The 115343-nt window shown below is 63.3% G+C and carries 104 protein-coding genes (1 of these 104 only partly in view); 42 read left to right on the forward strand and 62 right to left on the reverse strand.

The genetic code is table 11. The annotated features are described in order from the left end of the window. From RTP54_RS15515 to RTP54_RS15535, 5 genes are all read right to left on the reverse strand, one after another. On the reverse strand, window positions 1–96 hold the beginning of the coding sequence (locus RTP54_RS15515; protein WP_312363935.1) for a pirin family protein. The gene continues 726 nt to the left of window position 1, outside the view; 96 of the gene's 822 nt are visible here — the first part of the coding sequence; the start codon lies at window positions 94–96; its stop codon lies beyond the left edge, outside the window. A 64-nt stretch (window positions 97–160) separates the two neighbouring features. Continuing rightward, complete coding sequence (locus RTP54_RS15520; RefSeq protein WP_312363937.1) at window positions 161–898, reverse strand: ABC transporter permease; 738 nt, start codon at window positions 896–898, stop codon at window positions 161–163. Then, a complete protein-coding gene (locus RTP54_RS15525) occupies window positions 898–1836 on the reverse strand; it encodes an ABC transporter ATP-binding protein (protein WP_312363939.1) in 939 nt (312 codons plus the stop codon). Before RTP54_RS15525 ends, RTP54_RS15520 begins: the two co-directional genes overlap by 1 nt. Beyond that, complete coding sequence (locus RTP54_RS15530; RefSeq protein WP_312363941.1) at window positions 1833–2999, reverse strand: ABC transporter permease; 1167 nt, start codon at window positions 2997–2999, stop codon at window positions 1833–1835. Before RTP54_RS15530 ends, RTP54_RS15525 begins: the two co-directional genes overlap by 4 nt. A 117-nt stretch (window positions 3000–3116) precedes the next feature. Further along, complete coding sequence (locus RTP54_RS15535) at window positions 3117–4028, reverse strand: ABC transporter substrate-binding protein (RefSeq protein WP_312363943.1); 912 nt, start codon at window positions 4026–4028, stop codon at window positions 3117–3119. Window positions 4029–4361: 333 nt separating this feature from the next. On the opposite strand from RTP54_RS15535, the gene RTP54_RS15540 reads away from it, so the two are divergent. Both RTP54_RS15540 and RTP54_RS15545 read left to right on the forward strand, forming a co-directional pair. Next, on the forward strand, window positions 4362–4829 hold the full coding sequence (locus tag RTP54_RS15540) for a DUF4126 domain-containing protein (RefSeq protein ID WP_112809693.1): 468 nt from the start codon (window positions 4362–4364) through the stop codon (window positions 4827–4829). After that, window positions 4826–6202, forward strand: a complete 1377-nt coding sequence (locus RTP54_RS15545; protein ID WP_312363946.1) for an FAD-containing oxidoreductase — start codon at window positions 4826–4828, stop codon at window positions 6200–6202. Before RTP54_RS15540 ends, RTP54_RS15545 begins: the two co-directional genes overlap by 4 nt. A gap of 30 nt (window positions 6203–6232) precedes the next feature. Here RTP54_RS15545 and RTP54_RS15550 read toward each other — a convergent pair whose 3' ends face one another. The 8 genes from RTP54_RS15550 to RTP54_RS15585 all read right to left on the reverse strand — a co-directional run bounded on the left by RTP54_RS15550 (window position 6233) and on the right by RTP54_RS15585 (window position 13418). Next, the gene (locus RTP54_RS15550) at window positions 6233–7384 is read right to left on the reverse strand and encodes a M20 aminoacylase family protein (RefSeq protein WP_312363948.1); all 1152 of its coding nucleotides are present in this window, start codon (window positions 7382–7384) and stop codon (window positions 6233–6235) included. A 10-nt stretch (window positions 7385–7394) separates the two neighbouring features. Continuing rightward, window positions 7395–8159 (reverse strand): ABC transporter ATP-binding protein, encoded by a 765-nt coding sequence (locus tag RTP54_RS15555; RefSeq protein WP_112809567.1) that lies wholly within the window; start codon window positions 8157–8159, stop codon window positions 7395–7397. 36 nt (window positions 8160–8195) lie between these two features. Beyond that, the gene (locus RTP54_RS15560; protein ID WP_112815243.1) at window positions 8196–8897 is read right to left on the reverse strand and encodes an ABC transporter permease; all 702 of its coding nucleotides are present in this window, start codon (window positions 8895–8897) and stop codon (window positions 8196–8198) included. Beyond that, window positions 8897–9610 carry an ABC transporter permease gene (locus RTP54_RS15565; protein WP_112809569.1) on the reverse strand — a complete coding sequence of 238 codons (714 nt, stop codon included), beginning with the start codon at window positions 9608–9610 and terminating at the stop codon, window positions 8897–8899. The genes RTP54_RS15560 and RTP54_RS15565 overlap by 1 nt, the downstream gene beginning before the upstream one ends. Window positions 9611–9730: 120 nt before the next feature. Further along, on the reverse strand, window positions 9731–10531 hold the full coding sequence (locus RTP54_RS15570) for a transporter substrate-binding domain-containing protein (protein ID WP_112815245.1): 801 nt from the start codon (window positions 10529–10531) through the stop codon (window positions 9731–9733). Window positions 10532–10560: 29 nt separating this feature from the next. Next, a complete protein-coding gene (locus RTP54_RS15575) occupies window positions 10561–11364 on the reverse strand; it encodes a dimethylarginine dimethylaminohydrolase family protein (RefSeq protein WP_112809571.1) in 804 nt (267 codons plus the stop codon). Window positions 11365–11395: 31 nt separating this feature from the next. After that, a complete protein-coding gene (gene ctlX / locus RTP54_RS15580; protein ID WP_312363951.1) occupies window positions 11396–12367 on the reverse strand; it encodes a citrulline utilization hydrolase CtlX in 972 nt (323 codons plus the stop codon). A gap of 1 nt (window position 12368) precedes the next feature. After that, window positions 12369–13418: an ornithine cyclodeaminase gene (locus RTP54_RS15585; RefSeq protein ID WP_409517152.1), complete on the reverse strand. Its 1050-nt coding sequence runs from the start codon at window positions 13416–13418 to the stop codon at window positions 12369–12371. Between the two features lie 124 nt (window positions 13419–13542). Between RTP54_RS15585 and RTP54_RS15590 the strand changes: the two genes are divergently transcribed. Both RTP54_RS15590 and RTP54_RS15595 read left to right on the forward strand, forming a co-directional pair. Further along, window positions 13543–13968 carry an Lrp/AsnC family transcriptional regulator gene (locus RTP54_RS15590; protein ID WP_065778353.1) on the forward strand — a complete coding sequence of 142 codons (426 nt, stop codon included), beginning with the start codon at window positions 13543–13545 and terminating at the stop codon, window positions 13966–13968. Between the two features lie 47 nt (window positions 13969–14015). Continuing rightward, window positions 14016–14537 (forward strand): hypothetical protein, encoded by a 522-nt coding sequence (locus RTP54_RS15595; protein WP_112809573.1) that lies wholly within the window; start codon window positions 14016–14018, stop codon window positions 14535–14537. 45 nt (window positions 14538–14582) lie between these two features. On the opposite strand, the gene RTP54_RS15600 is transcribed toward RTP54_RS15595, so the two are convergent. The 3 genes from RTP54_RS15600 to RTP54_RS15610 form a co-directional block, all read right to left on the reverse strand. Further along, entirely contained in the window at window positions 14583–15011 is a 429-nt protein-coding gene (locus tag RTP54_RS15600) for an OsmC family protein (RefSeq protein ID WP_312363962.1), read from the reverse strand. 141 nt (window positions 15012–15152) lie between these two features. Further along, complete coding sequence (locus RTP54_RS15605) at window positions 15153–16745, reverse strand: ABC transporter substrate-binding protein (protein WP_409517139.1); 1593 nt, start codon at window positions 16743–16745, stop codon at window positions 15153–15155. 7 nt (window positions 16746–16752) lie between these two features. After that, window positions 16753–17439, reverse strand: coding sequence for an XRE family transcriptional regulator (locus tag RTP54_RS15610; protein ID WP_312363966.1), 687 nt, complete (start codon window positions 17437–17439; stop codon window positions 16753–16755). 120 nt (window positions 17440–17559) lie between these two features. Between RTP54_RS15610 and RTP54_RS15615 the strand changes: the two genes are divergently transcribed. From RTP54_RS15615 to RTP54_RS15635, 5 genes are read left to right on the forward strand one after another with little or no spacing between them, the layout of a single operon-like run. Beyond that, window positions 17560–18636 carry an ABC transporter permease gene (locus tag RTP54_RS15615; RefSeq protein WP_112809576.1) on the forward strand — a complete coding sequence of 359 codons (1077 nt, stop codon included), beginning with the start codon at window positions 17560–17562 and terminating at the stop codon, window positions 18634–18636. Window positions 18637–18648: 12 nt separating this feature from the next. After that, window positions 18649–19554, forward strand: coding sequence for an ABC transporter permease (locus RTP54_RS15620; RefSeq protein WP_112809577.1), 906 nt, complete (start codon window positions 18649–18651; stop codon window positions 19552–19554). After that, the gene (locus RTP54_RS15625) at window positions 19554–20387 is read left to right on the forward strand and encodes an ABC transporter ATP-binding protein (protein WP_312363969.1); all 834 of its coding nucleotides are present in this window, start codon (window positions 19554–19556) and stop codon (window positions 20385–20387) included. Before RTP54_RS15620 ends, RTP54_RS15625 begins: the two co-directional genes overlap by 1 nt. Beyond that, complete coding sequence (locus RTP54_RS15630) at window positions 20384–21124, forward strand: ABC transporter ATP-binding protein (protein WP_112815305.1); 741 nt, start codon at window positions 20384–20386, stop codon at window positions 21122–21124. Before RTP54_RS15625 ends, RTP54_RS15630 begins: the two co-directional genes overlap by 4 nt. Before the next feature lie 21 nt (window positions 21125–21145). Further along, the gene (locus RTP54_RS15635) at window positions 21146–21652 is read left to right on the forward strand and encodes a GAF domain-containing protein (RefSeq protein ID WP_112809697.1); all 507 of its coding nucleotides are present in this window, start codon (window positions 21146–21148) and stop codon (window positions 21650–21652) included. A gap of 223 nt (window positions 21653–21875) precedes the next feature. Here the strand turns inward: RTP54_RS15635 and rbsK are convergent, their stop codons facing one another. The 11 genes from rbsK to RTP54_RS15690 all read right to left on the reverse strand — a co-directional run bounded on the left by rbsK (window position 21876) and on the right by RTP54_RS15690 (window position 35356). Next, the gene (rbsK, locus tag RTP54_RS15640) at window positions 21876–22808 is read right to left on the reverse strand and encodes a ribokinase (protein ID WP_312363972.1); all 933 of its coding nucleotides are present in this window, start codon (window positions 22806–22808) and stop codon (window positions 21876–21878) included. Window positions 22809–22930: 122 nt separating this feature from the next. Next, window positions 22931–23386 carry an RbsD/FucU family protein gene (locus tag RTP54_RS15645; protein ID WP_112809580.1) on the reverse strand — a complete coding sequence of 152 codons (456 nt, stop codon included), beginning with the start codon at window positions 23384–23386 and terminating at the stop codon, window positions 22931–22933. A 153-nt stretch (window positions 23387–23539) separates the two neighbouring features. After that, on the reverse strand, window positions 23540–25924 hold the full coding sequence (locus RTP54_RS15650) for an aldehyde dehydrogenase family protein (protein ID WP_312363975.1): 2385 nt from the start codon (window positions 25922–25924) through the stop codon (window positions 23540–23542). Between the two features lie 5 nt (window positions 25925–25929). Continuing rightward, complete coding sequence (deoC, locus tag RTP54_RS15655) at window positions 25930–26943, reverse strand: deoxyribose-phosphate aldolase (RefSeq protein WP_112815250.1); 1014 nt, start codon at window positions 26941–26943, stop codon at window positions 25930–25932. A 180-nt stretch (window positions 26944–27123) separates the two neighbouring features. Next, window positions 27124–27855, reverse strand: coding sequence for a DeoR family transcriptional regulator (locus RTP54_RS15660; protein WP_312363978.1), 732 nt, complete (start codon window positions 27853–27855; stop codon window positions 27124–27126). Between the two features lie 194 nt (window positions 27856–28049). After that, entirely contained in the window at window positions 28050–29852 is a 1803-nt protein-coding gene (locus RTP54_RS15665; protein ID WP_312363980.1) for a M24 family metallopeptidase, read from the reverse strand. Window positions 29853–29880: 28 nt separating this feature from the next. Beyond that, a complete protein-coding gene (locus RTP54_RS15670; protein ID WP_312363981.1) occupies window positions 29881–30894 on the reverse strand; it encodes an oligopeptide/dipeptide ABC transporter ATP-binding protein in 1014 nt (337 codons plus the stop codon). Continuing rightward, the gene (locus tag RTP54_RS15675; protein ID WP_312363982.1) at window positions 30891–31904 is read right to left on the reverse strand and encodes an ABC transporter ATP-binding protein; all 1014 of its coding nucleotides are present in this window, start codon (window positions 31902–31904) and stop codon (window positions 30891–30893) included. Before RTP54_RS15675 ends, RTP54_RS15670 begins: the two co-directional genes overlap by 4 nt. Before the next feature lies 1 nt (window position 31905). Further along, window positions 31906–32769, reverse strand: coding sequence for an ABC transporter permease (locus tag RTP54_RS15680; RefSeq protein ID WP_409517153.1), 864 nt, complete (start codon window positions 32767–32769; stop codon window positions 31906–31908). Window positions 32770–32771: 2 nt separating this feature from the next. Then, window positions 32772–33713, reverse strand: a complete 942-nt coding sequence (locus RTP54_RS15685) for an ABC transporter permease (RefSeq protein WP_312363984.1) — start codon at window positions 33711–33713, stop codon at window positions 32772–32774. A 65-nt stretch (window positions 33714–33778) separates the two neighbouring features. Beyond that, window positions 33779–35356 carry an ABC transporter substrate-binding protein gene (locus RTP54_RS15690; RefSeq protein WP_312363986.1) on the reverse strand — a complete coding sequence of 526 codons (1578 nt, stop codon included), beginning with the start codon at window positions 35354–35356 and terminating at the stop codon, window positions 33779–33781. A 220-nt stretch (window positions 35357–35576) separates the two neighbouring features. Here RTP54_RS15690 and RTP54_RS15695 point away from each other — a divergent pair, with 220 nt between their 5' ends. Then, window positions 35577–36197, forward strand: coding sequence for a helix-turn-helix domain-containing protein (locus RTP54_RS15695; protein ID WP_112809590.1), 621 nt, complete (start codon window positions 35577–35579; stop codon window positions 36195–36197). Between the two features lie 10 nt (window positions 36198–36207). On the opposite strand, the gene RTP54_RS15700 is transcribed toward RTP54_RS15695, so the two are convergent. Further along, window positions 36208–37239: a trans-3-hydroxy-L-proline dehydratase gene (locus tag RTP54_RS15700; protein WP_312363987.1), complete on the reverse strand. Its 1032-nt coding sequence runs from the start codon at window positions 37237–37239 to the stop codon at window positions 36208–36210. 284 nt (window positions 37240–37523) lie between these two features. Here RTP54_RS15700 and RTP54_RS15705 point away from each other — a divergent pair, with 284 nt between their 5' ends. The 6 genes from RTP54_RS15705 to hpaH all read left to right on the forward strand — a co-directional run bounded on the left by RTP54_RS15705 (window position 37524) and on the right by hpaH (window position 48550). Beyond that, on the forward strand, window positions 37524–38189 hold the full coding sequence (locus tag RTP54_RS15705; protein WP_312363989.1) for a GntR family transcriptional regulator: 666 nt from the start codon (window positions 37524–37526) through the stop codon (window positions 38187–38189). A 151-nt stretch (window positions 38190–38340) separates the two neighbouring features. Then, complete coding sequence (locus RTP54_RS15710) at window positions 38341–43797, forward strand: MG2 domain-containing protein (RefSeq protein ID WP_409517140.1); 5457 nt, start codon at window positions 38341–38343, stop codon at window positions 43795–43797. An 8-nt stretch (window positions 43798–43805) separates the two neighbouring features. Beyond that, the gene (gene pbpC, locus RTP54_RS15715) at window positions 43806–45887 is read left to right on the forward strand and encodes a penicillin-binding protein 1C (protein ID WP_312363991.1); all 2082 of its coding nucleotides are present in this window, start codon (window positions 43806–43808) and stop codon (window positions 45885–45887) included. Between the two features lie 191 nt (window positions 45888–46078). Next, window positions 46079–46738: a response regulator gene (locus RTP54_RS15720; protein WP_112809593.1), complete on the forward strand. Its 660-nt coding sequence runs from the start codon at window positions 46079–46081 to the stop codon at window positions 46736–46738. 212 nt (window positions 46739–46950) lie between these two features. Then, the gene (locus RTP54_RS15725) at window positions 46951–47565 is read left to right on the forward strand and encodes a LysE family translocator (protein WP_112809594.1); all 615 of its coding nucleotides are present in this window, start codon (window positions 46951–46953) and stop codon (window positions 47563–47565) included. Window positions 47566–47713: 148 nt separating this feature from the next. Beyond that, complete coding sequence (hpaH, locus tag RTP54_RS15730) at window positions 47714–48550, forward strand: 2-oxo-hept-4-ene-1,7-dioate hydratase (protein WP_312363994.1); 837 nt, start codon at window positions 47714–47716, stop codon at window positions 48548–48550. Between the two features lie 16 nt (window positions 48551–48566). Here the strand turns inward: hpaH and RTP54_RS15735 are convergent, their stop codons facing one another. From RTP54_RS15735 to gcl, 4 genes are all read right to left on the reverse strand, one after another. Beyond that, a complete protein-coding gene (locus tag RTP54_RS15735; RefSeq protein ID WP_312363996.1) occupies window positions 48567–49835 on the reverse strand; it encodes a glycerate kinase in 1269 nt (422 codons plus the stop codon). A 136-nt stretch (window positions 49836–49971) separates the two neighbouring features. Next, window positions 49972–50856: a 2-hydroxy-3-oxopropionate reductase gene (gene glxR / locus RTP54_RS15740; RefSeq protein ID WP_312363998.1), complete on the reverse strand. Its 885-nt coding sequence runs from the start codon at window positions 50854–50856 to the stop codon at window positions 49972–49974. 5 nt (window positions 50857–50861) lie between these two features. Then, window positions 50862–51677, reverse strand: coding sequence for a hydroxypyruvate isomerase (gene hyi / locus RTP54_RS15745; RefSeq protein ID WP_112809598.1), 816 nt, complete (start codon window positions 51675–51677; stop codon window positions 50862–50864). A 26-nt stretch (window positions 51678–51703) separates the two neighbouring features. Next, the gene (gcl, locus tag RTP54_RS15750) at window positions 51704–53488 is read right to left on the reverse strand and encodes a glyoxylate carboligase (protein ID WP_312364002.1); all 1785 of its coding nucleotides are present in this window, start codon (window positions 53486–53488) and stop codon (window positions 51704–51706) included. A gap of 172 nt (window positions 53489–53660) precedes the next feature. On the opposite strand from gcl, the gene RTP54_RS15755 reads away from it, so the two are divergent. Then, window positions 53661–54482: an IclR family transcriptional regulator gene (locus tag RTP54_RS15755; protein ID WP_312364004.1), complete on the forward strand. Its 822-nt coding sequence runs from the start codon at window positions 53661–53663 to the stop codon at window positions 54480–54482. A 289-nt stretch (window positions 54483–54771) separates the two neighbouring features. Here RTP54_RS15755 and guaD read toward each other — a convergent pair whose 3' ends face one another. Both guaD and RTP54_RS15765 read right to left on the reverse strand, forming a co-directional pair. Continuing rightward, window positions 54772–56127: a guanine deaminase gene (guaD, locus tag RTP54_RS15760; protein WP_312364006.1), complete on the reverse strand. Its 1356-nt coding sequence runs from the start codon at window positions 56125–56127 to the stop codon at window positions 54772–54774. Next, window positions 56124–57362 (reverse strand): urate hydroxylase PuuD, encoded by a 1239-nt coding sequence (locus tag RTP54_RS15765; protein WP_112809602.1) that lies wholly within the window; start codon window positions 57360–57362, stop codon window positions 56124–56126. The genes guaD and RTP54_RS15765 overlap by 4 nt, the downstream gene beginning before the upstream one ends. 147 nt (window positions 57363–57509) lie before the next feature. Here RTP54_RS15765 and RTP54_RS15770 point away from each other — a divergent pair, with 147 nt between their 5' ends. After that, a complete protein-coding gene (locus tag RTP54_RS15770) occupies window positions 57510–58424 on the forward strand; it encodes a LysR family transcriptional regulator (RefSeq protein WP_112809603.1) in 915 nt (304 codons plus the stop codon). Between the two features lie 136 nt (window positions 58425–58560). Here the strand turns inward: RTP54_RS15770 and xdhC are convergent, their stop codons facing one another. The 4 genes from xdhC to uraH are packed head-to-tail and all read right to left on the reverse strand — an operon-like array spanning window position 58561 to window position 63654. Then, window positions 58561–59430 (reverse strand): xanthine dehydrogenase accessory protein XdhC, encoded by an 870-nt coding sequence (gene xdhC / locus RTP54_RS15775; RefSeq protein ID WP_409517141.1) that lies wholly within the window; start codon window positions 59428–59430, stop codon window positions 58561–58563. Between the two features lie 6 nt (window positions 59431–59436). Next, a complete protein-coding gene (gene xdhB / locus RTP54_RS15780) occupies window positions 59437–61782 on the reverse strand; it encodes a xanthine dehydrogenase molybdopterin binding subunit (protein WP_112833239.1) in 2346 nt (781 codons plus the stop codon). 12 nt (window positions 61783–61794) lie between these two features. Continuing rightward, entirely contained in the window at window positions 61795–63276 is a 1482-nt protein-coding gene (xdhA, locus tag RTP54_RS15785; protein WP_312364015.1) for a xanthine dehydrogenase small subunit, read from the reverse strand. A 6-nt stretch (window positions 63277–63282) separates the two neighbouring features. Continuing rightward, a complete protein-coding gene (gene uraH, locus RTP54_RS15790) occupies window positions 63283–63654 on the reverse strand; it encodes a hydroxyisourate hydrolase (RefSeq protein ID WP_112809606.1) in 372 nt (123 codons plus the stop codon). Between the two features lie 171 nt (window positions 63655–63825). Here uraH and puuE point away from each other — a divergent pair, with 171 nt between their 5' ends. The 3 genes from puuE to RTP54_RS15805 are packed head-to-tail and all read left to right on the forward strand — an operon-like array spanning window position 63826 to window position 66787. After that, a complete protein-coding gene (puuE, locus tag RTP54_RS15795; protein ID WP_312364018.1) occupies window positions 63826–65241 on the forward strand; it encodes an allantoinase PuuE in 1416 nt (471 codons plus the stop codon). Between the two features lie 8 nt (window positions 65242–65249). Then, window positions 65250–66272 (forward strand): allantoicase, encoded by a 1023-nt coding sequence (alc, locus tag RTP54_RS15800; protein ID WP_112833236.1) that lies wholly within the window; start codon window positions 65250–65252, stop codon window positions 66270–66272. 29 nt (window positions 66273–66301) lie between these two features. Further along, the gene (locus RTP54_RS15805) at window positions 66302–66787 is read left to right on the forward strand and encodes an ureidoglycolate lyase (RefSeq protein WP_112809609.1); all 486 of its coding nucleotides are present in this window, start codon (window positions 66302–66304) and stop codon (window positions 66785–66787) included. Window positions 66788–66856: 69 nt separating this feature from the next. On the opposite strand, the gene RTP54_RS15810 is transcribed toward RTP54_RS15805, so the two are convergent. After that, on the reverse strand, window positions 66857–67705 hold the full coding sequence (locus RTP54_RS15810; protein WP_112809610.1) for a helix-turn-helix transcriptional regulator: 849 nt from the start codon (window positions 67703–67705) through the stop codon (window positions 66857–66859). Between the two features lie 112 nt (window positions 67706–67817). Here RTP54_RS15810 and RTP54_RS15815 point away from each other — a divergent pair, with 112 nt between their 5' ends. Together RTP54_RS15815 and RTP54_RS15820 are read left to right on the forward strand one after the other, a co-directional pair. Further along, on the forward strand, window positions 67818–69071 hold the full coding sequence (locus tag RTP54_RS15815) for a cytochrome P450 (RefSeq protein ID WP_312364025.1): 1254 nt from the start codon (window positions 67818–67820) through the stop codon (window positions 69069–69071). Window positions 69072–69139: 68 nt separating this feature from the next. Continuing rightward, window positions 69140–69460, forward strand: coding sequence for a 2Fe-2S iron-sulfur cluster-binding protein (locus RTP54_RS15820; protein WP_112833234.1), 321 nt, complete (start codon window positions 69140–69142; stop codon window positions 69458–69460). 126 nt (window positions 69461–69586) lie between these two features. Here the strand turns inward: RTP54_RS15820 and RTP54_RS15825 are convergent, their stop codons facing one another. Next, window positions 69587–70879 carry an NCS2 family permease gene (locus tag RTP54_RS15825; protein ID WP_112809613.1) on the reverse strand — a complete coding sequence of 431 codons (1293 nt, stop codon included), beginning with the start codon at window positions 70877–70879 and terminating at the stop codon, window positions 69587–69589. Between the two features lie 429 nt (window positions 70880–71308). Here RTP54_RS15825 and RTP54_RS15830 point away from each other — a divergent pair, with 429 nt between their 5' ends. From RTP54_RS15830 to RTP54_RS15875, 10 genes are all read left to right on the forward strand, one after another. Next, the gene (locus RTP54_RS15830; protein WP_112833233.1) at window positions 71309–71506 is read left to right on the forward strand and encodes a heavy-metal-associated domain-containing protein; all 198 of its coding nucleotides are present in this window, start codon (window positions 71309–71311) and stop codon (window positions 71504–71506) included. A 282-nt stretch (window positions 71507–71788) separates the two neighbouring features. Then, a complete protein-coding gene (locus tag RTP54_RS15835) occupies window positions 71789–74227 on the forward strand; it encodes a heavy metal translocating P-type ATPase (RefSeq protein WP_409517154.1) in 2439 nt (812 codons plus the stop codon). 105 nt (window positions 74228–74332) lie between these two features. Further along, entirely contained in the window at window positions 74333–74803 is a 471-nt protein-coding gene (gene cueR / locus RTP54_RS15840; protein ID WP_112809616.1) for a Cu(I)-responsive transcriptional regulator, read from the forward strand. Window positions 74804–74894: 91 nt separating this feature from the next. Next, window positions 74895–75278: a hypothetical protein gene (locus tag RTP54_RS15845; RefSeq protein WP_312364035.1), complete on the forward strand. Its 384-nt coding sequence runs from the start codon at window positions 74895–74897 to the stop codon at window positions 75276–75278. A gap of 95 nt (window positions 75279–75373) precedes the next feature. Next, window positions 75374–75604, forward strand: coding sequence for a hypothetical protein (locus RTP54_RS15850; RefSeq protein WP_312364037.1), 231 nt, complete (start codon window positions 75374–75376; stop codon window positions 75602–75604). Beyond that, window positions 75601–77046 (forward strand): TolC family protein, encoded by a 1446-nt coding sequence (locus tag RTP54_RS15855; RefSeq protein ID WP_312364039.1) that lies wholly within the window; start codon window positions 75601–75603, stop codon window positions 77044–77046. Before RTP54_RS15850 ends, RTP54_RS15855 begins: the two co-directional genes overlap by 4 nt. A gap of 14 nt (window positions 77047–77060) precedes the next feature. Continuing rightward, complete coding sequence (locus RTP54_RS15860) at window positions 77061–78410, forward strand: multicopper oxidase family protein (RefSeq protein ID WP_112815310.1); 1350 nt, start codon at window positions 77061–77063, stop codon at window positions 78408–78410. Window positions 78411–78459: 49 nt separating this feature from the next. Then, window positions 78460–78945, forward strand: coding sequence for a plastocyanin/azurin family copper-binding protein (locus tag RTP54_RS15865; RefSeq protein ID WP_112809703.1), 486 nt, complete (start codon window positions 78460–78462; stop codon window positions 78943–78945). A gap of 26 nt (window positions 78946–78971) precedes the next feature. Continuing rightward, the gene (locus RTP54_RS15870; RefSeq protein WP_312364043.1) at window positions 78972–79244 is read left to right on the forward strand and encodes a copper-binding protein; all 273 of its coding nucleotides are present in this window, start codon (window positions 78972–78974) and stop codon (window positions 79242–79244) included. A gap of 76 nt (window positions 79245–79320) precedes the next feature. Further along, window positions 79321–79788, forward strand: coding sequence for a DUF411 domain-containing protein (locus RTP54_RS15875; protein ID WP_112833228.1), 468 nt, complete (start codon window positions 79321–79323; stop codon window positions 79786–79788). A gap of 16 nt (window positions 79789–79804) precedes the next feature. On the opposite strand, the gene RTP54_RS15880 is transcribed toward RTP54_RS15875, so the two are convergent. Next, a complete protein-coding gene (locus tag RTP54_RS15880) occupies window positions 79805–80485 on the reverse strand; it encodes a phosphoribosyltransferase (RefSeq protein ID WP_112815312.1) in 681 nt (226 codons plus the stop codon). A 193-nt stretch (window positions 80486–80678) separates the two neighbouring features. Between RTP54_RS15880 and RTP54_RS15885 the strand changes: the two genes are divergently transcribed. Then, a complete protein-coding gene (locus RTP54_RS15885; protein WP_312364046.1) occupies window positions 80679–81860 on the forward strand; it encodes a M20 aminoacylase family protein in 1182 nt (393 codons plus the stop codon). Window positions 81861–81938: 78 nt separating this feature from the next. On the opposite strand, the gene RTP54_RS15890 is transcribed toward RTP54_RS15885, so the two are convergent. The 8 genes from RTP54_RS15890 to RTP54_RS15925 all read right to left on the reverse strand — a co-directional run bounded on the left by RTP54_RS15890 (window position 81939) and on the right by RTP54_RS15925 (window position 90208). Beyond that, complete coding sequence (locus tag RTP54_RS15890; protein WP_312364432.1) at window positions 81939–83699, reverse strand: adenine deaminase; 1761 nt, start codon at window positions 83697–83699, stop codon at window positions 81939–81941. Between the two features lie 29 nt (window positions 83700–83728). After that, window positions 83729–84652, reverse strand: a complete 924-nt coding sequence (locus tag RTP54_RS15895; RefSeq protein WP_312364048.1) for a nucleoside hydrolase — start codon at window positions 84650–84652, stop codon at window positions 83729–83731. 6 nt (window positions 84653–84658) lie between these two features. Continuing rightward, window positions 84659–85687 carry an ABC transporter ATP-binding protein gene (locus tag RTP54_RS15900; RefSeq protein WP_112809624.1) on the reverse strand — a complete coding sequence of 343 codons (1029 nt, stop codon included), beginning with the start codon at window positions 85685–85687 and terminating at the stop codon, window positions 84659–84661. After that, the gene (locus RTP54_RS15905) at window positions 85680–86459 is read right to left on the reverse strand and encodes an ABC transporter permease (RefSeq protein WP_112809625.1); all 780 of its coding nucleotides are present in this window, start codon (window positions 86457–86459) and stop codon (window positions 85680–85682) included. The genes RTP54_RS15900 and RTP54_RS15905 overlap by 8 nt, the downstream gene beginning before the upstream one ends. After that, window positions 86456–87283: an ABC transporter permease gene (locus RTP54_RS15910; protein WP_112809626.1), complete on the reverse strand. Its 828-nt coding sequence runs from the start codon at window positions 87281–87283 to the stop codon at window positions 86456–86458. The genes RTP54_RS15905 and RTP54_RS15910 overlap by 4 nt, the downstream gene beginning before the upstream one ends. A gap of 105 nt (window positions 87284–87388) precedes the next feature. Next, window positions 87389–88411: an ABC transporter substrate-binding protein gene (locus tag RTP54_RS15915; protein WP_112809627.1), complete on the reverse strand. Its 1023-nt coding sequence runs from the start codon at window positions 88409–88411 to the stop codon at window positions 87389–87391. Beyond that, window positions 88408–89529 carry a LacI family DNA-binding transcriptional regulator gene (locus RTP54_RS15920; RefSeq protein ID WP_112815282.1) on the reverse strand — a complete coding sequence of 374 codons (1122 nt, stop codon included), beginning with the start codon at window positions 89527–89529 and terminating at the stop codon, window positions 88408–88410. The genes RTP54_RS15915 and RTP54_RS15920 overlap by 4 nt, the downstream gene beginning before the upstream one ends. A 307-nt stretch (window positions 89530–89836) precedes the next feature. Continuing rightward, window positions 89837–90208, reverse strand: coding sequence for a hypothetical protein (locus RTP54_RS15925; RefSeq protein WP_312364055.1), 372 nt, complete (start codon window positions 90206–90208; stop codon window positions 89837–89839). A 278-nt stretch (window positions 90209–90486) separates the two neighbouring features. Here RTP54_RS15925 and RTP54_RS15930 point away from each other — a divergent pair, with 278 nt between their 5' ends. From RTP54_RS15930 to RTP54_RS15960, 7 genes are all read left to right on the forward strand, one after another. Beyond that, complete coding sequence (locus RTP54_RS15930; RefSeq protein ID WP_312364057.1) at window positions 90487–91167, forward strand: YoaK family protein; 681 nt, start codon at window positions 90487–90489, stop codon at window positions 91165–91167. A 271-nt stretch (window positions 91168–91438) separates the two neighbouring features. Continuing rightward, a complete protein-coding gene (locus tag RTP54_RS15935; RefSeq protein WP_312364433.1) occupies window positions 91439–92896 on the forward strand; it encodes an ABC transporter substrate-binding protein in 1458 nt (485 codons plus the stop codon). A gap of 310 nt (window positions 92897–93206) precedes the next feature. Then, entirely contained in the window at window positions 93207–94160 is a 954-nt protein-coding gene (locus tag RTP54_RS15940) for an ABC transporter permease (protein WP_312364434.1), read from the forward strand. After that, complete coding sequence (locus tag RTP54_RS15945; protein ID WP_112815286.1) at window positions 94157–95008, forward strand: ABC transporter permease; 852 nt, start codon at window positions 94157–94159, stop codon at window positions 95006–95008. Before RTP54_RS15940 ends, RTP54_RS15945 begins: the two co-directional genes overlap by 4 nt. Beyond that, a complete protein-coding gene (locus RTP54_RS15950; RefSeq protein WP_312364060.1) occupies window positions 95005–95817 on the forward strand; it encodes an ABC transporter ATP-binding protein in 813 nt (270 codons plus the stop codon). Before RTP54_RS15945 ends, RTP54_RS15950 begins: the two co-directional genes overlap by 4 nt. Then, window positions 95811–96557, forward strand: coding sequence for an ATP-binding cassette domain-containing protein (locus tag RTP54_RS15955; protein WP_312364436.1), 747 nt, complete (start codon window positions 95811–95813; stop codon window positions 96555–96557). Before RTP54_RS15950 ends, RTP54_RS15955 begins: the two co-directional genes overlap by 7 nt. Before the next feature lie 187 nt (window positions 96558–96744). Then, the gene (locus RTP54_RS15960; protein WP_312364062.1) at window positions 96745–97449 is read left to right on the forward strand and encodes an OmpW family protein; all 705 of its coding nucleotides are present in this window, start codon (window positions 96745–96747) and stop codon (window positions 97447–97449) included. 87 nt (window positions 97450–97536) lie between these two features. Here RTP54_RS15960 and RTP54_RS15965 read toward each other — a convergent pair whose 3' ends face one another. The 4 genes from RTP54_RS15965 to RTP54_RS15980 form a co-directional block, all read right to left on the reverse strand. Further along, window positions 97537–97956 (reverse strand): CBS domain-containing protein, encoded by a 420-nt coding sequence (locus tag RTP54_RS15965; RefSeq protein WP_112809636.1) that lies wholly within the window; start codon window positions 97954–97956, stop codon window positions 97537–97539. Between the two features lie 132 nt (window positions 97957–98088). Beyond that, on the reverse strand, window positions 98089–98850 hold the full coding sequence (locus RTP54_RS15970; RefSeq protein WP_312364065.1) for an FkbM family methyltransferase: 762 nt from the start codon (window positions 98848–98850) through the stop codon (window positions 98089–98091). 99 nt (window positions 98851–98949) lie between these two features. Continuing rightward, window positions 98950–99414, reverse strand: coding sequence for a cyclic nucleotide-binding domain-containing protein (locus RTP54_RS15975; protein WP_112809638.1), 465 nt, complete (start codon window positions 99412–99414; stop codon window positions 98950–98952). Between the two features lie 92 nt (window positions 99415–99506). Next, on the reverse strand, window positions 99507–102209 hold the full coding sequence (locus tag RTP54_RS15980) for an ABC transporter ATP-binding protein (RefSeq protein WP_112809639.1): 2703 nt from the start codon (window positions 102207–102209) through the stop codon (window positions 99507–99509). Between the two features lie 319 nt (window positions 102210–102528). Here RTP54_RS15980 and RTP54_RS15985 point away from each other — a divergent pair, with 319 nt between their 5' ends. Then, a complete protein-coding gene (locus tag RTP54_RS15985) occupies window positions 102529–103203 on the forward strand; it encodes a class I SAM-dependent methyltransferase (RefSeq protein WP_112809640.1) in 675 nt (224 codons plus the stop codon). On the opposite strand, the gene RTP54_RS15990 is transcribed toward RTP54_RS15985, so the two are convergent. The 9 genes from RTP54_RS15990 to RTP54_RS16030 form a co-directional block, all read right to left on the reverse strand. Then, complete coding sequence (locus RTP54_RS15990) at window positions 103181–104344, reverse strand: glycosyltransferase (protein ID WP_312364438.1); 1164 nt, start codon at window positions 104342–104344, stop codon at window positions 103181–103183. The two genes, RTP54_RS15985 and RTP54_RS15990, sit on opposite strands and share 23 nt — an antisense overlap. Before the next feature lie 2 nt (window positions 104345–104346). Further along, complete coding sequence (locus RTP54_RS15995; protein ID WP_312364068.1) at window positions 104347–105591, reverse strand: glycosyltransferase; 1245 nt, start codon at window positions 105589–105591, stop codon at window positions 104347–104349. 4 nt (window positions 105592–105595) lie between these two features. Then, window positions 105596–106813: a glycosyltransferase family protein gene (locus RTP54_RS16000; RefSeq protein WP_112809642.1), complete on the reverse strand. Its 1218-nt coding sequence runs from the start codon at window positions 106811–106813 to the stop codon at window positions 105596–105598. A 75-nt stretch (window positions 106814–106888) separates the two neighbouring features. After that, complete coding sequence (locus tag RTP54_RS16005; protein WP_112809643.1) at window positions 106889–108064, reverse strand: ABC transporter permease; 1176 nt, start codon at window positions 108062–108064, stop codon at window positions 106889–106891. Beyond that, on the reverse strand, window positions 108061–109059 hold the full coding sequence (locus RTP54_RS16010; protein WP_112809644.1) for an ABC transporter permease: 999 nt from the start codon (window positions 109057–109059) through the stop codon (window positions 108061–108063). The genes RTP54_RS16005 and RTP54_RS16010 overlap by 4 nt, the downstream gene beginning before the upstream one ends. A 1-nt stretch (window position 109060) precedes the next feature. After that, on the reverse strand, window positions 109061–110962 hold the full coding sequence (locus RTP54_RS16015) for an ABC transporter substrate-binding protein (RefSeq protein WP_112809645.1): 1902 nt from the start codon (window positions 110960–110962) through the stop codon (window positions 109061–109063). After that, window positions 110959–112851, reverse strand: coding sequence for an ABC transporter ATP-binding protein (locus tag RTP54_RS16020; protein ID WP_112809646.1), 1893 nt, complete (start codon window positions 112849–112851; stop codon window positions 110959–110961). The genes RTP54_RS16015 and RTP54_RS16020 overlap by 4 nt, the downstream gene beginning before the upstream one ends. Before the next feature lie 124 nt (window positions 112852–112975). Beyond that, window positions 112976–113926, reverse strand: a complete 951-nt coding sequence (locus tag RTP54_RS16025; RefSeq protein WP_312364071.1) for a polysaccharide lyase — start codon at window positions 113924–113926, stop codon at window positions 112976–112978. A gap of 8 nt (window positions 113927–113934) precedes the next feature. Then, window positions 113935–115284, reverse strand: a complete 1350-nt coding sequence (locus RTP54_RS16030) for an adenylate/guanylate cyclase domain-containing protein (protein WP_112809648.1) — start codon at window positions 115282–115284, stop codon at window positions 113935–113937. Window positions 115285–115343: the final 59 nt, after the last annotated feature.

Below are 115343 nucleotides of genomic sequence, written 5' to 3' on the forward strand. Positions count from 1 at the left end.
CCGGGGTCTGGGCAGCAGCCATCCAGGCATATTGAGGCGGATCTTGAACCCGCCCATATCCCTGACGACAGGACTTTTGGCGCCGCGGTAAAGCACGTTTTATCTTAACACGAAAAGGCGCCAAACGCCGCAGCGCTCTCGCCTGCCGGCGGCGTCCGCTCTAGCGCCCCACTCGCGAACCAAGGCTCCGTTCGGCCGCCTGCAAACCGTCATGAATGAGGACGGCAAGCACGGCGACGATGAGGCCGCCTTGCACGACAAAGGCAAGATTGTTCGATTGCAGTCCGGCGATGATCACCTCGCCGAGCGTCCTTGCCGCCACGGTCGAGCCGATCGTCGCCGTCGCCAGGCTGATGACGACGGACAGCCGGATGCCGGCAAGGATGACCGGCATCGCCAGCGGCAGCTCGACCTTCATCAGCCTCTGACGCCCGGTCATGCCCGTGCCCCTTGCCGCTTCCATGATCGCCGGCGGCAAGGTCGTCAGCCCCGTCAGCGCGTTCTCGAAGATCGGCAGCAGGCCATAGAGGAAAAGCGCGATTAGCGTCGGCTTTTCGCCGAAACCGAAGATCGGGACAGCAAGCGCAAGCACGGCGACCGGCGGAAAGGTCTGGCCGATATTCACCAGGCTGCGCGAAAGCGGCAGGAACTCCGCCCCCGACGGCCGTGTCACCAGGATCGCCAGCGCCAGCGCGACGACGGTCGCGCCCGCCGTTGCGATCGCAACGGTACGCAGATGCAGCAATGTCAGCTGTAACAGGCTGCCCTGATTGTAGATCGCCGGCGCGTTCTGCTGCACAAGTGGCCGCAACAATGGCTCGAACCATTGCGGCTGGACGAGGAACGCGATCAGAAAGGCAAGGGCCAGCAGCCGAAACAGATTGGGAAGTCTGAGCATCAGGTTGGCCCCGCGGCACGCTGCGCCAGGCCTTCCAGACTGACCCTGCCGATGACGGCGCCATCGGGTCCGACGACGGGAAGTGCCTTGCGTCCTGACCAGAGCAGCGCCGACAAGGCTTCGCGCTGGCTGGCCGCACTCGATATCGCCTCGCCTTCCGCCGCGCCAGGCTCGACGGCGTCCGCGACGGTTTCGATCGCCAGCAGCCGAAACGGTCGCTCGCCGGCGCCGATCAGGCTTTCGACGAAGGTAGTCGCCGGTTTGACGAGCATCTCGGCCGGCGTCGCGTATTGCACCACCTCGCCCTTGTCCATGACGGCAATCCGGTCGGCCAGATGAAAGGCCTCCTCCATGTCATGGGTGACGAGGACGATGGTCGTCTCGAAATGTTTCTGGATCGCCAGGAGATCGTCCTGCGCCTTGGCGCGGATGATCGGATCGAGCGCACCGAACGGCTCGTCCATCAACAGCACCTTCGGCTCCGCGGCCAGCGCCCGGGCAACGCCGACGCGCTGCTGCTGGCCGCCGGAGAGTTCGTGCGGATAACGCGGCCCGAACGCCGCCGGGTCGAGCTGAAAGAGCGTCAGCAACTCCTTGACCTTCGCGTCGATGCGGGCGCGATCCCAACCGAGCAGCGTCGGCACGGTGGCGATATTCTGGGCAACGGTGCGATGTGGAAACAGGCCATGCCCCTGGATGGCATAGCCAATCCGGCGGCGCAGCTCGTAGCCCGGCAGCGCGCGATTGTCCTCGCCGTCCAGGCGGATCGCACCCGAGGTCGGCTCGACCAGACGATTGATCATCCGGAGCAGTGTCGTCTTTCCGGAGCCGGAGGTGCCGACAATCACGGTGACCGTGCGCGGCGCAATCGTCAGGCTGACATCCCTGACGACAGTGGTTTCGCCGTAGCACTTGGTGATGCCTTCGATCTCGATCATGCGCTTTGCATCCGATTGTGGTTTGGTGTGGCCGTCTCGATCACGGCGTCGAGGACAATGGCCGCAGTGAACGCCAGAAGCACGGTCGGAACCGCGCCGAGCAGCACCAGGTCCATCGCCGTCTGCCCGACGCCCTGGAAAACGAAGACGCCGAAGCCGCCACCGCCGATCAATGCCGCGATGGTGGCAAGCCCGATGTTCTGGACGAGGACGATGCGAATGCCGGTGAGAATGACGGGGAAGGCCAGCGGAAACTCGATGCCGGCAAGGCGCTGGAAGTCGGTCATGCCGATGCCACGCGCCGCCTCGTTGGCCTCCCTCGGCACGCCGGCAAGCCCGACCACGGTGTTGGCGACGACCGGCAGAAGCGAATAGAGGAAGAGGGCGACGAAGGCCGGCGCCGTGCCGATACCGCGAATGCCGATGGCGGCAGCGCCGGGGACATGAAGCGCGATCCAGCCGAGCGGTGCGATCAGGATGCCGAAGAGCGCGATCGACGGGATCGTCTGGATCGCATTCAACGCGCCGAGCAGGCCGTCACGCAGGCGCGGGGCGCGATGGCAGAGAACACCGAGCGGAATGCCGACAGCCGTGGCGGCGGCAAGCGACCCCAATGCCAGCATCACATGCTTGCCGGCCTCGGACCAGAATGTATCGGCCCGGCTCGCATACTCCTTGAGGAGCGAGAGGCCATCCCAGGCGCCTGATATCAGCACCACCGCGATAAAGCCGAGCACCGCGAAAAGAATGACGACGCGCACCAGTGGCGTCGGCCTGAGCCGCGTCAGGGCGTCGGCGGCCAGGAGAGCCAGCGCGAACAGCAGGAGCCAGAAGCCGGAGGCGGGCGAAACCCGGGCATAGGTATTTTCGGGCGGCGTCAGGTGGCCGGCTGCAGCACCTATCGCAAGCGCAAACACGGCCAGCGCGCACAGGGCAATGGTAAGGCGCAGCACGCCCGGCGTTTTTAGAATGGCGAGGATGATGGCGACAATGATGAAGAGGAGAACGAGAGCCGCCCATGTCGGCGGTAGCGCCTCGCTGATCGAACGGCCTTCGCCCGCAACGATGCGGTTGGCCCGGAAGGTCGCGAATGGCGCAAGAAAGGCGCCATAGGCCGTCAGTGCGGCAATGATTACGCCGAGCTTGTCCACCCGCAGCTGCATCAGATCCCTTTTTTCCCCACCCGGATCCCGCTTGACGGACCCTTGTCGTTCCATGCCCAGAAAAGAAAACGCTGGCCGGATGGCTGCATCCGACCAGCGTCGCGCTTTTGCGTCAACCTATTTCAGGAAGCCGTTTTTCTTCAGGAAGTCCTGGGCGACCGCCTTTGCCGGCTCGCCACCCACCTGCACGCGGCCGTTCAGTTCCTGCAGCGTCACCAGGTCGAGTTTCTCGAACACCGGCTTCAGCAGGGTCTCGATCTGAGGGTTTTCCTTCAGCACCGCCTCGCGGATGATCGGAGCCGGCTGGTAGACCGGCTGCACCGATTTGTCGTCTTCCAGCACCACGAGCCCGGAAGGCGCGATGCCACCATCGGTTCCATAGACCATGGCGGCATTGGCGCCGTTGGTCTGGTTGGCGGCCGCAGCGATCGTCGCTGCCGTATCGCCACCCGAAAGCGTGATCAGTTGTTCCGGCTTCAGCGTGAAGGCATAGGTCGTCTGGAATGCGGGAAGAGCCGCGGCGGAGTTTACGAATTCGGACGAGGCCGCCAGCACGATGTTGCCGCCGCCGGCAACGTACTTGCCAAAATCGGAAAGTGTGGCCAGTTTGTTGGCTTCGGCCACATCCTTGCGCAGGCCGATCGCCCAGGTGTTGTTGGCGGGCGACGGCGTCAGCCAGACGATCTTGTTGGCGTCGTAATCGAGCTTCTTTGCCGCCTCATAGGCCTTGGTCGCATCCTTCCAGGCGGGATCGTCGGCCTTTTCGAAGAAGAAGGCGGCATTGCCGGTATATTCCGGATAGATGTCGATCTCGCCGGCGGTGATCGCCTTGCGCACGACAGGGGTCGCGCCGAGCTGTACCCGGTCTACGGTCTTGATGTTGTTGGCATTCAGCACGGCCAGGATGATGTTGCCGAGCACGCCGCCTTCCGTATCGATCTTGGAGGAGACGACGACGTCGGCGCTGGCGGCGGCTGCCGTGAGCGTGAAGGCAAAGGCTGTACCGATAAGCAGTTTGGTCAGGCGCATGGAATTCTCCCTCGAAATTCAGTCCGGCAGTTTGATCACGGAACAATCCCGCCGTCCGGGCAAGCCATTCCATATATGTCAGTCCCAGACGAAAAATAGGGTTGCGCATGGAGAGTGTGGCGGACGAAATATTCCAACATTAAGTAAAACTACTGAAAGCATAGACTAACGCGTGCGCCGCATCCGATTGGCCGTTGCAATCTGGAGCGTTGTCGGTCACTTTGATCGTGGCCCGCCAGACACTGCGCTTTCACTCTTGGTTGCGATGCCGCTCGACCCGAACCGCCTGGGGGCTGGCGGCAAGGGTTCGCCCGGCGAATGTTCGGGGACTTGATGTCGATCTATCTTCTCGCGCTTCTCATCGGCGTGGTCGCTGGCCTTCGCGCCATGACCGCACCCGCCGCCGTCAGCATTGCCGCCGCTGCGGGCTGGCTGCAGCTTAACGGCACCTGGGCTACCTTCCTGGCTTTCCGCTTCACGCCTTACATCTTCGGGCTGCTTGCCCTTGTCGAATTCGTGACCGACCAGTTGCCGGGCACGCCAAGCCGCAAGGTGCCGCAACAGTTCGGCGCGCGTATCGTCAGCGGCGGCTTCAGCGGCGCGGTCATCGGCACGGCCGGCGGATCGCTGATCGGCGGCCTGATTGCCGGCATCATCGGCGCCGTGATCGGTACGCTTGGCGGCTACGAGGCGCGCAAGCGGCTGGTCGCAGCAACAGGTGGCAAGGATCTGCCGATCGCCCTGCTGGAAGACATCGTTGCCGTCCTGCTCGCGCTTTGGGTGGTGTCCTCGGTGTCATGAGCAAACGCTTCGACGCCATCATCATCGGCGCCGGACAGGCGGGACCATCACTCGCTGGCCGCCTGAGTGCTGCCGGCAAATCCGTGGCTCTGATCGAGCGCAAGCTCTTTGGCGGCACCTGCGTCAACACCGGCTGCATGCCGACCAAGGCGATGGTCGCCAGCGCCTACGCCGCTCACATGGCCCGCCGCGGCGCCGATTTCGGGGTGGCGACGGGCCCGGTTTCCGTGGATTTTGCCCGTGTCATGGCGCGCAAGGACAAGGTCAGAACCGACGCCCGCTCGGGCGTTGAAAACTGGCTCAAGGGCATGGAAAACTGCACGGTGATCGAGGGCCACGCCCGCTTCGAGGACCCGCACACCGTCCGGGTGGGCGAGGATATCCTCACGGCCGACCAGATCTTCCTCAATACCGGGGGCCGTGCGGCAACGCCGGATTTTCCCGGCGTCAACGACGTACCTTTCCTCACCAATGTCTCGATGATGGACCTTGCCGTCCTTCCTCGGCACCTGATCATCGTCGGCGGCAGCTATATCGGGCTTGAGTTCGCGCAGATGTTCCGGCGTTTCGGCTCAGAGGTGACGGTGATCGAGAAGGGCTCGAGACTGATCGGGCGCGAGGACGCCGACGTGTCGGACGCAGTCCTTGCGATCCTCGCGAAAGAAGGCGTTCAATTTCGGCTCAATGCCGAATGTATCCACTTTGCCAGACACGGCGACGACGTCGCAGCCGGCGTCGACTGCACCTCCGGCGCGCCTGAGATCATCGGCTCGCATCTACTGCTTGCAACCGGACGCCGACCGAACACCGACGATCTTGGCCTCGACAAGGCGGGCGTGAAGACCGACGCGCGCGGTTATGTCGAGGTCGACGACGCCTTGCGCACGAACGTGCCGCATATCTTCGCCATGGGTGACTGCAACGGCCGCGGCGCCTTCACCCACACCGCCTATAACGACTTCGAGATCGTCGCCGCCAACCTGCTCGACGGCGAGCCCCGAAAGGTCACCGATCGCATTTCGACCTATGCGCTCTATATCGACCCGCCGCTCGGGCGCGCCGGCATGAGCGAGACGGAGGCGCGCAAAACGGGGAGAAACATTGCCGTGGGAACACGGCCGATGACCCGTGTCGGCCGGGCGGTCGAAAAAGGCGAGACCGACGGTTTCATGAAGGTAGTCGTCGATGCCGACAGCCAGGAGATCCTGGGCGCATCGATCTTGGGCACGGGTGGCGATGAGGCGGTGCAGAGCATTCTCGACGTCATGTATGCGAAAAAGCCCTACACCACGATCACGCATGCGGTGCATATTCACCCGACGGTGTCGGAACTGATCCCGACGGTTTTCGGCGATCTCAAGCGGGTGGGCTGACGACCGGAATACCGGTCGCCATACCTCGGCTTACACCAGCGCGGAGCGCGCGAGATGGTAAAAATACATCGCGCCGCGCTCCAGGATGTCGTCGTTGAAATCGTATCGGGTCGTGTGCAATCCGCTCGAATCTCCGTTGCCGATCAAGACATAGGCGCCCGGAACCTTTTCCAGGAGGAAGGAAAAGTCCTCGCTGCCCATCAGCGGTTCCGCAAGTTCGACGAACGAACCTTCGCCGAATTTTTCGGCAATCACGGCACGCGCGTGCTCGACCGAATCCGCGTCGTTGATCGTCGCGGGATATCCGACCTGCCAGCCGAAGGCGACATCGGCATTGAAGCTCTGCGCCTGGAAGCGGGCGATCTGCTCGACGCGCTCCTGTAATTGCTTGCGCACCACGGGATCGGTGGCCCGCATGCTGATCTCGAGCACCGCCGTATCGGGAATGATGTTCGATGCAGAGCCCGACTGGAAAGAGCCGACGGTGACGACGGAGGGCTGGTGCGGCGAGACGTTGCGCGACACCAGCGTCTGCAACGCCATGACGATGCTCGAGCCGACAACGACGGGATCCACCGTCAGCTCCGGCTGCGCCCCATGGCCGCCCTTGCCCTTGATCGTCAGCGTCAGCACGTCGATCGAGGCGGCCATGGCACCGGCGCGCGTCGAAAAGGTGCCGGCCGGCAGGCCCGGCCAATTGTGGAGCGCAAAGACGCGTTCGCAGGGAAAGCGCTCGAACAGTCCATCCTCGATCATCAGCTTGCCGCCGCCGAAATTCTCCTCGGCCGGCTGGAAGATCAGATGGACCGTTCCGTTGAAGCTTTCGTCCTGTGACAGCGCCCAGGCAGCACCGAGCAGCATGCTCGTATGCCCGTCATGGCCGCAGGCATGCATGGCGCCTGGATGTTTGCTCTCATAGGCAAGCCCGGTCTCTTCCTGCATCGGCAGTGCATCCATGTCGGCGCGAAAGCCGATCGAACGGTTGCTGTTTCCGCGCTTCAGCGTTGCGACGATGCCGGTCGTTGCAAGACCGCGTGTCACTTCGAAGCCCCAGGACTGCAGCAGGCCGGCGACGAATTCGGAGGTCTTGACCTCGGAGAGGCCGATTTCCGGCATTTCGTGCAACCTGTGGCGGATATTGACGAGTTCGGGCAGGAACTCAGACAGGGTCGCGTCGCGCATGGGTCTCTCCTCAGGCCATCTGCAGGAACTGGCGCAGGCGCGCCGATTTCGGGTCACGCATCACCTGCGACGGGGCGCCGCGTTCCTCGACGAGCCCCTTGTGCAGGAAGATGACTTCGCTGGAGATGTCGCGCGCCAGCGACATTTCGTGCGTCACCATCACCATGGTGCGCCCCTCCTCCGCCAGCTTCTTGATCACCAGCAGCACCTCGTTGACGAGTTCCGGATCGAGCGCCGAAGTCGGCTCGTCGAAGAGCATGACATCGGGTTTCATCGCCAGGGCGCGTGCGATCGCCGCGCGCTGCTGCTGGCCGCCGGAGAGCTGGTTAGGGTAGTGGTCGCGTTTCGGCGTGATGCCGACCTTCTCCATCAGCACTTCAGCTTCGCCGATGGCGTCCTTGCGCGTCATGCCGAGCACATGCATCGGCCCTTCGATGATGTTTTCGAGAATGGTCTTGTGGGACCAGAGATTGAAGCTCTGGAACACCATGCCGAGGCGGGTGCGGATATGTTCGAGCTGGCGCTTGTCGGCCGCCACGAGCTTGCCGTCCTTGCCCTTCACCGTCCGGATCACTTCGCCCGACACCGTGATCTCGCCCTCGTCCGGCGTCTCCAGATAGTTGATGCAGCGCAGAAGCGTGCTCTTGCCCGAGCCACTGCTGCCGATCAGCGAGATGACGTCGCCGGATTTCGCTTCGAACGAAACGCCCTTCAGCACCTCGACCGAGCCGAAGCTCTTGTGGATGTTGTTCACGGACAGCGCGGTTGCGACCATCGTCGTTCCTCCTGTGGCGCAAGCTGCGCCTTGTGCTTATGCCTTCGCCGTGCGGTAGCGGGTCAGCCGCTTCTCGACGACGTTCATGACCCGCGTCAGGATGAAGACGACGGTGAAATAGATGATGCCGGCCGCAATCAGCGGTTCGAAGATCAACAGCGACTGGCGCTGCAGCATGCGCGCCGTGCCCATCACCTCAAGAATGGTGATCGTCGAGGCGAGCGACGTCGTCTTCAAAAGGATGATCAGGTCGCCCGTCAGAACCGGCAGGCAGGAGCGCAGCGCCTGCGGCAGCGTGATGCGCCGAAGGATCATCGACGAGCGCATGCCGATCGATTTGGCCGCCTCGATCTGCCCGCGCGGGATCGCCTTGATCGCGCCACGGATGACTTCTGCATTATAGGCCGCTTGGTTGAGGCTGAGCGCGAAGATCGCGTACCAGAGACCGTCGCGAAGATAGGGCCACAGGAAGCTGTGGCGAACCCAGGTTCCCGGCAGCACCTGCCCGAGACCGTAATAGACAAGGTAGATCTGCACCAGCAGCGGCGTGCCGCGAAACGCAAAGGTGAAGACATAGGCCGGCATCGAAAGCATGCGCCGGGTCGAAAGCCGGGCGAGCGCGACAAGCGTGCCGATGACCAGGCCGAAAATACCGGCAACGGCCGTCAGGAGCAGCGTGAGCGGCGTCGCCTTGATCAGCGCCGGCAGGAAGCCGATGACGTTGGTGATCGTTTCCATCAATGATGCCCCCGGTTCAGGCGGCGTTCGATCTGGGCGATCACCAGAACGGAAACGAGCGTGATCATGAGGAACAAGACGGCCGTCAGCCCGTAGAAGAAGATGTATTGCTTGGTGCCGGCGGCGGCGCGGTAGCCGGTGTAGAGCAACTCGCTGAACGAGCCGAGCACGCTGATGATGGCGCTTTCCTTGGTGATCGACAGCCAGAGATTACCCATGCCCGGCACCGCATGGCGCATCATCTGCGGCAGCACGATGCGGGTGAAGACCTTGCGCGGTCGCATGCCGATCGAGACGGCGGCCTCGATCTGGCCGGGCGGAACCGCGAGAAAGGCCGAGCGCAGCACTTCCGTCATGAAGGCGCCGGAGACGAAGGCGAGCGCGATGATGGCGGCCCAGAAGGAGCTGAACTGGAAGGTCTCGGCGACAAGGCCGAAATGCTTCAGCAGCCGCTCGGCGCCGCTTGCCACCGAGAAATAGAGAAGAAGGATGACCAGGAGCTCGGGAAGCGAGCGCACGACGGTGGTGTAGATATCGGCGATCAGCCGCGGCAAGCGGTGCTTAGAAAGCTTTCCTGCAGCGCCCAATAGCCCGAAGACGATCGCAACCGCATAGGCGACCACGGAGACCTGCAGCGTCATCACCAGGCCCCAGGCGAAATCGTCGCCCCAGCCTTCGCCGCCCCAGGCAAGCAATTGCCAGTAATACTCCATCCGTCGCTACCTGTTCCCGATTGGTGTCGTCAGCCAAGGGCTGCGATGATGCCCGGACGCTACGGTCCGTTCGGCAAACGAGGGCGAAGGGACCAGGCCCGACGCCCTCGGTAAGATCAGTTACTTCTGGCCGAAGATCCACTTGTCGACGAGGGTCTTGACCTGTCCGTCCTTTTCGAGGGCGGCAAGACCGGCATTGACCTTCTCGAGCGTCGCAGCGTCACCCTTGCGCACGGCATAGGCCACACCTTCGCCGAGAACGGCGTTCTTCGGAACCTCGACCTTGACTTCGTAGTCGGCGCCGTCAGGCGACTTAAGGAACGTCTGGATATAGAGGTCGGGGATCAGGACGTAGTCGACGCGGCCGGCGACGAGATCGGCCACCGAGTTGTCGGCAGTGTCGTAGCTCTTGGCTTCGGCGCCCGGCAGGTACTTGGCGACGTAGGCGGACTGCACGCTCGAGGTCTGCACGCCGATGATCTTGCCCTCGACACTCGCCGGATCGATGATCTGGCCGGTGCCGTCGGCAGCGTCGACCGTCTTGATCTCGCTGGTGTCGGACTTGGCGCCGACGAAGGACGTGCCTTCGGTGTAGTAAGGCGTCGAGAAGTCGACGACCTTGCGCCGCTCATCGGTGATCGAGAACGCACCGATGATGAAATCGACCTTGTTTTCCTTCAGCGACGGGATGAGACCATCCCATGCCATCTGGTTGATGTCGCACTTGACCGCCATCTTCTCGCAGAGCGCGCGGGAAAGGTCGGCCTCGAGGCCTTCCCATTCGCCGCCGGCATTGACCTGCGTGAACGGCATGTAGGGCTCGGGCGTCATGCCCAGGCGCAGGGTGTCCTCGGCGAAAGCAGCGCTTGCCGCCATCGAAAGGGCGATCCCTGCAAACAGGGCCGACTTCAACGTTCTCATGATAATTCCTCCGCGAATGTGTATCTGGATCAGAGCGTGTTGCTGAACCAGCGCAGCGACATGCAGGACAGGCCCGCGTCGATCTTGCCGATTTCAGTGGTCTTCATCGGCACGACCTTGTAGCCGAGCTTGTCGAGCATCTCGATGGTGCGCGGGAAGTCCGAGCCGACCATGACGACGTCGTTGACGCGCAGTGCATTGGCCGCCGGCTCTTCGCCCTCGGGAATGATGACCTGCTTGAAGCGGTCGAACACGCCGGACTTCGCAAGGCGCGCAGTCGACAGCACGGTCTCTTCGTCGAGAAGCGAGCAATCGGTCTTGAAATGCAGCACGCCTTCAGGGGTGGAGACGATCTCGCTCTTGCGGCCGAGCTTGTCGAGGCAGGCCTGCAGCGCTTCGGCGCCGACCTTGTCGGTACGGGCCGAAAGGCCGATCATCACGCTTTCGCGGGTCGTCAGCACGTCGCCGCCGTCGGCAAGGCCGGTGCCCGGCAGATCGAGAACGGTCTCGAACATCGCACGAAGCGTCGGCTCGATCTCGATCGTCTCCTTGACGCGCGTGGCCGCACCCGGACGCAGCAGGATCGCGCCTTCGGTGAAGACCAGCGCCGGATCTTCGACGAAGATCGAATCCGGGAAGGCTTCGAGCGCCGGAAGAACGGTGACCTTGACGCCCGCATCCTTCATCGCAGCGATGTAGGTATCGTGCTCGGCCTTCACGCCCTCATAGGTCGGATTGCCACGATCATCGGCACGCAGGCCGTTGACGACGGTGGTCGAGGGGGTACGCACGATGATGTTGTTGAAATTGTAGACGGGGCGTGCTTGCGACATTTGTAGTACCTTTGGCTTGGATGAGGTGCTTCTATCGATCGGATGGGACGGCGTAAAGCTTTTGCGTACCGGCCGGTTCTCTACGCGACAAATGAACGCCCGCGAGCATGCAGCGCACGGAGCCGCCGGCAAGCTCGATGGTCGGCACGTCGAAGGCGAGCACGCGGGCCGAAGCCTCGAGCGCCTTGATCTGGTCCGCACGCAGCGATGCGAGCGCGCGCGCCGACATCGCGACCACCCGCCCGTCGGCCCCATCGAGTTCGATCGCGTTGCCGGCGAAATTCTCGATCTGATCGATCGTGAGGTCGATGACCTGACGGCCCGTTTCCTCCAGTCGCGCGCAGATTTCCTGCCGACGCGCGACATCGGGGATCATGCTGGTGCCGATCAGCGCGAAATCCGTGCCGATGCACATCAGCACATTGGTATGGTAGATCGAATTGCCATTGCGGTCGACTGCGCCGAACACCATCGGCTCGAAATTGAAGTGGGTGCAGAAGCGCTCCAGCGCCACCTCGTTGGTGCGGTTCGAGCGCGCGGCATAGGCGACGCGACCGATATGGTCGAGCACCATGGCGCCGGTGCCTTCGAGATAGACGCCGTCCTTTTCAAGGCCGGAATAATCGATCACGTCCTGGACGCGGTACTCTGACTTCAGCATCTCGACGATGTCGGCGCGGCGTTCGCTCTGGCGGCTTTCCGAATACATAGGATAGATCGCCACATGGCCGCCCGAATGGGTGGAGAACCAATTGTTCGGAAACACCGAGTCCGGGCGCGTGACCGTTTCGTCCTCGAACATGTGAACGGCGACACCGGCGGCCGACAGGCCATCGGCCATGCGCGTCACTTCATCGAAGGCGGCCGTCGCGATCGCCGAGGGCTTGCGTGCCTCGTCGGTCGATTGGAACGCGTTATCCTTGGCCGTCATCGGGTTCGGGCCGAAATGATGCGGACGGATCATCACGACGCCCTTCGGCGCCTGTACGGATAGTCTCTTCATGTTATGCAGCGCTCCGCTCGGCAGGGGCCGCCGGCTGCTGCCGGAACAGACCGTAGAGGTCACGCGGGTGCTCCGGCTGCGTCGTCAGGTCGAGCTCGGTGTAGAAAGCGGTGCCCTGGATCTTGTCGCGCAGGAAGCGCAGCGCCGAAAAATCCTCCGTGGCAAAGCCAACGGAATCGAAGATGGTGATCTGAGCGTTGCTGCGGCGGCCTTCGGCATCCCCGGTGATCACCTGCCAGAGCTCGGTGACCGGGAAATCCGGCGCCATCTGCTGGATCTCGCCTTCGATGCGGGTCTGCTCCGGATATTCGACGAAAACGTCCGCGCGGCGCAGGATATCGCCCTGCAGTTCGGTCTTGCCGGGGCAATCGCCACCGACAGCGTTGATGTGCACGCCGGCGCCGACCATGTTGTCGGAAAGGATCGTCGCATTGCGCTTGTCGGCCGTCACAGTCGTGATGATATCGGCTCCGGCAACAGCCTCTTCGGCGGTCTTGGCGACGACGATCTCGAAATCCATGTCGGCGAGGTTCTTCAGGAACTTGTCCGCTGCTTCGCCGTCGATGTCGAAGACCTGCAGGCGCTTGATCCCGAGCAGCGCCCGGAATGCTAGGGCCTGGAATTCGGACTGCGCACCGAGGCCGATGATCGCCATCGAACGAGCGTCGGGACGGGCAAGATACTTGGCGGCCAGCGCCGAGGTTGCCGCCGTGCGCAGGCCGGTCATGATCGTCATCTCGGACACGAGGCAGGGATAGCCCGTGCTGACATCCGACAGAACGCCAAACGCTGTCACCGTTTGCAGGCCGACGTTCGGGTTCGTCGGGTGGCCGTTGACGTATTTGAAGCCGTAGTGCTCTCCATCCGACGTCGGCATCAGTTCGATGACCCCCGTCTTCGAATGGCTCGCAAGCCGCGGGGTTTTCTCGAACGCGTTCCACCTGCGGAAATCGTCTTCGATATATTCCGCAAGACCCAACAGGAACGTTTCAATGCCGGTCGATTTGACCAGCTCGATTACGTTGCCGACACCGACATACTGAACCACGATTCCAACTCCATCGCGAAATTTGATGAAGTCAGCGTAGGCATGCAAGAAGCGAGTTGAAATTTTAAACCTGCGCAAAAACAAAACTATTATTGAGCAAATTGCACAATCGAGTTATGCAGAATTCATGCATATCTTCGATGACCTCGATCACCAGCTGATTTCGCTCCTGCGAGAAGACGGCCGCGCGCCCTACTCCAAGATTGCAACGGTGCTGGGCATTTCGAGGGCGACGGTGCAGACACGCATTGACAGGTTGCTGGAAAGCGGCGCCGTGCTCGGCTTCACGCTGCGCGTGCGGCAGGATTATGACGATCGCGCCATCCGGGCGATCATGATGATCGAGGTCAGCGGCCGCAACACCACCAAGGTCATCAAGTATTTGCGCGGGTTGCCCGAGCTTTACGCCCTGCATACGACCAATGGTGGCTGGGATCTGGTTGCCGAAATCCGCGCCAACAGCCTCAGCGATTTCGACCGGATCCTGCGCGAGGTGCGCGACGTCGAAGGCGTATCCAACAGCGAGACGAGCATTCTGCTCAGCACCGTTTAGTTCCCACCCGCAAGCGCGCGCCCAGACCGCGCCAGACAGGCAAGACCGTGAGCCACATTCCCCAGATCGACTACGATACCGCATCGCAGACCATCCGTGACGCCCATGACGAGGAGGTGCGCGTGCGTGGCCGGATGACCAACATGAAGCGCACGCTGCTGCATTCGCCGGTGGCGCACCGGATCTATGCCGAGTGGTTCACGTTGAGGGAAGAGTTGCGGCCGGCTCTCGACGACCGGGCCATCTGGCTTTTGTCGCACGCAATTTCGGAAGCCATGCAGTCGCCGATCGCGATGGGGTTCTTCCGCCGCGCCTTCGCCAATTCCGGCGTCGACTTCCATGCGGTCGTGCCGACCGCCGACGAACAGCGGCTGATCGACTTCGGCCGGGCGATCGTCGCCAATTCCAACGCCGTTCCGGCGGAAATCTGGGATGGGCTGAAGGCGCGCTACGACAACGCGGCTCTCGTCAACCTGGTGGCATTTGCCGGGATCATGGTTGCAACCGCACTGTTCAACAATGTGGTCGAAGTCGAATTCGATCCGGAGTTGGCGCCGTTCATCGATTGACGCGGTCGGTGGCCCGAGCCAGTCGGGCCGCCCGCACGGCGGGTGTCAGTCGGCGTATCGGGTCACGAATTCCGGGTTGCCGCGCAGGGTATTGCTGACGGTGCAGATTTCGTTTTCGGCCGCCTCGGCAATCGCGTGCCGGGTCGCGTCGTCGAAGTCGCCCTTGATGTCGAAAAGGATATCGAATTTGGCGATGCGCGACGGTTCGTCATGCGCCTTCTCGCCCGTGACCTTGGCGCTGAGTTCGATCAGCCGGTCGAGCACGCCGAAGCGGCTCGCGGCAATGCGCGCGCTGAGGACGAGGCAACTGGCAAGCGAAGCGTAGAGCAGATCGAGCGGCCCATAACCGGCTTGAGACGGCGCGGTAACGATATCGAGTTCGCCGCCTGTGACCGACGTCACGTGCGGGAAGCCGGTTTTGCCGACCACGGCCGTGGCACCCGTTTCTCGCGTCCTTACCTTCACGTCTGCCATTTTACTCGCCTTCTCCAATATGCGCGGTTTCGGGCTCAGTCACTTGGCTGAACCCTATCGTCTGTGACACCGCGGGCCACCTGTGGCCCACGGTGCTGATATGTCCGCGCTCAGTCGCCAGCGCAAGTGAGCGCGGAGAAATCAGTTCTTCTTCACGAGGCGGTAGAAGACGAAGTCCGAGGTGGCGCCGTTGACGTAGCCTTCGACCTTGTCCTTCATCGCAACCTGGGTCGCGGCCTGGAACATGATCACGATCGGCGACTTTTCCTGCACCTTGCGCTGCAGGTCGACGTAGAGCGCCGAACGCTTGGCCGGATCGGCTTCCTTCAGCGCAGCCTTCGTTTCTTCGTTGAGCTCGGCCGGAACGGCCCAGCCGTTACGCCACGTGGTCGTCGACTGGTACTTGTCGTCCGCATTGTCCTCGTTATAGGCAAACGCCTTGGCGTTCGAATGCGGGTCCATGAAGTCGGGGCCCCAGTAGAGCAGCATGGCTTCGTGGGTACGAGCACGATACTTGGTGATGACCTGGCTGCCGGTCCCCGGGATGATGTCGAAGGTGATGCCGGCTTCGCCGAACGAAGCCTGCAGCGATTGCGCCATGTCGGTGAACGGCGTCGAGTTGATGACGTCGAGCGTCACCTTGATCGGCGTCTTGATACCGGCGTCTGCGAGGATCTTCTTCGCCTTTTCGACATCGTAGGTGTACGGCGTCTCGTCGAGCGAGCCCGGGAAGCCCTTAGGCCAGAAGGCCTGATGGACGTCCATCTGCCCCTTCAGGAAACTGTCGGTCATGCCCTTGTAGTTGACGAGGTAGCGCGCGGCTTCCCAGACGGCCGGCGGCTGCAGGGCTGCGGCCTTCTGGTTGAACGACAGGAAGTGAACGGCTGCCTGCGGATAGGACTCAACCTTCATGCCGCCCTTGGCCGAAACGCTTGCCATCTGGTCCGGCGTCAGGTTCTTCGCCATGTCGACGTCGCCGGTTTCAAGCATCAGCTGCTGTGTTGCCGCTTCTGCGACGTGACGGATGATCACGCCCTTGATGGCCGGAGCGCCACCGAAGTAGTTCGGGTTGGCCTGCAGGTTCAGAAGTTCGCCGGCGCGGAAGGCCTTCAGCACGAAGGGGCCAGAACCGGCCGAGTTCGCCTTCAGCCATGTATTTCCGTAGTCGCCGTCTGCTTCGTTCGCCTTGACGGCTTCCGCGTCGACGACCGAGGCCGGACGGGCGGCGAGCACGTTGAGAACGAAGGCGGACGAGAAGTCGCCTTCATATTTGATCGTGACCTTGTTGCCGTCGGCGGTCACCATCTTGTCGATGTTTTCGGGCGTCCAGCCGAGCTGCGTCAGGATGAAGGCGGGCGCCTTGTTGAGCACGACGACGCGCTTGAACGAATAGACGACGTCTTCGCCGCGCAGCGGGTTTCCGGACGAGAAGGTGACGCCGTCACGCAGGGTGAAGGTGATCGTCTTTGCCGCATCGTCGGCGGTCCATTCGCTGGCAAGACCAGGCGCAAGCTTCAAAACGTCGGGTGCATCGTACTGTACGAGGCGGTCATAGGTCTGCGTCACGTATTCGCCGGACGAAAACTCATAAGCTTCGGCCGGGTCGATGCTGACGATATCGTCGATATTCTGGGCAACCACCAGCACTTCGGCAGGGGTCTCCGCCAGGGCTGCCGGCGATACGCTCAGCATCAGGGACGCCGCGAAAACCGCGGCCGTGAACATTCTCATCATTGCTCTCCTATTTTCGATGAGGTTTGGTTTTTGTTGTCGTCGCCGGCTTGGGGACTGCCTGAGGCGCGCCGGTCTCGTTGGGCAAGGTTGTGCGCGAGCGGAACAGCGGCAGGGTGCCGGTCCAGATCAGCCGGACGGGTGCATCCGTCCTGTTCCACCAGTAATGGGGCTGGATGCCGCGAAAATGCAGGCCGTCGCCGGGTGTAAGTGTCGTCTCGTCATCGTCGAGGCCGAACAGGATTTCGCCCTCGAGCACGTAGACCAGTTCCTCGCCTTCGTGGCTGAACACTTCGGAGCGATGTCCGGCTGGAATGGTGATGACGAAGCTCGACAGCTGGTTGCCGGCAAAATCGGCGCCGATGCGCTCGTATGCGACCGGCGATCCACCGACGGAAAAGACCATGCGTTCGCTGGCGCGCGACAGGCCGGTATCGATCGCCGGCGCCAGGATGAAGTGATTGAGCTCGGCGTTCAGCCCCTGGGCGATCTGGGCGAGCGTGCCGAGCGAGGGCATGGCGAGGTCGCGTTCGATCTGGCTGAGATAGCCGACCGAGACGCCGGCCGCATCGCTCAGCGCCTGCAACGTCATATGCATCTGCCGCCGCCGCGCACGAATGAGCGCGCCGATCCGCGGCTGACCTGCGCCCGCAGATCGGCCGGATGCGGTGTCTGCATCCTCAGATGGCACGGTCACGATGGATTCTCCTACCCAGTAAAATTTTTTTGATTTAAGCAAACTTATTTATATACTCCAAGCGAATTCTTGCGCTATCGACAGCCGCGAAGCCAAGCGAACGAGGGATGGAATCGCCACGTGGCAAACAACAATTCGACTACGGCGCCCGCGCCGACGCGCCGCGCCGGGGCGCAAAGCCCAGGCAGACGGCGCCTTTTCTCGGCTCTGGGCTTTCTCGTCACACTCTGCGTGACCTTCATAGGCCTGCTTGCAATCACCTTCTTCATCGGCCGCATCGTGCCGATCGACCCGGTGCTCGCCGTTGTCGGCGACCGGGCGCCCGTCGCCGTCTATGAGCGCGTCCGCGAGGAAATGGGTCTTGACCGTCCGCTCGCCGCCCAATTCGTCAGCTATGTCGGCGACGTGGTGACAGGCAACTTCGGTACGGCCGTGTCCACAGGCAAACCCGTGATCGAGGACCTCGCCCGCGTCTTCCCGGCAACGCTGGAGATGGCGACGCTCGGCATCATTCTCGGCGTTCTCATCGGCGTGCCGCTCGGCGTGATCGCCGCGAGCCGCCGCGGCTCCTGGCTCGACCAGGCCATCCGCGTGATCGGCTTGCTCGGATACTCCGTTCCGGCCTTCTGGCTCGGTCTCGTCGGCCTTGCGGTCTTCTATGCCAAGCTGAAATGGGTTGGCGGCCCAGGCCGTGTAGATATCTTCTACGACGGCGTCGTCAGCCCGATCACAGGGCTTATCCTCGTCGACAGCATCATTGCCGGCGACTGGGAGATCTTCCGCAACGCGGTCTGGCACCTGATCCTGCCGGCGTCCTGCCTCGGCTTTTTCTCGCTTGCCTATATCGCCCGCATGACACGCTCCTTCATGCTCGACCAGCTGAGCCAGGAATATGTGACCACCGCGCGCGTCAAGGGTGTGCCGGAGCGGCTGGTCATATGGCGCCATGCCTTCCGCCCGATCCGCGTGCCGCTGATCACTGTCATCGGTCTTTCCTATGCCGGCCTGCTCGAAGGCTCGGTGATGATCGAGACGATCTTTTCGTGGCCGGGCATCGGCAATTACCTGACCGTCGCCCTGCTCAACGCCGACATGGCGGCCGTCCTCGGATCTACGCTGGTGATCGGCGCGGTCTTCATCGGCATCAACAAGATATCGGACGTGCTCTATCGCGTGCTCGATCCACGTGCGCGCTAGGGAGAAGCGGACATGACAACACTTCGCGACTGGCTGATCGACGACAGCCCCGCCTCGCCGATGCAAGCGCGCCTCGGCCGCATCTACCGGATCTTCGGCGCGCTGATGCACAATCCGCTCGCCGTGGTCGGCGCGATCATCATCCTGGTGCTCGTATTGACTGCCCTTTTCGCACCCTGGATTGCCACGCATGACCCGTTGCGCCAGTCGCTAGGCGAACGCCTGCTGCCGCCGAGTGCCGCACACTGGATGGGGACCGATGAACTCGGCCGCGATATCTGGTCGCGCGTCGTCTACGGCGCACGCATCACGCTGGCAATCGTCACGCTGGTTGCCGTGCTTGCGGCGCCCGCAGGTCTCGTCATCGGCGTTGCCGCGGGCTATTTCGGCGGCTGGGTCGACCGCATTCTCATGGGCATCACCGACATTTTCCTGTCGCTGCCCAAGCTCATCCTGGCGCTTGCCTTTGTCGCAGCGCTTGGGCCGGGCATCGAGAACGCGATCATCGCTATCGCCATTACATCCTGGCCCGGCTACGCCCGCGTCGCCCGCGCCGAGACGATGACCTTCAAGAACTCGGAGTTCATCTCGGCCGTGCGCCTGCTCGGGGCGTCGAGCCTTCGGGTCAATCTCGGTCACGTGCTGCCGCTCTGCACATCCTCGATGATCGTGCGCGTCACGCTCGACATGGCCGGCATCATCCTGACGGCGGCCGGCCTCGGCTTCATCGGCCTTGGCGCCCAGCCGCCGCTTCCCGAGTGGGGCGCGATGATCTCGCGCGGCCGCTCCTTCATTCTCGACCAATGGTGGGTGGCGACGATGCCGGGTTTCGCGATCATTCTCGTCAGCCTCGGATTCTGCTTCCTCGGCGACGGCCTGCGCGACGTGCTCGATCCGAAGAGCGGGGAGCAACGCTGATGAAGCCGCTTCTCGAAATCGAAAACCTGCGCGTCACCTTCCCGACACCGCGCGGCGATCTGGAGGTCGTTCGCGGCCTCTCGTTCACCCTCGGCCGCGAACGCCTGGGCATCGTCGGTGAAAGCGGTTCTGGCAAATCGATGACCGGCCGCTCGATCCTGAAACTGGTGCGTGCGCCGGGCAAGGTGACGGCCGACAAGCTGACCTTCGACGGCATCGATCTGCTGACGCGCTCCGAGCGCCAGATGCGCCCGATCCGTGGCGCCCGCATTTCCATGGTGATGCAGGACCCGAAGTTCTCGCTGAACCCGGTCATGACCATCGGCGAACAGATCGCCGAGGCGCTTCTGACGCATCAGCGCCTGCCGCGTCGCGAGGTGAACAACCGCGTGCTGACCATGCTGGAATCGGTTCGCATCGCCGATCCGGAACGGGTCGCCAAGCTCTATCCGCACGAAGTTTCCGGCGGCATGGGCCAGCGCGTGATGATCGCGATGATGCTGATCCCCGAACCCGACCTTCTGATCGCCGACGAGCCGACCTCAGCCCTCGACGTCTCGGTGCAGGCCCAGGTTCTCGACATCATCGACGAACTGGTCAAGCGCAAGGGCATGGGCCTGATCTTCATCAGCCACGACCTCAATCTTGTCTCCAGCTACTGCGACCGTATCCTCGTTATGAACACCGGCGAAGTGGTGGAAGAGTGCCAGGCGGGCGAACTGATGAACGCCAAGCACCCCTATACCCGCGGCCTCATCGCATCGATCCCGCGTCTCGACGAAACCCGGACCGAGCTTCCCGTGCTCGACCGCAGCGCATGGGCAAAGAAATGACGGCGCTTTCCCTGAAAAACCTCGATATCTTCTACGGCGAAGCGCACATCACGCACGACGTCAATCTCGAGATCGCCGATGGCGAGAGCTTTGCGCTGGTCGGCGAAAGCGGCTCGGGCAAGTCCACCGTACTGAAGGCGATCGCCGGCCTTGCGCCTGAGTGGAGCGGAGAAATCAACGTCTTCGGCAAGCCGCGAAGCCACGGCATCGACCGCGCCTTCTCCCGCCAGTGCCAGATGGTCTTCCAGGATCCCTATGGCTCGCTGCATCCGCGCAAGACCGTCGATGCGACGCTCGGCGAAGCCCTGACGATCCACGGCATCGGCGATCGCAGCGCCCGCATCGAAGAGGTGATGTCCTCCGTCGGCCTCGACCGGAAGTTCCGTTTCCGCTTTCCGCATCAGCTCTCCGGCGGCCAGCGCCAACGTGTCGCCATCGCCCGCGCCCTGATGCTGAAGCCGAAGGTGCTGCTGCTCGACGAACCGACCTCGGCGCTCGACGTGTCGGTGCAGGCTGAAATCCTGAACCTGTTGAAGCGTTTGCGGCAGGAGCAGAACCTGACATTCCTGATGGTCACGCACAACCTTCCGGTCGTCTCCTTCCTTTGCGACCGCCTGGCGGTGATGCGCCAGGGCCGCATCGTCGAGGTGGCCGATGTGGCCGACCTCAAGCGCGGCGACCTCAAGGACCCCTATTCGCGCGAACTGATGCAGATCAGCGCAGCGCACGCGAATTAATCAACATTCCAAGGACATATGATGAACAGTGAACAGATCGCTGCCGCGTTGGCTGACTTCGACGCGGCGATTGCAAGGGAAACCGACGCGGACGCCATCTTGGGCGCGCTTCAGACGCTTTGCCGCCAGGTGATCGGCGCCAAGCTCTTCACGACGATGACCGTCGACATGGTCAACGAAGTCGCCCGCCGCGCCTATACCTCGCATCCTGAGGAATACCCGACCTCCGGCACCAAGCCGATCCGCTACGACAGCTGGTTCGACATCGTGCACAAGGAACACAAGACGTTCGTGGCCAACACCATCGTCGACATCTCCAAGGTTTTCGGCGACCATGAGACCATCTGGGCGCTCGGCTGTGGTTCGGTCGTCAACATCCCCGTGGTCGTCGGCGGCGTGCTGCTTGGAACCGTCAACTGCCTCGACGTCGAGCATCATTACACGCCTGAGCGCGTAGCACTCTCCAAGCATCTTGAACTGCCGGCCAAGCTGGCTTTCCTGGCTGCCGCCCACGCGGCCAAGGCCTGATCGATGACGGCCGGGGGCGCAAACGCCCTCGGCCATTTCCGACCGGAACGATCGCGACCGGCCGGACGGAGCCGCCGAGACGCAAAGTCCCGGCTTCCACTCTCTGCCGACCGCTGAACCTTCAGACGCAGTCAGGCGCAGGCATCCGCCCGTCTTAGGGCGAGCGACGTTTTCGACGGCCAAGAACGCGCCGGGACAGCGCGTCCAGACATGCGGCCCTCGATCAGGCCGCCGCTCCCTGTGCAAGCAGCACCTCGATCTCGGCACGCGTCGGCATCGCCGGTGCCGTACCGCGGCGGGTGACGGAGATCCCAGCCGTGGCGCAGCCGAAACGCGCCGCCTCGACCGGCGCCAGGCCCTGCGCCAGTGCCGCGGAAAACCCGCCGACGAAGGCATCGCCCGCTCCGGTCGTATCGATGACGGGGCCGCTTGCCATGGCCGGAATGACGACCGACTGGCTGGCATTGTGCAGGAGTACGCCCCTTGCGCCGAGCGTGATCAAGGCGGTGCAAGCGCCCTTTTTCAATAACGCGTCTCCGGCCCGCCGCGCATCGTCGGCGGTGGCAAGCTCAAACCCGACCAGCGCCGCCGCCTCGGTCTCGTTCGGCACGATGTAATCGCACAGCGGATAGATCGCGTCCGGGAAAGGTTCTGCCGGCGCCGGGTTGAACACCGTAGTGACGCCGGCCGCACGGGCAATCTCCAACGCGCGCTGCGCGGCAGCTGCCGGCTGCTCGAGCTGGGTGACGAAGATGCGCGATTGCTCGATCGTCTCCCGTGCCGCCTCGACGTCGTCGATGCCGATCGAACCGGCAGCACCGGGATAGACGATGATGGCGTTTTCGCCGTTCTGGTCGTTGACATAGATGAAAGCGGCACCCGTCGGCAGGTCGTCCATCTGGACGATCTTTGGTGTCACGCCCGCCTCGGCATAGGTGCGAAGCGCCATGTCGCCGAAGGTGTCGCGGCCGATCTTCGATATGAACGACACCGGGCTGCCGGCGCGCGCAGCGGCAACCGCCTGGTTCGAGCCCTTGCCGCCCGGCCCGACCGAGAAACCACTGCCGGTGATCGTCTCGCCGACAACCGGCATGCGTCGAGCCAGATAGGCCGTATCCGCCACGAAGATCCCGAGGATCGATACACCAACCTTCATTCCTGCCTCCAGCGATCACGCCGCCGCGAGTGGGCGAGCGTAGATCCAGTTCAAAGTTCACGACTTCAAGATGTTATGACGATATGCCGAAGCGGATTGTGCGCAGGCTGACGCAACGTCAGTCAGGCCCCGTCAGGCGGGATCACGCCCTTGGTGAACAGGAAGCAGCCGTAAAAGCGCGTCTCGCCTGTAGTGATGACGCAATAGGCCTTCTTTGCTTCCTCGTAGAAGGCGAAGCGTTCGATGCCGTACATCGGTGCGGGCTTGCCCTCGGCACGGTCGATTTCCGTCTGGACCTCACGCTGCACCTCGGCGATCTCCGATGGCGCGCCCATGATTTCCATGCGACCCGCCGAGGGTTGCAACGGCGTGTCGAGTGGCAGCACCGACAGGATCGCCTTCACGGCGCGGGCCGCAGAGACGTTGTCGATGTGCAGGAGCTTGCCGAGCGTGGTCTGCCGGGCGATCGCATCCGACGGAAAATTGGTATCGGAAATGACCAGCGTATCGCCGTGCCCCATGGAGCGCAGCGCGTGCAGCACATCGGCATTGAGCGCCGGGTCGAGATTTTTCAGCATGACAATCCTCCTCCTGGCGCCGGCTCGCATGCTCCCGAGTGGCGCGCAACCCCGTGATGCCGGGCCGGCATCACACACTCCCAATCCTTCGCTGCGACTGCGCAGACAGTCGCATCCCGGTGCCGGCTCCCCCGCCTCCGGGATGGCGTTTCCCTACTCGCCGTAGGGGATCCAGATGTTCTTGACGTCGGTGGCGCGGCGCAGATAGGCCTGCCCTTCGGCTGCCGACCGATCGAACCAGTCGGTCGCCTTGCCATAATCGACGAAGGTCCGCTTCAGGTTTCCGGCCGAAAGCTTCTCAACCAGCGTCGCCAGCTCCGGCGTACCGAAGGCCCAGAGCGCGTCGACGTCGTTGTGGCTTGCCAGCGTCTTTGCCAGCTCCATCGCCGAACCGGTGACGATGTTGACGACGCCCGCCGGCACATCCGACGTTTCCAGGATCGAGTAGAAATCGGTCGCAGCCAGCGGGTGCTGTTCGCTCGGGACCGCGACGACGCGGTTGCCGGTGGCGATCAGCGGCGCAACCAGGCTGATGAAGCCGAGCAGCGGCGCCTCCGTCGGGCAGACGACGCCGGCAACTCCGATCGCTTCGGGCATGGCGAGCGCCACGCCGCGCAGCGGCGGCTGGTGGACCACGCCCTCGTACTTGTCGGCCCAGGCGCCGTAGCTGAAGAGCCTGGAGATCGATGCCTCGACCTCTGCCTTCGCATTGGCGGCCGATGCACCGGTCATCGCGGCGATGCGGCCCGCGAATTCATCGGCGCGGCCACTGAGGTTCTCGGCGATGTAGTAGAGGATCTGTGCGCGATTGTGCGATGTCGCCGACGCCCAGCTTGAGGCGGCATGCGCGGCGACCACGGCATTGCGGATATCTTTGCGATTGCCCTCGCCGACCTCGCCGAGGACCTTGCCCTTCGGCGAAAGAACGGCGCGCGAATAGTTGCCGTCAGGCCGCGCCTGCTTGCCGCCGATGAACAGCTTGGCCGTGCGATCGAGCGACGGCGCGGCGAAATCGCCGGAAACCGGCTTCAACGTCGGTTCGGCCGCAGCTGCGCGCAGCTTGCGCCCCACCCAGGCCTTGGGCTTCAGATATTCGTAGCAGCCTTCGCGACCGCCCTCGCGGCCGAAACCGGATTCGCGCTTGCCGCCGAAACCGGCCGCCGCATCGAAGAGATTGGTCGCATTGACCCAGACGACGCCGGCGGCGAGCTTGGCTGCAACGTTGAGCGCCAGGCCGATCGTCTCGCTCCAGACACTTGCGGCCAGACCATAGCGCGAGTGGTTGGCGAGCTGGATCGCCTCATCCGGGGTGCGGAAGGTCATCGACACGGCGACGGGACCGAAGATCTCCTCGGTCGCCACCACAGACGTCGGTTGCACATTGGTAAGCAAGGTCGGCGGATAGAAGCTACCGCCCTTGGGCAGCTCGATCTTCGGCTGGTGGAGCTTGGCGCCTTCAGCGACACCCTTGGCGACCAGGCTCTCGATGCGCTGTAATTGCACCGGCGCGACGATCGCCGCCATATCGATTGCCTTGTCTAGCGGATGGCCGACACGCAAGCTCTGCATGCGCCGCGTCAGGCGCTCGTAGAAGAGCGGCGCCACGCCTTCCTGCACCAGGAGCCGCGAACCGGCGCAGCAAACCTGCCCCTGATTGAACCAGATCGCATCGACGACACCCTCGACCGCGCCATCGATATCAGCGTCATCAAAAACGATGAAAGGCGACTTGCCGCCGAGCTCGAGCGTCAGCGACTTGCCGGTGCCGGCCGTCTTTTCGCGGATCAGGCGCCCGACTTCGGTCGACCCGGTAAAGGCGATCTTGTCGATATCGGCATGCTCGACGATCAGCGCACCGGTTTCGCCCTCACCGGTCACGACGTTGAGCACGCCTGCAGGCAGGCCAGCTGCGGACGCAAGCTCGGCAAAGAGCAGTGCCGTCAGCGGCGTGAACTCGGCCGGTTTCAGGATGACGGTGTTGCCGAGCGCCAAGGCCGGGGCGACCTTCCAGGCGAGCATCAGGAACGGGAAATTCCACGGGATGACCTGGCCGACGACGCCCACCGGCACCTGATCGGCAAACTCGGTCTCCTGCAGCTGCGCCCAGCCGGCGTGGTGGTAGAAGTGACGGGCCGCAAGCGGTACGTCGATATCGCGGGTTTCCCGGACCGGCTTGCCATTGTCGATCGCTTCGACCACCGCGATCAGCCGCGCATGGCGCTGGATCATCCGGGCAAGGGCATAGAGGTGGCGCGCACGGGCGTGACCTGGCAGCTTAGCCCAGGGGCCTTGCGCCTTGCGGGCAGCGGCGACGGCATCGTCCACGTCCTTGGCGTTGCCAAGCGCGATCTTTGCCAGCAGAGCTCCGGTGGCGGGCTCATGGCTCTCTAAGGTCTTGCCGGAGGACGGTGCCACAAAAGCCCCGTTGATGAAGTGGCCGAACTGCCCCTTGTGCCGCGCCAGCCACTGGCGGGCTTCGGTGTCTGCTTCCGGTGCGGGACCATAGGACATTTCGTCAAAATACCTTGCGACTGTCATCGGGATCATCCAATCGGGTGTCGGTTGAGGGCCGAGTAGGCGCCGGTCACGTGATGCTCGAGTTGGCGTTCGATATCGCCGAGCAGGCTCGAGGCGCCGATGCGGAACAGATCAGGCTCCAGCCACTCGCGCCCGAGTTCGTCCTTCATCAGGAACTGGTAGTTCAGGATGTCCTTGGCGGCAGAAATGCCGCCGGCCGGCTTGTAGCCGACCTTGATGCCGGTGCGTTCCTGATAGGCGCGGATCATGCGCAGCATCACCAGCGTCACCAGCAGCGTGGCGTTGACGCCTTCCTTGCCGGTGGAGGTCTTGATGAAATCGGCGCCGGCCATCATGCAGACGAGCGAAGCGCGGGCAACGTTGCGCAGCGTCTTCAGGTCACCGGTCGCCAGGATCGCCTTGACATGCGCATCGCCGCAGGCTGCGCGGAAATCGCGCATCTCGTCATAAAGCGCCTGCCAGTTCCCGGTCAGCACATGCTCGCGGGTGATGACGATATCGATTTCCTTGGCGCCATCGGCAACAGAAGCCTCGATCTCGCGCAGCTTGACATCGTGCGGGATGAGGCCGGCGGGAAAGCCGGTGGAGACGGCTGCAACCGGAATGCCGGAACCGTCAAGGGCCTCGACGGCGGTCGACACGAAACGGTGATAGACGCAGACGGCGCCGGTGGTGATATCCCGATTGCCCATACCGAGCGCATCGAGAATGTCCTGGCGCACCGGCTGGCGTGCCTTGGCACAAAGCCGCTTGACGCGCTCGGTCGTGTCGTCGCCGTTCAGCGTCGTCAGGTCGATGCAGGTCACGGCCTTCAACAGCCAGGCGGCCTGCGCATCCTTCTTCACGGTGCGGCGGCCCGGCAGCGTCGAAACGCGCCGTTCTGCAGCCGACAGGTTGACGCGCTGATCGACGACCCAGCCGAGATCGAGATCCATGCCATCGTTGCGCGGCCAGTTGTGGCCGGAGGCCGAATGGACCGCGGTTTTCGCGGCAACAGTCTTCACTGCAAGGTCTTCCAAGCGATTGCTCCTAGAACGCCCTGACATCGCCGCACGATAACACGGGATAGTTCCGCGGCGGCGGCGATTCTCGTTTTGTTATATTTCTATCGTATTTTTGTTAGCATTCCACCACTTGTTGACGATGTCAAGCGATGGAGGCGTTGCTCTTCGAAATCGAACGCAATCGCAATCGGCAGATCAGTTCATAGGAATGCGCGTATCGCCGTCCTCGGTAATCACAGACTTGAACACACTAGCGGGCGCGAAAAACGCCGGCTTCAGCTTACCGATCTTGCTGCGGTCAATGACGAGATGGCTTTCGCGGGCGAGCGAGATCACCTTCTGCTTCACCGGAACCTCGTGAAAATGTACACATGTCGCACCGCGCACCGGATCCACGCCCGCGGCCGAAAGAAAGGCAACATTGATCCCGAGGGAATCAAGGGTATCCAGGCCAGAATTGCCCGAGAACGAAGCCGAGGCCGGATGATAGACACCGCCGAGCATGACGATGCGGACATTGGGTTTCCGCGTCAGTCGGTCCGCCACATTCAGCGAATAACACACTGCAGTCATTGCATATTTGTCGGGTATGAGATCGACAAGATATTCGAGCGTCGTGCCACAATCGATAAAGACCGTCTCGTCGGGGCGGATATGCCGTACCGCGTGCAGGCAGGCCTCGCGCTTGGCCGCCGCATGACTGTCGGCCTCCCGTGCCAGCTCGTAGGGCATGTCGCCATCGACCTCGCCAGATGGCACGATGTGGCCACCGAGAAAGGCGAATTGGCCGGGATTGTCGGCAACATCCCGACGAACGGTCATCTCTGACACGCCGAGCAGCGCTGCGGCATCGCGCAGATGGAGAACGCGCCGGCCGGAGAGGGCGTCTGCGAGCTGAAGGATGCGGGCTGTCTTGCGGCTGGCCATGATCGTTCCCTGGGTGGCTCGTTCGAGCCCCTGCCGTTACGACAGTCGGCTCGAACAGTATTTGTGACAATTATCACAATTTGAGCCCATCCGGCAAGAATTATCACATGCCCCGGCAGAAACCTTTCAGTGCCGCTACCTTAGAGAATGGCGGCTTCGGCGTCGCGCCCATCGCACGCCGCCGAAGCCCACGATCAGTCGCCAATCGGCGCAGTCCGCGCAGCAAGCCAGGCCGCCGTCTCCGGGTCGAACAGGCCTGCCATGGTGCTGGTTATGCGCCAGTGATAGGCGTCGATCCACTGCCGCTCGGCCTGACTCAACAAGGCAAGGTCTGCGAGCCGCAGATCGATCGGCACCAGCGTCAGGCTGCGGAAGCTCATGAAGCCGTCGCCGTCGTCGATCACCTCCACCTGGTTCTCGATGCGGATGCCGTATTCGCCTGCCTTGTAGTAGCCGGGCTCGATGGTCGTCACCATGCCTGGGCGCAGTTCGATCTCGTTGACGCGCCGGTCGAAACGCTGCGGTTGCTCGTGCACCGACAGGAAATGGCCGACGCCATGGCCGGTGCCGTGATCGTAATCGAGGCCCAGGTCCCAGAGCGGCCGTCGTGCAAAAGCGTCAAGTTGATGGCCGTAGGTTCCCTTCGGGAACTTCAGCGAGACCATCGAGATCAGCCCCTTGAGCACAGCCGTATAGGCGCGGCGGATCTCGTCGCTGATCGCGCCGATCGCCGTCGTGCGGGTCGCATCCGTCGTGCCGGTGAAATATTGCCCGCCGGAATCGAGCAGATAGACACCGCGCGACGTGATCGGCGCGTCGCTCTTGGCGCTCGCCGCATAGTGGCACATGGCGGCGTTGCCGGCAGAGGCCGAGATCGTGCGGAAGCTCGGCTCGACGAAGGTCGCCTCCATCTGCCGGAAGGCAAGGATACGATCCTCTGCCTCCAGCTCCGTCACCGGCCGCCCCTGCTCTTCCCGCGCAGCTGCATTGGCTTCCAGCCACGCAAAGAACCTGATCCATGCGGCACCGTCGTGACGATGGCAATCGCGAAAGCCGGAAAGCTCGACCGGGTTCTTCAGCATCTTGGCAAGGGTGATCGGGCTGCGCAGAAGCCGGACGGTGCCACCGGCTTCCCGCGTCGCATGCGCGACCGCCGAAGGCGCGAAACCGGGATCGACGACGGCCACCCGGCCGGCCGTCGCGCTACGGACCCGGTCGAGCAGCAGATCCGGCTCGGAGATATCGACCCCTTCGAGCTCGAAATCCTGGAGGTCGTTGGGCAGCTTTCGGTGGTCGACCAGCCATTCGACCCGGCCTTCCCGGTCCGCGATCATGAAGGATTGCGGCATCGGATTGAACGCGATGTCACGGCCGCGAACGTTCAGGAACCAGGCAATGTTGTCTGGCTGGGCTTCGATCAGCACATCGGCGCCGTGGTCCGCCAACATCTGACCAAGACGGCGCTTCTTGTCGGCAACGCTTTCTCCGGCATAGTCGCGCGACAACGCGATCACAGTGCCGAGCGGCTTGTCGGGTTGCTCCGACCAGATCGCATCGACGAGATCATCGGTCACGGCAATCCATTGGGCGCCGGCTGCAACAACCGATTGGCCGCAGTCGGCGTCCCATGTCGATGGCAGCAGCATGGAATTGAAGCCGACGCGTTCACCTTTGCGCAGATTCTTGCGCAGCCAATCCTTCAAGGGCGCGTCGTAGAAATGCTCGATGGAGAAACTGTCGACATCGATTTCCTGGCGAACCTGCACCTGATAGCGGCCGTCGACGAAGATGGCGGCACGGTCGCGCATGACGACCGCGACGCCCGCCGAGCCGGTGAAGCCGGTGATGAAGGCGAGCCTGTTGTCGTGCGGGGCGCAATATTCGCCCTGATGCTCGTCGAAGCGCGGGACGACGTAGCCGTCGAGCCCCCGCTCCTCGAGTGTGCGGCGCAGGGCCGCGAGCCGGCTCGCCATATCCGGCCTGTCATTCGATGTCATGTGGTCATTCCCTGTTGGATAGTGGTTTTTACGCGCCGCCGATCGTCTCGGCGAAGTGACAGGCGGTCATGCCGTGGCCAACCGGCCGCAACGTCGGCTTTTCCTGTCGGCAAAGCGCGGTGGCGTGCGGGCAACGGACGTGGAACGGACAGCCGGGCGGGATGTCGAGCGGGCTCGGCAACTCGCCGGAGAGTGCCGGCGCCCGGCGCCGGCTTGTCGGGTCGAGCGACGGGGCTGCCGCAAGCAGCGCCTGCGAATAGGGGTGCATGGGCCTTGCAAACAGCGCCTCCGAAGGGCCGATCTCGACGATGGCGCCGAGATAGATCACCGCCACGCGGTGCGAGACATGCCGCACGAGCCTCAGATCATGCGCTACGAAAAGCACCGTCAGGCCCAGATCATCCTGCAGCTCCAAGAGCAGATTGACCACCTGCGCCTGAACGGAGACGTCGAGCGCCGACACCAGCTCATCGGCAACAAGGCAGGTCGGCTCCAGCGAAAGTGCCCGCGCAATGCCGATGCGCTGACGCTGTCCGCCTGAGAATTCGTGCGGATACTTGTCGGCAGCGCCATCGGGCAGCCGCACCAGGTCGAGCAACTCGTCGACGCGCCGATCGATGCCGCCCCCCTCGCGCATGCGATGGACCGTGATCGCTTCCCGCAACGTGTCGCGCACCGTCATGCGCGGATTGAGCGAGGTGTAGGGATCCTGGAACATCATCTGGACCCGCTTGTTGTAGTCGCGCCGTCTTGCGCCCCTGAGGTCGATGACGCTTTCGCCCTTGAAGCGGATGTCGCCCGATGTCGGCCGGTTGAGGCCGGCGATGCAGCGCGCAAGCGTCGACTTGCCGCAACCGGACTCGCCGACAATCCCGAGCGTCTCGGCCGGCATCACGTCGAGGTCGACGCCGTTCAGGGCCGAGACGACCTGGCGCGGACGTCCTGCCAGTGTGTCGGACAGCGAACGCGGCTTCTCGAAGCGCATGACGAGATCGTGGATCGAAAGCAGTGGCGAGGCCGCCAGTGGTGATGGAGCGATCATTGCGCCGCCTCCTGCGCGCTGAAGTGAACGAGCGCTTGCTCGCGGTGATGGCAGGCGACCTGGCGCTGCGGCCCGGTGCTGTCGAGCCTGGGACGGACGTCGCGGCATTCGGGCCCAGCCACGGGACAGCGGGCCGTGAAGGCACAGCCCGCCGGCAGCGCGTCCAGGGACGGCGGTGCGCCGGGGATGGAGTAGAGCGGCGTTCGCGGCGCGACATTGCGCGGGATTGAGCGCAAAAGACCGAGCGAATAGGGATGTCGGGCGTCGCCGATCACATCGGCCGTCGGCCCCGTCTCGCAGAGCCGGCCGCCATACATGACAGCGACCCGGTCACAGGTCTCGGCCACCACGCCCATGTCATGGGTGACGAGGATCACGGCCATGCCGAGGTCACGGCTGAGCGCCTGGATGAGACGCAGGATCTGATCCTGGATGGTGACGTCGAGGGCGGTCGTCGGTTCGTCGGCAAGCAGCAGCTTCGGGTTGGAGGCAAGGGCGATGGCAATCATCACCCGCTGGCGCATGCCGCCGGAAAACTCGTGCGGATAATCGCTGAGGCGGTCCCGGGCGGCGGGAATGCCGACCATGTCCATGAGCTCGATCGCGCGGGCCTTCCTCGCTTTTGCATCGAGATCGGTGTGGGCGGCCAGGTTTTCGGAGATCTGCAAACCGACCGTCAAAAGCGGGTTCAGCGATGACATCGGCTCCTGGAAGATCATTGCGATCTCGCGCCCGCGCACCCGTCGGAGCGCCGCCTCGCCAAGCGGCACGAGATCCCTGCCCTTCCAGAGAATTTCGCCATGCACACGGCCACGTGGCCGCACGATCCCGAGGATCGAACGCAGCGTGATGCTCTTGCCCGAGCCGGATTCACCCACAAGGCCGAGGATCTCGCCTGCCTTCACCTGAAACGACACGTCGTCGACGGCGACCAGAGGACGCTCGGCAAGACCGAATTCGGTGCGCAGTCGCCTGACGTCCAGGACCGTTTCCTTCTCGATCTCGTTCATGTCAGCGGCCTTTCGGTCGGAGCAGGTCGGCAAGCGCATCGCCGGCAAGGCTGAAGCCGAGGCCGGTGAGCACGATGGCGATGCCCGGCATCAGGCTCATCCACCACGCCGTCAGCAGGAAGTTGCGGCCCTCGGCGATCAGCACGCCCCATTCGGCGGCCGGCGGCTGGGCACCGAGGCCGAGATAGCCGAGCGACGAACCAAGCAGGATGGCGAGCGCCATGTCGGTCATCCAGTAGACAATGATCGGAGAGGTCGCGTTTGGAAGCAGATGCCGGAAGATGATGCGCCGGTCGGAATAGCCGAGCACGCGGCCGGCGGCTGCATAGTCGTTGGCCTTCTGTGCCATGATTTCCGCCCGTGTGAGGCGAGCGTAGTAGACCCAGTTCACCGCCGTGATCGCCACATACATGTTGACGAGGCCGGGCCCGAGCACCGCGACGATGGCGATCACCAGCACGAGGAAGGGAAAAGTAATGATGGCGTCGACACAGCGGCCGAAGATGGTATCGGCGATGCCGCCGTAATAGCCGACGAACGCGCCGACCGTGACGCCGATCACGAGCGCGAAGATCGTCGCGAAGAAGGCCATCTGCATGTCGACGCGATAGGCCCAGATGACGCGCGACAGCACGTCCCTGCCGAAATTGTCGGTGCCGAAGGGATGCGCTAGGCTCGGCCCCTGCTGGATGGCGCCGAGATCGAAGGCGAGTGGATCATAGGGCGCGAGAAACTGCGGAAACAGCGCCAGTGCGATCGACAGCGCGAGGATGGCGAAACCGATGACGAAGGACGGTCGCGAGAAGGCGCGGCCAAGGAAGGCGCTGACGCGACCCATCTTTCGCACGGGAGATTGCAAGACCATGCTCATGATTGGCGAAGCCTCGGATCGAGCCAGGATTGTACGATGTCCGTCATGAGGAAGACGACGGAAACCAGAACGGCGAAGGTGAGCGTCAGCCCCTGGATCAGCGGGTAATCGCGCGCGAAGATCGCCTCCAGCATCAGCCGGCCGACGCCGGGGACAGCAAAGACGGTCTCGGTGACCAGCGTTCCGCTCATCAGGTTGCCGATCGAAAGGCCGAGCAGCGTGACGGTCGAAACGAGCGCGTTGCGCAGCACATGCCGCGTCATGACAATGCGCCGCGAGAGCCCCTTGGCGCGTGCGAACTGCACGTAGTCGGCATCGAGCACCTCGATCAGCGAGGCCCTGAGATTGCGCAGGATGATGGCCGAGGTATAGAGCGCGACGCTGAGCGCCGGCAGCATCAGATGATGCAGATTGTCCAGAAAGGTCTTGCCGTAGCCGCCGACCGGAAACCAGCGCAGCTGGGCTGCCAGCACCGTCAGCAGCAAAAGCCCGATATAGAATACCGGCATCGACAGGCCGATCTGGAAGACGCTGCGGATGGCGACGTCAACGGGACGATTGACCCGCGAAGCCGCAAGGAACGCAAGTGGTCCGGCAAGGCAGAGCGCCAACAGCACCGAATAGAGGCCGAGAAAGATGGTTGTCGGCAGCCGCGCGAGGATGATCTCGGTGACCGGCGCCTTCAGCATGATCGAACGGCCGAGATCGCCGGTGAGCGTGTTCTTGACGAAGACCAGAAACTGGATCGGCAGCGGCTGATCGAGACCGAGATTGTGGCGGATCTGTTCGAGCTGCGCGTCAGTCGCCTTGGCCTCCGCCATGGCGATCGCCGGGTCGCCGGGCAAAAGCCGGACCAGCAGGAAGATGAAGATCATCACCAGGAGAAAGGTCGGGATGATCTGCAGCAGCCGCGCGAAAAGATAGGATAACGAGGGCATGGATTGAACCTTGTGAACGATGTCGGACGGTGTTCGCCGCCCGACATCCAGAATTCAGGCAGGCGTCACTTCGCCCGCCAGGCCTCGGAGAAATCGTTTGCGCCGAGCGGCGTCTGCACATAGCCCTCGACCGACTTCGACACGGCAACGGCAAAAGGCGTTTCGAACAGGAAGAGCAGCGGCGCACCCTCGGCGTAGATCTCCTGCATCTTCTTGTATTCGTCCTTGCGCTTTGCCGGATCGACCTCGACGTTGGACGCTTCGAACAGGGTATTGAACTCCGCGTTGTTCCAGCCAGTGCCGACGGCCTGGCGCTGTTTGTAATAGCCGAGCCAGCCGGTGACCTGCGCCGGGTCATTGACGTCGTTTGCCCAGCCATAGCTGTGGATGTCGAAGTCGCCAGAACGGTTTTTCTCGCCGCGGGTCGGGTTGTCGACCTGCTCGACCTTGAGGTTGACGCCAAGCGGCGACCACATCTGCTGAAGGGCGGTGAACAGGGTCGCGTCGTCGGCGCTGCCCGCAAGCGTCGTGAGGGTCACATCGAAGCCGCCGGAAAGGCCGGCCTCGTCGAGCAGTTGCTTGGCCTTTTCCGGATTGTAGGCGTAGAGCGGCTCCGGACCATAGTGAAGCTGGGTCGCCGCCGACATCAGCGACGTCATCGGCTTGCCGGTGTCGAAGGTGACGAGCTTGATCAGCACGCTCTTGTCGGTGGCATAATTCAGTGCCTGGCGCACCTTGACGTCGGCGAGCGGGTTCTTGGACCCGTCCTTGCGTGTCTCGCGCGTGTTGATCGGCGCATAGACGATGCGGGTCGAGGGAAACAGTTCCATCTTCAGCGCGGGATCAGCACTGAGCTCGCCGACGCGGGCGAAGGGGATGAACTCCGCCGCGTCGACTTCGCCGGCCTGAAGCTTGAGAATACGGGTGGCATCGTCGGGGATGATGACGAAATCGACCTGGTCGAGATAGGGCAACGGCTTGCCGTCCTCGCCTGGGCGCCAGTAGTTGGGATTGCGTTCGAAGGTCATGCTCGAGCCCTGCACGCGGCTCTTCATCGTGAAGGGACCCGAGGTGACCGGACCTGCCTCGAAGAAGGCGCGAGCCTTCTCCTGGTCGTTTGCGCCGGCCGCTTTTTCGAACGCTGCCTTGGGCAGGATGCCGGTGTTGAAGGTGGCAAGGATCGAGACGATGGTCGGATCCGGGTTCTTGAGCGCCAGTGTCACCTGGTTGCCGTCGGCCGAAACCTTGTCGACGGCGCCGAGCAGGCCGGCCCAGGGGCCGAACTCGGGATTGCGGGCCCGGTCGAGCGAGAAAACCACATCGGCACCGGTCAGGGCCGACCCGTCGGAGAATTTCAAACCGTCGCGCAGCTTGAGCTTTATGGAGAGACCGTCTGCCGCGACGTCATAGCCTTCGGCCAACCCCGGCACCACGGCGCCGTCAGGGCCATTGCGCAGCAGCGTCTCGTAGAGACCGGTCACCATCCAGAGATCCGGATTGCGGTCGGCATAAACCGGGTCGATGACCGTGGAATCGTCGTAGCGCGCAAAGGTCATGGCCCCGCCACGCTCGATGGCAAGCGCCGACGTGGCCGCAGCCAGCCCGAGTGCGGCACCCAGTAAGATCGGCAACAAACGTTTCATCTCTCACTCCTCCTGTTGATCGACCGGCCATCGGCGGGCCACGCCTTGCATCATTTGGATATTGGATCCAATTTTTCCGAATATTTTTCTTTGCGTCCGGATTGATGCGAAGGCATTCTTGTTGTTCCCCTTCATGAGCCGGCCAACAGCGGGGCTTGCATAGCCGACTTTAGCTGGACTAAAGTACAACAACAGACGCGAGTCAAGCGGAAAGAAAACCATGCCTCTCGATACCGACGAGGCGCCAGCGGCAGACGCCGGCGCCCCCCTCACCGACATGCCCCAAGCCGCAACGATCGGCCAGATGCTCCGGGCTCGCCGCAAGGAAATCGGCAAGACGATGAAGCAGGTGGCGCGCGAAGCGGGGCTGACGGAAGGCTTCATCAGCCAGATCGAGCGCGGCATTTCCACACCGTCGCTGATCTCGCTCTACAATGTCGCCAATGCGCTCGGCACCAGCGTGGACACTTTCCTGTCGCAGCCGCCGCAGCACGCCCATTCCATGGTGTCGCATGCGGGTGAACGTCGCGGCTACAATGTCGAGACGAAAGAGCGGGTCTACGAGTTGCTCGAACGCGGCTTCCCCGGTGCGAAGCTCAATGGCTGCATTACCCATATGCCGGCCGGTTACGCCTCTGAACTCACCAGCCACGAAGGCGAGGATTTTCTGTATCTCATCGAGGGCGAAATGCTCTACGAGATCGACGGCAAGGAATATGTATTGAAGGCCGGCGACACCCTGCATTTTCCCTCGTCGCTGCCGCACCGCGCCCGCAACATTGGCGCGGGGCCGGCCCGTGAACTCTGGGTCGGCACCACGCGCATCATAACTGAAGTGTAGCCTGCTGGGCCTATTGCTTGCGCGGCCAGGTGTCGGCGAGCCTGTAACCTGACGGCCACGGATCGGCGGGATCGAGCATCACCTGGTGCGTGCCGGTGACCCAGGCGCGGCCGGAGATTTCGGGGATGATGGCCGGCTGCCCGCCGACCGTCGTTTCGCCGACGATGCGGCAATCAAAGGTCGAATCGATGATCGAGTGGCCGACGAAACGCTGCCCCACCTTCATCTGCCCGCGCGCGTGCAGCACCGCCATGCGCGCCGAGCACCCGGTGCCGGTCGGCGAGCGGTCGAGCTTGGCCGGCTGGATCACCACTGTGTTGCGGCCGTGCAGGACGCCGTCGCGCTCTTCGATCGGTAAAGTCAGCTGGCAGAACGAGATATGCGCCCATTCCGGGTTTTCGGGATGGGAGAAGCCGAGCTGCTCGTTGGCCGCGCGGGTGATCTTGATGCCGGTCTCGGCCAGTTCGCGGGCCTCGTCCGGCGTCACGGAAAAACCGAGCGTGCGCGCATCCGTGATGACGAAGCTGTCGCCGCCATAGGCCGTGTCGACGGTCAGCGTGCCGAGGCCATCCACCTCGATCTTGGCGTCGAGCTTGCCGGCAAAGGACGGAACGTTGGTGACGGTGATGCGTTCGGCCTTGCCGTTGCGGCAGGTGGCGACGACATCGACAAGGCCACCTGGCGCCTCCAGCACCATTCTGGTTTCCGGCTCCTGCATCGGCACGATGCCGCTGTCGAGCAGCACGGTCGAAACGCAGATCGAATTGGAACCGGACATCGGCGGCGTGTCCTCCGGTTCCATGATGATGAAGCCCATGGTCGCGCGCGGGTCCTTCGGCGGCACCAGCAGGTTGATATGGCGGAAGACGCCGCCGCGGGGCTCGTTGAGCACGAAATTGCGAAGGGCCTGATCCTCGGCGATGAAACGCCGCTGCTCCCAGAGCGTCTTGCCCGGCGGCGGCGCCACGCCGCCGACGATGACGTCGCCGACCTCGCCCTCCGCATGACATGAAACGATATGAATGACCTTGCTGCTGCGCATTTTCGCCTCCATGCGATGCATGCGGTTTGCGTCCACATGCCCTGCTTGAAATCTAGTCCGTCGACACGGTCTGACGAGCGCGTTTTCGCAACCGAACGACACGACGGCTTTCGACGTGACGACAGTCATAGAAATATTGGATCCAATATACAATCTGAAATATGCGAAAATCTTTCGAGGGCTTCCGCATCTGTTGCCCGACCGCAGGAATAGACCTATGACCGAAGAGACGGCAGGCGCCGAACCGCCTCCGCCAGAGACAAAAACACCGGGAACTGCACGCGATGAAACTTGATGCCGTTGATGTCAGGCAGGCCGCTTCCGCAGCCGATATCGTCTATGAGGCATTGCGCAAGGCGATCATCGAGGGTGCGCTCGCGGAAGGCGAGAACCTGCGGCAGGACCAGATCGCGCAGATGTTCAACACCAGCCGCATCCCCGTGCGCGAGGCGTTGTCGCGGCTGGAACAGCATGGCTTGATCACCACGCAGCGCTACAAGGGCGCCGTGGTCGCCGGTCTCTCGATCGAGGAGATCGAGGAAATCTTCGAGTTTCGCGCGCTTATCGAGGCCGAGGTCATCCGGCTTGCGGTTCCCAATCTGGATCGAAAGACGCTCGACCTTGCCCGCAGGCATTGCGACGAATTCGGCAAGGAATCCGATTCGGCAAAATGGGGCGAGACAAACCGCAATTTCCACTACGGCCTCTATGAAGCGGCTCGGCGCCCCTACTATCTGCAGATCGTGCGCGCCTCTCTCGACCGTATTGACCGCTATTTGCGGGCCCAGCTGACGCTGACCGATGGCATGAAGCGTGCAGCCCGCGAGCATGAAGCGATCCTCGACGCCTGCGTCAGAGGCAATGCCGATCTCGCCTCCCTGTTGACACGGGATCACATCCTCGATGCCGGCCGCTCGCTCGTGGTTTTCCTGAGGGACCAGCGGCGCTGACCGCCTCTTCGCAGACCATCGGCTGCCGCGAAACGCATTGTTCACTTCCATGCTGATCGCCATTCATCTCTTGGACGTCTGCGGTTGACAAGGCGTCGTGAACCTTGAAAAAGTGAGGCCCTATCGAGACCGGTTGCGTTGGGAGGACTTGATGTCTGTGCGCGCGTTTTTCGGCCTTTCCACTCTTCTTGTTTCTGTATTTACCGCCGGTTATCCGGCCTTTTCGGCCGAAACCGGCCGTCAGGTCGAGATTTCCCAGGATGCGGATTATTTCGGCTTCGATCTCCGCACGGAGCAGAACGTCTCCCTCGACCAATGCGAGACCGCCTGCATTGCGGACCAATCCTGCCGCGCCTTCACCTACAATCCCAAGGTGAATTGGTGCTTCCTCAAGTCCGACTTCAACCAGTTGAACGACTTCCCCGGCGCCATCGCCGGCAAGATCGTGCAGGCACAGGCAGCGCAGCCGGATCTCGGCGCGCCGCCGCGCCTTTCTTTCCTCACCAACCAGATCCTGCAGGATGCGCGCGACGCCAAGGCGAACCTGGCGATTGCCGATGACCAGCAGGGCTTCGGCGTCAACGGCCTGATCGAGCAGGCGCGGGCGCTGGCATCGTCGGGCACGATCGATGGCGCCCTCAAGGCCTTCCAGGGCGGGCTTGCCATCACCCCCGATGACAGCGAGCTGTGGCTGGAGACGGCGCGCACGGCAAATCGGATCACCGGCAATACCGAGGTCGCCACACAGGCCGCCCTTGCGGCCATCAACGGCTACCAGCTGACACGCACAGCCGAAAGCCGCGCCCATGCGCTGGCCGTTCTTGCCAAGGCTCTGGAAAATTCCGAGAACTTCCGCGGCTCGCTCAACGCCTACAAGGCCAGTCTCGAGCTCATGCAATCGAAGTCGGTCGAAACGGCCTATCTCGACCTGAAAGAGCGTAAGCGTTTCCGCGTCATCGAAAACACCGTCGACGCCGACAGTGCCTCGCCGCGCGCCTGCGTGCAGTTCTCCGAGCAGTTGCTGAAGAGTGGCGCCGACTATGCATCCTTCGTCACGGTCGACGGTGCTGCCGCCAAGGCGGTGGAGGCCAAGGGCGACCAGATCTGCGTCGAGGGCCTGTCGCATGGACAGCGCTACAAGCTGACGCTGCGCACCGGCCTGCCCTCGTCGGTCGATGAAGTGCTGGAGGCGCCGGTCACGCTAGAAGTCTACGTCAAGGACCGCGGCCAGGTCGTGCGCTTCACCGGGGACAGCTTCGTGCTGCCTTCGACGGCGCGCCGCGGCATTCCGATCGTCTCCGTCAATTCGGATAGCGCCAAAGTCAAGCTCTATCGCATCGGCGATCGCAGCCTGGCGCAGGTTCTTCAGAACTCGCAGTTCCTGACGCAGATCGACGGATACAGCGCCCAGCGCATTCAGGACGAAAGCGGCGAACTGGTCTGGGAAGGATCGATCGCCATCGAGAGCGTGCTGAACAAGGAGGTTGTCACCAGCTTCCCGGTCGACGAAGCCCTGCCCAAGCGCAAGGCCGGCGTCTACGTGTTGACGGCGGCATCCGAAACAGCGCTTAGCCAGGACTGGGACGCCCGTGCCACCCAATGGTTCGTCGTCTCCGACATTGGTGTGTCGACCTATGCGGGCACCGACGGCCTCAATGTCTTTGCGCGATCGCTGGCAACCGCCAAGCCGATCGAAGGCGTCGAGCTGCAGCTCGTCGCCAAGAACAACGAAATCCTCGGCACGGCAAAGACGGATGGAGACGGTCGCGCCACCTTTACCGCAGGCCTGATCCGCGGCACGGCGGCGCTGACCCCGGCGGTGATCACGGCGAAGAACGGCGAAGACGATTTCGTCTTCCTCGACATGACCCGCGCCGGGTTCGACCTGTCGGACCGCGGCGTCACCGGCCGCGCCGCCCCCGGCGCGATCGACATTCTTGCCTGGACGGAGCGCGGCATCTACCGCGTCGGCGAAACCGTGCATGCGGCAGCGCTCGCCCGCGACGTCAACGGCGTGGCGATCCAGAACCTGCCACTCACCTTTGTGTTCCTGCGCCCGGATGGCGTCGAATATCGGCGGATGATCAGCGACGGCGGCAAACTCGGCGGACACACGCTCGATCTCGATGTCCAGGAAAACGCCATGCGCGGCACCTGGACGATGCAGATCTTTACCGACCCCAAGGCCTCGCCGATCGGCGAGAAACAGTTTCTCGTCGACGATTTCGTGCCAGATCGCACCGAGTTCGATCTGACGAGCGAAGCCAAGGAAATCGCCATCGGCGAACCGGTGCAGGTTGCCGTCGATGGACGTTATCTCTACGGTGCGCCGGCCGCGGGCCTCGAGCTAGAAGGCGAAGTCGTGCTGAAACCGACGCGCGAGAACGCTGCCTTCAAGGGATACGTCTTCGGCCTTGCCGACGAAGAGGCGAGCGAGGACACGCGCCTGCCGCTCGAAGACCTGACGCCGCTCGACGAGGAGGGCAAGTCGACCTTCGACGTCGCGCTCGCCGAAGTCCCATCCACGACACAGCTCATCAACGCCAACGTCACCGTGCGCATGCGCGAGGCCGGTGGCCGTGCGGTCGAGCGCTCACTGACGCTGCCGGTGAAGCCGGAAGGCCCTGTTATCGGCATAAAGCCGGAATTTTCCGGAGACCTGCAGGAAAACTCTGTCGGCAAGTTCCGCGTGATCGCGGTCGACCCCGACGGCGGCAAGGCCGCCATGCCGGGTGCGCTCTGGAAGCTGATCAGCGTCGAGCGCAATTATCAATGGTACCGCGACGGAACCGCCTGGAAGTATGAGCCTGTCGTCACCACGAAGCAGGTGGCGAACGGCACTCTCGACGTGACCGCCGATGGCGGCGAGATCTCCGTGCCCGTCGGCTGGGGCCGCTACCGCCTCGAAGTCGAGACGACGGCCCTCGACGGTCCGACGTCAAGCGTCGAATTCGATGCGGGCTGGTATGTCGCCTCCACGTCGACCGAAACGCCCGACGGCCTCGAAATCGCGCTCGACAAGGAAAACTACGCCGTCGGCGAGACCGCCAAGCTCAAGGTCTCGCCGCGTTTCGCCGGCGAACTGCTGGTCACCGTCGGAACAGAGGACCTGGTGACGACGAAGAGCGCGACGATTGCCGCCGAAGGCGGGGAAATCGATCTGCCCGTCACCGCCGAGTGGGGTGCTGGCGCCTATGTGACCGCAACGCTCTACCGACCGGGCGAGGCGCAGGAAAGCCGTATGCCGATGCGCGCCATCGGCATCAAGTGGCTGACCGTCGACCCGGCCGATCGCAAGCTCGCCGTCACGCTTGAAGCACCCGAAAAGACCGAGCCGCGCAAGCCGCTCGACATCAGCCTGCAGGTGGCAGGCGCCGGCGCCAACGAGGAAGCCTATGTCACGGTTGCCGCCGTCGACGTCGGCATCTTGAACCTCACCCGCTACGAAGCACCGGATCCGGCCGCCTGGTATTTCGGCCAGCGCCAGCTGGGCCTCGAAATGCGCGATCTCTACGGCCGACTGATCGACGGCTCGCTGGGTGCCACCGGAAAGTTGCGCACCGGCGGCGATGGCGGCCAGGTCGCGCTGCAGGGAAGTCCTCCGACGGAAAAACTCGTCGCCTTCTTCGAAGGCCCGGTGAAGCTCGATGCCGACGGCAAGGCGACCGTCAGCTTCGATATCCCGCAGTTCAACGGCACGGCGCGTATCATGAGTGTCGCCTGGACGAAGTCCGGGGTCGGCCATGCGGTGCGCGACGTCGTCATCCGCGACCCTGTCGTGGTGACCGCGAGCCTGCCGCGGTTCCTGGCGCCGGGAGACCGGGCCGAACTCCGGCTCGATATCGCCAACACCGATGCACCTGCGGGCGACTATCAGGTCCAGTTGACCACCAACGGCCCGGTGACGGTCGAACAGGCAGGTCCGAGCGAGACGGTGCGCCTCGATGCGGGCGGCAAGTCGGCCCTGACGCTGCCGCTGGTTGGCCAATACCCGGGCGACGGGCTGATCACGGTGACGCTCACCGGCGCCTCCGGCCTCTCGCTGGAGCAGGCGCTGAACATTCCCGTTCGCCCTGCCTCCCTTCCCGTCACCCAGCGGCAGGTCGTCGACCTTGCCGCAGGAAGCAGCCTGACGATCGACGGCCAATTGCTCGCAGACAGCGTGCTTCAGGGCGCCTCGGTTTCGCTCAGTGTCACCCGTTCGGCCGCCTTCGATATTCCGGCCATCCTGATGGCGCTCGACCGTTACCCCTACGGCTGCGCCGAGCAGACCACCAGCCGGGCGCTTCCTCTGCTCTACATAAGCGAGCTTGCCAAGCAGTCGGGCCTTCCCGAAGACGACGAGGTGAGCAAACGCGTTCAGGAGGCGATCTACCGCGTGCTTTCCTACCAGTCGTCTTCCGGCAGCTTTGGCCTGTGGGGCCCGGGTTATGGCGACCTCTGGCTCGACGCCTATGTCACCGATTTCCTGACGCGCGCACGCGAACAGAAATACGACGTGCCCGAGGCAGCGATGGTGCAGGCGCTGGAAAATCTGCAGAACGGGCTCGGCTACGACACCAATGTCAGGGATCGCGGCAACGAGATCGCCTATTCGCTCTATGTGCTGGCGCGCAATCGCAAGGCCGCGGTCAATGACATCCGCTACTACGCAAACACGCTGATCAACGACTTCCCGACGCCGCTCGCAAAGGCGCATGTGGCAGCGGCCCTGGCGCTCTATGGCGATGCCCAGCGGTCGCAGGAGATCTTTGCGTCGTCTGCTAACATGTCGACGGGCCTCGTCAATGTCAGCCTGTCGCGGTCCGACTATGGCTCTTCACTGCGCGACGACGCCGCGGTTCTGGCTCTCGCCGCCGAAAGCCGCCCGGTTCCGCCCATCATCCCGGAACTGTCGAAGATCGTTGCACGGCAATGGGACCAGAAGAAATACACCAGCACCCAGGAACAGGCCTGGATGCTGCTCGCCGCACGCGCCGTGCAGGGCGGCGACGAGGACATGTTGCTCGACGTCAACGGCGCATCGAAGACCGGCGCCTATGCTGCAAGGATCGCCGGTGACGCGTTGCTGTCGCACCCGGTGGTCATCCGCAACGAGGGGGCGGACGCCGTCTCTGCGGTGGTGACAACGGTTGCAGCCCCGGCCCAGCCGCTGTCGGCCGGCGGCGATGGCTTTGCCATCGAGCGCACCTACTACACGCTCGACGGTGCCGAGGCCAATGTCAGCCAGGCACGGCAGAACGAGCGTTATGTGGTTGTGCTGAAAGTGACGGAGACCAACGACTGGCCGTCTCGCGTTCTGGTGTCGGATCTGCTGCCGGCAGGCTTCCAGATCGACAATCCGAGCCTGGTCGACAGCGCACAGCTGACCAACTTCGAATGGCTCGGCGAGATCAGCGCGACGCACACGGAGTTCCGCAACGACCGGTTCGTCGCCGCCTTCGACCGCGGCACGGGCGACAGCCGCGAGCTGACGCTTGCCTATGTCGTACGGGCGGTGAACCCCGGCGTCTATGACCATCCCGCCGCCAGCGTCGAGGACATGTACCGGCCGCAGTTCTCGGCCCGCACCGCGACGGGGCGCATGGAGGTTCTGGCAGCCCAATAGGTCAGGCGATGTCGATTGGACCCAAACTGCTGATCGCGATCCCCGTCGGCCTGTTGCTGACGGGGCTATCGATTTTTGGGCTCGAGAAAGCCGACAGGGCCTTTCCGCCGCCGCTGGAGGCGGCGGGCGTGGTGTCGCGCGAAGTGCTCGATGCTGACGGACAGTTGCTGCGGGCCTTTGCCACATCAGACGGTCTGTGGCGGTTGAAAACGTCGGTGGACGACGTCGATCCGCAGTTCCTGCGCATGCTGGTCGCCTATGAGGATCAGCGGTTTTATGAGCACGGCGGCATCGACGTCCTCGCGCTCGGGCGCGCCGCGATGCAGTTCGTCACCAATGGCCGCATCGTCTCCGGCGCGTCCACGCTTTCGATGCAGGTGGCGCGGCTGATCGAGCCGCGCGAACAGCGCAGCATCGCTGCCAAGCTGCTGCAGATCGCCCGCGCGGTCCAGATCGAGCGTCGTCTGAGCAAGGACCAGATCCTTGACCTCTATCTCAGCCACGCTCCCTATGGCGGCAATCTGGAGGGCGTGCGCGCAGCCAGCCTCGCCTGGTTCGGCAAGGAGCCGAAACGCCTTTCGGTCGGCGAAGCCGCCCTGCTCGTGGCGCTGCCGCAATTGCCGGAGAAACGCCGGCCCGACAGAAATCACGCAGCAGCCGAGACGGCTCGCCAACGCGTCCTGACCCGCATGGCCGTTGCAGACGTGATCGGTGAAGGGGAGGCAGAGCGCGCGGCGATCACCGCCGTTCCTACGCGGCGCCTGCAACTCCCGGCGCATGCAGCGCACCTTGCCGGGCTGGCGCTGCGCAGGCAGCCGACGGCCGAGAAACACCAAACGACGTTGCGCCGCACCGTCCAGCGCGGGCTCGAAGCGGTCGCACGCGACGGCGCCGCCAAGTTGGGTCCGCGGGTCTCCGTTGCCATGATCATGGCCGACGCGCGCACCGGCGAAATCATCGGCGAAGTCGGCTCGGCCGACTATTTCGATGCCAGCCGCTCGGGCTGGATCGACATGACACGGGTCACCCGCTCCCCCGGCTCGACGCTCAAGCCCTTCATCTACGGCCTCGCCTTCGAGGAGGGTCTGGTCAGCCAGGAAACCATCATCGAGGATCGGCCGGCCGATTTCTTCGGCTATCGTCCGCGCAATTTCGACATGAGTTATCAGGGCGACGTCAGCGTGCGCCAGGCGCTGCAGCTGTCGCTCAATGTGCCCGCGATCCGCCTGCTCGATGTCGTCGGGCCTGCGCGCCTGATGGTCCGGTTCCGCCGCGCCGAAGTGAAGCCGGTGCTGCCAGCCGGCGAAGCACCGGGGCTGGCGATCGGCCTCGGCGGCGTAGGGCTGACGCTGCGCGATCTGGTGCAGCTCTATGCCGGCCTCGCCAATCGTGGCTTCCCGGTGCGCCTCGGCGACGGCATCACCGGTACGGCAGGCCCGATCGACGGCGAGCCGCTGCTGTCTCCGGTTTCTGCCTGGCATGTTTCGGATGTGCTGTCGGCCGTGCTGCCGCCGGCCGGAAGCCGCCAGCGCGGCATCGCCTACAAGACCGGCACCAGCTACGGCTACCGCGACGCCTGGTCGGTGGGTTACGACGGACGATATGTTCTCGGCGTCTGGGTCGGGCGGCCTGACAACGGCGCCGTTCCCGGCCTGACGGGCTATGGTGCCGCGGCACCCATTCTGTTCGAAGGCTTTGCCAAATCGGGACTGCCGATCACGCCACTGCCGGATGCGCCATCCGGCGCCGTACGCATCTCGCAGACGGAGCTGCCGATCAGCCAGCGCCGTTTCTCGATGACCGCCAGCGGCCTGGTCAACGCTTCGGCGCGCGAGCCGGCGCCACAGATCGTTTTCCCACCCGAGGGCGCCCGCGTCGAACTGGGCACCGGCCTTTCGACCATGTCGCCCCTGACCCTGAAGCTGCAGGGCGGCCGCGCGCCCTTCCGCTGGCTTGCCAACGGCAAGCCCTTGCCTGACCCGACCCGCAGGCGGACGACACAATGGCAGCCCGATGGCGCCGGCTATTCCACCCTTACGGTGATCGACGCTGTCGGCCGGGCCGCGAGCGTTCGTGTCTTCATCGAATAGGGCCAAGCGGTCTTTTTAAACGCACTGTGCCAGAACGGATCGGCAAACTGGCCGACAGCACCACGTAAGGTTGACGAATTAGTAAGCCTTGTCGATGGAGGGTGCAGCCACCCGAATCCCGCCGGCGTATAAGCGTTGCGTGGCGGCCCCCCGCTCGCCCAACCTGCCCACCTGCATGAAGGATCGCATCCATGTCGAAGGCCATGACCATCATCGTTGCCGACGACCATGCCATCGTGCGCGAAGGCTTGAAGATGCTGCTTTCGACGCTCGCGGACGTATCCGTCGTTGCCGAGGCTGCCGACGGCGAGGCCGTGCTGGCACTCGCCCGCAGCACACCGGCAGATCTTCTGGTCCTCGACCTTGGCATGCCCGGCGTCACGGGCATCCAGTTCATTGCGGATATCCGGGAACTTGCGCCGAGGATGAAGGTCCTGGTGCTGACCGCCAATATCGAACCACGCACCGTTCGTGCCGCCATCGAGGCTGGTGCCAGCGGCTATCTCACCAAGAACGGCGACCCTGCCGAACTCGCGGACGCCGTTGAAGCACTGCGCACCAACGAGAGCTATCTCGCGCAATCGATCCGCTTCGCCGTCAGCGACCCGGCGCGACAGACGCTGCATTCGGCGACCGAAGAGGCACTTTCGCCGATTCCGCTGACCCGGCGGGAGATGCAGATCCTCTCGCTCTCCGCCCAGGGGCTGACCGCGCGGGAGATCGCCGAGCGGCTGGGCATCAGCCCCCTCACCGCCCGCAAGCACCGCGAAAACCTGATGCGCAAGCTGAGCCTCCACAGCGCCGCCGAGATCGCCGCCTATGCGGTGCGCATTGGCCTGCCTGTCGGATGAGCTTCGAAAGCACCATCCGCCCCCAGGGGTGACGTTCCTTTAACCACCGCGACATCCCCCGCGACTTCGGCGGTGCGAAATACGACACCTGCCGTATGTCGCCCGAGCACAACCAAGCGTAGTTCTCCACCTGCCCGCTTCGCACACTTGCTGGACCGGGCCGAATGCCCCGCTGTCCTGCTGCGGCGGCGGGCAAAGCGGAGGAACGGCGGATGCCATCGATCGATCACTGGATTTCGTTTGCGGTCGCGACCGCGATCTTTGCCTGCATGCCGGGGCCCGCCATTCTCTACATGACAGCGCAGACCCTTGCGCACGGCCGCAGGGCCGGCTTCCTCGCGGCATTCGGTATTCATATCGGCTGCTACGTGCATATCGCCGCGGCAACGCTCGGCCTTGCTGCGCTCCTCACGCACGCCCCACTTCTCTATGCGGCGATCAAGCTTGCCGGCGCGGTCTATCTCGTCTGGCTCGGCGGCACGATGCTGTTCGAAATCGGCAAGCGTGGCGAGCAGAAGTCCAACGCCAAGCCGGGCGTCTTGCGCGACAGCATCGTGGTCGAAATTCTCAATCCGAAGACGGCGTTGTTTTTCGTGACGTTCCTGCCGCAGTTCGTCGACCCTGATGCAGCGATGCCGGTCACGCTCCAGTTCCTAATCTTCGGCCTCCTCGTCAACCTTGCGTTGTCGATGGCGGATGTGGCCGCAGTCCTGCTCGCGTCACTCACGCTCGGCCGTTTCACCGGCGGCGAGAGCCGTATCGTCCCGCGCGCCTGCGGCTCCATTCTCATCGGCCTCGGCATGATACTGGCGACACAACCGATCTGAGACAGGGGCCTGACGATCGAGCGCGCCCTTTTCTATTGCGCCTGTTTCGGCGATGATGGCGGCGCCTGAAACGTCAGCGGAACACTTGATCCCTTGCACGTCCATCATCTAGGGATGGCAGGCGCCGGTTCGAGAAGAGGACGGTCGCATGCTCAGTCCTGCAGAGATATCGCAAGCGGCAGAGAGCCTTCACCGGGCGGAAAGCGAGCGCTGCCAGATCGGCCTTTTGTCTCTCAAGCACCCCGGCATGACTGTCGATGACGCCTATGCGGTTCAATCCGCCTGGGTCCGGCGCAAGCGCGACCTCGGCCGACGCATCATCGGCTTCAAGATCGGCCTGACGTCAAAGGCGATGCAGCAGGCGCTCGATATCGATACACCGGATTCCGGCGTGCTGTTCGACGACATGCTGTTCGAGGACGGCGCGACCATCCCCGCCGGCCAGTTCATCCAGCCCCGGGTCGAAGCGGAGATCGCCTTCGTGATGAAGGCGCCACTCAAAGGGCCGCGCGTGACCGTGCTGAACGTGCTCAACGCCACTGATTTCGTCATCCCAGCAATCGAGATCCTCGATACGCGCATCGTCCGGCGAGATCCCGAAACCCATGAGACGCGGCGCATCGCCGATACGATTGCCGATAACGCAGCCAATGCAGGGCTCATCCTTGGCGGGCGGCCGATGCGCGCCGACGCGGTCGACATGCGCTGGATGGGCGCGATCCTCTCGCGCAATGCCGAAGTGGAGGAAACCGGATTGGGCGCAGGCGTCCTCAATCACCCGGCCCGCGGCATCGCCTGGCTAGCGAACCGCCTGGCCCAGTATGGCGATGCGATCGAGCCGGGGCAGATCGTGCTCTCCGGTTCGTTCGTGCGGGCGGTGGAGGCGCGCTGCGGCGATACATTCGTCGCTGATTTCGGCATCCATGGCACCGTCAGTTGCCACTTCGGCCAAGGCACCGCCAGCCCAGATGCCGGCAATCCCTGACCGCCTGCCTGGCGCGCTACTGCACCAGGATCGCGCGGAAATCGTTGACGTTGGTACCGGTCGGGCCCGGTTTGAAGATATCGCCAAGCGCGTCGAAGGCGCTCCAGCTGTCGTTTCTCTGCAGGAACGCGGCGGCATCGAGCCGTTGCGCGGCAAGCCGCGCGATGGTCGTACCATCGGCAAAGGCACCGGCATTGTCCTCGGAGCCATCGATGCCGTCAGTATCGGCCGCGAGCGCCGAAACGCCGCTGGCGCCATCGATGCCGAGCGCCAGCGACAGCAGGAACTCGCTGTTGCGTCCGCCCTTGCCGGCGCCCTTCATGGTCACGGTCGTTTCGCCGCCGGAGAGAACCACGACCGGCTTGGCGAAGGGCCGGCCGCGCCCAGCGACCTCGCGGGCGATCGCCGCGTGCACGCTGCCGACATCGCGCGCCTCGCCTTCTATGGCGTCGGATAGAATGATCGCTTCTATGCCGGCTTCGCGCGCCTTTGCTGCGGCCGCTTCAAGCGAGACCGAGGCGGATGCGATCAACCGGACTTCATTGGCGGCGAAACGCGGGTCGGACGGCGACGGCGCGTCGGCCGCTGGGCTGGCGAGCCATGCCAAAACGTTTTCAGGCAACCTCAAGCCGTAGCGTTCGACGATCTTGAGCGCGTCGGCACGGGTGCTTGCGTCGGGCAATGTCGGGCCCGATGCCACCAGCGCAGGGTCGTCGCCGGGAATATCGGAGACAATGAGCGAGACGACCTTGGCCGGATAGGCCGCAGCCGCAAGCCGCCCCCCCTTGATCAACGAGACGTGCTTGCGCACCGCATTCATGGCGCTGATCGGCGCGCCCGACGCAAGCAGCGCCCGGTTGACGGCGACTTCGTCTTCCAGCGAAAGGCCGGGAGGCGGCGCCGGCAGCAATGCGGAACCGCCTCCGCAGACAAGGGCAACAACCAGATCGTCCTTCGTCAGATCGGAGACCTCGGCAAGCAGGCGCCGCGACGCGTTCAGGCCATTGTCATCGGGAAGCGGATGCGACGCCTCGAGCACCTCGATGCGTTCGCAAGGGGCTGCATAGCCGTAGCGGGTCACGACGACGCCGGACAGCGGACCATCCCAGTGGCGCTCGAAAGCCTGTGCCATCTGGGCCGCACCCTTGCCGGCGCCGACGACAACGGTGCGGCCTATCGGCCGCGCCGGCAGGTTGGCGGCAATCACCAACGCCGGATCGGCGGCGGCGACCGCGGATGTAAACAACGTTTCCAGAAACCTGCGCGGATCGGCAATGGCAGCCATGTCTCTCCCTTTCATATGATATCTCGGGCGGCGGCTCCTCCTTCCGCCGCCCGGAGGCACGATCGGCACGGCGGAAGGCTCCACCGGCCGGTCATGCGCATTTCAAGCCGTCATTGCCACGGTTGCGGGCAACGCTTCAGGCGACCTGGTGGTTGGCCATGCGCTCGAGCGCGCGCACAAGGCCGGAATGATCCAGTCCACTGTCGCCGTTGGCGGCGCAGTTGTTGAACAATTCCTGGGTCGCGGCCGTGTTCGGCAAGGAAATCCCGAGCGACTTTGCGCCCTGCAGCGCGAGATTCAGGTCCTTCTGGTGCAGCGAGATGCGGAAGCCCGGATCGAAGGTGCGCTTGATCATGCGATCGCCATGCACTTCAAGGATGCGCGAGGAGGCAAAACCGCCCATCAGTGCTTCGCGCACCCGCGCCGGGTCAGCCCCAGCCTTTGAGGCGAAGACGAGCGCTTCGGAAACCGCCTCGATCGTCAACGCGACAATGATCTGGTTGGCCACCTTGGTTACCTGGCCGTCGCCGCAGTCGCCGACGAGCGTGATGTTCTTGCCCATCAGCTTGAACAGCGGCAGAGCGCGGTCGAAGCTTTCCTGCAAGCCGCCGGTCATGATCGACAGCGAGGCGTTCTTGGCGCCGACTTCACCGCCCGAGACCGGCGCATCGACGTATTCCGCCCCGGTTTCGCGCACTTTCCTGGCGAACTCCTTGGTCTCGATCGGCGAGATCGAGCTCATGTCGATGACCAGCTTGCCCTTCGAAAGACCGTAGGCGACGCCGTTCTCGCCGAAGAGAACATCCTTCACTTCGGGCGTATCCGGCAGCATCAGGATGATGGTGTCGACAGCTTCGGCCAGCGCCTTCGGCGTCTCGACGAACTTCAGCCCGTTGTCGAGCAATTCCTGTCGCGGCGGGATGGCGAATTTCGAGGTGATGACCGTGTGTCCGGCATCCTGCAGATGGCGTGCCATCGGCGTGCCCATGATGCCCAGTCCAATAAAGCCGATCGTTGCCATTGTGCTTAACTCCTGATCTTGATGATGTCTGCGGATTGCGTGCGCTGGCGCTCGGTGCCAAGCCAGCCGAGGCCGTCGGCCGTCGTCGTGCGCGGCTTGTATTCGCAGCCGATCCAGCCGTCGTAGCCTGCCGCCTCGAGCGCATCGAAAACGTAGGGATAGTTGATCTCCCCGGTCCCCGGCTCGTTGCGGCCCGGGTTGTCGGCGAGCTGAACGTGGACGATGCGGTCGGCGAAGCGCTTGTAGGTGCCGATCAGTTCGCCCTGCGTGCGCTGCTGATGGTAGAGATCGTACTGGATGAAGAGGTTGTCGCTGCCGACCTCGTCGATGATCGAAGCGGCCTGCTCGACCGTGTTGAGATAGAAGCCGGGGATATCGAAGTCGTTGATCGGCTCGATCAGCAGGCGAATGCCCTGCTTGCCGAGTTCGCTGGCCGCAAGCCTGAGGTTGGCGACCAGGGTGCCGCGCAGCACCTCTTCCGAGATCCCGGCCGGCGCGATGCCGACCAGGCAATTGACCTGCTTGCAGTCGAGCGCGGTCGCGTAGTCGATGGCACTCGCCACGCCCTTGCGGAACTCGTCGATCCGGTCGGGCAGGATGGCGATGCCGCGCTCGCCGCCGGCCCAGTTGCCGGCGGGCAGGTTGTGCAGCACCTGCGTCAGGCCGTAGCGCTGGAGCGCACCACGCAGGCTCACCTTCTCGAATTCATAGGGAAAGAGATACTCGACACCCTCGAAACCCGCCTTGGCAGCAAGGGCAAATCGATCGAGGAACGGCGCCTCGGTAAACAGCATTGTCAGGTTCGCAGCGAACTTCGCCATGCGGTATTTCCTCCTTGAGATTGTTCTTAGTCGAGCAGCGCTTCGATCGCGGTCGGCGCGTCTTCGCCGCGCGCCGCCAGTTCCTCGAACTCGACGACGGCGTTGATGTCGACGCCCATGGCGATGTTGGTGACGCGCTCGAGGATGAATTCGATGACGACGGGAACCTGATGTTCGTCCATGAGAGCCCGTGCCCGGTCGAACGCGTCCTGGAACTCGTTGGGGCTGCGCACCCGGATGGCCTTGCAGCCGAGCCCTTCGGCGACGGCGACATGGTCGACGCCATAGCCCTTCTCCGCATCGCCTGACGCATTGATGTTGTCGAAGGCGAGGCTGACCTCGAAGTCCATGCTGAAGCCGCGCTGGGCCTGGCGGATGAGGCCGAGATAGGAATTGTTCACGACCACATGCAGGTAGGGCAGCTTATGCTGGGCGCCGACCGCCAGTTCCTCGATCATGAACTGGAAATCGTAGTCGCCTGACAGTGCGACGATCGTCCGTTCGGGATCGGCGGCCCGAACACCGAGAGCGGCGGGAAGTGTCCAGCCGAGCGGACCGGCCTGGCCGCAATTGATCCAGTTGCGCGGCTTGTAGACGTGCAGGAACTGGGCACCGGCGATCTGGCTGAGACCGATGGTCGAGACATAGCAGGTGTCGCGGCCGAAGGCCTTGTTCATCTCTTCATAGACGCGCTGGGGCTTGAGCGGCGTCTGGTCGAAATGGGTCTTGCGCAGCATGGTCCGCTTGCGTTCGCGGCATTCTTCCGCCCAGCCGGTCCAGTCGCGAAGCTTGCCGGCAGTCTTCCACTCGGTTGCGACGTCGAGGAAAAGCTTCAGCGCAGCACCCGCATCCGAGACAACGCCGAAATCCGGAGCAAAGACGCGCCCGATCTGCGTCGGTTCGATGTCGACATGGACGAACTTGCGACCCTCGGTATAGGTCGGGACGTTACCGGTGTGGCGATTGGCCCAACGATTGCCGACGCCGAGCACGAAATCCGAGGCAAGCATGCTGGCATTGCCGTAGCGATGCGACGTCTGCAGGCCGCACATGCCCGCCATCAGCGGATGGTCGTCGGGGATCGTGCCCCAGCCCATCAGTGTCGGGATAACGGGAATGCCGGTGATCTCGGCAAATTCGGTGAGCAGGTCCGAGGCGTCGGCGTTGATGATGCCGCCACCGGCGACGATCAACGGCCGCTCGGCCTCGTTCAGCATCGCGATGACCTTCTCGGCCTGGGCGCGCGTGGCCTTGGGCTTATAGGGTTCCAGCGGTTCATACGTTTCGGGATCGAACTCGATCTCGGCGAGCTGGACGTCGACCGGCAGGTCGATCAGCACCGGACCCGGACGGCCGGAACGCATCAGGTGGAAGGCCTTCTGGAAGACGAAGGGTACCAGTGCCGGCTCCATGACGGTGACGGCCCATTTGGTGACGGGTGCTGCGATCTTGGCGATATCGACCGCCTGGAAATCCTCCTTGTCCAGTCGGGCACGCGGTGCCTGACCGGTGATGCAGAGGATCGGGATCGAATCGGCCGACGCAGAATAGAGACCGGTGATCATGTCGGTGCCGGCCGGCCCCGAGGTACCGATACAGATGCCGATATTGCCATGTTTGGCCCGGGTGTAGCCTTCTGCCATGTGCGAGGCACCCTCGACATGGCGGGCGAGGATGTGACGAACCGAGCCGCGCGCCTTGAGGGCCGAATACAACGGATTGATCGCCGCACCCGGCACGCCGAAGGCACAATCGATGCCCTCTTTTTCGAGAACGTAAACAGCCGCGTCGACGGCACGCATCTTAGCCATGGTAACTCCTCCTGTTTGATGAGACGATAACCCATAATGGACGATACTCAATCACTAAATGGAATGCATTTCCATCATACGGAAATAAACATCTTCAAGAATTTCGAAACAATCGATCCCGGTCCTGCTAGAGGATGATGGACGCGACTCGGGACGGGCTGGAGGACGGAAGATGGATGCGGCAGGCAAGGGTAAACGTGGCCGGAAGGCCGGCGAGAATGCAGCACCCGGCTCAGTACAGGTGCTCGACCGCAGCCTGACGCTGCTGGCGATCGTTGCTGAAAACGACGGCTCAACCCTGACGCATCTGTCAGACGTGACCGGCATGGCACCATCGACCGTGCACCGGCTGCTGACGTCGCTCGCCAACCACGGCATGGTGATGAACGATCCGGACACCGGCGCCTGGACCATTGGCCTCAAGGCCTTCGAGATCGGCAACGCCTATTTGCGCTTCCGCAAGCTCGGCACCATCAGCCGTCCATTCCTGAAGCAGTTGATGGAAGAAAGTGGAGAAACCGCCAATATCGGCATCGAGGAGGGCGGCGACGTCGTTTTCATCTCGCAGGTCGAGAGCCATGCGCCGATGCGCGCGTTCTTCCGCCCGGGCCGCCGCGGCCCGATCCATGCCTCAGGTATCGGCAAGGCGATCCTGTCGACCTGGGCCGACAAGGATGTGGCGCATCTCCTCGCCGGGCGCGATCTCGCGCACTTCACCGACAAGACGCGCGACAGTCTGCCGGCGCTGCTGCAGGACATCCAGACCATCCGCCAGCGCGGCTGGTCGGTCGACGACGAAGAACATACGCTCGGCATGCGCTGCGTGGCGGCACCAATCTTCAACGAATATGGCGAGACCATCGCCGGGATCTCGATCTCGGGGCCGTCGGTGCGCGTCAACGACGACAGGCTGGCGCTGCTCGGTCCGGTCGTGCGCGAGCGCGCCGATGCACTGACCCGGGCCATGGGCGGCAAGCGGCCGGAAGAGCTCTGACGAGGAAAGTCGCCCATGGTGGCAGGCCGTAGCGCTGACGAGCAGCGTTGGGTGACACGGCGCTAGCCACATCCGCCATCATTCCTGGCTCGTCACAAGAATCTCTCGTAGTTCCTTAGAACTGCGGGACCAGCCCAAGTCCTTGGGCTGGAATGTCTTAGACGTGACGGACGTCAGGGCGCTGGATACCGGTACAAGGCCGGAATGCGGGAGCTCGCCTTAGCTCTCGCGAAAACGTGCTCCCAAGGCTTTCCAGCTTTCAGCTTTGGAATGCAGCCGCCACACCGGCTCAGACCGTTTCGAGTTTCCGGCTACCGTCGATCTGCGCCGCAACGGCATCGGCACGCGCACGATGTTTCATGGGCTTGCCGGCGACATAGGTCTCGGCCACCGAGCGGTCGTCCCCCATCGTCTGCAGGATGAACAGCTCTTCGGCCAGCGTCTTGGCCACGCGCATGCGCAGTTCCATCGACGGTTTGGCGCGGCTGTCGAGCACGACGATATCGGCGTCTGCGCCGATATGCAGCGAACCGATACGGTCATCGAGATCGAGCGCCCGGGCATTGCCGAGCGTCATCATGTAGAAGGAGTTGAGCGGCGAGAGCCGCTGCCCCTGCAGGTGAAGCACCTTGTAGGCCTCGTCCATGGTTTCGAGCATCGAGAAGCTGGTGCCGGCGCCAACATCGGTTGCAACCGACCAGCGCGCGCCGAGCTTGTCAAACCGGTCGCGATCGAACAGGCCCGAGCCCAGGAACAGGTTAGACGTCGGGCAGAACGTGCCGACGGCCCCTGTCTCGGCCAGAACCGAAATCTCGCGATCGCTCAGGTAGATGCAGTGTCCGAGCAGCGTCTTGCGCGTCAGGAGGTCGTAGCGCGCATAGATGTCGGTGTAATCCTTCGCGTCCGGATAGAGCGAGGTGGCAAACGCGATCTCGTCCTTGTTCTCGGACAGATGGGTCTGCACGTAACATTCGGGATGTTCGGCAACGAGCGCCCGGCTCATCTCCATCTGTTCCGGCGTCGAGGTGATGGCGAAACGCGGGCTGATAGCGTAATGCCCGCGGCCGCGTCCATGCCACTTGCCGATCAGTTGCTTCGTCTCGTCATAGCCAAGCTGTGGCGTGTCGCGCAGCGCGTCGGGCGCGTTGCGATCCATCATCACCTTGCCGCCGATCATCAGCATGCCGCGGTCTTCGGCGGCACCGAAGTAGGCGTCGACGCTTTCCGGATGCACCGAGCAATAGGCAACCGCCGTCGTCGTGCCATTGGAAAGCAATTCGTCCATGAACCGGCCGGCGATGAACTGCGCATGCTTGGGCTCGCGGAACTTCTGTTCCTCGACGAAGATGTAGGTGTTCAGCCATTCGAGCAGCTGCGCGCCATAGGAGGCGATCGCCTGAGTCTGCGGAAAATGCAGATGCGTGTCGATCAGCCCCGGCAGCACCAGGTTCGGCCGGTGATCGGCAACCTTGACTGAAGGACCGGCACGCCGCGCGACGTCCGAATGCTCGCCGATATCGGCAACCTTGCCGCTCCGCACCAGAACGGCACCGTCTTCGAAGTAGCGATAGGAGGCGGCATCGTCGATGCCCTCGGGCTTTTCGACGAAGGTCAGCACGCGGCCGCGGATCAGCAAATCGGTCATTGAACCTTCTCTCCCTTTACGACGGTCTCATACCAGGCGACGAGGAGCTTGCGCTCCTCGTCCGATATGCCGGTGACATTGGCGGGCGGCATCGCGTGCGAGCGACCGGCCTGCAGATAGATTTCGCGGGCGTGGTTGGCGATCTCGGTATCGGTCTCGAGCGTCACCCCCTTCGGCGGCACGACCAGTCCCTCCCAGCCGGGCTCCTTCGCATGGCACATGGAACAGCGGCCGAGCACGGTGTCGCGCACCTTCGGAAAGGCCTCGGCGGTGACGAACGGCTGCTGTGCGGCCGAAACCTTCGCCTCTTCCTCGCCGCTCAGGATCTTCGGCACGGTCGACAGCCACATGATGACGATGAAGAGCAGCGCGGTCGCAAGCCACGTCCAGGTCGGGTTGCCCTTGTCCGCATGGCGGGTGTTGAAATAGTGGCGGATGGTGACGCCCATCAGGAACACCAGCGAGGCGATGATCCAGTTGTACTGGGTGCCGAACGCCAGCGGATAGTGGTTCGACAGCATCAGGAAAAGGACCGGCAGCGTCAGGTAGTTGTTGTGGGTCGAGCGCTGCTTGGCGATGACGCCGTATTTCGCGTCCGGTGTGCGACCGGCGATGAGGTCGGCGACGACGATCTTCTGGTTCGGAATGATGATGAAGAACACGTTGGCCGACATGATCGTCGCGGTGAAGGCGCCGAGATGCAGGAAGGCGGCGCGGCCGGTGAAGAGCTGTGTATAGCCCCAGGCCATGCCGACCAGGATGAAGTACAGAAGCACCATCAGCTTGGTGTTGTCGCGGCCTGCCGGCGACTTGCAGATGGTGTCATAGGCGAGCCAGCCGAAACCGATCGATGCCAGCGAAATGGCGATCGCCGTCGTCTTCGAGACATCGAGCACATTCGGGTCGATCAGATAGAGGTCGGCACCGGCATAATAGACCATGCACAGCATGCCGAAGCCGGAAAGCCAGGTGACGTAGGATTCCCATTTGAACCAGATCAGGTGCTCGGGCATGTTGGCCGGCGCCACCAGATACTTCTGGATGTGGTAGAAGCCACCGCCGTGAACCTGCCATTCCTCGCCATAGGCGCCAACCGGCAGGTCGGGTCTCTTCTTCAGGCCAAGGTCGAGCGCGACGAAATAAAACGACGAACCGATCCATGCGATACCGGTGATGACGTGCAGCCATCTCATGGCAAAGGTCAGCCAATCCCAGGCTATGGCATACTCGTACATGCAATTCTCCCATTTCTCCGGGCCGCATTATGTGTCATTGCTGGAGGTCGCGGGAACGTCGCTGCTTCACCAACACTTTCAAAAAAATCTATATAATCGCGACGGAATGGATGCGTTACATAACGCCCGGAGGAGAGATCGGGAGGCATGTCATATCTGGACAATGTACGCGTCTTCGTGCGCGTCGTAGAACTTGGAACCCTATCGGCGGCTGGTCGCGACCAGCGCGTAACGCCGGCGGTCGCCAGCAATAGAATCAAGGAGTTGGAACGCCATATGGGCGTTCGGCTGTTCAATCGGACGACGCGCAAGCTGACGCCCACGGAGCACGGCCGCGTGTTCTACGACGGTGCCGTCAAGATCCTGGAAGCGGTCAACGAGGCGGAGAACGCCATCGCCGACCTCTCGCACAATCCGAAGGGTGCGCTGAAGATTACCGCTCCTTTGGGGATAGGTCGCAGGCTGATTGCCTCGGGCATTCCCGAGTTTCACGACAAGTATCCCGATATCGAGGTGCGGCTCAGGCTCTCCGACCACAATGTCGACATCCTGTCGGAAGGTGTCGACGTCGCCTTCAAGCTGGGTATTCTCGAAGATTCGAACCTGCGCATGCGCGGCATCATGAACTGCGAGCGGGTCGTCTGCGCAGCACCCGCCTATCTCGAGAAGCGCGGCACGCCGCAAACCCCGGACGAGCTCATCGCCGACAAGCACGACTGTCTGCTGCTGCGCTATCCCGGCTCGAAGGAATATTTCTGGACGCTGCAGACACCGGAAGGCGTCAAGAAGCTCGAAGTCACCGGCCCCTATGATTCAGACGACGGCGACGTGCTGACCCAATGGGCGCTCGACGGGCGCGGCATCATCAACAAGCCGCTCTTCGAAGTGAAGAGCCATATCAATGCCGGCGAGCTGGTGCCGATCCTGACGGCGACGCCGCCGCTCGGCGTGCAACTGGCGGCGATCTATCCGCACAAGCGCTTTCAGGACCCGAAGGTGCGGCTGATGATCGACTACATGGCCGAGCGCTGTCAGCGGCTGATCGGCAAGATGCTGGCCTGAGGGCCGGCAGATCGGCCGAATTCTGCGTCGTGCCAGAAGAGGCCTCCAGGCCCGACCGTGGGTGCTCACACTGTGAATGGGCGAGGGACCACGTCTGCCGGCCACGCTCCGGCTGGTTTTCCGATGGTGCGCCTGCTCAGGCGCCGACGCGCTTTCCCGGTTTCGTCGACGTGATCGCCGGCGTTTCCCAATTTTGATTGAGGGCCGCCGTCATGATCTCGGCGGCGGCCAGCGCCGCGATGACGGCGGGCCTCTTGTCCTTTACCGCAGTGCCGCCGATCGGGCAGACGAGCCGGTCGAACAGATCCGGCCGGCCGATTTCCCGCGACAGCCAGCTCTTGAACGTCGACCGCTTCGTCTTCGAACCGATCATGCCGACATAGGAGGCGTCGTCGCGGCGCAGCGCCTCGGCCGCGATCAGAAAGTCGAGCGCGTGGTCGTGGGTGAGGATGACGAAGGCGCTGCCGCGCGGGGCATCGCGCACCACCGCCTCGGGCATCGCCGTCAGGCAGGTCTCGATGCCATGGATGCCGGCAGCCTCGAGTTCGTCCTCGCGCGTGTCGACCAGGATGGTGCGCACCGGCACGAGCGACAGCGCCATCGCCAGGGCGTCGCCGACATGACCCGCGCCGAAGACATAGACATGGGGTCGGCTGGCAATCTCCAGATCGCTGCGTTCAATCAGCATGGCGGCTTTCTCCCGATCGATGCGCGTGAAGGCGAGCGCGACACGCCCGCCGCAACACTGGCCGATCTCGGGACCGAGCGGGATCGTCATTGTATCGGCACGGTCGCCACGCTTCAGTGCACGCCGTCCATGGTCGATCGCCATATACTCGAGCTGGCCGCCGCCGATGGTGCCGAACAGTCCGTCCGCCGCCACCAGCATCCAGGCGTCGGTGTCGCGCGGCGTTGAACCGGCAGCCCCCGTCACCTCGACGAGCACGCAGTCCGGCTCGCGGCGCAGGAAATCCCGGATATCCTCTCGGCTCGCAACCATCGCCATCGACCCTTACGCCACCGCCCCTTGTCTTGCTGCGGCCCGTAGCCGCTCGATCGCCATCAGCACCCGCTCCGGCGTTGCCGGCGCGTCGATGCGCGGAGCGATACGATACTCCGCAACGCTGGCGGCCGCCATCGACAAGGCTTCCAGAACCGAAATGCCCAGCATGAACGGCGGTTCCCCGACCGCCTTCGAGCGGCGGATCGTCTCCTCGCGGTTGACGGACCACTCCGCCAACCGGACGTTGAACACGCGCGGCCGATCCGAGGCAAGCGGGATCTTGTAGGTCGAAGGTGCATGCGTGCGCAGCCGACCCTTGGCATCCCACCACAGCTCTTCCGTCGTCAGCCAGCCCATCCCCTGAACGAACGCGCCCTCCACCTGGCCGAGATCCAGTGCCGGGTTCAGCGAGCGACCGACATCATGCAGGATGTCGGTGCGGTCGACCTGATATTCACCCGTCAACGTGTCGACGCTGACCTCGGAGCAGGAGGCGCCATAGGCATAATAGAAGAACGGTCGGCCACGGCCTTCCGAACGGTTCCAGTGGATCTTCGGCGTCTTGTAAAAACCGGCGGCAGACAGCTGGATGCGGGCGCCGTAGGCAAGCTTGATGAACTCGCCAAAAGGCAGGCGTTCCGCGCCGACGCGCACCGTGTTGGGTTCAAAGGCAATATCGGTTTCCGCAACGCTCCAGCGTTCTGCGGCAAAGCGCACCAGCCGCGCCTTGATCTGCTGGGCCGCATTGGCGGCCGCCATGCCGTTCAGATCCGTGCCCGATGATGCAGCAGTCGCCGACGTGTTCGGCACCTTCGCGGTCGTCGTCGCCGTCACCTTGATGCGGCCGAGATCGACCTGGAACTCGTCAGCCACCACCTGGGCGATCTTGGTGTAAAGCCCCTGCCCCATCTCGGTGCCACCGTGATTGAGGTGGATCGAGCCGTCGGCATAGACGTGCACGAGCGCGCCGGCCTGGTTGTACTCGGTCTTGGTGAACGAGATGCCGAACTTGACCGGCGTCAGCGCGATACCGCGCTTGATGATGTGGTTTTCGCGGTTGAAGGCGATCACCGCCTTGCGGCGCGCGGCGTAATCGGCCGAGGTCTCCAGCTCCTCGATGATGCGGCCGATGATGTTGTCCTCGACCGTCTGGTGATAGGGCGTGAGATTGCGGCCCTCGCCGCCGTAGAAATTGAGCTTGCGGATCTCGAGCGGATCCTTGCCGACAGCATACGCTACGTCCTCGATCATGCGTTCGCCGCCGACCATGCCCTGCGGGCCGCCGAAGCCGCGAAACGCGGTGTTGGAGACGGTGTTGGTCTTCAACGGCTTCGAACGCAGGCGCACGTTCGGATAGAAGTAGCAGTTGTCGGCATGAAACAGCGCGCGGTCGGTGACCGGACCGGAGAGATCGGCGGAGAAGCCGCAACGCGCGGCAAACACCGCATCAACCGCTTCGATGCGGCCCTCGTCGTCGAAGCCGACCTTGTAGTCGACATGGAAATCGTGGCGCTTGCCGGTTGCCGACATGTCGTCGTCCCGGTCCGGGCGCACCTTGACGGCGCAGCGGTACTTCTTGGCGGCCAGTGCGGCCACGGCTGCAAAGATGTTGGCCTGCGTTTCCTTGCCGCCGAAACCGCCGCCCATGCGGCGCACGTTCACGGTCACGGCATTCGACGGTACGCCAAGCACGGTTGCCACCATGTGCTGGGTTTCGCTCGGATGCTGCGTCGACGAATAGACCAGAACCTCGTCGTCCTCGCCGGGGATGGCGAAGGAAATCTGGCCCTCGAGATAGAAATGATCCTGACCGCCGATGCGCATTTCGCCTTGAAGGACGTTCTTCGCCTTGGCGAAGCCGGCTTCGATGTCGCCGCGCTCCAGCTTCAAGGGATCGATAACAAGCGGATAGTTGGCGGCAGCCGCTTCCAGTACGTCGGTGACATGCGGCAAGTCACGGTACTCGACCTTGACCTTGGCGGCGGCACGCCGTGCGGCCTCGCGCGACGTCGCGATGACCGCGAAGATCGGTTGGCCATGGAATTCGACCTTGCCGGTCGCAAACACCGGATCGTCGTGTTTGTGTGCCGGGCTGATGTCGTTTTCGCCGGGGATGTCGTCGGCGGTCAGGATGCCGATCACGCCTTCACTGGCTGAAACCGCGTCGAAATCGATCGACAGGATATCGGCATGGGCGCGCTGGGACAGGCCGAGATAGCCGTGCAGCGTGCCTGAGGGTTCGGGGATATCGTCGATATATTCGGCGGTTCCCGACACGTGCTTGTGGCCGGATTCGTGTTTCTCGTTTTCGTGGACGCCACCGCGGATGCGGTCGATGGGCTGCATCACATTCATGGGTCTCACCTCCTAGACGGCAACGGCGACGGTACGGTCGAGCCGGATCTGTCCGGCCGCCTGTGTTTCCAGATAGAAGCGGCGAAGCAAGTTCTTCGCCACCAGCTGGCGATACTCCGCAGAGGCACGCCAGTCGGTCAGCGGGGTGAAATCCTGGTCGAAAGCGGAGATCGCCTGATCGACCGTCGCCTCACTCCATGCCTCGCCCTTGAGCGCAGCTTCGACATGGTCGGCTCGCTTCGGCGTTCCGGCCATGCCGCCGAAGGCGATGACCGCATCGGCGACGCGGCCGGCACCGTCGAACGTCAGCCGGAAGGCGCCGCAGACCGCTGTGATATCCTCGTCGAGCCGCTTGGTGATCTTGTAGACGGCAAAACGCGTGTCGGCTTCGAGGAAGGGGATGTGCACCGCCTCTACGAATTCGCCGGGCTCGCGATCCTGCTTGCCATAGGCGATGAAGAAATCCTGGAGCGCGACGCTCCGGCGGCGCGCACCCTTGCGCAGCGTCACCGAAGCACCGAGCGCTATCAGTGCGGGCGGCGTGTCGCCGATCGGCGAGCCATTGGCAATGTTGCCGCCGACGGTGCCCATGTTGCGCACCTGCTGCCCGCCGATGCGATCCCAGAGCTCGCGCATTTGCGGGAAATGCTCGGTGATCACAGGAAAAGCTTCGGCGTAGCTGACACCGGCGCCGAGCGTCACGCCCTTGTCGTCGACGGTGATGCGGCGCATCTCTTCGAGATGCGTCAGGTGCACGACCGGCGCGATGTCACGCATGAACTTCGTAACCCAGAGGCCGACATCGGTCGAACCGGCGACGATGGTCGCCTTCGGGTTGGCTTCGAGCACATCGGCAAAGTCGTCGACAGAGGCCGGTAGCATGAACAGCTCCGATCCCTCGCCAATCACCACGCGGCGACCGTCCTGAAGGCTCGCGAGTTCGCCGGCGATCCGGTCGCGTTCGGCAAACAGCGGATCCGTGCCGAGATCGCCGATCGTGGAAATCGCTTCTGCGGCGCGAATGATGGCGGCATAGCCGGTGCAGCGACAGAGATTGCCCTGCAGCGCCTTCTCGATTTCGGCGATCGAGGGCTTGGGGTTTTCCATCCAGAGCCCATAGAGCGACATGACGAAGCCCGGCGTGCAAAAGCCGCATTGCGAGGCATGCGTCTGGACCATCGCCTGCTGAACCGGATGCAGCGGGCCGCCCGGCGTTGCCAGGCTATCCACCGTCACCACGTGGCAACCGTCGAGCGAGCCGACGAAGCGGATGCAGGCATTGACGGATTCGTATTTCAGCTCGCCGCCGAGCAGGCGGCCGACCAGTACGGTGCAGGCGCCGCAATCGCCTTCAGCGCAACCTTCCTTGGTGCCACGCAAGTTGCGATCGATGCGCAGGAAGTCGAGCAAAGTCTGGACCGCCGACACGTCGGCAAGCTCGACGAGGCGATGGTTCAACAGGAAACGGATGGTGTTGCGGATCTGGATGGTCATGGGCGATCAGCTCCCGCGATAGGTCGAATAGCCATAGGGCGAGAGCAGCAGCGGCACGTGATAGTGCGCCGCCTGGTCGTCTATGCCGAAACGGATGGGGATGACATCGAGAAACGGATTGGCACCGCGCGCCGCTTCCGATCCGAGATAGTCGCCGGCATGGAAATGCAGCTCGTAGGTGCCTGCCTGCATCAGCGATCCGCTCAAGAGCGGCTGGTCGCAGCGTCCATCGTCGTTGGTGCGGACCGAGCGCAGATGCGTCTGTTGATTGCCTTCGATGCGGTAGAGCTCGATGCGCAGGTCCTTGGCCGGTTTGCCACTGGCCGTATCCAGCACATGGGTCGTCAGACGGCCGTCGTTTCCACCATGAGATTGCATGCGTATCGCTCCTCCCGAAGTCAGCTTTCCAGTTGGCAGTATCGAGGTGAGCCAGGGCATTGAGAAGCGGGCGGTTCATTCGAGACTTTCAAAATTTTCAGGGGGAATGACGTCGGAAAAATCCCGTTAGGAATCAGGCCGCAGAGACAAATGTCTGGAGGACTGCTTGTTATGAGATACCCCCGCGATCTTCACGGCCACGGCCCTGATACCACCACCGTCTGGCCCGATGAGGCGCGGATCGCCGTGCAATTCGTGATCAACTACGAAGAAGGCGGCGAGAACTGCGTGCTGCACGGCGATGCCGCATCGGAGGCCTTCCTGTCGGAAATCGTCGGCGCGCAGGCCTGGCCCGGGCAGCGCCACTGGAACATGGAATCGATCTACGAGTACGGCGCCCGCGCCGGCTTCTGGCGGCTGCACCGCATGTTCACGGAAAAGGGCGTGCCGGCAACGGTCTATGGCGTTGCAACGGCGCTGAAACGGTCCCCGAGCCAGGTAGCAGCCATGCAGGAAGCCGGCTGGGAGATCGCCTCTCACGGCCTGAAGTGGATCGAGCACAAGGATTTCAGCCCGGAACGGGAGCGGGCGGAGATCGCCGAAGCGATCCGGCTGCACACGGTGGTCACCGGCGAACCGCCGCGCGGCTGGTATACCGGCCGCTGCTCGGACAACACGCTTGACCTCGTGACCGAGACCGGCGGCTTCGACTATGTCTCCGACAGCTATGCGGACGACCTGCCCTATTGGCATGAACATGCCGGCCGTCAGCAATTGGTGATCCCCTACACGCTCGACACCAACGACATGCGCTTTGCGACGCCGCAGGGCTTCAACAGCGGCGACCAGTTCTTCAGCTATCTCAAGGACAGTTTCGACGTGCTCTACGCGGAAGGTGCGGCAGGCGCGCCGAAGATGCTGAGCATTGGCCTGCACTGCCGTCTCGTAGGCCGGCCGGGGCGCGCCGCAGCCCTTGCCCGCTTTATCGACTATGTCAAAGGTCACGAAAAGGTCTGGCTCGCCCGGCGCATCGATATCGCCCGCCACTGGGCGAAAACCTATCCGTTCAGGGCCTCTGACGATCGCCCGTCGCGGCTGTCCGAGTCCGATTTCGTTGCCCGCTTCGGCGGGGTGTTCGAACATTCCGAATGGATCGCCAAGCGTGCCTTTGCCGGCGAATTGTCCGTCGCCAACGACACGGCGATCGGCCTTGCGGCAGCACTCACGTCCGTTTTCCGCGAGGCAACACCGCAAGAGCGGCTCGGCGTGCTCAATGCACACCCGGATCTCGCCGGCAAGCTGGCGCAGGCCAAGCGGCTCACCGAAAGCTCGACCAGCGAACAGGCCTCGGCCGGCCTCGACGCGCTGACCGACGCAGAACGTGCGCGCTTCACCGAACTCAACAGCGCCTATGTCGCCAAATTCGGTTTCCCCTTCATCATCGCCGTCAGGGGCCGCAGCAAGGATGACATCCTGGCGGCCTTCGAAACCCGGATCGGCAACGACCGCGACAGCGAACTGGAGACGGCCTGCCGCCAGGTGGAGCGCATTGCGCTTCTGCGCCTCAAAGATATGCTGCCGAGCTGAGTGCGGCGATGACGATCGACGGCGACAGCCTTCCTGAATTCGCGCGCAAGACGATCAATCTTGCCTCCGCCGGTCTCGGCGCCAGGCCGGTCTTTGCAACCGACGAATTCTTCGCCCCGCTCGAGCGGCTGCTGCAGGACTGTCCGGCCGTCTTTCATCCGGGCGTTTATGACGAGCATGGCAAATGGATGGACGGTTGGGAAACGCGGCGTCGACGCGGCCCCGGCCATGACCATGCCATCGTCGCCCTTGCCGCGAGCGGCCGGATCGCCGGTTTCGATGTGGATACGACCCATTTCATCGGCAACTACCCGACCGCCTGCGCCATCGATGCCTGCCTGGCGCCGGATGGCCCTGATGAAACCACCGTCTGGACCGAGCTGTTGGGCACGAGCCCGCTCGGCCCGAACGCGCACCACCACTTTACCGCCATCGCCGAGGGCAACTGGAGCCATGTCAGGCTGCGGATCTATCCCGACGGCGGCGTCGCCCGGCTCAGGGTCTATGGCACGCCCGAGCTCGACCGGGCGCGGGTCGGCGAGGCGCCCGTCGATCTTGCATCATCCTTGCTCGGCGGCCGGATTGTCGTCTTTTCCAATGGCCACTACGGGCATCAACGGCTGCTCGCCCCCGGTCGCGGGATCAATATGGGCGATGGCTGGGAAACACGGCGCCGGCGCGAACCGGGCAACGACTGGGTCATCGTCAGGCTCGCTGCCCGCACGAAGATCGAGCGCATTGTCGTCGATACCGCCCATTTCAAGGGCAATTTCCCTGACGCCTGTTCGGTGCAGGCGGCAGACCTCCGCGCGGGCGATTGCGCGGTGGATGCGCTTGTCTCCGCCTCCTCGCTCTTCTGGCGGCAGGCGCTGCCATGCCAGAAGTTGAGCGCCGACAGCATCCATGATTTTGGCCCCGAGATGATCGAAGACATCGGTTTTGCCACCCATGTCCGTCTCAACATCTACCCCGATGGCGGCGTCAGCCGGCTGCGTGTCTTCGGGCGCATTGCAGGTGCCGGCACCCCTTAAACGACCAACATCAGACGGAGGAGCGTCACATGAAGGAGATCGAGATAAAGCCGCTGACACGCGAGGCATTCGCACCATTCGGCGACGTGATCGAGACAGAGAACGCCCACAGCTTTCCCATCAACGGCGGAAAATGTACCCGCTATCACGATCTTGCCAAGATCGAGACCGCCGGCGACAAGGGTCGGCCGATGATCAGCCTCGTGCGCGGCGAGCCCTATCCGCTGCCCCTGACGCTCACCATGGTCGAGCGGCACCCGCTCGGCAGCCAGGCGTTCATTCCCCTGACAGACAATCCCTTTCTGGTGGTCGTATCCGAGGAGACGACAGAAGGTCCGAGCGAACCCATCGCCTTCCGCACGGCACCCGGCCAGGGCGTCAACATCGCCCGCAATGTCTGGCACGGCATCCTGACGCCGCTCGATGACGTCTCGGACTTTGCGGTGGTCGACCGTGGCGGCGAAGGCGTCAACCTGGAAGAGCACTTCTTCGAGCAGCCATTCCTGCTGCGCTGAAGACAGGCCTGCAACTGGAGGACGGACCCGCTCGGCCGGGTGGGGACCGTCATCTTTTCGCAGCCCCGCCTAGTACCCGCCGTCGCGCCTGAATTTCGTCGGCGTGTAGCCAGTCAGGCGGCGGAAGTCGCGCGAGAAGTGGTAGGGGTCGGGATAGCCGCAGTGGGCGGCCACAGCCGAAACCTTGGCCCCCGGCGCGACCAACAGGCGTTTCGCCTGGTTGATGCGTTCGTGCCGCAGCCAGTCCATCGGCGTCGTGCCGATCGTATCCTTGAACCGGCGAAAAAGCTGCGAGGCGCTGAGATGCGCGAGCCCAGCGAGCTCATCGATCGTCCATGCACGGGCCAGGTCCTTGCGAACGGCCGCCAGAACCGTGCTCACCCGGTCGCCCAGTGCCGGATCGTCGTTAGTCGCGGCCCCCGCCAATCGCGGCGCGCTCAGATTGGCGATCAGCCCGGCGATGGCTGCACTGACGAGCGCATCGGTCGCAGACGAGCGATCATCGAGATACTCGATGACGGACCGGTACGCCGCCTGCGCCGCCGCGCTGTCGGACGGTTCGAACAACGGCTGCTGCTGGACGTTGAGAAAGGCATAGACGTCGTCGAGCCCGTGGCCATCGATACCCATCCAGAGGTAGCGCCACTCAGCCGCGTCCGGGCAACAGCGATGTTCATAGGCCTGCGCCGTATCCAGCCAGATCGAGAAGCCCTTCTCTGCGATGAAGCGCTGGCCCCGCACCTCGATCAGACCCTGGCCGGCAATCGTGTGAACGAGCACGTGCTGGTGGAAACGCTTACGGATCGGCGGCTCGTCGGGCAGCGCGACGCGCGCCCCGGCCACCAGCGCCCTGTAGGGAAATGCTCCAGCCAGGCGGGCGGGTGTATGAAAATAGATCTCTTCGTGCTCGGCCAGCATAGATGGCACAATGCCACATGCATGCGAGTTTTGTCCATCATTTCGCGAGATCGCTGCATTTCCCTGCGATAGGCGATGACGCTATCCTGCAGCTTTGCAGGGAGCGCGGCCAATGACAGTGAACTTACCGACTTCGGACCAATCGGAGGTGACGTTCGCCCCGCTCTCGCCCGATTTCGCACGCGATCCCTATCCGACCTACAAGGCGCTTCGCGACAAGGGCGGCCTGCACTATTTCGCGGATTTCGACATCTGGCTTGCCTCGCGCTTCGAGGACGTCTCGGCGATCGTGATGGACAAGCGCATGGTCCGTTCGCTCGAGGATCTCGCCACGGTTGAAGAGATCGCCCGGATCCAGCGCGCCGGCAACTGGCACGACATGCCGAACCACTCGCGCTTCGTGCAGTTCAGCCTGCTCGACAGCGACGGCGCCGTGCACGACCGGCTGCGCCGGCAGGTGTTCAAGCTGTTCACGCCGGCGATGATCGCCAAGCTGCGCGACCAGATCCAGGCCTATGTCGATAGGCTGATCGACAGCCTTTCCGATCGCGGCGAGATCGATTTCGTCGACGATCTGGCAGCCCACGTTCCCGGGCATATCATCGGCCGATTGCTCGGCGTTCCCGACGAGGACTGTCCCCAGCTGCGCATCTGGTCGGAAAACATCGTCCAGTTCTTCGACGTCGATCGCTCGGATGAACGCAAGCGCATCGCCGAGACCAACACGACTGAATTCTACGAATACCTCACAGCCCTGAAGCACGAGCGCGAACGCTGTCCGAAAGACGACCTGATCTCCGTTCTGATCGAGGCAGAACGCGCCGGAGCGATGAACGCTGACGAGTTCATCTCGACCTGCATGCTGATCCTGATGGCTGGACACGGCTCGACGATCGACGTGCTGGGCAGTGGCATGCATGCACTCTTGCGGTTTCCCGAGCAGATGCTGCGCCTGCGCCAGGATCCGGCATTAATCCAGACGGCGGTGCAGGAAATGTTCCGCTACGAATCGCCGTTGCCGTTCTTCCATCGCCATTGCATCGAGGATGTCGACATCGGCGGGCAAACCTTCGCGCGCGGCACCAAGTTCGGCGTTCTCTATGGTTCTGCCAACCGCGACCCAAGGCAATTCGACGATGCCGACAGCTTCGATATCGGCCGCAGCCCTAACAGGCATCTCGCCTTCGGCGGCGGCGTGCACTTCTGTCTCGGCAACCATCTCGCCCGGCTGGATATGGACATCATCTTCAGCACCTTGTTGCGTCGTTTCCCGACGATCGCGCTTGTCGACGAGCGGCCTGAATACAAGCGCGGGCTCTCCGTGCGCGGGCCCAAGCGACTGCAGATCGCCATAAGGCCAGCTTGAACGACGACGATGGCGCCAGGGGCGCCCATCATCATCAGACCGATTTCAGATTTGAGTGGAGACCATTTATGCCCAGGATCGTATTTGTGGATGCCGAGGGGAAGTCGACCGAGGTCGAGGCCGAAATCGGCCAGTCGGTGATGTCGGCCGCCGTTCAGAACGGCATCGACGCCATTGCCGCCGAATGCGGCGGCTCCTGCGCCTGTGGCACATGCCACTGTTACATCGATGCGGCGTGGAGCGAAAAGCTGCCGACGCCCGATTACCAGGAGCAGGACATGATCGAGTGCGTCGTCAATCCGGACGAGCGCAGCCGCCTCAGCTGTCAGATCACGGTTTCGGCGGCGCTCGACGGTCTCGTGGTGCATCTGCCGGACGGCCAATACTGACCTTCGGTTTTCGCGCCGGCGGACACAAAAAGACCGGAGCCGCAGGATGCCTGCGGTCCGGTCAGCTTCGCGGGGGGAAGTCCTTGGTTTACGGGGCCGGGGCAACGTCTGCCCCGGCTTCTTTTGCTATTCGGCGAAGAAGGCGAAGCGAATGACGAAGAGCGCTGCGACCAGCTGCGTCGCCGGATGGATGACGCTCCACTTGCCGGTAAACACCTTGAGCACGACGTAGCTCACGAAGCCGAAGGCAAGGCCGTTGGCGATCGAATAGGTGAAGGGCATGGCAAGCGCGGTCAGCGCCGCCGGGGCCGCTTCCGTCAGATCGTCCCAGTCGACTTCCGTCAGTTCGCGCATCATCAGGCCGGCGACATAGAGCAGGGCCGGAGCCGTTGCGTAAGTCGGGACGGCAGCGGCCAACGGCGAGAAGAACAAGGCTGCCAGGAAGAGCACGCTGACTGTCAGCGCCGTCAGGCCGGTGCGGCCGCCCGCCTGAACGCCCGAGGCGCTTTCGACATAGGCCGTGGTGCTGCTGGTGCCGATCAGCGAACCGGCAACGATCGCGGTGCTGTCGGCCAGAAGCGCCCGGCCGAGACGGTTCGGCTTGCCCTCTTCCACCAGCTTGGCGCGCTTGGCGACACCGATCAGCGTTCCCGTGGCATCGAAGACTTCAACGAGCACGAAGACGAGGATCACGTGGATCAGGCCGCCATGCAGCGCGCCCATGATATCGAGCTGCATGAAGGTCGGCGCGATGCTTGGCGGCGTCGAGACGATGCCCTTGAACTCGCTGACCCCGAGCAGCATCGACAGGACGGTGACGACGAGGATGCCGATGAGGATCGAGCCGCGAACCTTGAGCGAATCGAGCACTGCAATGACGAAGAAGCCGAGGATCGCCAAGAGCGGGCCGGTCTGCTTCAGGTCGCCGAGACCGACCAGCGTTGCCGGATTATCGACGACGATACCGGCATTCTTCAAGGCAATGATGCCGAGAAACAGGCCGATACCGGTGGCAATCGCGCTTCTGAGCGAATGCGGAATGCCGGCGATCAGCCAACTGCGCACCCCGGTCACGGTCAGGATCAGGAAGATCACGCCGGAGATGAACACGGCGCCCAGTGCCTGCTGCCAGGTAAAGCCGAGGGCCGCGACGACGGTAAAGGCGAAGAAGGCGTTGAGGCCCATGCCCGGCGCCATGCCGATCGGCCAGTTGGCGACGAGCGCCATGACCGCCGAACCGAGCGCCGCGGCAATACAGGTCGCGACGAAGACGGCATCCCTATCCATGCCCGTGGTCGACAGAATGTCGGGGTTGACGAAGATGATGTAGGACATCGTCAGGAATGTCGTAACGCCGGCGATCACTTCGGTGCGCACGGACGAGTTGTGCTCTTTTAACTTGAATAGTCGTTCAAACATATTTCCTCCCTTGGCGGCGTCGCCACGACGCAGCCGAACGACAGAGATCGGGACATAGTCTCCTCCAGTCACCGACCAGTGCATTTCGATCAACCCGGAAAATCCGGCATGATCGCATCACGGACCGTTCGTGGTCCGTGCCGGGCGGGCGATCGTCCGCCCCCTTGAGACGACGCGAATGCCTTGTGCACAGCCTTGGGATTGTGCGTCTTCCCGCGGCAGACTGCTAGCCGTCCATTCCAGGGTTCGGTGATGAAAGACTTTCAAATTTTTCGGACCCATTACCGGGCGATCGCGACGCCGGACCCGGAGCTTTCGCGCCTGTTTCAGCGGCCGAAGCGTGGGCGAAAATATCGTCGAAAGGCCTCTTGACCTTCCAACGGTGGGAAACCCCATCTTTGTCTCACATCGAATTGAAGGAGACAAGCAATGCAGACTTACAAGATCGACAACATGACCTGCGGACACTGCGCCGGAACCGTGCAAAAGGCGATCCTGACCGTCGACCCGCAGGCAGTCGTCAGGGTCGATCTCGGCTCGCGCGAAGTCAGCGTGGAGACAGTCGCCGCACCCGGCCCGATCGCCGAGGCGTTGATGGCTGCAGGCTACGAGAGCCGCCAACTCTGACAGCGGCAACGAAACGGTGCCACCGGTCACCGTTGACGCCCCGGCCATCGCGCCGGGGCGTTTGTCGTTCCTGATGGCCGTGCAGGGCCAAGATCAGGGGCGCGCATCCGTCGGAAGAAATCTTTCGAACCACCCTTGACCTTCCCATCGTTGGAAGCCCCATCTTCCGGTAAAAGAACAGTACAAAGGAGCACGATCATGGGATCCGTGACGACCATCGAAACCAAGAACGCCAGGGCAATTGCCGGCGATGCGCTGATCGCCAGCATTCCGGTCGAAGGCATGACATGTGCCTCCTGCGTCGCGCGCGTCGAAAAGGCCATTCGTGCCGTTCCAGGCGTCACCTCCGCTTCCGTCAATCTCGCGACGGAGCGGGCGGACGTCCGTTTCGATGCAACGACGAAGACCACCGACATCGTGAAGGCGATCGAAAACAGCGGCTATGGCGCGGCCGAAGAATCGATCGAGCTTTCGATCGAAGGCATGACCTGCGCCTCCTGCGTCGCCCGCATCGAAAAGGCATTGAAGGCAGTGCCCGGCGTCAGCAATGCGACCGTCAATCTCGCGACCGAACGCGCCTCCGTGCGCCTGACCAAGGGCATCGCGACGATCGCCAGCCTGGAAGAGGCCGTGCGCGCGGCCGGATACGACGCCAGGCGCATCACCGGCGCGGAAAACAATGACGAAGAAGCCGAAAAGCGCGAGCGCGAAGCAAGGCGCCTCAGCCGCTCCTTGCTGATCGCCGCCGTGCTCACCTTGCCGATCTTCGTTCTCGAGATGGGCTCGCATTTCATTCCGGCCGTACACGACTTCGTCATGAACAACATCGGCATGCAGGAGAGCTGGTATCTGCAGTTCGTGCTGACGACGCTCGTGCTCTTCGGCCCGGGCTTGCGCTTCTATCAGAAGGGCATCCCGGCGCTCCTGCGCCTGGCGCCAGACATGAATTCGCTGGTCGCCATCGGCACCGCTGCCGCCTGGGGTTATTCGGTCGTCGCCACCTTTGCATCCGGATTGCTGCCAGAGGGTACGGCCAACGTCTATTATGAAGCCGCCGCCGTCATCGTCGCGCTGATCCTGCTCGGCCGGGTGCTGGAAGCCCGCGCCAAAGGTCGAACCTCCGAGGCGATCAAGCATTTGATGGGTCTGCAGGCAAAGACGGCCCGTGTCGTTCGCGACGGCGAGACGATCGAGATCGCGCTTGCCGACGTTCATGCCGGCGACACCGTGCTGGTACGACCCGGCGACCGCGTGCCGGTCGACGGTACCGTCATCGAGGGCAATTCCTATGTCGACGAATCGATGATCACCGGCGAGCCGGTTCCCGTCGAGAAGATCGCCGGCGCCGACGTGGTCGGCGGCACGATCAACAAGACTGGCTCCTTCACCTTCCGCGCCACCAAGGTCGGTGCCGACACGGTGCTGGCGCAGATCATCCGCATGGTCGAGCAGGCCCAGGGCGCCAAGCTGCCCATCCAGTCGCTGGTCGACAAGGTGACCGCCTGGTTCGTGCCGGCCGTTATCGCGATTGCAGCCATCACCTTTGCGATCTGGCTGATCTTCGGCCCCGATCCGGCCCTGAGCTTCGCGCTCGTCAATGGCGTGGCGGTGCTGATCATTGCCTGCCCTTGCGCCATGGGTCTTGCGACCCCGACCTCGATCATGGTCGGGACCGGCAGGGCGGCGGAAATGGGCGTCCTGTTCCGCAAGGGCGAAGCGCTGCAGACCCTGCGCAATGCCGAGATCATCGCCGTCGACAAGACCGGCACGCTGACCAAGGGGCGCCCGGAACTAACCGACCTCGACACCGCTCCCGGTTTTGAGCGCGGCGACGTGCTGGCGCTCGTGGCCGCCGTCGAAACCCGGTCCGAGCACCCGATCGCCGAGGCGATCGTCGAGGCCGCCAAGGCAGAAGGCATCGCCATCGCGGCGCCCTCGAATTTCGAAGCCGTGCCCGGCTTCGGCGCCAGCGCCACAGTCAGCGGACGCAGCGTTCATGTCGGCGCCGACCGGCTCATGGCCAAGCTTGGTCTCGACGTCTCGGCCTTTGCCGAGCAGGCGGCCCGCCTCGGTTCTGAAGGCAAGAGCCCGCTCTATGCCGCTGTCGACGGCAAGCTTGCCGCCATCATCGCGGTTGCCGATCCGATCAAGGAAACGACGCCGCAGGCGATCCGCATGCTGCACGACCTCGGCCTCAAGGTGGCGATGATCACCGGCGACAATCGTCGCACTGCCGAGGCGATCGCCGCCAAGCTCGGGATTGACGAAGTCATCGCCGAGGTACTGCCCGACGGCAAGGTGGCCGCCCTGAAGCGCCTGAAGGCTGATGGCCGCGCCGTCGCCTTTGTCGGCGATGGCATCAACGACGCGCCGGCCCTTGCCGAAGCCGATGTTGGGCTGGCGATCGGCACGGGGACCGACGTGGCAATCGAAAGCGCCGACGTGGTGCTGATGTCCGGCGACCTGCTCGGCGTGCCGAACGCGATCGCCCTGTCGAAGGCAACGATCCGCAACATCAAGGAAAACCTGTTCTGGGCCTTCGCCTACAACGCGGTCCTGATCCCGGTCGCGGCCGGTGCGCTCTATCCGGCCTATGGCCTGCTGCTGTCGCCGATCTTCGCGGCAGGCGCGATGGCACTATCGAGCGTCTTTGTGCTCGGCAATGCGCTCCGCCTGCGGAGTTTCCGCGGTGTTGTCGCACAAACGCCGGCGACGCGATAACACGACACGTCTCCCCGGCGGGTGACCCACATGGCGCCCGCCGGGCAGAGTTCCTATATTCGATCTGAATACCAGCGCGCTCTGCGCTCCTCGAAAGGTGAAGCCATGAACATCGGCGAAGTCGCACGCGCCTCCGGCGTTTCGACGAAGATGATCCGCTACTATGAGACGATCGGCCTCATTCCGCCGGCTGACCGCAGCGAGGCCGGTTATCGCAACTACGGCGACAACGATGTCCACACCCTTCGCTTCATCCGCCGCTCCCGCGATCTCGGCTTCACCGTCGAGCAGATGACCGACCTCCTGACGCTCTGGCGCGACCGCTCGCGCGCGAGCAGCGAGGTGAAGAAGATCGCACTCGAACATGTGGAGATCCTCGAACGCAAGGCGGAAGAACTGAAGGCGATGAGCCGGACGCTGAAGCACCTGGCCGCCAACTGCCACGGCGACGGCCGGCCGGATTGCCCGATCCTCGACGACCTCGCCGCCATGACCACCGAACCGGGCAGGACGCCGGAGCCGGCGCGCTTCGGCACCGCCGGCATCGACCCGGTCCGCAACCGCCGGCAGGCCTGATCCGGTGAAGGCTCACGCATTCGTGAGCCCCGGCGGCAGCGGCGGCATTGACAGGAATCGTCAGCATTTCTACGGATTGATGATGGAAAAGGTGAAACACGCATATCAGCGCCTGCTGACCATGCTCAAGCTGGTGACGATGCTGTCGCTGGCCGTTCTTCCTTTTTCGACCGCCGCCGGCATGACCCACATGGCATCGCACGCGACCATGCAGATGGACGTTACGGCCGACGTCAGCGCGTCAGCGCAAAGCGAGCATTGCCCCAGCGCCGACAGCAACAAGACGAAACCGATCAGCGACAGCGGCAAGGCCGACAAGAAGGATTGCTGCAAGACGTTCTGTGCGTCCGTCGCCGTGCTTGCCGATAGCGGCGAAGACCGCTTTGGCCTGCCCCGCTCCACACTGAACGCCGGTCTGCAGTCGCAGCTGAGCCCTGGTGACCGTGCCGGTCTGCACCGCCCCCCAAGAGCCTGATTTCGTGAACAGCCGACCCTAAGCGGTCGAGGTCTTGGCCTGCCCGGTTTTGCCGGTCGGATGCCGATATCCATCATTCACATTCAGGTTGAACCATGAAACGTCTGTTTCCCATGGCGCTCCTGCCCATCCTTCTGGGCGGATGCGCAACCACTATGCCTGCCGACGTCACGAGCCTCGCCGATCCCGCGGAAAGCACCGCGACCAACGCCAGCCAGACCTATCGAAGCCCGGTGGCCGGTTACGTCCACCGCGAACCGGTCGGGCCGAAGCGCTGGGTGCCGCTCAACGATGCACAATCCCCCGCCAAGGGAGGTGCATCATGACCAAGTTCAAGCTCGCAGCCCTCATCGGCCTGCCGCTCCTGCTTGCCGGCTGCGCGACGAACGCCGAGTATTCGGCAACCGATGCCGGCTTCACCGCCGTCGAAGCCAAGGTCGGCGCCGGCACGGCCAAGCGCAGTGTCTGGATCCAGAACCGCGAACAAGCCGCAAAGGCAGACGCGCAGGTGAAGGCATTGCTCGCGCGCAAGTCCGTGGATGCCGACACCGCCGTGCAGATCGCGCTTCTCAACAACAAGGGCCTGCAGGCGGCCTATGCCGATCTCGGCGAGACCTCTGCGGACGCCTGGCAGGCGACGATGTTCCTCAACCCCACCCTATCCATCGGGACCACCGGGATCGGCGCGCCGGAGCTACAGGCCTATCGCGCCATCGAAGGGCTGATCACCACCAACATCCTGGCGTTGATCACACGCGAAAAGACCATCGCCGTCGCGGACGCGCGCTTCCGCCAGGCGCAGCTGGCAGCGGCCCTGCAGACGCTTGCGCTCGCGGTTGAAACCAGACGCGCCTGGGTCGAGACGGTATCGGCCTGGGAAACGGTGGCCCAGCTCAACAGGGCGCAATCGGCCGCCGACGCGGCCTCCGAACTCGCCGCCAAGCTTGGAGAAACCGGAGCCATGGGCAAGGCCGATCAGGCTCGCGAACATGTGTTCAATGCCGAGCTCGCCGGCCAGGTGGCCGAGGCGCGCCTGGCGGCGCGGCTCGCCAAGGAAAACCTGACACGGAAAATGGGGCTTTGGGGGGCGGATACCGACTATCAGGTGCCAAACCGCCTGCCCGACCTGCCCAAGACGCTCACCCGGCGCGATAGCATCGAGGCAGAGGCGCTCAAGCGCCGCGTCGACCTGCAGATGGCGCGGCTCGATCTCGAGGCCGTGGCAAAGTCCTATCGACTGACCGAGGCCACGCGTTTCGTCAGCGATCTCACGCTCGTTGCCGGTGCGGAAGCCGAACGCGAGCGCGAAGACGGCGATACCAAGGTCGAAACGACAGCTCAGGCCGAGTTGGAGTTCTCGATCCCGATCTTCGACACCGGCCAGGCGCGCCTGCGCAAGGCGGAACTCGCGCATATGCGCGCGGCGAACCAGCTTGCCGAGAAGGCGGTCAACGTTCGCTCGCAAGCGCGCTCGGCCTACCAGGCCTATCGGTCGCGCTACGACATCGCCCGGCACTACCGCAACACGGTCGTGCCATTGCGCACAAAGATCGAGGAGGAGGCAACCCTCAGCTACAACGGCATGATTACCAGCACCTTCGAGCTGCTCGCCGACACCAGGTCCAAGGTGGATTCCGTGATCCTCACCATCAACGCGAAACGCGATTTCTGGCTTGCCGATGCCGATCTGGTGGCGGCCATCCATGGCGGCGGCGAGGCAGGCACGGCTGCAGAGGCTGCCGCTCCCGCCGCAGCTGATGCGGATTGAAAGGAACGATGACCATGTTCAACAGACGACAAATCCTCGGCGCAGGCGCGGCACTCGTTTCCACCACCGCCTGGGCACAGACCTCGAATTCCGGCTTGCCGGAAGCGGAAGGCATGGACAATGCCGCAACGCAGAAGCCGCTCGTGCCGACGAGCGGACCGGACTACAACCCGGTCGTGACCCTCAACGGTTGGACCTTGCCGCACCGGATAAACAACGGCGTCAAGGAGTTCCATCTCGTCGCCGAGCCGGTGGAACGCGAGATGGCCGACGGCATGACCGCCTATCTCTGGGGCTACAACGGCCAGTCCCCCGGCCCGACGATCGAGGCGGTCGAGGGCGATCGGGTGCGCATCTTCGTCACCAACAAGCTGCCGGAGCACACGACGGTCCATTGGCACGGCATGATCCTGCCATCGGGCATGGATGGTGTCGGCGGACTGTCGCAGCCGCATATCCCGGCCGGCAAGACATTTGTCTACGAGTTCGACCTCGTGAAATCGGGGACCTTCATGTACCATCCGCATGCCGACGAGATGGTGCAGATGGCCATGGGCATGATGGGTTTCTTCGTCATCCACCCGAAGGACCCGGCCTTCATGCGGGTCGACCGCGACTTCGTCTTCCTGCTCAACGCCTACGACATCGATCCCGGCACCTATGTCCCGCGCATCATGGAGATGACGGACTTCAACATGTGGTGCTGGAACAGCCGCATCTTCCCGGACATCGACCCGCTGGTCGTCGCCAAGAACGACCGGGTGCGGGTGCGGGTCGGCAACCTGACGATGACCAACCACCCGATCCACATGCACGGCTACGATTTCGAGGTCACCTGCACGGATGGCGGCTGGGTCCGCCCGGAAGCTCGCTGGCCGGAGGTCTCGATCGACATTCCGGTCGGCGCCATGCGCGCCTACGAGTTCGACGCCAAATACGAAGGCGACTGGGCGATCCATTGCCACAAGTCGCACCATACGATGAATGCGATGGGCCACGATGTCCCCACCTTCATCGGCGCCGACAAGAAGGCGGTCGCGGCGAAGATCCGAAAAGTCGCGCCCGACTACATGCCGATGGGCACGGCCGGCATGGCCGACATGGGCGAAATGGAAATGCCGCTTCCCGACAACACGATCCCGATGATGGCTGGCTGGGGCCCTCATGGCGCGTTGGAGATGGGCGGCATGTTCTCCGTGGTGAAGGTGCGCGAAGGCATCTCCTCCGGCGATTACAGCGACCCCGGCTGGTACGAAAACCCGCCGGGCACCCAAGCCTGGGAATGGACCGGCGCGCTGCCGGATGCCACCCGCGCTACCGATGCCAAGACAGTGATCACGCCCCCTCCCGCAAAGAAAGGCTGACCCGAATGCCCTCTGCCAATGCAAGCAATGCAACCAAGGAAACCAAAAGATGAAGACGACACTTTTCGCGCTGGCGTTCCTCGCCACCTCCTCGCTCGCATCGCCTATGCTGGCGAGTGGTACGCACGGCGGTGGCCATGAGGCCATGTCGATCGGCCAGCCCGGCGACGCCAAGAACGCCACGCAGACGGTGCGCGTGACAATGAAGGAAACCGACGACGGCAAGATGATCTTCACACCCGCGAGCATCAAGGTCCGCCAGGGGCAGACCGTGCGCTTCGCCCTCAAGAATGTCGGCGAACTCGAACATGAATTCGTGCTCGACGACAAGGCGCAGATCCAGGAACACAAGGTGGCGATGGAGAAGTTCCCGGACATGGAACATGCCGACGCAAACGCCATTCGGCTCGAGCCGGGCAAATCCGGCGAAATCGTCTGGACCTTCACCAACACCGGCACCTTCGAATTCGCCTGCCTGGTCCCCGGCCACTACGACGCCGGCATGCACGGGCCGCTCGAAGTCGTGAAGAAGTAACTGTAACCGATTGAAAGGATGCCATTATGAAAACGTTCGTCACGCTGTTTGCCGCTCTGGCGCTCGCCGCTTCCGCCCACGCCGCCGAGTTCACCAAGGGAACGGTCAAGAAGCTCGATACGTCTGCCAAGAAGGTGACCATCGCCCATGAGGACCTGAAGAACCTCGATATGCCCGCCATGACCATGGTGTTCCGGGTCAAGGATGAGGCTATCCTGGCCAAGCTCAAGGAAGGGGCCGCCATCGAATTCGTCGCCGACCGCGTCGACGGCAAGCTGACAGTGACCGAGATCAAGTAATCACACGTCCAAGGCCCGGTATAAGATGTGACCGGGCCTTGGACACGAGGCCGAACAGACAGGAAAGGAGCGTTCGATGTTGAACCTCAAACGCAGACATTTCATCGCCGGAACGATCATTGGCATGTCGATGCTGACATCAGGCATGGCGCTCGCGGCCGGCCCGATGACGGTCTACAAGGACCCGCAATGCGGGTGCTGCGAACAGTGGGCCGATGCAATGGAGGCAGCCGGCTTCAAGGTGGATATTCGCGACGAAGCCGACATGACCCCGATCAAGACCCGGTTCGGCGTTCCGGCCGACATGGAGGGCTGCCACACCGCCGTCATCGACGGTTACGTGGTCGAAGGGCATGTGCCGCTTGAGGCGGTTCAGAAGCTTGTGACCGAAAAGCCGGATGTGGCCGGCATTGCTGTGCCCGGCATGCCGGCGGGCTCGCTCGGCATGGGCGACGATCCGAAGGCGTCCTATGATGTCTACACCATCGCCAAGACATCCGGCGCGGCGGCGACCGTCTATTACAAGGTGCGGCCGGCGCAATAGCGCGATCGAGGGGCCTTCAGGCGGCGCGCCACGCGCCGTCGTCGCCCTTGGCCAGCAGCGGCGTTCGGAACACACCGACAACCCGCTCTGGCCAATGCGGCGCGAGGTCGGCCAGGGGTTGTCTCCACCGCTCGGTCTGCAGCATGGCGGCGCCGATCGCGATCGGCTCCACGCCGCAGGTCCGCATCAGCGTCAGCCCGGCCACGATCGACGTGCCGCTGGAGATGACGTCGTCGATGAGCGCAACACGCTTGTCCTTTAGAAGAGGCAGCATGCGCGGATCGACATAGAGCCGCTTCTTCTGGTCGGGCGTAGTGATCGACGACAGCGGCACGGAAAGATCGTCGACGTACCAGAACTTTCGCGAGGTGCCGAGCGGCACGTAGCGGCCATGGCCGAGCTTGCGGGCGACGGCGGCAGCGAGCGTCAATCCCAGCGTCGGCAGACCCGCGATCACATCCGGCTCGAAAGGCGCAAGTTTCGCGGCGAGTTCGGATGCCAGCGCTTCCTCAACGGCGAAACTCGCCTGATTGATGATCAGCGACGCCAGTGCGTGCTTGCCATCGGCGAGCTGGCGGATCGGCAACAGGATCTGGCGACCGTCTTCAAGCGTTGCCGGGAAGAAATCGCGATAACCGCTTCCAGCGTCGAAGCTTTTCGGCGGAAAGACTTCCTGCCAGAATTCATGCGGCTCCATCGGCATGGACCTCTCCTGCGTCTCTTTTGCCCTCAACGAAAGGCGATGAAAACACCGGGGCACTGTTCTGGTTCCGGCGGTTTTCGTCTATACCGATTATCACTTCGATCAAACCGAAAGGGCGCCCCGGCCGACGCAAATCTGGGGAATTCGACAGCCCTCCACCGATAGACATGCAAGGAACTGCCAGACAATGCGCGTGCCAGACGGGATCACCAACGACCTGCCCTTCCTTACCGAATTCCGACGTGATCTGCACGCCCATCCCGAACTCGGTTTCGAGGAAGTCCGCACCAGCGATCTGGTCGCAAGGCTGCTTGAAGAAGCGGGTCTTAAAGTCCACCGTGGCCTTGGGAAAACCGGTGTGGTCGGCACGCTGCAGGTCGGCAACGGCACACGCTCGATCGGCCTTCGGGCCGATATGGATGCACTCGCCATGCCGGAGCTGGCCGACCGGCCATACAAATCCAAGGAAGCCGGCAAGATGCATGCCTGTGGCCATGACGGCCACACCGCCATGCTACTGGGTGCGGCTCGCCATCTCGCCAGGACACGCGATTTTTCCGGTACGGTGCATTTCATCTTCCAGCCGGCCGAGGAAGGTCGCGGTGGCGCCAGGCGCATGGTCGAGGACGGCCTCTTCGAGCTCTTCCCCTGCGATGCCGTCTACGGCCTGCATAACATGCCGGGCCTGGAGCCTGACGAGATGGCAGTGGTCTCCGGACCGCAGCTCGCCTCGTCGGACAGCTGGCGGCTGACGTTCCGCGGCGTCGGCACCCATGGCGCCAAGCCGCATCTCGGCCGTGATCCGGTGACCGCCGCCGGCACCTTCCTCGCCTCGCTGCAATCGATCGTCGGTCGCGTCGTCGATCCGCTGCAGCCGGCCGTTGTCAGCGCCTGCTCGGTCCGCGCCGGCGACCCGAAGGCTCTCAACGTCATTCCCGATACCGTCGAGATCGGCGGCACGGCGCGCGCCTATACACCGCATGTGCGCGACCAGCTCGAGGAAGAGATTGGCCGTCTCGCCCGTGGCACCGCCCAGATGTATGGCATCGAAGTCGACTACGCCTTCGAGCGCCGCATTCCGCCCGTGGTCAATGATGCCGATGCGAGCGAACGGGCGCTTTTGGCCGCTCGCGCCGTCTTCGGAGAGAAGACGCGCACACAGTTTCCGCCGTCCACCGCCGGCGACGACTTCGCCTTCTTCGGGCTCGAAGCCCCCGGCTGCTACGTCTGGCTCGGCAACGGCCCCGCCGTCGACGGCGCGCTTCACCACAACACCGCATACGACTTCAACGACGGGGCCATAGGTCCCGGCGCGACTTTCTGGACGACTTTGGTGGAACAGGAATTGAGCGCTTCGGCGGATCGCTGACGGAAGAGCGTTTGGCCCGTCCAGGCCGCGCCTGACTGCATTCGAGGCAGGGCGACAACTGTCGCCCCGCTTGGAGCCTCAGAGGACCTCGAGGACCGGGTTGTCGAGCACCTTGCCTGTCAGCACGTCAGCAATGCCGCGATCGGTCTGGTGCGGGCCGACGTTGCAGGCGAGCGTCGCGCCGAAACACGCCTTGAAGACGAGATAGGGCGGCTGCCAATCGACGATCCGCCCGACAGCGTCGCGCAGACGCGCGAAACCGGCCGACACCTCGGCGAGCGGCGCATCCGAGACGAGGCCGCAAAGCGGCAACGGCAGGATTGCATCGATCTTGCCTGAGGATGCCACCGCCATGCCGCCGCCGGCGGCGATGACGGCATTTGCCGCCACCATCATGTCGTGGGCGTTACCACCGAAGACCGTGAGGTTGTGGCTGTCATGGGAAACGGTCGTTGCAAACGCGCCGCGCCATTCGCCCCAGCCGGTGAGCAGGCCGACGCGCGGCTTGCTGTCGGCGCGGCCGTGGCGATGGGCGACGGCAATCAGGGTTGCGCCCACAGGCGGAACGACGAAGCCGTTTTCGACGTCAGCCACGGCCACGCCCCATTGGGTAAAGCGCGGGCGATCGATCGTGGCGATACGGACCTTCGAGCCCGACGAGGCGATGGCGAAGTCCGTCTCGCACAGCGGCGCGATCTTCATCGTGTCGGCGAGTGCCCGAACATCGGCCTGCGGCGGAGCGTCGATCATTCGCCCGCCCGAAGCGACAAGCCGGCCGCCGGCAATGACCGAACGGGCGCGCAAATCCTGAAGATCCTCGAAGATCGCAATATCTGCTCGCCGTCCCGGAGCAACCAGACCGAGGTCGCTACGGCCCAGGCGCTGAGCGGCGTTCAACGTTGCGGCGCGCAGCGCCCATTCGGGCCTGAGCCCGTAGCGCACCAACCGCCTGACCACGTCGTCGAGACCGCCGGAGCGGTCAAGATCATCGGGGAAGACATCGTCGGTGCAGAGCGTCACTGTCTGCGGAAGGTGGCCGAGCGCGTTCAGCGCCGCGACGAACTCCGGCAGCAGATGATCGTGCGAGCCACGCAGTTCGATCGTCAGACCGGCGCGGAGCTTGGCCACGAGATCGTCGGCGGAAACCAGCTCGTGGTCCGAGCTGACGCCCGCGGTCACGAAGGCCTGCAGGTCGGCTCCGGTGAGGCCGCGCGCATGGCCGTTGACCGGCTTTCCCGCTGTCAGCCCCGCCTGGACGATGGCGTGCATACGTGGATCGCCATCGATCACACCGCGCATGTTCATCATCTCGGCAATGCCGCCGATCTCGGGCCAGGCAAGCATGGTGGCGATGGCACCGCCGTCGAAATCGGCGCCGGCCACTTCCAGACCAGGCGCTGAAGGCACGCTCGAAGGCGCCAGCAGCACGCAGCGCAGCGGCAGGTCCGCGATCGCATCGGCCGCCCACCGCACGCCGGCGATGCCGCTGACATTGCCGAACTCGTGCGGATCCCAGACGATCGTCGTGACGCCGCGCGGCAGCACCGCATCGGCATAGGCCGCGGGCGTCACCATCGAGCTCTCAACATGCATGTGCGTGTCGATCAGCCCCGGCGACAGAAAAGCGCCAGAGGCATCGACCACCGCGACTGCATCGCTGCGGCTCCCCGGCGCATGCACGCTCGCAATCAGCGGGCCGACAATGCCGACGTCGGCCGCGCGCCGTTCGCCGGTGACCATGTCGACCACGGTGCCGCCGATGATCAGCAAATCGAATGCCTCAGCGCCACGCGCGGCAGCAACGGCGCGGGCGCGCAACGTCGCATCCATCAGGTCCATCGGCTCCTGCAGACGGCTCGGCTGGTCGCTCACTTGGCGGCTTCCTTCATCAGGGCGCCAAGGATCTGCGCACGGGCGGTTTCCGCGTGTACGTCCGTCGCGTATTCGGCATTGAAGGCGGCATGGCTCTCGCGGGTTTCGACCACGGTGCGCCCACGGGTGAGCGCACCAGCAAGTTCAGCATCGATGCGCGCCTTGCGGAAGGAAATCGCGCCTGGATTGACGAAGGCAACAGCGGCTGAAGGATCGTAGATCGCCATGCCCGGTCGTCCGCGGCTGGTGCCGATCGAGACATAGCCCGACAGCAGATCGGCGATTAGGGCGGCGTTGACGCCGCCGGCCGCGCGAATGGGTGCGATATCATCGGGATAGGCAAAGACCTTGCGGCAAAGGTCAAGATCGACCATGCGCAGCGGCAGGCCGTGGGCGAGCACGATCGCCAGCGCTTCCGGGTCGGCGAAGGCGTTGAATTCGGCGGATGCCGTGTGGTTGCCGCTGGTGACGCCGCCGCCCATCCAGGTCAGGTCGGTGATCTTTGCGGCCAGATCCGGCCTGGCAAGGCAGAGGGCTGCCAGGTTGGTGAGCGGCCCGAGCGCCAGGATCCGGCGGGGTTCGTCTCCGTCGTCCAGCCAACGGCACAGGGCATCGAACGCGTCACTCGCGGGAAGCGGTGGGGCCGTCGGCAACGACAGGCCGGCGGTCGGCATACCGGTCTCGCCAAGGATCCGCTCGGCGGTCTCAAGCTTGCCGAGAACCGGCAAGGCGCGTCCCTCATGGATGGGAAACATCCAGCCAAAGGCCAGCGCGGCGCTCGCGGCATTGCGCCTCACCTGCTCCATCGGCGTATTGCCGAAGACGAGCGAGACGCCGTCAACCGGCTCATTGGCATGGAGAACGACGAGCACCGCAGCGATGTCGTCGAAACCCATGTCGGTATCTATCCAGATCCCCATTGCCGGTTATCCGAACCGCTCGAGCCGCGCCGCCCTGGCGACCGGCAGGTCGAAGGCAAGCTCGGTGCCCGGCTGGTGCGCGGCAAGGCCCGCATCCTCCTCGGCCTTGATGGCGCCGAGCGGCGTATCGAGCAGATATTCGCGGGTGCTTCCGGAGAAAGAGGCTCCGCGCACAGTGCCTTGGAAAGGACCTGAACCAAGGGTCACCATGCGCGGACGCCACGCAAGCCCTGCCGTGTCAGGCGGCAGGGATTCGGAAAGGGCTATTGGGCCGTTTGCGGCTTTGAGCTTGCCGCCTTCAACCGCAAAGATGTTCTCGAAGCCGACGAAGTCGGCGACGAAGCGGGAAACCGGGCGATTGTAGATGTCTTCCGGCGTGCCGATCTGTTCGATGGCGCCGTTGAGCATCACCACGATCCGGTCAGCGAGCGACAGCGCTTCGCCCTGGTCGTGGGTGACGAAGATCATCGTCACGCCGGTTTCCTTCTGGACGCGCTGCAGTTCGGTGCGCATCTCCAGGCGAAGACGGGCGTCGAGGTTCGACAGCGGCTCGTCGAGCAGCAGCACCTTCGGCTCCATCACCATCGAGCGAGCAAGGGCGACGCGCTGCTGCTGGCCGCCGGAAAGCTCGGCCGGTTTGCGGGTCGCGAATTTCGACAGGCCCACGGATTTCAAGCCGGCGGTGACGCGCGTCTCGATATCGCTTGCAGGCAGCTTCTTCAGGCGCAGACCGAAGGCGACGTTCTCGAACACCGAGAGATGCGGAAACAGTGCATAGGACTGAAACACCAGGCCGACCGAGCGCTTGTTGGCCGATACGCGGGTGATATCCGTGCCGTCGAGGCTGATGCGCCCAGAGGCCGGCGTCAGCAGGCCCGCGATCGAGCGCATCGTCGTCGTCTTGCCGCAGCCGGACGGGCCGAGGAACGCCACCAGTTCGCCCTTGCGGATCGATAGGTCGAGATCCTTCACCGCGACGGTATCGCCATAGGCGAGCGTGAGTTTTTCGAGGCTGAGGAAGGGTGCATCAGACATAGCGGGAAAATCCTAGGAAGCGTTCGGCAAGGAAAACGATGCCGATGGACATGAAGGCGAGCAGCGCAGACAGAGCCGCGACCGACGGGTCATAGGTGATCTCCATGTAGGAGAGCATGTCGATCGGCAGCGTGCGCACGCCGGGGCCCGACAGGAACAGCGACACCGGCACCTGGTTGAAGCTCGTCACGAAGCCGAGAATGAAGGCGGCAAGAATGCCGCTGCGGATGTTCGGCATCACCACCCGGAAGAAGGCGCCGGCACGCGATGAGCCGAGCAGCACGGCCGCCTCCTCGATATCCGAGCGCAGGTTGTTGAGGCTGGCCGAGACGACGCGCACGGCGTAGGGCAGCACCAGCGCCGTATGCGCCAGGAACAGCGCCAGCGTGATGTTAAAGCCGAACGGCACGACAATGTAGCGCAATAGCGCCAGGCCGACGATGATGCCGGGCACGATGATCGGCAGCGACACGATCGTGCGGATGGTCTCGCCGAAGGGCAGCTTGTAGCGCGACAGCGCGTAGGACGCGGGAATGCCGAGCACCAGCGCCATGGCGGTGCCGCCAATGGCAAGGAACATAGATACGGCGAAGCTCTCGCGGAAGCTCTCGACGGTGAAGACCTTCACCACCCATTTCAGCGAGAACCCCTGGGGCGGGAAGGCGAGCGTCTCGCCGCCCGACAGCGACGCCGCGACGATGATAAAGAACGGCCCGATCAGGAAGGCGACAACCAGAAACAGGACGAGAGGCGAAAAGATACGAGGGGTCATCGCTTGTTCCTCGCGGTGGCGAGCCGTTTCAGAAGGAGATTGGCAGCAAAGCTCATGACGATCAGGATGAAGGCAATGACGCTGGCCGAGACGAAATCATTGGCGACAGTGACGCGCTGATAGAGCAACGTCTCGAGCATCAGCACCTTGGAGCCGCCGAGGATGGCCGGCGTGATATAGGCCGTCAGAGAGCCGGTGAAGACCAGCGTTCCACCGATGACCAGACCTTCCTTGGTCAACGGCAGGATGACCTTCCAGAACACCTGGAACCAGTTGGCACCGAGCACGCGCGCCGCAGGGATCGCGTCCTTCGGCATGTTCTCGAGCGCGCTGATCAGGGACAGGATCATCAGCGGCAGGAACAGCTGCAACAGGCCGATGAACACGGCCGTCTCGGTGAAGAGAAAGCGGATCGGTTCGTCTGAAAGGCCAATGAGCTGCAGCGCCTGGTTGACGATGCCGGTGCGGCCGAGAATGACGATCCAGGCATAGGTCCGCGCGACCGACGAGATCATCAGTGGCAGCACCACGAGGCCGATCATCTGCCCCTTGCTGCGCGGCGACAGGTTGACGATCGCAAAGGCGGCTGCATAACCGATCACGGCGGAGACCGCCGTCACCATCAGGCCGAGCCGGAACGTGCGCAGGAATACCGTGCGGTTCAAGGGATCGGTGAAGAAATCGACATAGGCCGTAATCGACCAGCTGTCGGCGCTGCGGAAGCCTTCGGCAAGCAGAATGACGACGGGCGCCAGAAAGACGATCGCCGCAAACACCGCCGCCGGCAATGCGAGCGCCAATGCCTCGGCGCGGTTCTGAAACATCCCTCGTCTTCCTTTCGTGACGTTCATTCATTGCGGGCTCGGCTCAATTCGCCGCACGCCCGCAGAGCGCCCCCACCCTTGGGATGGGGGCTTTTCTCAGTGGTATTACTGGCCGACCTGGGCGTTCCACTCGGAAAGCCAGGCTTCGCGGTTGTCGAGGGCGACGTCGGACGGAATGAGCTTGAGGCTCTTCACGGTCTCTTCGCCATAGGTGAGGTTTTCAGCGATTTCCGGCGCGACCTTCACCTCCTTGTTGGAGGGGCTGTCGACCAGCTTTTCGGCGAGCGCCGTCTGGATTTCGGTCGAGAGCCAGAAGTCCATGAATTCGAGCGCCAGGTCCTGGTTCTTGCCGCCCTTGGTCAGGACCATGACGTTCATGCCGCCGGTCTGGCCTTCCTTGGGCGTTGCCCACTTGATCGGCAGGCCGAGCTTGGTGAAGCCTTCCCAGGAGAAGCGGCCGATGGGAGCGGCCCAGATTTCTTCCTGCTGCATCAACTGAACGAGCTGCGACGACTTGACGTAGAAGGTGACGATCTCGTCCTTCTTCGCGCCGACGGCGGCGATGGCTTCCTTCAGATCCGGCGTATTCTTGCCGATTGCCTCACCGACCATGTAGAGCGCCGGCGGGCCCTGGTTGGTGGTGACGTTCGGGAAGGCGACATGGCTGGCGTTCTTCTCGTCGAGCAGGTCTGCCCAGGAGTTCACTTCCATCTTGTCGGAACGATAGACGATCGACGTTGCGTAGAAGGTGTAGCCGACGCTCATGCCGTCGCCGTTCGGGTCCTTGGCGATGTCGTAGAGCTTGTTGAAGTTCGTAAGCTTGCTGTTGTCGATCTTCTCGATCAGGCCGGCGCGCGAGGCAGAAAGCGCATCAGCCATGGCGACGACGGCCATGTCGACGACGGGATTGGCCTTGTTGGCTTCCATCTTCGCCAGGCGCTCGACGCTGTTGCCAGTCTCGACCACGAGCTTGCAGCCGCACTTGGCTTCAAAAGGCGTGTAGACCAGTTCCTTGAAAGCGTCCTGGGCGAAACCGTAGACGGAAATGGTCAGGGTCTTTTCCTGGGCGGAAGCGACATTGGCGCCGACGAGCAAAAGCGCGCTGGAGGCGAGCAGGAACTTTTTCATGGCTGGTGTTCTCCTTCTGGGGTCGTGATTTTGGCTGGGGCCTTGGTATGGACTGGGGTCACGGTTCTGGCGTTGGCCATCGGCGGCGCAGGCTGAAACTGGGCTTCGGGCGGAGCGGCGCACGATTGCCGCACGACCAGTTGCATCGGCACTTCGGCGTTGTCGGCGGTCACCGGCGCGCCGATGCCGGCATCGGCCGGGTCGCGCTCGCCGATCGCCTTGACCAGCGCCTCGACGGCGATCGCTGCGATGCGCGTCATGTCCATGCGCGCCGTGGTCAGCGCCGGCGTCACCACTGGCGACCAGATGAGATCGTCGAAACCGGTGACGCTCGCCTTCTCCGGGACGTTGATGCCGGCGCGTTGCAGCTCGGTGAGCGCCCGCAGCGCATGAAGATCGGAGACGCAGGCAAAGGCGGTGAAGCCTTCCGCCACCTTTTCGGCGAGGCCGAGCGGGCAGCCCTTGCCCTCGACGCGCTCGAGCGGTTCGATCCACAGGATCTCGACGAAGGCGCCGTCACCAAAGGCCGAGCGGATGCCGCCGATGCGGTCGTTCTGAACGTTGGAGGCGGGATTGTTGCCGATGACGAGAACGCGCCGATGCCCAAGCGCCTTCAGATGCTCGGCGATCTGCCGGCCACCGCCCCAGTGGTCGGCCGCAACGGTATTGCCGGGCGTCGAAGGCGTGTCGATCACGGCGACGGGACAGCCGACATCCGCGATGCGCGTTCCGCGCCGGGGCACGATCACCATGCCGTCGACATCGCGGTCGATCAGCCGTTCGATCGCCTTGGTCTGGGTGGTGACGTCGCCGCGGGAGTCGGCGATGAGAACGCCATAGCCGGCCGACGACGCGGCGAGCTCGATCGCCTGTGCGATCTGCGGGAAGAGCGGATTGGCAATATCGGGAAGAACGAGGCCGATGACGGCGGTGCGGCCGGTGCGAAGCGCCCTGCCCGCAAGGCTCGGGACATAACCGAGTTCGGCCGCCGTCGCCCGGATCTTTTCGGCGAGCTCCGCCGAGACCCGCCCCTTACCGGAGAGCGCGTTGGAAACCGTCGCCGCAGAGACGCCCAGTGTTCTGGCAATCCTCGTCAGTTTTGGTCCGGAACGCGCCAAGGCCGTGGTTTCCGCTATCGGTGATTAAACGATTAATCATGCGATATATCAGAATCTCGTCACTGTCGAATCCTTTTGCCGGCTCAGGATGATTTTTGCGGCACGGAAGCGCAGCACCTGTGGAAATGCCCGGCGTTTGCCGATCGCTCGCTACCACTAGGCGTCAACTCTCAGCCCCGAAACCCAGGCTTGAACAAGCGCTTTACAGCAGGATCGGCAGAAGGCACTGCGCCTGCCCTTATTCGCTCGATCGGCGGCTGCCGGATGGTGGCGGCAGGTAGACAAACGGGCCCTATCGGCCGCCCCCTCAGAGAGCGCCGTCGGAGGTCATCGCCATCACGTCGACGAAGGCACCGCTCTTATCGAACCGGCAACGGAAAGCCTTGATGCCTTCGCTGCCCTTGTCGACCGTGCCGTCGATCCAGACGCTGCCGTCAGGCTGTTGCGCCGGCGCACCTGTTTTCACATAGGTCGGCTTCGTCGCGTATTGCCCCGCCACTTCGCCCCGACAATAGGCCGGCCTGTTGCCGGCGGTCACCGGCGCACCGCTCCCGACGAGGGCGGTCGCCGTCGGCAATTGTGTTTGCGCAGGCACGGGCGCGGACGTGCCCGAGGATTCGCAGCCGTAAAGCCCGAAGGCCAAAACGATGGAGACGACGGCTAAACCTGTATGCCTCATGTCTTCCCTCCAATGTTCAAGTGAAAGCCTATGACTGAGCGATGCAGCGATATGCCTGAAACCGGCCACGCGGGTTTGGCTCGCCGCAACAGGGCTGGACGCCCACGTTTTGGCCGATGGGCGCACACAAACTCCCACAGATCCTGCAGGATGTCGCCAACATTCGTATTGCCGTGAGCGGCCCGCGGCCGGCGACGAAGATGCGCGAGAGCCGGAACGACGTCTTCCTTTCCCCCGCGACGCGGACTAAGGCTAGGCAAACACGACCGGGCAACAGCATGACCTTTCAGCGACGACGTCGGATCATCACGCGCCAGCGCACCGGGACCGCGCTTCTCGTTGTGGCGCTCATTTCATTTCTGGCGGGAATGACCGACGCGATCGGCCTTCTGACGGTTGGCGACTTTGTCTCCTTCATGAGCGGCAACACGACACGCGCTGCAACCGCGCTGGCCGATGGCAGCATTCTGCGCGCACTCGTTCTGCTGGGCTCGCTCGCAGTCTTCGTCATCGGCAATGCCATGGGCACGATCGTCGCAAGCCGGTTTCGCGCCGTCGGCGTTTTGTGCAGCGTCGCTGTCATTCTCACCGTGGCCGCAGCAGGTGGCGACCACTTGCCGAACGTGCCGCGCTTTTATCTCATCGTCCTGGCCATGGGTGTCGTCAACGCTTCGGTCGAGCACATCGAGGGCCTGCCGATAGGGCTCACCTATGTCACCGGTGCCTTGTCGCGCTTCGGGCGCGGGCTTGGACGATGGATCATCGGCACGGGAAATAGTCAATGGACGATGCAGATCGTCCCCTGGGTCGGAATGCTCGCCGGAGCCGTCGTCGGTGCCCTCCTGGAATACCGTTTCGGACAGGCTTCGCTCTGGGCGCCGGCGATCCTGGCCGGGCTGTTGTGCATTCTGGTTCAGATGATTCCCGGGCGCTGGTCGCGACGCTATGCGCAGCGTTGAGCGGAACGCCCTTCGCTTGGCGACGCCGGCGGCGGGTGCAATTTTCAATGTTGACCGACAAAACGAACCAAAATTCCCACTAAATTACTAGGGAATTTGTATGATGCACCGCAACCGCCCGATGTGTACATTCGGATGGCAAACGCGACATCGCGTGACGAGTATTTATGCAGGAGTTAGGGAAATGACTGGCAACACGATCGATTTCGGTACGCTTTCAGGACAGGGCAGGAAAGGCCGCCGCTCCGTTTTCGCCGCGGCTACCCTGGCCATGGCGTTGTCGACGAGCACGGCAGCGCTTGCGCAGGACGCAAAATTCGATCCGGATGCCTCCATCGTCATCGGCTCGCTTTATGAGCCGCAGAACCTCGACAACACCGCCGGCGCCGGCCAGGGCATCAACGAAGCCTTCAACGGCAACGTCTACGAGGCGCTGTTCACCCTGACCGACGCCGGCGACGTTGCGCCCGGCCTCGCCGCCGAGCAGACGATCAGCGAAGACGGCCTCACCTATACGTTCAAGCTCAAGCCGAACGTGACCTTCCACTCCGGCGATCCGCTGACGGCGCAGGATGTGAAATACAGCATCGAGCGCGTTGTCGCGCCCGATTCCAAAAGCTCGCGCAAGAAGAGCCTGGCGACGATCAGCGAGATCCAGACGCCCGACGATCAGACTGTGGTGGTCAAGCTCTCCGCCCGCTCCATCTCGCTGCCCTATAACCTCAGCTACGTCTGGATCGTCAACGATGCGGCAAAAGATCTGAACGCCAAGGAAGACGGTACCGGCCCCTACCGCCTGGACGAATGGCGTCGCGGCTCCTCGCTGGCGCTGACCCGCAACGACAAGTACTGGGGCACGGCACCGACCAATGGCGAAGTCGTGTTCCAGTACTTCACCGATGCCACGGCGCTCAACAATGCGCTGCTGACCGGAGCGGTCGACGTCATAACCAGCGTCCAGAGCCCGGATTCGATCGCCCAGTTCAAGGACAACGCGGATTTCACCGTCACCGCGGGCCAGTCGACCACCAAGGAACTGCTGGCATTCAACGACCGTGTAGAGCCCTTCAACAACGTCAAGGTTCGCAAGGCGATTGCCCGCGCCATCGACGACAAGAAGCTCCTGCAGTCCATTTGGGGCGAATACGGCACGCTGATCGGCTCGTTCGTGCCGCCGACAGACCCCTGGTATGTCGACCTGACCGCAGTCGACGCCTATGACGTCGAAAGCGCCAAGGCGCTTCTGAAGGAAGCCGGTCTTGCCGACGGCTTCTCGTTCAAGCTCGACACGCCGAACTACGATCCGCACCCGATCGTTGCCCAGTTCCTGCAGAGCGAGCTTGCAAAGGTTGGCATCAAGGTCGAGATCAACATCATCACCGCCAACGAGTGGTACACCAAGGTCTACAAGGCGCACGACTTCCAGGCGACCCTGCAGGAACACGTCAATCACCGCGATATCGTGTTCTACGGCAACCCGGACTTCTACTGGGGGTACAACAACCCCGCGGTCGTAGACCTCATCAAGGCTTCGGAAGCCGCATCCAACACCGACGAACAGACGGCGAAGCTGACGGAGGCCAACCGCATCATCGCCGAGGACGCCGCCAGCAACTGGCTCTACCTCTATCCGCAGATCGTCGTCTCGAGCTCGGCCGTCACAGGCTATCCCGTCAATGGTCTGAACTCGCAGTTCTTCGCTTACAACATCAAGAAGAGCGCCAACTGATCGCCGGTTTCGCCGGCGCGCCATCATAGCGGCCGATCGAGGGGCCCCCGAGCATATCGGGGGCCCCATCGCTTTCGGGAGGCTGCCCGTCATGACAATGACCACGCAATGGTCATTGCCACCAAAACGAATGACAGACTTGCTCGCCACGAACGCAGCCGCCTTCCAAACACGCTGCAGATCCCACTGAAATCTGTGAGGATATAAGGGATTATGCAGTAGCCTCCCTGTCGATTTTGTGCAAAAGCCAGCGCTCCGGCTCCAGGTGTCGCACCCGTCGGACGAAAGGAAGCCAGCCATTCTCGCCTATATTCTGCGCCGTTTTGCCATCCTGATCCTGTCGTTGCTGATCGCGGCGGTGGTGCTGTTCGTCTTGTTGCGCTTGCTCCCGGGCGACCCGGCGAATGCGCTTCTTTCCGTAGGTGCCGACCAGCAGCAGATCGAGGCCGCGCGCGAGCAGGTCGGGTCGAACCTGCCGCTTCATGAGCAGTTCCTGCGTTTCGTCGGAAGCCTTGCCCGTTTCGATCTCGGAACATCCTTCGTCAGCGGCAAACCCGTCATCGAGGAGATCGCCACGCGCCTGACCGTGACCGTGCCGTTGGCGCTTTTGGGTTTTGTGCTCGCCGTCATCATCGCGGTTCCGCTCGGCATTCTCTCGGCGGTCAAGGCCCACCGCTGGTACGGCGCAGCCATTTCGACGGTTTCCCAGCTCGGCATCGCCATTCCGGTCTTCTGGGTGGGGATCCTGCTCGTCACCGTCTTTGCGGTCAATCTCCGGCTCTTTCCGTCGGGCGGCTACCCCCGTCGCGGCTGGCAAAACGAAGGCCAGGTGCGCTATGCGCTGGCGCTGCCGGTGCTGACGATCGGCCTGGTGATGGCCGCTTCGCTGATCCGCTACATCCGCTCGGCGACACAGGACGTTCTCGGCAGCGATTACCTGCGCACCGCCCGCGCGCTCGGCGCGAGCTTCCCGGAGGCGCTGATCCGCCATGGCATCCGCAACGGCGCCGTGCCGATCGTCTCGATCCTCGGCATCGAGTTGGCGACGACCTTGCTGGGTGCCGTCGTGGTCGAACGGGTGTTTGCACTGCCTGGCCTAGGCTCGATGCTGCTGCTCGCGATCGAGCAGCGCGACTACCCGAACGTCCAGGGCGTGTTGTTCATCTCGACCCTACTGGTGCTTTTAATCGGCTTTGCCGCCGACCTCGCCCAGCGCGTCATAGATCCCCGCCTGCGCGAACGCGCGACAGGAGCCGCCACATGAGCGCGCAGGACCTTTCGGCCGACCGGCCGGCCCGCAAACACTCGCTGGCTCTGTCCATCGGCCTTGCCTTGGTCGGCCTCAATGTCGCGGTCGCCCTTCTCACCCTGTTCTGGACGCCCTACGATCCGCTCAATGCGTCGGGCGGTCGCCTCGAAGCGCCGTCGTTGCTGCACTGGGTCGGCACGGATCGGCTCGGCCGCGACTACCTGACGCAAATCATGATCGGCGCACGCACCGCCCTGATCGTGGGCACCGGTGCTGTCGCAATCGGCGCCACCATCGGCGTGACGCTCGGCATCCTCGCGGCCTTCGCCACGCGCCTGCTCGATGACGTGATGGCCGCCACCCTCGATATCCTCATCGCCTTTCCGACGCTGCTGCTGGCGATGCTGGTGGTTGCCGCCAGCGACAGCGCCAGCCTGTGGTCCGCGATCCTGGCGCTTGGGCTCGCGATCTCGGCAATCGTCGCCCGCCTCACCCGCATCCTGGCAAAACGCGTGCTGCGCCAGGACTACATCGTCGCCTCACGCACCTCAGGCACCTCCTGGCCGGGCGTCGTCCTGCGTCACGTGCTGCCCAACATCTGGCCGACGCTTTCGGTCAACTTCGCGCTGCAATTCGGCCTCGCCGTGATCGCGGAAGCGTCGCTCTCCTATCTCGGCCTCGGCGCGCCACCGCCAAACGCATCCTGGGGCCGGCTGCTTCAGGAAGCGCAGGGCACGGTCTACACAGCACCCGTCGGCGCGATTGCACCCGGCATCGCGCTTGTCGCATTGGTCATCGGCATGAACCTTCTTGCCGATGGGCTGCGGGATGTCGGCGATCCCACACGCGGGAGATCACGATGAGCGCCTTGCTTTCCGTTCAGGGCCTGACCGTGCGCGCTGGCAACAAGACGCTGGTTTCGGACCTGTCGTTTTCCATAGGCGCCGGCGAACGCATGGGCCTGATCGGCGAATCCGGCTCGGGAAAGTCCATGACTGCCATGGCCGTCACCGGGCTGTTGCCGGCAAACATTTCCGTCAGCGGGTCGATCGTGCTCGATGGCCAGGAGGTGGTCGGCGCGGATGAAAAGCACCTGAACCGGCTGCGTGGCGTCGCAACCGCCGTCGTCTTCCAGGAGCCGCTGACGGCGCTCGATCCCCTGATGAAGATCGGCAAGCAGATTGCCGAACCGGTCCGCCGCAGGTTGGCGCGAGACGGACAGCGACCATCACGGGCGGCGATCGACCGCGAGGTGCTTGATCTCCTCGACAAGGTCGCCCTGCCGCAACCGGAACGCATTGCCAACGCCTACCCGCACGAAGTCTCGGGCGGCCAGCGCCAGCGCGTCGCGATTGCCATGGCGCTTGCGTGCCGGCCAAAGCTCTTGATCGCTGACGAACCGACGACCGCCCTCGACGTCACGACGCAGGCCGAAATCCTCAGGCTGCTCGACGGACTGGTGCGCGAAACGGGAATGGCGCTGCTCTTCATCAACCATGACCTGCCGGTTGTCGCGCAAGTGGTCGAGCGCGTCATGGTGTTGCGCGACGGCGTCGCGCTTGAGGAAGGTGCGGTTGTCGACGTGTTCGCCAGTCCCTCGCACGAATATACCCGGGCCCTCGTCGATGCCGCACGCATGTTCGATGAAGCGCTGGGGGGAACGGGATCATGATGCTGGACCTGCAGAATGTGAACTTCGGTTATTCCCGTCACCGCAAGGTTTTGTCCGACGTGTCGTTCAGCGTGCGCACTGGGGCGAGCGTCGGCCTCGTCGGCGAGTCCGGGTCTGGCAAGACGACGCTGCTGCGGCTGCTGCTGGGGCTCGAGCGCCCCACAAGCGGCACGATCCGGTTCGGTGACGACGCGCTCGACCCCGGCGACAGCGCCTTCATGCGGCGCTATCGCCGCGCGGTGCAGCCGGTTTTCCAGGACCCCTACTCCTCGCTCGATCCGCGCCAGAAGGTGCTCGACATCATTGCCGAGCCGTTGCAATCCCTGCGTATCGCCGGGCCGCGCAAGGACGCTGTCGCCCAGGCACTGGAGGCCGTCGGACTGCCCCTCGACGCCATGCAGCGCTATCCGCACGAGTTCTCCGGCGGCCAGCGCCAGCGCATCGCGATCGCACGTGCCATCGTTGCGCGCCCGCAGATCATCCTTGCCGATGAAGCCGTCAGCGCGCTTGATCTGTCGACCCGCATCCGGATCGTCGAGCTGTTCAAGACCCTGTCGGCATCGCTGACGCTCGTGTTCGTGTCGCACGACCTCGGCGTCGTCGCTGCACTCTGCGAGGAGATGGTCATCCTCGAAAAGGGACAGGTGGTGGAGAGCGGCAAGACCCACGATATTCTCGCCAGCCCGAAGCATCCCTACACGCAGCGGCTGCTTGCCAGCATTCCGCGCATGCCGGATTGAGCGCTGCGCGGGCGAAAGCGTCGGCCGGACCGAATCCGCCGCGCCGCTCACCGCGTCAATCAACGCATGGCCTTGATCTAGAACAACCCCTCTTCGAGCCCCGTCGCCCATAGTGCCGCCGGCCGCAGATTCCCTGCCGCCAACAGCCCTATCGGCAATGTCTAAACTCTTCTGGGGGTCCGGAATCATGTCTACTCGCTCCATCCTGCCAACTGCCGCCGCATTTTTCCTGCTGGCGGCCTCGGTCACTGCGGCACGCGCCGCGGACCTGTCCGCACCGAGCGAACCCGCCCCGGAATTGCCGGCGATCAGCGAGCAGAGCCCGTGGATGATCCGCGCCCGCGCTCTTGCCGTCTTGCCTGAGGACAGGGCCTCGCTGCAGCTGAATGGCAGCGCACTCGACGGCGAGAAGGTCGGCGTCAGCAATTCGGTGGTGCCCGAGCTCGACATCACCTACTTCTTCACCGACAACATTGCCGCCGAGCTGATCCTCGGCACGACGCCGCACACGGCCAGAGGCAGCGGCTCGATCGCGGGGCTCGGTGAGATCGGCAAGGCATGGCTGCTGCCGCCGACATTGACGCTGCAGTACCACGTCAATCTGACCGACACGATCAAGCCCTATGTCGGCGCCGGCGTGAACTACACCATGTTCTACAACGAGAAGGCCAAGGGCGATTTCTCCAGCTTCGACCTGAAAAATACGTTCGGCGTCGCCCTGCAGGCGGGCGTCGACATCAAGCTCGACGATCACTGGGGCATCAACTTCGACGTCAAGAAGCTGTTCCTGGAAACGGACGTCAGCGCGACCCTGCCGGGCGCAGGTGCCGTGACCGGCAAGGTGAAGCTCGACCCCTGGCTGATCGGTACGGGCATCAGCTACCGCTTCTGACATTGGCATCAGCGGTATGGCGTCTGATCGACGCCCGACAACCCTCGCCGCCAGGCGGCGAGGGCGAAGCAAAGGCACGAACTCGCTTCAGGCGTGATGTGCCGTGACGGCCTTCACCAGACCGCTCGTCAGTTCGCGGCTGGTCGCGTGCGAGATGTCGCCGAGCGACAGCATGCCGACCATGCGCTTTTCGTCATCGATGACGGGCAGCCGCCTGACCTTGCGGGTCTCCATCAGGCGCACGGCATCCTCGATTGTCTCGCTGGTGCGGCAATAGACGATGTCCCTGGTCATGACGTCGCGGGCGGTCAGCGTCGCCGCATCGTGGCCGTTTGCCCAGGCGCGCACCGCAATGTCGCGATCCGTCACCATGCCGATGAGGCGATCGTCCTCGCCGACCGGCAGGGCGCCGATGTCTTCGTCGCGCATGATCCGCGCGACGGTCCGTAAATCCGTTTCAGGCGCAATCCAGCGGGCGCCGGGGTGCATCGCTTCCCAAGTCTTCATCGGATCCTCCCTCGGTTTGAAAGGAGGCATCATAACCACAGATCGTGGCCAATCGTTGGTGGCACCTGCGCGGCAGCGCAAACGATTTCGTCCGCGCAAGTTCACCGACGCGACTGCCGAACGTGCAGCCTTCTAGCGGCCGGTGGTTTTGGAAACAAAGAGCAGATCGAAGCCGCGGAACTCGCGCCGCGCGATGGACTTCTTGAGCGCGGTCCAGATCGCCTGCGGATTGTCGAGACGGAAGCCGCGGAAGCTGCGCACGAGCCCGCAGGTGGCCGCGACAGTACGAAAGGCCCTGACGATGGCCGGCCCGCTCAGCGAAGCAAACAGGATCTGCGGATGCACGGCAAGCAGAACGCCGGTCGTCCGTTTGCGGTCGATGTCGCGAAACTGAGCGAGCGACCGGTATTCGTAGCCTTCGATATCGATCTTGAAACACAGCCTGTCGGTGCGCGCCATCGATTGCAGTTCGGCGATAGTGATGGTTTTCGCCTTGATCGCCTGCCCGGTATCGTCGGCGATCAGCGCCGAGGTCTCCGAACTGCCGAAACCGCCGCCGACAGAATTCAACACCAGAACATCGTCTTCGGACAATGCCGCATTGATCAGCGCGACGTCGCCTTCATTCTGCGGCTCCATTTCCTTGAGGATGCCGAAGCAGACCGGATCGGGCTCGACGGTGATGACGTTGTCGGCGATCTGGGCTGCCCAATAGGGTGTGACGCCGATCCAGCCGCCGATATCGACAAAGGTCGTTTCGGCATCGACGAGGCGCTCGATATTTTGAAAGGTGCACGGCTCCCATTCGCCGCTCTGGAGGCGCGCAAAAAAGCGCTTCTTCTCAGGCTTGTCGGGGAAATGAACGGTCTTGCAGAAATAGGTGATCGCACGCATGGCGCTTCTCTAGCCCATATCCCGGCCAAGCGGAATCGTTTTTGCGGAGGTCTTCCATGCGCAAGGGACATGCCATCGGCGCATGACCCTGACGCGACCTCACGCTTCCATGCGTTCGTTTCGGCTACGCGCTTCGGTCAATTCGGCCGTCGTCTGGCTGAGGCGGTCGGCAAGGACCCGCATGATTTCAACGGCCATCTCGGGGAAGTCGGCCAGCAGCTTGAGGAAATCGTCCTTGCGGATCCTCAGCGCTTCGAGCGGGGTCGTCGTGCGCACGGTCGCCGTGCGCGGCGTGTTACAGAGAATGGCGATTTCGCCGACGATCGAGTTCTGCTCGACTTCGGCGAGTTTCAGCGGTCCGCCGGCAGTGGTGACCAGAACGTCGGCCTTGCCCGACAGGATGACATAGGCGGCGTCGCCGATATCGCCCTGGTAGAAAAGCGCTTCTCCGGAACTGTACATGACCCGATCGGACGTGAAGGCGAGGAGTTTCAATTTTGCAGGCGGCAATCCTGAAAACAGGGTTATCCGGCGCAGCATTTCCACTTCATCCTTGAGCAACATCACAATCCGTTTCTCCCAGTATTCGGTCGGGGGCAACCTGTGTCCCGCTTGGCTGCGGGACCTTATGCTCGTGCCCTGACATTAATATTACATCAAGATGCCATTTCCTTATAGTCGGGTCCTTCGTTAGCCCCCACTTCCGTAGTCTCGTCGCGAAGCAGGCGGCCATTCTCGAAGACGGCCACCCGATCGAACAACTCCATGACAGCCGGATTGGCCACCACCCAGACGATTGCCGGATTGCGCCCATCCTGCCGCAGAAGCGCAAAGACGTTGCGGATCACCTGTTCCTGCACCCGCTGGTCAAGCGCGAGCAGAGGCTGATTGAAGATATAGAAATCGCAGATACGGATCAGCGCCCGCGCCAGATCCAGCTTCTGTCTCTGCCCGGCGGTCAGGCGCTTGCCGCCGGCGCCGACGTTGAAATCGAAGCCGAAGGCGAGCACTTCATTATAGAGACCGACGGCCTCGAACAGGTCGCGCACGATCGCGCGGATCTTCTCCGATCCGTCCGCATGCTTGTGGCCGATGCGGCCGAAGAGGACGTTGTCGATGATGCTGCCGGAGGCGATGTAGCGGTTGGGGCGATAGTGCTCGATCATGCCGGCGAGATCCGCGGGCAGGCCCTCGTCGAATTCGCGACGTCCCGCAACGATCTTTGCCATCAGTTCGTCCGTCAGGAGACCGAAACGGTGGCGCGGCTCGATATAGCCGAAGCACAGGCGGATGATCTTGACCTGGTCATCCTCGGCGACGTCGGCGCGCGGGCGGCCCCTCACCTTCTGCAACAGCGCTTCGTAAACGGGGATCTCCTCGGCCGTCATGAAGGTCAACTGCTGGAAGAACGGGTGATCCGGCGGCAAGTCGCGGAACAGTTCGACGACGTTCTCCGCGATCTCCAGGCCCATCTCGTAGAAGACGTCGCGCAGGCCGACACGCTGCAGCACGGTCTTGAAGAACGGATGCCCTTCGAGCGCGTCATCCCACATCGCCTGATCGGTGATCGTGCCGAAGAGCAGGTTTTCCCCGATCGTTGCTTCGATGTTGTACGAACCAGGCTCGAAGAACACCACGAGGTCGCTCAACTTTTCCGTCTCGAGACGCTCGCGCAACGCACTGCGCATTTCGACGATCCCGGCGGCAAAGGCTGCATTGCGGTTCGGATCGATGGTCGAGCGCACGGCGAGCGCAAGCACGTCGTTGGTCAAGAGGACAGCGTCGAGAACGGGCCGGATCTTGATGAGCAGATCGTCCGGCCCGGTTGCGCCTGCGGCCTGATAATCGATCCAGTCGCTGTTGACGTCGAAGTGCGGGTTGCCGGCCAGCTTGGCTTCGACCAGTTCCCACTTGCGGTGGGCAGCGCGCTCGCCCTCATATTGGACATCGGTCAGGGGTGCATGCTTCAATCCATAAAGCAGGTTGTCGCCAAGGCTGCCCTGAAACACGTAGACATCGGAAGACGCATAGGAAATCCGGCGGCCAGTGACCGATTCCGGCAGGTCGAGAATGTCCTGGCCTCCGATGACGACACGACCACCCGCCGGCCAGATCAGCCGTGCAAAGGCTTCGGCCAGCACTTCACCGCCGCCCTTGAGTGCAACCGCCTCACCCGGCTGGACCTGCAGCGAGACGTGATCGAGCAGCGTCACACCGCCGTCGTCGGTCACGGTCAGGTTGATGGCGGCCAACGGTCCGACCAGCGGCTCGGGGCTTGCCGTTGCAATTGCGTGAACCTTGGGATCGATCAGTGGATCGACACTGAACTGTTCGACCACCTGCGCATATTTGACCTGCACGTCCTGGCGCGCCTGATCCCAGTCGATAAGCTCCTTCAGCGGCCCGGGCAGATCCTTGTAGGCGCCGATGACCGCGACGAGCTGGCCAATGTCGAGCCGGCCCTGGAGCGCGAAATAGCCGCCGATCGAGTAGAACAGGAACGGCGTCACCTGGGCGAGGAAGTTGTTGATGAACTTGACCAGGAACTTCCACTGATAGAGGTCGTAGCGGATCTTGAAGATCCGTGCGAGCCGTGAAGCAATGTCCGCACGCTCGAAATTGGACGTGTCGTAGCCGCGGATCGTGCCGATGCCGTCGACGATTTCACTCACCCGCCCCGACAGTTCACGCGCCGTCAGCTGGCGCTCGCGCCCAAGCACGAGCAGCCGCTTACGCATGCGCGGAATGATGACCGCCTGCACGGCAACGATGACCGTGGCAATCAGCCCGAGCCAGAAGCTTTGCAGCAGGATGAAGATCAGCGCCGTCAGCGCCTGTCCGCCGAGCAGCGCCGGCGACACGAAGGCATCGCCGGTGAAGCCGCCGAGCGGCTCCACCTCATCCTTGATCATCGTCGAGATTTCGGCGGGCTTCACCCGCTTGAAATGCGTCGGCGGAAATCGCAGGACGCGGTCGACGAGCTCAAAGCGGATGCGCCGCAACAGGCGCTCGCCAAGCCTGCCCTTGAAGGTATTGATGTAGAACTTGAAGAGACCGTTGATGACGACGAGCAGCAGAAAGACGAGGCTCAGCGCCAGAAGCATGCCTTCGCGACCGAGCTGGAAGCCGTCGAAGAGATTGATCGTGCCGACGTAAGGCAGGTCGAAGGACAACGCCAGGAACGCCTGGGTCGCTTCCGGACTGTCGAAGCCGTCGCCCTGGATCGGTCCGTTGACAATCTGCTTGGGCAGATCGAACGACAGGAAATACGGGATCATCGACAGCGCGACGATCACGAGGATCCAGAGCTGGTCCTTGCGCGTATGATTCCAAATGTAGCGGGAGAGGCGTGATTCCATGTTTCTGGCAACGGGACCTTATTGAACACTACGACGTATGCGGCGCGAGCTGCCACCATTCCCGGCTGCGACATGCCTGTTATGTCATGCACTTCGACGATGCCGCCACAGGCGTTCTGTCGCGACGGTGCTTCGGCAAGACCTGAGCCGGATCCGCGAATCCGGTCTATTAGATTATGCAGGAGCACGAGAAATCCGCAATGGACACAGACCGTCAGCGTTGAGATCAGCATCCAGGCTTGTTAACGACAGACGGATCGTCCGGGGGGCAAACGACGCCCTTGTTGCGCTCGATTGTCCGCCAGCTTACAACGACGCCATGAAACACACCAGCCATCCCCAGCTTCCCGTGAGCGATTGGTACGAAAATGCGTTCGACCTGACGCGTGGAATTGCCGCCTATACCGCGAGCCCGTTGATCGCGGGCATCGCCAGGGTTATCGCCAAGCACCCGGACGCCGATATCGCCAACGCCTTCAATCACAAGCAGGTCGCCTGCAAGCTCTGGGCGCGCGACACGCTGCTGAAAGCCGCAGGCAAGTCCTATGAGCGCATTGTCGTACTCGGCGGCTGGTACGGGATCCTGCCTGCGATGTTGCTCGAGGACTGTCGTTTCGAGATCGCCATGGCCGAGAGCTATGACATCGACCCGTCGGTCGAGACGGTTGCCCACACCCTGAACGCCGCCTTTGCCGAACGCTTCCGGGCCGTGACCGCCGATATGTACGCGATCGACTATCAGCGCCTTGGCGCGGACCTGATAGTCAACACCAGTTGCGAGCACATTGCCGACCTGCGGGGCTGGCTCGACATGATCCCCAAGGGAACACGCGTGCTTCTTCAGTCCAACGACTACTTCAGCGAACCGACGCATATCAATTGCGTCGAAACCATCGAGGCGTTCGCCGATCAGGCCAAACTCGCCACTCTCGATTTCGCCGGCGCCTTGCCGACGAAGAAATACACGCGCTTCATGCTGATCGGGAAGGTCTGACCGGCATCAGCGAAAGCCGCTCGCGGAGGATTGCCGCGGTGTGGGCCGCTCCTTCGAGGTCGAGCGGCGGCATCGCGGGCTTCGCACGCGTCAGCTGCGTCTCGACGTGGTGCGCCAAACGGGCTGGCGTTACCTCGCTCTCCGGCAGGACACCGGCGAGCCCAAGCTTTTCCAGTCGCAAGGCCCGTGTCGTCTGCTCCGTCTCGCCGCCTGCCGTGAACGGCACCAGCAGCGATGCGCAGCCGGCGCGAATGATATCGCAGACCGTGTTGTATCCGGCCTGCGAGACCGAAAGCCGCGCGCCCGAAAGCAGGCTGGCAAAATCGCGCCGAAATCGGAACAGCTTGGCATTGCCGGGAGCACTGGCCTCGAAAGCGTCATAGTCGGCCTGCGGCAGATTGGGACCCGTAATGAGGCACCAGCTCAGTTCGGCGGGCAGGAGCTTGGCGGCCTCGAGACCGGCGCCGATCAGCTCCTTGCCGACGGCGCCGCCACCGGCCGAAACCAGCACATCGAAATGTTCCGAAGGTGCCGCCGGCGGGCTGCCGGCGACGAGCCCGGTATAGGCGACCTTGTCTGCAATCTCATGGGCAAAAGGAAAGGTCTCCTCGATCCGGGCAAACGCCGGATCGCCATGCACGAGCACCAGATCAAAGTGCGCCTGCACCAGCGCCAGCATTTCCTCGGCCCGACCCGGCTTGTTTCGCTCCTGAAGGATATCGCGCAGCGACGTCGCCACCAGCGGCCGCGGGCTTGTCGCCTCGATGCGTTCGAGCAAGGGCATCAGTTCGAACCGCATCTGGCGGCGCCCGAACGGAAACGCTTCGAAAATCACCACATCGGGATCGCATTCACCAAAAGCTTCAAGCAGCATGTCCCGCCGGCGGGCCTTGAAATCGTCGTCGACCGGGTTTCCCTCGCCGTCGGCAAGGCCCGAAAAGCCCTTGTCTCCGGCAACGACCGGCGGCAGGGCCACATGCTTGATGCCAGCCGCCGGAAAACCGGGAACGGGCGTGCCCCCGGTGACCACCGTGACGTCGAAACCGTCGGCAGCAAGCGCGTCGGCGATACGGCTTGCCCGTGCCAGATGCCCGATGCCGAGCAAGTGCTGGACATAGAAGAAGACCCGCGCCTGCCGCATCGTCACGCCGCCTTCCATTCGTTCGCAAACAGGGTGGTCAGTTGCGCGATGCTGGAGTGATGGTCGAAGTGCGCCCGGACCCGCTGCTCGGCGGCGCCCCCCAGGCGATGGCGGTATTCGGGATCGCGGATCAGTTGCTCCAGGGCCTGCGCCAGTGCGGGCGCATCTTCCGACGGGACGACACGGCCGTTTTCGCCATCGACGAGCAGCTCCGGCACGCCTGATATCGCAGTTGAGATACAGGCGAGCCGCTGGCTCGACGCCTCGACCAAGACGTTCGGCAGGCCGTCGCGATCACCATCCGCGGTCACCCGGCAGGCGAGCGCGAAAATGTCGCTGCTGCGGTAATGGGCAAGCACATCGGTCTGATCGAGCGCGCCCTTCCAGGCAATCCGGTCCGAGATCCCCAGTTCGCCCGCCAGCACCTTCAGCTTTGTCGTCAATTCACCGGCGCCGATATGCTCGAAGCGCCAGTGCAGATCCTCAGGCAACAGGGAAAGGGCCTTGAGCAGCACGTCGTAGCCCTTCTTTCCGACCGCACGACCGACGCTGACGATGCGGACCGGATCGTCAGCGCTTGAACCGTCGCGTACCGAACGCTGGCCATCGAAATGCGGAAAACGCTCGAGGTCGAGGCCATGATAGCTCAGATGTACCCGAGACTTTTGCGACGTGAGGCTCTGAAGATGCCGATGTCCCATCTGCGTGCAGGTCACCGTCCAGCGTGCGCGACCGAGCTTTTCCGAAAGCTCCCAGTCGGGCGAGGTCCAGATGTCCTTGGCGTGCGCCGAGCAGCTCCAGGGCGTGCCGGCGATGACGCTTGCATAGGCGGTCACGGAGGCCGGTGTGTGGATGAAGTGGGCGTGCAGCCAGCGCGGATCGCCCGGCCACTCCGATGCCAGCACCAGGGCCTGCCCGAAGCGGCGGAAGCGGTTGCGCGTCAGATCGCGACCAAGATCCCGGGCAAAGAGCGAAAGCGCCTTCCAGAAACCCGGCCTGGGCAGTGAACGGACCAGTCCCTTCAGGACCCGCAGCGGCTCCTCGTGCAGGTACTCCGGCAGATAATGCACGTCGGCGCGGATCTCGTCGTGCACCGGATGGCGCTTGCCGTCGGTCGGGCGCCTGAGCGCGATGAGCACGAGTTCGTGTCCGGCTCTTTCAAGTCCGAGCAGTTCCTGCGCGATGAAGGTTTCCGAAAGGCGCGGGTATCCCTTCAGAACTACGGCAATCTTGCGGTCTGTTGGCAATGCTTCAGCTCGATTTCTTCACGATGCTCAGATGTTCGTTCGACTGGTCGCCAAGCCAGCCCCCGACGATATCCGAGATATGCACGAGCCCCTCCAATCGCAGGCCGTTGGCACAGCCCTTCGATGGCGGGGCGCGTTGCGGCAATGCCTTCAATGCGGCGGCAAACCGCAAGGGATCCTCCGCCTCGCTCGGCAGCAGCATTTCGATGAGCCCTAGCTCGGCGGCGCGGCGCGCTCGGATCAACTGCTCTTCGCGCGGCTGGATGCGCGGCACGATCAACGCCGGTTTGTCAAAGGACAGGATCTCGCAATAGGTGTTGTATCCACCCATCGCCACCACACCCTTGGCGCCGGCGATCAGCTCTTCCATCCGGTTGTCGAACTCGATGATCTTGATATAGGGGATCTTGCTGCCCTTGCGGATCAGCTTTTCGCGCTTCTTGACCGGCATGTAGGGCCCGAGCACGATCAGCGCCTTGTGCGTCAGTTCCGGATCCTGCTGATAGGCATGGATCACGTCGTGAATAAGGTCGGCGCCATCACCGCCACCGCCTGTCGTCACGAGGATGTAGTCGCCGTCCGGCTTGTGTCCGGGCAATTCTTCCCGCGGCACGCTACGCTGCAGGAAGCCGACGAAGTTCATCCGCTCGCGCACCGCAGGCGGCACCTCGAGTTCGGTCAGCGGATCGTAGAAATCCGGCGGGCCATAGACCCATATCGTATCGTAGTACTGTTCGATCTTGCGCATCGTGTCGCGGCGCTTCCACTCCGCCTCCAGCAGATGCGGCGCGTCCATGACCTCGCGCAACCCCAGAACCAGCGTCGTGCCGTGGGCCTTGAGGTAGGTAAGCGTTTCCTCGACTTCGCCGCGCAGACCCATGGGCTCCTTGTCGACGATGAAGATATCAGGCTTGAACGTCTCGGCCGTGTGCCGGATGATCGACTGGCGCATCTTCAGCGTTTCATCCAGCTCGATATGGCGGTCGAGAGACGTATAGTCACCATTGTGCAGCTTGATGACGCTCGGGATCTTCACGAAATCCACGCGCGCACGATAATCGAACGCGCCGGCAATCGTCGCGCCCGAAATGATCAGGATGTTCAAGCCGCGATAGTCTTCCACCAGCGAATGCGCGATCGTGCGGCATCGGCGCAGGTGACCGAGCCCGAACGTGTCGTGGCTGTACATGAGAATCCGGGCATCTTCTAAGCGCCGAGTCATGCCAGAAACCTTTCGCTCAGCAAAAAACGAACCAAAATTCGCAACGCCGGCTTTCGGCCGGCGTTGAAACGAACCTCATTTGTAGGGATCGGCGGCATCGCGCAACCCATCTCCCAAGAAGTTGAACGCCAAAATCACAAAAATGACCGGGATTGTTGGGAACAGCAGCCAGGGATAGAAAGCAATGACGCTTACGCTTTTCGCCTCGGTCAAGAGGATGCCCCAGCTGGTGATCGGGGGACGAAGGCCCAATCCGAGGAAGCTCAACGCGGTTTCGCCGAGGATCATGCCGGGGATCGAGATCGTCGCCGTGGCGATCAGATGCGACATGAAGCCCGGAACGAGGTGCCGGCCGATGATGCGGCCACTCTTGGCGCCCATCAACTGCGCCGCAAGGACATAATCCTCCTCGCGCAAGGCCAGCAGCTTCGAACGCACCGCCCGGGCAAGCCCGGTCCAGTCGAGAAGACCCAGGATGATCGTGATGCCCAGGTAGATCAGGATCGGGCTCCACGTCGCCGGCATGATCGCCGCAAGCGACAGCCAGAGCGGAATACTCGGGATCGACTGAAGCACTTCGATGACGCGCTGGACGATGAGATCGAAGACGCCGCCATGGTAGCCCGCCAGACCGCCGATGACGATACCGAGGACGAAGCTGACGGTAATGCCGAGAAGGCCGATGGTCAGCGAGATCCGGGCGCCATAGATGATGCGCGAAAGGACATCGCGGCCGAGCCTGTCCGTGCCAAGCAGGAAAAGCTGGCCGTCCTTCGCCGGGCAAGCCAGGTGCACGTTGCTTTCGAACAGGCCCCAGAACTTGTAGGCGTCACCGCGGCAGAAGAAGCGGATCGGCTCGACGTCCTTGAGGTTATCCGTGTAGTTGCGCTTCAGCGTTTCCATGTCGAGTTCCATCGTGCGCCCGTAGACGAACGGGCCGACGAACTTGCCCTCATGGAACAGGTGCACCGACTGCGGCGGCGCATAGATGTAGTCCACATTGCGCGTATGCAGGTTGTAGGGCGCCAGAAACTCGCAGATGAGGATCATCAGGTAGAGCGCAACCAGGAAAATGCCGGAGATCAGCGCCAGTTTGTGCCGCCGGAACTTCCACCACATCAGCCGCAGCTGCGAGGCCTGGTTCACCCGCACCTGCTCCTCCGTCATCGCTTCGACGGAATAGGGATCGAAAGGGGCCGTGGATACGTAGTGCGGCAACGGTTCGCCGGGCGCCGGAAGGAATGACGTCACTTGGTGCTCCTGCCTTGCAGCCGTATCCTGGGGTCGAGTATGGCGAGCGCGAGATCGGAAATCAGCACGCCGATAACCGTCAGAAACGCGAGAAACATCAGGAACGAACCGGCCAGGTACATGTCCTGGCTCTGCAGTGCCTTGATCAGCATCGGACCGGTCGTTTCGAGCGACAGAACGATCGCCGTGATTTCCGCGCCGGAAATGATCGCCGGAAGGATGGAACCGATGTCCGAAATGAAGAAGTTCAGCGCCATCCTGAGAGGATACTTGACCAGCGTGCGCATCGGCGAAAGGCCCTTGGCGCGGGCGGTCACGACATACTGCTTCTGCAATTCATCGAGCAGATTGGCGCGCAGACGCCGGATCATGCCCGCGGTTCCCGCCGCACCGACGATGATGACCGGTATCCATATATGCTCCAGGATCGACTTTGCCTTCGCCCAGCTCATGGGCTCGGCCAGGTACTTCTGATCCATCAGGTGGCCGATCGAAATCCCGAACCAGATATTGGCGAAGTACATCAGGATCAGCGCCAGCATGAAGTTCGGGATGGCGATCCCGATGAGGCCCATCAGCGACAGGCCGTAATCACCCCAGCTGTACTGATGCGTGGCCGAGTAGATGCCGATCGGAAACGCGATCAGCCAGGTAAAGATGATGGTGACGAAGGAGACCAGGATCGTCAGCCACAACCTGTCGCCGACGACATCGCTGACCGGCAACTCGTATTCGAAGGAATAGCCGAAGTCGCCCTGCAGCATGCCGCCGAGCCAGTGGACATAGCGCAGCAGAGGCGGCTGATCGAAGCCGTACTCCTTCCGGAGCGCCTCGATCTGCTCCATGTTGACGCCTTCGCCCTGTGCCCGGATTTCGGCGACATAACTTTCGAAGTAGTCGCCCGGCGGCAGTTCGATGATGGTGAAGACAAGCGCTGAAATGATCAGCAAGGTCGGAACCATCGCCGCGATGCGCCACAGAATATATCGCAGCATGTCAGCCTTCCTGCTCGATCCAGAACGTATCGGGTTTGTAGACGCCGAAATAGCTCGTCGGGTCGAAACCGTAGAGCGCTGCTTCGGGGAAGTTCTTGATCTTGTTGGCAACCAGGATCGGCTGCAGGGACGCGTTCACGATGCCGATCGAGAAGACCTGGTCGGTATAGATCGACAGCATCTTGCCCCAGATTTCCGCACGCTCCGTATCCTCGGTGGAACGACGCCAGCGCTGCAGCAACTCCGACAGTTCGACGGCGGCAGGCAGGTCGGGCGCCTGGCCCATTTCGCCATGCGAGAGATAATTGAGCCCCCAGACCGGCCATTGCAGCTGGTCGTCGGCCGTCGGTGCCAGTTGCCCCGGGTTCATCGCCGCGTTTGGCACGCCGTTGTCGAGCCCGAACCACATGGACATGACGATTTCACCACCGACGGCGCGGCTGCGGAATGTGTCGCGCTGCGAGGTGCGAATGAACAGCGAAATACCGACCTTCTGCCAGTAGTCGGTGATCAGTTGCAGAACATCGGTTTCGAGCGTGCTTTCGCCGGCGGTCTCTACGACGATCTGCGCAGCGCGGCCGTCGGGCAGTATGCGAATGCCATCGCTGCTGCGGTTGACAAGACCCGCCTCGTCCAGCAGCGCATTGGCCTGTACCGGATCATGGGCGATCCAGGCGGAGGCGAACTCGGGCCGGAACAGCGGGCTCTCCGGCAGGATCGTGTCGGCACTTTCCTTGGTCAGGCCGTAAAAGACCGCCTTGTTGATTTCCGAACGGTCGATCGCCAGCGACAGGGCGCGGCGGACGCGCACATCCTGCAGCAACGGACGCCAGACCGCATCGGAACAATTGAGGTTGGGCAGAAGCGCGACGCGCGACCCTTGCGTCTTCTTCCAGAGCCGCACCTTCACCGGATAGCGCTTTTCGGCATCCTTCAAGAACGTATAGTCGATGAAATCGATGTTGGTCGCCTGCAGATCGCTTTCCCCGGTTCCGGCCTTCGCCGGGATCAGTGCCGGGGAGCTGACATTGAGCACGAACTTGTCGATATAGGGCAATTGCAGCCCGTTCTCATCAACCCGATGAAAATAGGCGTTCCGCTCGAAGACGAACTGCTCCGCCGGCAACGGCGTCGTGTTGCGCCATGGGTCGAGGGTCGGCAGGTCGGGGTTCTCGGGGCGGTAGGACCGAGCCATGCGCATATGCAGCTGGCTCCATTTCTTCACCCTTTGCTCCTTCATCAGAGCCTTGAGCTTGTCCTCGTCCTGATACTTGTCGTGGAACTGCTTGAGGTAGGCGGACGGCATCACCACGACCAGCGGCTGGGGAGCGGCGAGCTTCTGCAGAAAGTCGGGATTGGGCGTGGACCAGGAATAGCGCACGGTCCTTTCGTCGAGGACCTCGAACTTCCCGGCTTCTCCGTCGATCACCAGTGCCGTCGACAGGCCGGCCGGGCTCAGTTTTTCGTTGAGCAGCACGTCGTCCCAGCAATAACGGAAGTCCTCCGTCGTCAATGGGCTACCGTCCGACCACTTGTGCCCCTCGCGCAGGTGGAAAGTGAAGATCCGGTCTTCCACCGTCTCGAAGCGCTCCAGCACATCGGGCTGTATCTGAAGCTTTTCGTCGTAGCCGACAAGGCGCGCATAGCCGTTGACGGTCATCAACCGGATATCCTTGGCGCTGCCGATCAGGCTCTGGACGGTACCGCCGTGTTTACCCGGCTGGCGCCCCATGCCGGCGACATTGATGACGCGCGGCGTCTTGGGCAACCGCTCATTGACGGGCGGCAGCTTCCCCTCGGCGATTAGCGCCTCGAAGAATTTCGGCTCGCTGGCGGCAGCAAGAAGGTATTTCGGAAAGGCCGCTGTTGCGAGCATGGCGAGTGCAGTTCGGCGAGTGATCATGGCCGTAACTCCCTAGCATCCACTGACTTTCGTGCCAGAACGTAATGGTCGCCGCCGAGATCGGCGGGCGAGAGCGCGTCTTCCGCGCCGTCGTCATTGAACTGCGGCCCCCACCGCCGCATGTCCGAGCCCTCGCTCGCCTTGAGCAAATCGAAGTCGAGCGGGCGATCGAGGTCCGGATAGGGAACGGCGGCGAGCAACGACTTGGTATAGGGGTGTACCGGGTTGCGCATCAGGATCTCGCGCGGCGCAAGCTCGACGATGCGCCCCGCGCACATCACCGCGATCCGGTCGGCCATGTAGTCGACGACCGCGAGGTTGTGCGAGATGAACAGGCATGTCAGCCCGAGTTCCTTCTGCAGGTCCTTCAGCAGATTGAGGATCTGCGCCTGGACCGAAACGTCGAGCGCCGACACCGGCTCGTCGCAGATCAGGAGTTGCGGCACGAGCGCGAGCGCCCTCGCGATACCGATGCGCTGGCGCTGGCCGCCGGAAAAACTGTGCGGATAGCGGTTGATGAAGCGTTGGTCGAGACCGACGGCCTGCAGCAGCGAGCGCACCGTCTCCACGCGTGATTTTGCCGTGCCGCGTCCATGGATTTCGAGCGGCTCGCTCAGGATGTTCTTCACCGTCATGCGCGGCGAGAGCGACGATACCGGATCCTGAAACACCATCTGGATCTTCGAGCGCAGCGTCTTCAGCTCATCGCCTTCGGCGCTCAGCACATCGATCGGTCCCTCGCCGTCATCGAAGCTGACGCTGCCGCCGTCGGGCGTGATCGCCCGCATCAGGATCTTGCTCACCGTCGTCTTGCCGCAACCGCTCTCTCCCACCAGCCCCAGGCATTCGCCGCGGCGGATATCGAAGCTGACATTGTCGACGGCGCGATGGCGCGACGGGTCCTTCTTGCCGAACCACGATGTCTTGCGCGTCCCATAGGTCTTGGAAAGATTGCGCACGGACAGGAGAACGTCCGGACCGGCCGCCTTGTCGGAGCCCTTGGCTCCAAGCAGGGTCCCCGCCTTGACCGGCACTTCGCGCAGCGCCTTCAGCCGTTCGCCGGGCTTCATGTCGAAATGCGGCACAGCGGCCATCAGGCCCTTGAGGTAGGGATGCTGCGGGTTGCGGAAGATCGCGTCGACCGGACCGGCCTCGACGATCTGGCCGTGATAGATGACCACGACTTCGTCGGCCATGTTGGCGACCACGCCGAGATCGTGGGTAATCAGCAGCATCGCCATGTTGAGCTTGACCTGCAGCTCGCGCAACAACTGCAAGATCTGCGCCTGCACCGTCACGTCGAGCGCCGTCGTCGGCTCGTCCGCGATCAGCAGCGCCGGTCGGCAGATCAGCGCCATGGCGATCATCGCCCGCTGGCGCATGCCGCCCGACAGTTCGAAGGGATACATGTCATAGGCGCGCTTCGGGTTGGAAAACCCGACCAGGCCGAGCAACTCTTCCGTTCGGGCGCGCCGCTCGGGCTTTTCCGCATCCGTATGAATTTTAAGGACTTCGGAGATCTGGTTGCCGATCGTATGGAGCGGCGACAGCGATGTCATCGGCTCCTGGAAGATCTTGCTGATGCGGGTACCGCGCAGGGCCCGGATCTCCTCGCCTTCGCGCTCCAGCGACAGCAGATCGATCGGCTTGCCGCTGGCCTGCGGGTCATTGAACAGGATCTGCCCGCCCACCCGAGCGACATTCGGCAGGATGCCCATGACCGCCTGGCTGATGGCCGATTTTCCCGAGCCGGATTCGCCCACGAGGGCGGTTACCTTTCCCGGCAATATTCTGAAATTCGCTTCCTTGACGGCTTCAACCTTGCCGCCGAGCACCGAGAATGTGATCCGCAGACCTTCAACTCGAAGCAGGTCCGCCCCTGATGTCATCGCAGCACACTTCCCTCATTGCCCTTGTATCCGCCGCCTCTAAAAAAAGACTATCGCAGCTTCGTGGGGCTGTCCAGCGTAGGCCCTTGCAACCACAGCATAGTTCACGATTGCGCCGCGACGGTCAGGGCGAGGGGCACGCGGCTTGCGGAAGCAGGTCGGAACAGTTCGGAGACCGGCGAAAATCATCGTAATAGAGCGTCCAGTCCGTTACGTCGGCGGCGCGATACGGCCCGAACTTGAAGTACTGGTTCTTCCCGAGCCCCTTGTCGGCGTGGCCGATATGGCCCTTCACCGTGAAGATCGGCTTACCGTTGGCGTAGAGCTCGATATGGCCGCTGCCGTCGGCCCCCGGCTTCGTATAGATCGCAAAATCGATCCAGCCCGACTTGGGGTCCGGCAACGGATTGCCATGGTTCGTCACGACGATCGCATCGGTGCAGGCGTTGAACAGATTGCCGTCGTCAGCGCGCCACGACTGGTCCGCGGCCACGAGCATGCGCATCTGGTTGACACCCGGCCGGCCCCACACGGGTACTTCACCGGGCCTGCAAGCGGCTGCGACACCGTCAGGACCGACCGAAACCGGCGCGATGTAATTGGTCTCGACCGTTGCGAAGAGCTTTCCGAAATTCATGCGCAACGCCAGGAACGGGCTGAAGTCGCCCTCGGCACCCGGGTCGATCTCGCGCTTCCATTGCGCCACCAGGTAGCGGTGGTCGCCAGAGGGCACCGGATCGGCAAACTTGAGCGAGAAGCCATACCAGATGCCCTGATCATAGGGCACCCGCAACGCCGTCTTCTCCCAGATTTCCGCCCGCTCGCTGCAGCCGTCGAGCGAGTCCGGGCATGTCGGCACGACGCTGAGCTTGAGCCCGCCATTGCCGTTGCGCTTGACCGCACTCTGAAACTCGACCGTTCCCGCGCTCTGCTCGAAATTTTCGCGGTAGTACAACCCGCCATCCGGTGAGAAGTCCCTACCCTCGAACCCGTCGTACAGCTTGGTTTCCCAGGGTTGCGCCACCGCGACGCCGGTGAGGAGGAAACTGGCGACGATGAGGACGGTGCGGAACATCGAGATCCTTACTGAAGCATCTTGTCGATCAGGCCACGCGGAGGTTGCAACGGGCGCGTGTTGCGATGAAGCAGCATGACATGTTCCGCCTCGGAAAGTCCATCCTGCAATACGTCGTCGAGGCGTTCGTCCGTCTTGGGCAGAAGGGCAGCCTCATGCGGATAAAGGATCGTGAATTTCTGCCGCACGCCGCGCAGCTTTTCCTGGCCGAGCGCCGTCCAGTCCCCGCCGCAATAATTGACGAAGGCCTCACTGGCGACGATGCTATGGGCGTATTTCTTGGTGAGGTTCTGCAGCCGCTGCACCTCGTTGACCGCCGAGCCGAAGGCCGAAAACGTCAAACGGTCGCGCAGGCCCACATTGCCGAACATGACGTTGCCGACATGCAGCCCGACGCCGTAGCCGATTGGATCCCGTCCCTGTTTGCGTCGCTCGGAATTGAGGATCTCCATGCGCGCGGTTGCAGCCCGCACCGCGCCGAAGGCCTCGCGGGCAGCAAACTCTGAGGGCTCCTTGTGCCGGCCGCAAGGGTAGACTGCCAGGAAGCCATCGCCGACGAAGCTCAGGATATGGCCGCCATTGCGGTTGAACGGCGCGGCAATGGCGTCGAAATAGCCGTTCAACGTCTCGATGTAGGACTGCCGCCCTTCTTTTTCCGCAAGCATGGTCGATCGGCGCATATCCGCCATGACCAGGATGGCGCGCACCGTTTCGCCGTCGCCGCGCCGGACCTGTCCGCTCATGACGCGCCGGCCGGCGCTCGAGCCGAGATAGGTGGTTAGCATGTTGTCGGCGAGCTTGCCGAGAACGGCCATCTTGGCGGCGACGGCCAGATGGTTCTGCAACCGCAACAGCGCGCCGATCACGTCGTCGGTAAAGCCGCCATGGCGGTCCGTCGTCCAGGAGCCGACCATGCCGTGGCCGGAATCGGCGCCAAGCGACTGCATGAAGGCGATGTAGTCGGTGGCGCCCTGCTCCTTCAGTTCGTCGAAGATCGGAAACTCGGACGGCGTGTCCTTGTAGAGGCGTCGGCGCACATGCTCGAGGTTGTTGTTGAGCAGGTAATAATAGGGGCTTCGCAGAAAGCGTTCCGGGTTGAGCGCGAGTTCCTCGTGCCGGAGGCCGCTGACCTCGACGCCCTTGCCGCGCACCCAGGTGAACCCGAGCGCGTCATAGAGCGGATGCAGCATCGAAAAGGACAAATGCACGCGCATCAGCGGCAGGCCGGCCGCAGCGAGCCGCTCGCAGAAACCCTTGACGATCGTCTCCAGCGACTCGTCGCTGAGCGACGTCCGCATCAGCCAGTCTGCCACCTTGTCGATCAGGATTTCAGATACGTTGTCGTTTACCGGGCCCATTTCGCGTCCTCACCGTGACAGACAGTCCACCATCCCCAATGCGATGGGCGAACGGCCCG

This window comes from Ensifer sp., assembly GCF_031989085.1.
Lineage (GTDB): Bacteria > Pseudomonadota > Alphaproteobacteria > Rhizobiales > Rhizobiaceae > Ensifer.

Coding starts and splice junctions, on each gene's coding strand:
- xdhC (WP_409517141.1), bottom strand. CDS start 59,430: ATGGCGATGGTTGCGAGCCGAGAGGATATCCGGGATTTCCTGCGCCGC.
- RTP54_RS15865 (WP_112809703.1), top strand. CDS start 78,460: ATGAAGACGACACTTTTCGCGCTGGCGTTCCTCGCCACCTCCTCGCTC.
- RTP54_RS15975 (WP_112809638.1), bottom strand. CDS start 99,414: ATGTTGCTCAAGGATGAAGTGGAAATGCTGCGCCGGATAACCCTGTTT.
- xdhB (WP_112833239.1), bottom strand. CDS start 61,782: ATGAATGTGATGCAGCCCATCGACCGCATCCGCGGTGGCGTCCACGAA.
- RTP54_RS15600 (WP_312363962.1), bottom strand. CDS start 15,011: ATGGCAGACGTGAAGGTAAGGACGCGAGAAACGGGTGCCACGGCCGTG.
- RTP54_RS15820 (WP_112833234.1), top strand. CDS start 69,140: ATGCCCAGGATCGTATTTGTGGATGCCGAGGGGAAGTCGACCGAGGTC.
- RTP54_RS15625 (WP_312363969.1), top strand. CDS start 19,554: ATGAAGCCGCTTCTCGAAATCGAAAACCTGCGCGTCACCTTCCCGACA.
- RTP54_RS16015 (WP_112809645.1), bottom strand. CDS start 110,962: ATGATCACTCGCCGAACTGCACTCGCCATGCTCGCAACAGCGGCCTTT.
- RTP54_RS15530 (WP_312363941.1), bottom strand. CDS start 2,999: ATGCAGCTGCGGGTGGACAAGCTCGGCGTAATCATTGCCGCACTGACG.
- RTP54_RS15720 (WP_112809593.1), top strand. CDS start 46,079: ATGTCGAAGGCCATGACCATCATCGTTGCCGACGACCATGCCATCGTG.
- guaD (WP_312364006.1), bottom strand. CDS start 56,127: ATGACCGATTTGCTGATCCGCGGCCGCGTGCTGACCTTCGTCGAAAAG.
- RTP54_RS15630 (WP_112815305.1), top strand. CDS start 20,384: ATGACGGCGCTTTCCCTGAAAAACCTCGATATCTTCTACGGCGAAGCG.
- RTP54_RS16020 (WP_112809646.1), bottom strand. CDS start 112,851: ATGACATCAGGGGCGGACCTGCTTCGAGTTGAAGGTCTGCGGATCACA.
- RTP54_RS15650 (WP_312363975.1), bottom strand. CDS start 25,924: ATGACAGTCGCAAGGTATTTTGACGAAATGTCCTATGGTCCCGCACCG.
- RTP54_RS15635 (WP_112809697.1), top strand. CDS start 21,146: ATGAACAGTGAACAGATCGCTGCCGCGTTGGCTGACTTCGACGCGGCG.
- hpaH (WP_312363994.1), top strand. CDS start 47,714: ATGCTCAGTCCTGCAGAGATATCGCAAGCGGCAGAGAGCCTTCACCGG.
- RTP54_RS15535 (WP_312363943.1), bottom strand. CDS start 4,028: ATGCGCCTGACCAAACTGCTTATCGGTACAGCCTTTGCCTTCACGCTC.
- RTP54_RS15555 (WP_112809567.1), bottom strand. CDS start 8,159: ATGGTCGCAACCGCGCTGTCCGTGAACAACATCCACAAGAGCTTCGGC.
- RTP54_RS15685 (WP_312363984.1), bottom strand. CDS start 33,713: ATGCCCTCGTTATCCTATCTTTTCGCGCGGCTGCTGCAGATCATCCCG.
- RTP54_RS15900 (WP_112809624.1), bottom strand. CDS start 85,687: ATGTCTGATGCACCCTTCCTCAGCCTCGAAAAACTCACGCTCGCCTAT.
- RTP54_RS15815 (WP_312364025.1), top strand. CDS start 67,818: ATGACAGTGAACTTACCGACTTCGGACCAATCGGAGGTGACGTTCGCC.
- RTP54_RS15860 (WP_112815310.1), top strand. CDS start 77,061: ATGTTCAACAGACGACAAATCCTCGGCGCAGGCGCGGCACTCGTTTCC.
- xdhA (WP_312364015.1), bottom strand. CDS start 63,276: ATGACCATCCAGATCCGCAACACCATCCGTTTCCTGTTGAACCATCGC.
- RTP54_RS15875 (WP_112833228.1), top strand. CDS start 79,321: ATGTTGAACCTCAAACGCAGACATTTCATCGCCGGAACGATCATTGGC.
- RTP54_RS15930 (WP_312364057.1), top strand. CDS start 90,487: ATGACCTTTCAGCGACGACGTCGGATCATCACGCGCCAGCGCACCGGG.
- RTP54_RS15755 (WP_312364004.1), top strand. CDS start 53,661: ATGGATGCGGCAGGCAAGGGTAAACGTGGCCGGAAGGCCGGCGAGAAT.
- RTP54_RS15855 (WP_312364039.1), top strand. CDS start 75,601: ATGACCAAGTTCAAGCTCGCAGCCCTCATCGGCCTGCCGCTCCTGCTT.
- RTP54_RS15960 (WP_312364062.1), top strand. CDS start 96,745: ATGTCTACTCGCTCCATCCTGCCAACTGCCGCCGCATTTTTCCTGCTG.
- RTP54_RS15660 (WP_312363978.1), bottom strand. CDS start 27,855: ATGGCCAGCCGCAAGACAGCCCGCATCCTTCAGCTCGCAGACGCCCTC.
- ctlX (WP_312363951.1), bottom strand. CDS start 12,367: ATGAAGAGACTATCCGTACAGGCGCCGAAGGGCGTCGTGATGATCCGT.
- RTP54_RS15765 (WP_112809602.1), bottom strand. CDS start 57,362: ATGTACGAGTATGCCATAGCCTGGGATTGGCTGACCTTTGCCATGAGA.
- RTP54_RS15735 (WP_312363996.1), bottom strand. CDS start 49,835: ATGGCTGCCATTGCCGATCCGCGCAGGTTTCTGGAAACGTTGTTTACA.
- RTP54_RS15540 (WP_112809693.1), top strand. CDS start 4,362: ATGTCGATCTATCTTCTCGCGCTTCTCATCGGCGTGGTCGCTGGCCTT.
- RTP54_RS15725 (WP_112809594.1), top strand. CDS start 46,951: ATGCCATCGATCGATCACTGGATTTCGTTTGCGGTCGCGACCGCGATC.
- RTP54_RS15675 (WP_312363982.1), bottom strand. CDS start 31,904: ATGAACGAGATCGAGAAGGAAACGGTCCTGGACGTCAGGCGACTGCGC.
- RTP54_RS15905 (WP_112809625.1), bottom strand. CDS start 86,459: ATGACCCCTCGTATCTTTTCGCCTCTCGTCCTGTTTCTGGTTGTCGCC.
- RTP54_RS15825 (WP_112809613.1), bottom strand. CDS start 70,879: ATGTTTGAACGACTATTCAAGTTAAAAGAGCACAACTCGTCCGTGCGC.
- RTP54_RS15590 (WP_065778353.1), top strand. CDS start 13,543: ATGCATATCTTCGATGACCTCGATCACCAGCTGATTTCGCTCCTGCGA.
- RTP54_RS15910 (WP_112809626.1), bottom strand. CDS start 87,283: ATGTTTCAGAACCGCGCCGAGGCATTGGCGCTCGCATTGCCGGCGGCG.
- RTP54_RS16000 (WP_112809642.1), bottom strand. CDS start 106,813: ATGACTCGGCGCTTAGAAGATGCCCGGATTCTCATGTACAGCCACGAC.
- RTP54_RS15990 (WP_312364438.1), bottom strand. CDS start 104,344: ATGCGGCAGGCGCGGGTCTTCTTCTATGTCCAGCACTTGCTCGGCATC.
- RTP54_RS15680 (WP_409517153.1), bottom strand. CDS start 32,769: ATGGTCTTGCAATCTCCCGTGCGAAAGATGGGTCGCGTCAGCGCCTTC.
- RTP54_RS15550 (WP_312363948.1), bottom strand. CDS start 7,384: ATGCGCGACGCGACCCTGTCTGAGTTCCTGCCCGAACTCGTCAATATC.
- RTP54_RS15985 (WP_112809640.1), top strand. CDS start 102,529: ATGAAACACACCAGCCATCCCCAGCTTCCCGTGAGCGATTGGTACGAA.
- RTP54_RS15980 (WP_112809639.1), bottom strand. CDS start 102,209: ATGGAATCACGCCTCTCCCGCTACATTTGGAATCATACGCGCAAGGAC.
- RTP54_RS15690 (WP_312363986.1), bottom strand. CDS start 35,356: ATGAAACGTTTGTTGCCGATCTTACTGGGTGCCGCACTCGGGCTGGCT.
- RTP54_RS15525 (WP_312363939.1), bottom strand. CDS start 1,836: ATGATCGAGATCGAAGGCATCACCAAGTGCTACGGCGAAACCACTGTC.
- RTP54_RS15890 (WP_312364432.1), bottom strand. CDS start 83,699: ATGGACCTGATGGATGCGACGTTGCGCGCCCGCGCCGTTGCTGCCGCG.
- RTP54_RS16030 (WP_112809648.1), bottom strand. CDS start 115,284: ATGGGCCCGGTAAACGACAACGTATCTGAAATCCTGATCGACAAGGTG.
- RTP54_RS15870 (WP_312364043.1), top strand. CDS start 78,972: ATGAAAACGTTCGTCACGCTGTTTGCCGCTCTGGCGCTCGCCGCTTCC.
- pbpC (WP_312363991.1), top strand. CDS start 43,806: ATGTCGATTGGACCCAAACTGCTGATCGCGATCCCCGTCGGCCTGTTG.
- rbsK (WP_312363972.1), bottom strand. CDS start 22,808: ATGAAGGTTGGTGTATCGATCCTCGGGATCTTCGTGGCGGATACGGCC.
- RTP54_RS15670 (WP_312363981.1), bottom strand. CDS start 30,894: ATGATCGCTCCATCACCACTGGCGGCCTCGCCACTGCTTTCGATCCAC.
- RTP54_RS15695 (WP_112809590.1), top strand. CDS start 35,577: ATGCCTCTCGATACCGACGAGGCGCCAGCGGCAGACGCCGGCGCCCCC.
- uraH (WP_112809606.1), bottom strand. CDS start 63,654: ATGCAATCTCATGGTGGAAACGACGGCCGTCTGACGACCCATGTGCTG.
- RTP54_RS15835 (WP_409517154.1), top strand. CDS start 71,789: ATGACATGTGCCTCCTGCGTCGCGCGCGTCGAAAAGGCCATTCGTGCC.
- RTP54_RS15935 (WP_312364433.1), top strand. CDS start 91,439: ATGGCGTTGTCGACGAGCACGGCAGCGCTTGCGCAGGACGCAAAATTC.
- RTP54_RS15645 (WP_112809580.1), bottom strand. CDS start 23,386: ATGCTGAAAAATCTCGACCCGGCGCTCAATGCCGATGTGCTGCACGCG.
- RTP54_RS15605 (WP_409517139.1), bottom strand. CDS start 16,745: ATGATGAGAATGTTCACGGCCGCGGTTTTCGCGGCGTCCCTGATGCTG.
- gcl (WP_312364002.1), bottom strand. CDS start 53,488: ATGGCTAAGATGCGTGCCGTCGACGCGGCTGTTTACGTTCTCGAAAAA.
- RTP54_RS15520 (WP_312363937.1), bottom strand. CDS start 898: ATGCTCAGACTTCCCAATCTGTTTCGGCTGCTGGCCCTTGCCTTTCTG.
- RTP54_RS15810 (WP_112809610.1), bottom strand. CDS start 67,705: ATGCTGGCCGAGCACGAAGAGATCTATTTTCATACACCCGCCCGCCTG.
- RTP54_RS15620 (WP_112809577.1), top strand. CDS start 18,649: ATGACAACACTTCGCGACTGGCTGATCGACGACAGCCCCGCCTCGCCG.
- RTP54_RS15880 (WP_112815312.1), bottom strand. CDS start 80,485: ATGGAGCCGCATGAATTCTGGCAGGAAGTCTTTCCGCCGAAAAGCTTC.
- RTP54_RS16010 (WP_112809644.1), bottom strand. CDS start 109,059: ATGCTGCGATATATTCTGTGGCGCATCGCGGCGATGGTTCCGACCTTG.
- RTP54_RS15560 (WP_112815243.1), bottom strand. CDS start 8,897: ATGGAAACGATCACCAACGTCATCGGCTTCCTGCCGGCGCTGATCAAG.
- glxR (WP_312363998.1), bottom strand. CDS start 50,856: ATGGCAACGATCGGCTTTATTGGACTGGGCATCATGGGCACGCCGATG.
- RTP54_RS15915 (WP_112809627.1), bottom strand. CDS start 88,411: ATGAAAAAGTTCCTGCTCGCCTCCAGCGCGCTTTTGCTCGTCGGCGCC.
- RTP54_RS15925 (WP_312364055.1), bottom strand. CDS start 90,208: ATGAGGCATACAGGTTTAGCCGTCGTCTCCATCGTTTTGGCCTTCGGG.
- RTP54_RS15705 (WP_312363989.1), top strand. CDS start 37,524: ATGAAACTTGATGCCGTTGATGTCAGGCAGGCCGCTTCCGCAGCCGAT.
- RTP54_RS15700 (WP_312363987.1), bottom strand. CDS start 37,239: ATGCGCAGCAGCAAGGTCATTCATATCGTTTCATGTCATGCGGAGGGC.
- RTP54_RS15885 (WP_312364046.1), top strand. CDS start 80,679: ATGCGCGTGCCAGACGGGATCACCAACGACCTGCCCTTCCTTACCGAA.
- RTP54_RS15570 (WP_112815245.1), bottom strand. CDS start 10,531: ATGAGAACGTTGAAGTCGGCCCTGTTTGCAGGGATCGCCCTTTCGATG.
- RTP54_RS15945 (WP_112815286.1), top strand. CDS start 94,157: ATGAGCGCGCAGGACCTTTCGGCCGACCGGCCGGCCCGCAAACACTCG.
- RTP54_RS15565 (WP_112809569.1), bottom strand. CDS start 9,610: ATGGAGTATTACTGGCAATTGCTTGCCTGGGGCGGCGAAGGCTGGGGC.
- alc (WP_112833236.1), top strand. CDS start 65,250: ATGACGATCGACGGCGACAGCCTTCCTGAATTCGCGCGCAAGACGATC.
- RTP54_RS15575 (WP_112809571.1), bottom strand. CDS start 11,364: ATGTCGCAAGCACGCCCCGTCTACAATTTCAACAACATCATCGTGCGT.
- RTP54_RS15965 (WP_112809636.1), bottom strand. CDS start 97,956: ATGAAGACTTGGGAAGCGATGCACCCCGGCGCCCGCTGGATTGCGCCT.
- RTP54_RS15545 (WP_312363946.1), top strand. CDS start 4,826: ATGAGCAAACGCTTCGACGCCATCATCATCGGCGCCGGACAGGCGGGA.
- RTP54_RS15770 (WP_112809603.1), top strand. CDS start 57,510: ATGTCATATCTGGACAATGTACGCGTCTTCGTGCGCGTCGTAGAACTT.
- RTP54_RS15850 (WP_312364037.1), top strand. CDS start 75,374: ATGAAACGTCTGTTTCCCATGGCGCTCCTGCCCATCCTTCTGGGCGGA.
- RTP54_RS15970 (WP_312364065.1), bottom strand. CDS start 98,850: ATGCGTGCGATCACCTATTTCTGCAAGACCGTTCATTTCCCCGACAAG.
- RTP54_RS15895 (WP_312364048.1), bottom strand. CDS start 84,652: ATGGGGATCTGGATAGATACCGACATGGGTTTCGACGACATCGCTGCG.
- puuE (WP_312364018.1), top strand. CDS start 63,826: ATGAGATACCCCCGCGATCTTCACGGCCACGGCCCTGATACCACCACC.
- hyi (WP_112809598.1), bottom strand. CDS start 51,677: ATGGCGAAGTTCGCTGCGAACCTGACAATGCTGTTTACCGAGGCGCCG.
- RTP54_RS16025 (WP_312364071.1), bottom strand. CDS start 113,926: ATGTTCCGCACCGTCCTCATCGTCGCCAGTTTCCTCCTCACCGGCGTC.
- RTP54_RS15830 (WP_112833233.1), top strand. CDS start 71,309: ATGCAGACTTACAAGATCGACAACATGACCTGCGGACACTGCGCCGGA.
- RTP54_RS15950 (WP_312364060.1), top strand. CDS start 95,005: ATGAGCGCCTTGCTTTCCGTTCAGGGCCTGACCGTGCGCGCTGGCAAC.
- RTP54_RS15805 (WP_112809609.1), top strand. CDS start 66,302: ATGAAGGAGATCGAGATAAAGCCGCTGACACGCGAGGCATTCGCACCA.
- RTP54_RS15665 (WP_312363980.1), bottom strand. CDS start 29,852: ATGACATCGAATGACAGGCCGGATATGGCGAGCCGGCTCGCGGCCCTG.
- RTP54_RS15710 (WP_409517140.1), top strand. CDS start 38,341: ATGTCTGTGCGCGCGTTTTTCGGCCTTTCCACTCTTCTTGTTTCTGTA.
- cueR (WP_112809616.1), top strand. CDS start 74,333: ATGAACATCGGCGAAGTCGCACGCGCCTCCGGCGTTTCGACGAAGATG.